This is a genomic window from Georgenia alba (assembly GCF_042665525.1).
In the GTDB taxonomy this organism is placed as follows: Bacteria; Actinomycetota; Actinomycetes; order Actinomycetales; family Actinomycetaceae; genus Allobogoriella; species Allobogoriella alba.
On sequence record NZ_JBHTCQ010000001.1, the window covers coordinates 785,727 to 898,305 of the forward strand.

A 112,579-nucleotide genomic window follows, 5' to 3' on the forward strand; every position below is an offset into this window, starting at 1 on the left:
TGGGAGGTGGGTGAGGCCATCGACTGGGTCAACGCCCTGCAGGAGTTCTCCCCGTACTGGATCGAGGAGCCCACCTCCACCGACGACATCCTCGGGCACGCCGAGATCCGCCGGGGCGTGGCCCCCGTCAAGGTGGCCACCGGCGAGGCCGTGGCCAACCGGATCGTCTTCAAGCAGCTCCTGCAGGCCGGGGCGATCGACGTCATGCAGATCGACTCGACCCGCGTCGCCGGCGTCAACGAGAACGTGGCGAACCTGCTGCTCGCGGCCAAGTTCGGCGTGCCGGTGTGCCCGCACGCCGGGGGCGTCGGCCTGTGCGAGCTCGTCCAGCACTTCTCGTTCCTCGACTACGCAGCCGTCTCCGGATCCATGCACGATCGAGCCATCGAGTTCGTCGACCACCTGCACGAGCACTTCACCGACCCGGTCCGGGTCCGCCGCGGCCGCTACCAGGCACCCGGGGCGCCCGGCATCAGCGCCGAGATGGTCCCCGCGTCCGTGGCGGCGTGGGAGTTCCCCCACGGCTCGGGCTGGCAGGAGGTCGGCGGACGTGCCGCCGTCACCGGAAGGAGAACCACGCCATGACGCTCGAGACCATCGTCCGCACCGCCCACGAGGCGTTCGTCGCCGCGACGGACGTCTCCCCCCGGCAGCGCGCCGGCTGGCTCACCGCCGTCGCAGACACGCTCGACGGCGCCGCCGACGAGCTCGTGGAGCTCGCCCGCGCGGAGAGTCACCTGCCCGAGCCGCGGCTGCGCGGCGAGCTGACCCGCACCACGTTCCAGCTGCGCCTGCTGGCCGAGGAGACCGCCGCCGGCCACCACCTCGACGCCACGATCGACCACGCCGACCCCGACTGGGGCATGGGCCCACGCCCGGACCTGCGCCGCGTCAACGTGCCGCTCGGCGTCGTCGGGGTCTTCGGCGCCTCGAACTTCCCGTTCGCGTTCTCCGTCATGGGCGGGGACAGCGCCTCGGCGCTCGCCGCCGGCTGCGCCGTGGTGCACAAGATCCACGAGGCGCACGGCCGCCTCGGCGAGCGGACCGCGGAGCTCGTCGTGACCGGCCTCGCCCGGGCCGGCGCCCCCGAGGGCCTGTTCGCGGCCGTCACCGGCCAGGAGGCCGGCGAGGCGCTCGTCGACCACCCGCTGGTCAAGGCCGTCGGCTTCACCGGCTCCACCCGGGTGGGCCGCATCCTGCTGGACCGCATCGCCGCCCGCCCCGAGCCGATCCCGTTCTACGGCGAGCTCGGCAGCACGAACCCCGTGTTCGTCACCGAGCGTGCCTGGGCCGCCCGGCGCCAGGAGATCCTCGAGGGCTACGCCGGTTCCCTCACCCTCGGCATGGGCCAGTTCTGCACCAAGCCCGGGGTGCTGTTCGTGCCCGACCTCGACGAGACGGCGACCGCGTCGCTGACCGAGGCCCTGGGCGGCACGCCCCGCTTCCCGATGCTCAGCGAGCGGCTCGCCGAGGGGTACGGCAGTGCCGTGCGGGAGGTCGCCACCACCGAAGGCGTCGAGACGCTGCTCGACGGCGGAGGCGGGGAGGCGCCCGACCCCACCGTGCTGGTCACCACGGTCGAGGAGATCCGCCGGCGGCCCGAGCTGCTCGGTGAGGAGATGTTCGGCCCGGCCGGCCTCGTCGTGCGGTACGGCTCCGAGTCGGACCTGCCGGCGGTAGCCGAGCTCCTCGAGGGGCAGCTCACCGCGACCGTCCAGGGCGAGGACGATGAGCGGCCGGAGGATCTGCTGCGGGTCCTCGCCGCCCGCGCCGGGCGGGTCATCTGGAACGGCTGGCCCACCGGCGTCACGGTCAGCTACGCGCAGCAGCACGGCGGGCCCTACCCGGCCACCACCGCGTCCGGCACCACCTCGGTGGGCACCGCCGCGGTCCGCCGGTTCGTCCGGCCCGTCGCCTACCAGGACTTCCCTGCGGACCGGCTGCCGCCGCCGCTGCGGGAGGACAACCCGTGGGGGATCGCCCGGCGGGTCGACGGCGTGTGGACGGCACCGACGGAGGGAGCGGCATGAGCCTCGAGAGTCAGATCCTGCCCGCGGACGCGGCCGCGGCGCTGCTGGTCGGCCGCGTCTGGGACCCCGCCTCCGGCGGGCCCCGGCCGGTCGCCGTGCGGCCCGGCACCGACGGCCTGGTGGACCTGTTCGACCTCGCGCCGACCGTCTCCGAGCTGCTCGAGCGGTCCGACGCCGTTGCCGCGGTGCGGCAGGCCGCCGAGACGCGCGAGCCGACCTGGCGGCTCGCCGACCTCCTCCGGAACGCCGCCGACGGCGCCGCGGCAGAGGACGACGACGCCACCGGGCCGCGCCTCCTCAGCCCCGTCGACCTGCAGGTCATCAAGGCGTGCGGCGTCACCTTCGCGGACAGCATGGTGGAGCGGGTCATCGAGGAGCGGTGCGCCGGGGACCCGGCCCGTGCCGCCGAGGTGCGGGCCGCCGTCGAGGCGTCCCTCGCCGGCTTCGAGGGCGGCATCGGCGCGGTCGAGCCCGGCTCGGCCGAGGCTGCCCGCGTCAAGGAGACCCTGCTCGCCCAGGGCCTGTGGTCGCAGTACCTCGAGGTCGGGCTCGGACCCGACCCCGAGGTGTTCACCAAGGCCCCGGTGCTGTCCTCGGTCGGGTACGGCACCCGGATCGGCATCCCGGAGTTCTCCACCTGGAACAACCCGGAGCCGGAGCTCGTGCTCGTCGTCGACTCCGCCGGCACTCCGCGCGGCGCCACCCTCGGCAACGACGTCAACCTGCGCGACGTCGAGGGCCGCAGCGCCCTGCTGCTCGGCATGGCCAAGGACAACAACGCCTCGGCCGCACTCGGCCCGTTCGTGCGGCTGTTCGAGGAGAGCTTCCCGATCGACGACCTGCGCGACGAGCGCATCGGCCTGCGGATCGAGGGCACCGACGGCTACGTCCTCCAGGGCGAGAACCACGTCGGCCGGCTCAGCCGCAGCTTCGAACGGCTCGTAGGCGCCGCGTGCGGGGCGCACCACCAGTACCCGGACGGCTTCGTGCTGTACACCGGCACGCTGTTCGCGCCGACGCAGGACCGCGACGAGCCGGGCCTGGGCTTCACCCACAAGCACGGGGACCGGGTCTCGATCTCGAGCCCCCGGCTGGGGACCTTGACCAACGAGGTCGGCGCGACCGAGACCCTGCCGCCGTGGCGGTTCGGCGTGCGGGCCCTGCTGACCTACCTCGCCGGGCAGCGCCCGGCACCGGCCATCGAACGGGAGAGTCACCGATGAGACTGATGCGAGTGGGGTCGCCGGGCGCCGAGCGTCCGGTGGTGGAGCAGGACGGCGCCGTGTTCGACCTCGAGCCGCTGACCGCCGACCTGGACGGGGCGTTCCTCGCGACGGACGGCATCGCCCGGGTCCGCGCGGCGCTCAACGCGGGCGAGCTGTCGGAGACCTCGATCGAGGGCGAGCGGGTCGGCGCCCCGGTCGCCAGGCCCTCCGCCGTCGTGTGCATCGGGATGAACTACGCCGCGCACGCCGCCGAGTCCGGTGCCGAACCGCCGAAGCGGCCCGTGGTGTTCCTCAAGACGCCCAACACCGTCGCCGGCCCGGACGACGTCGCGTACATCCCGCGCGGCAGCACCAGGACCGACTGGGAGGTCGAGCTCGGCATCGTCATCGGACGTCGCGCCTCCTACCTCTCGAGCCCGGACGAGGCACGCGCGCACATCGCCGGCTACGTCACCGGCAACGACCTCTCCGAGCGGGAGTTCCAGATCGAGGTCTCCGGCGGTCAGTGGTCCAAGGGCAAGTGCGCCCCGGGCTTCTCGCCGCTGGGCCCCTGGCTCGTGCCGGCCGAGGAGGTGGACCCGACCAACCTGCGGCTGCGCAGCTGGGTCAACGGCGAGCCGCGGCAGGACTCGACCACGGCGGACATGATCTTCGGGACGGACGAGATCGTGCACGACCTCAGCCAGTACATGGCGCTCGAGCCGGGCGACGTGGTCCTCACCGGGACACCGCAGGGCGTCGCGCTCTCCGGCCGGTTCCCGTACCTCAAGGCCGGGGACGTCGTCGAGATCGAGGTCGAGGGCCTGGGTCGGCAGCGCCAGGTCTTCGAGCAGGCGTGAGGAGGCCGCGATGAACGACCGGAACCCGGAGCTGGACGGCCTGGTCGCCGTCGTCACCGGCGGCGCCTCCGGCATCGGCGCCGCCGCGGCGGCCCTGCTGGCGGACCGCGGGGCCTCGGTGGCCGTGCTCGACCTCGACCCGTCGGGCGCCGACGACCGCCACCTCGCCCTGCGCTGCGACGTCACGGACGACGGCGAGGTACGGGCCGCCGTCGCGGAGGTCGCCGAACGGCTCGGCGGCCTCGACATCCTTGTCAACAACGCCGGCGTCGGCGCCCAGGGCACTGTGGAGGACAACGACGACGCCGAGTGGCACCGCGTCCTGGACGTGAACCTCCTCGGCGTGGTCCGCACGACCCGGGCCGCGCTGCCGCACCTGCGTGCCTCGCGGGCCGCCGCCGTGGTCAACACCTGTTCCATCGCTGCCACGGCCGGGCTGCCGGCCCGGGCGCTGTACAGCGCCAGCAAGGGCGCGATCCTGTCGCTCACGCTCGCGATGGCGGCCGACCACCTCCGTGAGGGGATCCGGGTCAACTGCGTCAACCCCGGCACCGCGGACACCCCGTGGATCGGCCGGCTGCTGGCCAAGGCGCCGGACCCGGCGGCCGAGCGGGCCGCGCTCGAGGCGCGCCAGCCCCACGGCCGGCTCGTCTCCGCCGTCGAGGTCGCCGGCGCCATCGCCTACCTGGCGTCCCCGTCCTCCGGGTCGACCACGGGCGTCGCGCTCGCCGTCGACGGCGGCATGCAGGGGTTGCGGCTGCGACCGGAGGGGTGAGCCTGGGGTGGCCGGCCGGCGTACGTCCGAGGAGGTCTACGACCACCTCCGGCTGCACATCGTCGAGAACCGGATCCCGCCGGGCGAGCGGCTGAACATCGACGCCCTCGCCCGGCAGCTCGGTGTCTCCCAGACTCCCGTGCGCGAGGCGGTGCGCCGCCTCGAGGGCGACAAGCTGCTCGTCAACGAGTCGGGCCGCGGCTACCGGACCACCCCGCTGCTCGACCTCGCCGGGCTGCGCAACCTCTTCGAGTTCCGGCTGCTCGTCGACGTGTGGGCAGCGCGCTCGGTGGCGGTGAACCGGCTGGCGAACCCGGCGCCGGCGATGCGTGCCGAGATCGACCGCTTCGAGGACCTGCTGCCCACCACCTCCGACATCCCGCGCGAGCTCGTCGGGCACGACACGCGCTTCCACGGGCTGATCCTCGACGCGCTGGGCAACGACGTGGTCCGCGACGCCTACGAGCAGACCCACGCGCACCTGCACACCTTCCGGCTCTATGCGGCGGACACCGACGGATCGGTGACGCTCACCGAGCACCGGGGGATCTTCCAGGCCGTCGAGGCCTGCGACCCGGACGCCGCCGAGGCGGCCATGCGGGTGCACCTCACCGCCGCCTACGCACGGTTCGCCGAGGCCTTCGACGACACCGCGCCGGAGCTGAGGTCACCCGGAGCGCACCGGATGTTCTGACCACCACTGCCGAGGCCCCACGTCCGCGGCGAGCGTCCCGGCGGTCGTCGCGCCGGGGTTACCCGACCGCGAACACCACCAGGGTGAGCAGGAACCCGACCACCGACAGGATGGCCTGCTGCACCGTCCAGGTCTTCAGCGTCGTCTTGACGTCCATGTCCATGAGGCGGCCGACCAGCCAGAATCCCGAGTCGTTGACGTGGCTCGCGAAGACCGAGCCCGCGGCGGTGGCGAGCGTGACGGCGACGACCTGGAGGGGGCTGAAGTCCCCGTCGGCGACGGCAGGCGCGATCAGACCGGCCGCGGTCACGAGCGCCACGGTCGCCGAGCCCTGGGCGAGGCGCAGCACGACGGCGATGACGTAGGCGGCGAAGATCACCGGCAGCCCGATGCCCTCGAGCGAGCCGGCCAGCGCGTCCCCGATGCCGGAGGCCTCGAGCACGCCGCCGAACATGCCCCCGGCGCCGGTGATGAGGATGACCGAGCAGACCGGGCCGAGCGAGGAGTCGACGACCTTCTGCAGCGCGGTGCCGCTCTCGCCGCGGTAGCGGCCGAGGACCAGCAGGGCCACGAGCGTGGAGATGAGCAGCGCGACCGGGGCGCTGCCGATCACCATGAGGACCTGGACCCAGGTGGCGTCGGCGTCGACCGTGCCGACCGATGTCAGCGCGTCCAGGCCCGTGTTGAGGAAGATCAGCACCAGCGGCAGCAGCAGGACGCCGACCACGGTGCCGGCGCTCGGTGGCCGCAGCGGCTGGTCCTCGTCGACCGAGCCGAAGAGGGCCGGGACGGGCAGCACGTAGCGGCGACCGACGAACAGGCCCCACAGGTACCCGGAGACGTACCAGAGCGGGAATGCCATCACCAGGCCCACCAGGAGGACCGTGCCGAGGTTCGCGCCGAACAGCTCGGTGGCGGCGACCGGGCCCGGGTGGGGCGGGACGAAGACGTGCATGACCGAGAACGCGGCCGCGGCGGGTATGCCGAACCGCAGCACGTTGTCCCCGAGGCGCCGGGCGACGGCGAAGATGATCGGGAGCATGACGACGAGGCCGGCGTCGAAGAAGATCGGGAACCCCATCGCCAGCGAGGCGACGCCGAGGCCGAGCGGGGCCCGCCGCTCCCCGAAGAGCGCCACCATGCGTTCGGCCAGGACGCGGGCGCCGCCGCTGTGCTCGACGAGCTTGCCGAGCATGGCGCCGAGGCCGATGAGCAGCGCGACGCCGCCGAGCTCACCACCGAAGCTGGCGACGAGCACCTCGTCCACCATGGCGCCGATCGGCAGGCCGGTGGCGAACGCCGTCAGCAGCGAGACGAGGACCAGGGTCAAGAAGGCGTGCAGTCGCAGCCCGATGACCAGGACGAGGATGAGCGCCACCGCGCCGGCCGCGATCCCGAGCAGGGGCCCCGCGCCGAGCGTCTGCTCCCAGTTCTCCATCACCTGTCCTCCCTCCGCGACGCCGGCGTCGCGGGCTCACCACCGTAGTGGCGGCGGCTCAGCGAGGCAGGTTGCGCAGGTTCGACCGCGCCATGGACATCACCTCGCCCATGCCGCCGCCGAAGACCTCCTTCGTCATCGCGGTGGCGAAGCCCCGGATCTGCCCCGAGGTGATCGACGGCGGGATCGACAGGGCGTTCGGGTCGGTGAGCACCTCGATCAGCGCCGGCCCCGGCCGGTCCAGGCCGTCCTGCAGCGCCTTGCGCAGGTCACGCGGCTCCTCCACTTGGACGGCCGGGATCCCCATCGCCAGCGCGATGTTCCGGTAGTCGACGGGCGGAGAGTCGGTGGCGTGCGAGGGCAGCCCCTCGACGAGCATCTCCAGCTTGACCATGCCGAGGCTGGAGTTGTTGAAGACGACGATCTTCACCGGCAGGTCGTAGGCCTTCACGGTGAGCAGCTCGCCGAGCAGCATCGACAGCCCGCCGTCGCCGGCGAGGGCGACGACCTGACGGCCGGGCTCGGCCATCGCGGCGCCGATCGCGTGGGGCAGGGCGTTGGCCATCGAGCCGTGCAGGAAGGACCCGATGACACGACGCCGGCCGTTCGGCGTCAGGTACCGCGCCGCCCAGACGTTGTTCATGCCGGTGTCGACGGTGAAGACGGCGTCCTCGGCCGCCGTCTCGTCGAGCTGCACGGCCGCGTACTCGGGGTGGATCGGCTTGTGCTTCTCGACGTTGCGCGTGTAGGCGCCGACCACCTTGGTCATGATCCCCGCGTGCTTCTTGACCATGGAGCGGAGGAACTTGTCGTCCTTCTTCCGGACGATCCGGGTGTTCAGCAGCCGCAGCGTCTCGCCCACGTCCCCGTGGACCGGGACGTCCAGGCGGGTGCGTCGCCCCAGGTGGGAGACGTCGATGTCGATCTGGGCGGTCGGGACGTCGTCGGGGAGGAAGGCGTCGTACGGGAAGTCGGTGCCGACCAGGACGAGGAGGTCGGCCTCCTCCATGGCCTCCTGGCAGGCGCCGTACCCGAGCAGACCGGACATCCCGACGTCGTGCGGGTTCTCGTACTGGATGATCTCCTTCCCGCGCAGCGAGTGCCCCACGGGCGCGGAGGCCAGGTCGGCGAGCTCGAGAACCTCCTCCCGGGCGCCGCGGGCGCCGGCGCCGACGAACAGCGTCACCTTCTTCGCCCGGTTGATCGCCTCGGCGAGCGCGTCGACGTCGTCCTCGTGGGGGACCACGCGGGCGGGACACGCGCCGGGCACGAGGATGGGGGCGTCGTCGTCCGGGACGTGCTCGTCGGCGACGTCTCCCGGCAGGGTGAGGACCGCGACACCGGGCACCGTCAGCGCGTGCTGGATCGCGGTGCGGGTCACGCGCGGCACCTGCTTGGCGGTGGAGATCATCTCCGAGTAGACGGATGCCTCGTTGAACAGCCGGTCCGGGTGTGTCTCCTGGAAGAACTGCGTGCCGATCTGCTCGCTCGGGATGTGCGAGGCGATCGCCAGCACGGGCAGGCGGGAGCGGTTGGCGTCGTACAGCCCGTTGATGAGGTGCAGGTTGCCCGGGCCGCAGGACCCGGCGCACGCGGTGAGCTTCCCGGTGACCTCGGCCTCCGCGGCGGCGGCGAACGCGGCCGCCTCCTCGTGCCGGACCTGCACCCACGAGATGCCGTCGGTACGGCGGACCGCGTCGACGATCGGGTTGAGCGAGTCCCCGACGATGCCGTAGATGCGCTCGACGCCGGCGGCGACGAGCTGGTTGACGAGGTGCTCTGCGACGGAACGGGCCACGGTCGGCCTCCCTGGGTGGATGTCTGCGGGGCTCTCACCCCCGATCCTGCCTTTCAGCCGCACCGACCGCTACAGCGGTCGGCGGCGGTGGACGGCTCAGGCATCCTGCGCGGTGGGTAGGTCGGCCGGGCTGCCGCGGTCGGCACGCCGCAGCACCGGGGAGTGGCACAGCGCCACCACGACGGCGACGCCACCGCTGACGGCCACGACGGCGAAGCCGCCGGTCGAGCCGTGGGTGTCCACGAGGGCGCCGCCCAGCGCCGCGCCGGCCGAGACCCCGAGGTTGATGCCCGTGTGCAGCCAGGACAGGCCCTCGGTCAGCCGCCGCCGGTCGACCAGGTGCTGGACGAGGGTGTTGCCGTTGATGATGGTCGGCGCGATCGACAGGCCGGTGACGAGCATGACCGCCCCCATCACGACGATCGACTCGACCAGCAGGAACAGGACCGCCCCCACCCCCAGGACGGTCACGGTCGCCAGCATCCGGCGCCAGGCCGGCCCGAGCCAGGTCCGCGCGCCGTAGGCGAGGCCGGCGAGGAAGGACCCGAGGGCGAATACGCCGAGCAGCGGCCCCGCCGCACCGGCCTGCCCGAGCTCGTCCGTGAACGCGACGACGGCGACCTCGGAGGAGCCGAAGATGCCGCCGACGAACACGAACACGACGACGAGCCCCAGGACGGCGGGGGAGAGGACTCGGGGCCCGGTGCGCTCGTCAGGACCGGGCCGCGGGTGCGGCACCGGCTCCGTGGAACGCAGCGCGAGGAACGCGAATCCGCCGCCGACCAGCAGGCCGGCGCAGGCTGCCGTCGCCGACCAGGGCGCGACCTGCGTGGCCAGCGCCGTGGCGATGACCGGGCCGATGACGAAGGTGAGCTCGTCGAGCGAGGACTCCAGCGAGAAGGCCCGGTGCAGCTGGTGCGGGGTCTCGGTGACGGCGGTCCATCGGGCGCGGACGAGCGACCCCATCGATCCGGTGGTGACGCCGGCGATGACGGCGCAGGCGTAGGTGGTCCACAGCGGCGCCGAGCCGACCGACGCGATGATGAGCGCGACGAGCGCGAGGGCCGAGACAGCGAGCGAGGGCCGCATCACCCGTGCCTGGCCGTACCGGTCCACCAGTCGTGACAGCTGCGGCGCACCCGCCGCCTGGGACAGGACGTACGTGGCCGAGACCGTTCCCGCGGTCGTGTAGGAGCCGGTGAGCTCGGAGAGCATCAGCACGATGCCGATGGACATCATCGGCACCGCGAAGCGCGCCAGCAGCCCGGCCGCGGAGAATGCCAGCGCCCCGGGCAGCGCGAGCACCTCGCGGTAGGGGTTGGGCACCGGACGATTCTCCCAAACCGTCCGGCCGGGGCCTGTCCTAGCTTTCGGTGATGGTCGTGATGAGGTTGTCGACGCCGAGCCACACGAACAGTCCGGTGACGATCGCCAGCAGCACGTTCGTGTACCAGCGGTTGCGCCACTCGGCCGGCACGCGGCGCGAGTTCAGCAGCCCGAGGAGGGTGAGCGCCAGGAACGGCATGAACAGCGCCCCGAGCACCCCGTAGGCGATCGTGACGCCGGTGGGCTCGTTGAGGAAGAACAGCAGCATCGGCGGGAACGTCAGCCACAGCACGTACCACTTGAAGTACTTGCCGCCGGTGCGCAGGTCCGGGTGGTCGGCCGGCAGCTTGCGCGTGGTGCCGAGGAAGTCCGCGAACATCAGCGAGACGCCGTTCCACACACCGACCAGGGAGGAGAACGCGGCCGCCCAGAAGCCGACGAGGAAGGCGGTGCCGATGAACGTGCCGTACTCGTCCTGCAGGATGCCGGCGAGGTTGAGCAGCGAGCTGTCGGAGGACTCGACCGTGAGGCCGGCGCGGTACAGCAGCTCGACACCCATGATCATCGTCGCGATGACGAAGACGCCGGTGATGATGTAGGCGACGGCGTTGTCGAGCCGCATGACCTTCATCCAGCCGGGTGCCGCCCACCCCTTCTCCCGCAGCCAGTAGCCGTACGCGGCGAGCGTGATGGTGCCGCCGACTCCGCCGGCGACGCTGAGGACGTAGACCATGCCGCCGTCGGGGATCCGCGGGACGAGGCCGGCGACCGCCTCGCCGAGGTTCGGCACCGCGAACAGCGAGATGCCCACGACGGTGACCATCATGAGGAGCACGAGGGTGCCGACGACCTTCTCGAAGGTCTGGTACCGGCCGAACCAGACCATGAGGAAGCCGAGGATGCCGGTGACCGCGGCGATGATGTTCCGCAGGGCGTCCTCGCCGAGCGACTCGAGGACACCGGGCGCGTACTTCTTGAACAGCTCGACGACGGGCAGCGCCGAGGAGGTCATCGCCGAGGCACCGTAGACGAAGCCCCAGATGACGATGTACGGCGCGAAGTACCAGGTGGTCCACCGGCCCAGGGAGCGCCAGCCCTGGAAGATCGTCAGACCGGACGCGAGTGAGAACCGCCCCGCCCCCTCGACCAGGATGATCTTCATGATCACGCCGGCGATGACCGCCCACAGCAGCGCGTACCCGTAGCGGGAGCCGGCGGCCAGGGTGGCGACCAGGTCGGCGGCGCCGACACCGGTGGCCGCGACCACGAGGCCGGGGCCGATGATGCGCCACCGCCTGATCGAGACCTGCTGCTCGCCGGTCGCCACCGCGTCCGGCGCGTCCGTCGGGACCCCGTACGGGTCGTGGGCCGCCGGGCGTGGCTGCTCGTCGCTCACGGGTCCTCCGCTCGTCGTCGAGGGGGCCGTCGCGGCCCCCGGGACATCGCGGTAGTGAACCACAACGACGCCCGGCGGCGTGGCTCGTTACCCTCCGAGGCATGTCGGTCGCATTCACCTCACCTCCCACCTTCACCACCCGCCCCACCCTGGAGGGGACCTTCGGGATGTCCGCCACGACCCACTGGATCGCGACGGCGACGGCGCAGTCGGTCCTCGAGCGGGGCGGCAACGCGTTCGACGCCGCCGCGGCCGCCGGCTTCGTGCTGCATGTCGTCGAGCCACACCTCAACGGTCCCGGCGGCGACATGACCGCGGTCTTCGCGACGACGGACGCCCCCGCGGAGCCGACCGTCCTCATGGGTCAGGGACCGGCACCCGCCGGCGCGACCGTCGAGCACTACCGCGTCGAGGGCCTGGACCTGGTCCCCGGCTCGGGAGCGCTGGCCGCCGCGGTCCCCGGCTCCGTCGACGCGTGGTTCGTGCTGCTGCGCGACCACGGCACCTGGGAGCTCGCCGACGTGCTCGCCCCGGCGATCGGGTACGCGCGCGACGGGCACCCGGTCCTCGCCCGGGTGAGCGCCACGCTCGAGGAGATGCGGGAGCTGTTCGAGGGGCACTGGCCCACCTCCGCGGAGGCCTGGCTCCCGGGTGGCCGCGCCCCCGAGCCGGGCGAGTTGATCCGGAACGAGGCGTACGCCCGCACGCTGGACCGGTTGGTCGCCGCCGGCTCCGGCGCCGCAGACCGGGTGGGCCGGATCGAGGCGGCCCGGAGCGCGTGGCGGGAGGGCTTCGTCGCGGAGGCGGCAGCCGCCTTCGCGGCCCAGCCGCACCGCCACGCCGACGGCGCCGACCACGCCGGCGTCATCACCGCCGCCGACTTCGCCGCGTTCGAGGCCGGCTACGAGCCCGCCACCACCCTGGAGTTCCGCGGGCACACCATCGCCAAGACCGGCGCCTGGGGCCAAGGGCCGTACCTGCTGCAGGCGCTCGGCATCCTCGACGGATTCGACGACGAGCGTCTGGACCCGGCGACGGCGCTCGGTGCGCACACCATCCTCGAGGTCTCCAAGCTCGCGCTCGCGGACCGGGACTCCTACTACGGCGACGCGGACGTCCCGCTCGACGTGCTGCTCTCGCCCGAGTACGCCGCCGAGCGCCGGGCGGCCGTCGGCGAGGAGGCCTCCGCGGAGCTGCGGCCCGGCGTCGTGCCCGGCCACCGGCCCTTCCTGCCGCCGCTGCGGACCAGCGACACCCCGGCGACCGGGACGTCGGCCGCCGGCCTGGGCGAGCCGACCGTCTCCGCCGCCGGTGAGCGCCGCGGCGACACCTGCCACATCGACGTCGTCGACCGCTGGGGCAACATGATCTCCGCGACACCCTCCGGCGGCTGGCTGCAGTCCAACCCCTACATCCCCGAGCTCGGCTTCTGCCTGGGCACGCGCCTGCAGATGACCTGGCTGGAGGAGGGATCGCCGTCGACCCTCACGCCGGGGAAGCGGCCGCGAACCACGCTCACCCCGACGCTGGTGCTGCGCGACGGGAGGCCCGTCACCGCCGTCGGCTCGCCGGGTGGGGACCAGCAGGACCAGTGGCAGCTGCTGTACCTGCTGCGCACCATCGTCGGCGGCTACACGCCGCAGCAGGCGATCGACGCCCCCGCCCTGCACACCACCTCGATGGCCGGCTCCTTCTGGCCGCGGACGTGGACCCCGGCCGGCGCGGTCGTCGAGGACCGGCTCGGAGACGGCGTCATCGGTGAGCTCGAGCAGCGCGGGCACCGCGTCACCCGGGCGGGCGAGTGGGCCCTCGGCCGGCTCTCCGCCGTCACCCGCGACCCGCGGACCGGTCTGCTCGGTGCCGCCGCGAACCCGCGCGGCGCGCAGGGCTACGCCGCGGGCCGCTGACCAAGGAGGAAAAGATGACGAGGCAGCAGGTCTCCGACGACGCCGAGGCGCTCGCCGTCGCACTGGCCGAGGCCCGCGCCGGGCGGGCCGAGGGCGGGGTCCCGATCGGTGCCGCGCTCGTGGTCGACGGCGAGGTGCTCGCCGTCGGGCGGAACAAGCGGGTGCAGGAGGCGAGCCCGATCCTGCACGGCGAGACCGACTGTCTCGCCAACGCCGGCCGGCTGCCGGCGAGCGTCTACGCCCGCGCCACCATGGTCACCACGCTCTCGCCCTGCGACATGTGCACCGGCGCGATCCTGCTGTACGGCATCCCGCGCGTGGTCATCGGCGAGAACCGCACCTTCCTCGGCGGCGAGCACCTGCTGCGCACCCGCGGCGTGGAGGTCGTGGTGCTGGAGGACCGGGACTGCATCGAGCTCATGCGCGAGTTCGTCGCGGCCGAGCCCGAGCTGTGGAACGAGGACATCGGCGAGGAGTAGGCCACCCCGGGCCTACGCGACGGGCGCGGCTCGGTCGATCGGTCGCATAGGATGCTGACCGTCCGACTTCGATCGGCGGGGAGTGAAGCCGTCAGTGGGGCCTTCTGTCCGGCTCGGGTCGTCCGACGACGACCCGAGTCATTGTTGTTGTTCCGTTGAATCCCTGACCTCCCGTCGAGGTGCCTCGCCCGAGGAGGTGACCTCCTCGTGTGGCTGTCCGTGCTGACGCTGCTCCTCGGCGTCCTGCTCATGCTGGCGATCATCGCGGCGAACGGCTACTTCGTCGCTCAGGAGTTCGCCTACATGTCGGTCGACCGCGCCCGGCTCGGCGCTCGCGCGAAGGCCGGTGACGTGGCCGCCGAGCGTGCGTTGAAGGTCACCGGGCGGACGTCGTTCATGCTGTCCGGCGCCCAGCTCGGGATCACCGTCACCGGCCTGATGGTGGGCTACGTGGCCGAGCCGTTGGTCGGTGAGTCCCTGGGCGAGCTGCTCGGGGGTGCGGGGATCCCGCGCGGGGTGAGCATCTCGGTCGGCACGGTGGGCGCGCTGCTCGCTGCCACCGTCGTGCAGATGATCTTCGGCGAGCTGTACCCGAAGAACCTCGCCATCGCGAGCCCGGAGCCGCTGGCTCGACGGCTGGCACGCTCGACGCTGATCTACCTGGCGGCGTTCGGCTGGCTCATCACGGTCTTCGACCATGCGGCGAACGCGCTGCTGCGCCTGCTGCGGATCGAGCCCGTGCACGACCTGGACACCAGCGTGACGGCGGAGGAGCTCAAGCGTTCGGTGGCCGACTCGCGCGAGAGCGGCGACCTGCCGGACGAGCTGTCGATGCTGATCGACCGCGTGCTGGACTTCCCCACCCGGGACGTCGAGCACGCGATGATCCCGCGCGCACAGGTGGACGCGGTGACGCCCGAGACGACGATCGGCGAGCTGCGCCGGCTGATGACGGCCTCCCACACCCGCTACCCGGTGCTCGGCGAGGAGGACCAGCCGCTCGGGATCGTTCACCTCGTGGATGTGCTGCAGGCCGAGAACGAGGACGATCCGGTCACGGCGATCATGCGCTCGGCGCTGGTGGTACCGGGGCTGATGCCGCTGCCCGAGGCCCTGGCGCAGCTGACCCGCACCCGCAACGAGCTGGCGTGCGTGATCGACGAGTACGGCGGCTTCTCCGGGGTCCTGACCGTCGAGGACCTGGCCGAGGAGCTGATCGGCGAGATCACCGACGAGCACGACGAGCCGGCGGCGACCGTCGCGCCGGAGGCAGACGGCAGCTGGCTCGTCGACGGGGAGCTCCCTCTGGACGAGATGAGCCGTGCCATCGGCCACGACCTGCCGGCCGGAGACTTCGAGACCGTGGCCGGCATGCTGATCGCCGAGCGTGGCGCCCTGCCCGAGGTCGGCGAGACGGTCCGCGTGCCCCTGCCCGAGGATCCCGCGGACCTCGCGCTGGGCAGTCGGTTGCACCGCGTCCTGGACGTCGAGGTGCTCGCGGTGGAGCGTCACGTCCCGAGCCAGGTGCGTGCCCGGATCGCCGAGCTCGAGGACGACGACGAGTCGGACGGGCCGCACCGAGAGGCGGATCAGCGATGAGCGACCCGTTGGCCGTGGTCGCTGCGACCGTGCTGCTTCTCGCGCTGAGCGCGTTCTTCGTCGTCATCGAGTTCGCGCTGCTCGGGGCACGGCAGCACAAGCTCGAGGCCGACGCCACGCGGAGCCGATCCGCGCGTGCGGCACTCCGAGGCATCCACGAGCTGACCATCATGCTCGCCGTCGCACAGCTCGGCATCACGGCCTGCACGTTCGCGCTCGGTGCCGTGACCAAGCCGGCCGTCGACGCCTGGCTCGGACCCGTCCTGGCCTCCTGGGGCGCCCCGGGCTGGCTCGCCGACGGCGCGGCGTTCGTCCTGTCGTTGGTGCTCGTGACGTTCCTGCACCTGGTCGTCGGAGAGATGACGCCGAAGTCCTGGGCGATCGCGCACCCCGAGCTGGCCGCCAAGCTGATCGGGGTGCCCTCGAGGTCCTTCGCCTGGACCTTCCGGCCCCTCCTGAACTGGGTCAACGGCATCGCCAACCGGCTCGTGGCCGCCAGCGGCATCACACCGGTCGACCGTGCCGGCGTCGGGGGCAGGGATCCCGAGGCCATCCGGCAGCTGGTGGAGCACTCGGCCTCGGTGGGCGCACTGGACGACTCGTTCCGGAACCAGATCGCCAGCATTCTCGACCTCGACCGGATCACGCTCGCAGACCTGATCACCGGCAAAGGGCGGCCGACGTCCGTCCCGGAAGGCGCAACCGTCGCCGACGTGCAGGCCGCCGCGACGCGCTCCGGGCACATGCGCATGCTCGTCGAGCAGCCCGGCGGCGCCGTACCACGCCAGGTCCACGTCCGGGACACCTTGCCGGAGCCACCCGAACGGCAGATCGCGCAGCTGACCAGACCCGTCCTGGCGCTCGACGGGCGAACACCGGTCTACGAAGCCCTGGCACGGATGCGGACCACGAGCGAGCAGCTCGCCGTCGTCACCGACCACGGGCAGTTCGTCGGCCTCGTCACCATCGCCGACATCCTGCGCAGGGTCCTGCCCCATCAGCACGGCACCGTCGCGGCGGTGAGCCGCACCTGAGGAAGCGCCGCCCCTCTTCGGGGTTCGGGTCTACCGGCGATGCTCCTCAACCCGGTGCTCTCGGTGCAACGGGCGTGTGTCGCCTGCTCGTCGTGGCGGCGGCGAACCTCGCCGTCACCGTGGTGCCGAACCGGCTCTTCCTCTGAACGTCTCGCAACGTCGCGCCGAGGACCCGGTGCGGCCCCGGTGGGTTCTTCGTCGCGGATCTCGGAGGTCCGAAACGCTCCGTGGGCCGGCAGCCGCGTGAGAGCATCCCTCGTGCGAATCGTTCTGGCCGCTGCCGCCCTCCTGCTCGTCGCTGGTTGCTCGTCCGCCGAGACGGTCACGGCATCCGCGAAACCGACCGGTGCCGAACCGTCCGAGTCGCCGGCCGCGGTGGAGGAGGAACCCGCCGAGAAACCCTCCGAGTCCCCTCCCGTCGTGGACGAGGAACCCGCTGAGGCGCCGTCCGAGACCGGCGCCGCGGAGGCCGCGGAGCCTGCCCCGGCCGCCGGCGCCTGCGCCCTGCTGTCCGCTGCCGAGGTGGAGCAGCTGCTCGGCGGACCCGGCAGCGTGCCGACGCCCGGTCAGAGCGCCGGGGTGCCGAACTGCCGCTGGTCCGGCGCCGACGGCCGGACCCTGCAGACGATCGCCGGGGGTGCCACCGAGTGGGCCCGCGGCCTGCCCGAGCTGGTCCGGGCCATCGAGGCGTCCGGGGCGGTCGATCTCGACGCCGAGGAGGTGGAGGCCCTGCGTCGCGGGGTGGAGATGGTCGAGGCCGGCCAGGACATCGAGGCCGGCGCGGCCTGTGACCTGTTCTCCGAGATGCTCCGGGTGCAGGGCGAGGAGCCGGGTACCCAGCGCGTCGTGGCGCTCTACCCGAACGCGGACGCGCCGCTCGCGGTCAGTGGTCAGGCGTGCACCGACGGACGTTTCACCTCCGTCGTGCTCCTGGACGAGGGGGGCTGGGAGGAGCCGCCGCCCCTCGAGCTGGTCGACGCCGCACTCGGGTCGGCGCACCGCGCGTCCCTGCGGTAGCGCCACGCCTGCCGCGGGGCGTGTCAGGCCGACGCGCGCCCGCGGCGCCGCGCGCCCAGCAGGTAGCCGAGCGCCCCGGCCAGGAGGATCAGCCCGAGCACCGCGAGGCACATCGGCAGGACGTCCGAGCGGTCCAGGACCACGAGGCCGGGCGCGAACGATTCGCCGGACAGCTGTGCGCGGGCAGACCAGGCGAACCACTCGGGCGTGGTGAGGACCCGCACGACCCCGCCCACCAGCAGCAGCGCACCGAGCACGGCGACCGCTCCGGCCGGCCTGGCCCGCCGCACGAGGCTCACCCCTCCAGCGCCGCGTCGACGACGCGTCTCGCCTCGTCCTGGACCTGCGCCAGGTGGTCCTCGCCACGGAAGGACTCGGCGTAGATCTTGTACACGTCCTCCGTGCCGGACGGACGCGCCGCGAACCACGCGTTCTCAGTGGTGACCTTGAGCCCCCCGATCGCTGCGCCGTTGCCCGGCGCCTCGACCAGGCGGTCGGTGATCGGCTCACCCGCCAGCTCGGTGGCGGCGACGTCGGACGGCTGGAGCTTGCCGAGGCGGGCCTTCTGCTCCTTGGTCGCCGGGGCGTCGATGCGGGCGTAGGCGCTGGCGCCGTGCCGCTCGACGAGCTCGCCGTGCAGCACGCTGGGCGACTTCCCGGTCACCGCGATGATCTCCGCCGCCAGCAGGGCGAGCAGGATGCCGTCCTTGTCGGTGGTCCACACCGTGCCGTCCGTGCGCAGGAACGAGGCCCCGGCGGACTCCTCGCCGCCGAAGGCGACCGACCCGTCGATCAGACCGGGGACGAAGTGCTTGAACCCGACCGGCACCTCGACGAGCCCGCGGCCCAGGTCCGCCGTCACCCGGTCGATGAGCGCCGAGGAGACCAGCGTCTTGCCGACAGCGGCGGACTCCGGCCACTCCGTGCGGTGGGTGAACAGGTACTGGATCGCGACGGCGAGGTAGTGGTTCGGGTTCATCAGCCCGCCGTCGGGCGTGACGATGCCGTGGCGGTCGGAGTCGGCATCGTTGCCGGTGGCCACGTCGTACGGCGCGTCACCGGACATGACCTCGCGCAGCGACGCCATGGCGGAGGGGGAGGAGCAGTCCATCCGGATCTTGCCGTCCCAGTCCAGCGTCATGAACGCCCACCGCGGGTCGACCTCGGGGTTCACGACCGTCAGGTCGAGGCCGTACCGCTCACCGATCGCGGCCCAGTACTCGACGGCGGCGCCGCCGAGGGGGTCGGCACCGATCCGCACGCCCGCAGAGCGGATCGCCGCGAGGTCGAGGACGTTGGCGAGGTCGTCCACGTACGCGCTGAGGTAGTCGTTCTTCCGGGTGGTGTCTGCCGCGAGGGCCTGCTCCAGCGGCAGGCGGGGCACCTTCTGCCAGCCCTCACGGAGGATCTCGTTCGCGCGGGCCGCGATCGCCGAGGTGGCGTCCGAGCCCGCCGGTCCGCCGTGCGGGGGGTTGTACTTGAAGCCGCCGTCCCGCGGCGGGTTGTGCGACGGCGTGACGACGATGCCGTCCGCCAGGCCGGGTCCCTCGGTCCGCACGCCACCGGTGGTCCCGGCGCCGTTGTCACGCAGGATGGAGTGGGAGACGGCGGGCGTGGGGGTCCACGAGTCCCGGGCGTCCACCCGCACCTCGACCTCGGCGGCGGCCAGCACCTCGACGGCGGTGCGCCAGGCCGGGTCGGACAGGGCGTGCGTGTCACGTCCCAGGTACAGGGCGCCGTCGTAGCCCTGGCTGCGGCGGTACTCGACGATCGCAGCGGTGGTGGCGACGATGTGCGCCTCGTTGAACGCGCGGTCGAGGCTCGAGCCCCGATGCCCGGAGGTGCCGAAGACGACCTGCTGGGCCGGGTCGTCGGGGTCGGGGGTGAGGTCGTAGTAGGCGGCGACCACCGCGTCGACGTCGATGAGGTCCTCGGGGAGTGCGGGCGTACCGGCGCGCTCGTGCATGCCCCCGATCCTGCCACCCGCGGCCGACACGCGACACGGCACGGCGGCGCCGTTCACCGGGCGCTCAACCGATCTCCACGGCCCGGACGCGCGGAGACCGGGCCGGTGCGGGCGAGGACGCCGGGCGGCCCGGCGCGGCCAGGGTTCAGAAGAGGTCGAGCGTCGCGGGCAGCACGCCCTCGTGCGCCAGCAGCCATTCCTTGGCCGCCCGGCCGCCGCCGAAGCCGCCGAGCCCGTCGGAGGCGAGCACCCGGTGGCACGGCACCACCACGGGAACCGGGTTCGAGCCCATGATCGAGCCCATCCCGCGGGCCGCCGGGTGCTCGGCCTGCCCGGTGCGCGCCGCGAGCTCGCCGTAGGTGATCGTCCGGCCGAACTCGACCGTCTGGTGGAGCACCTGCAGCACGTGGCGCTGCCGGCCCGAGGTGAGGCTCCAGTCCAGCGGCAGGTCGAAGCTCGTGCGCTCGCCGGCGAGGTACTCGCCGATCTGGGCAGCGGCGGCTCCGCCGTCGTGGCGGGCGGCCTGCAGGCCCAGCCGGTCGGCGGCGCGCCGCGCGGCCTCGGGACGTGCGCCGAAGGTCACGAGGACCAGCCCCGCCGTCGTCTCGCCGACGGTCAGCGCACCGACCGGTGCGGGCGCCGGGACCACGGACCATGCCAGCGTCATGGCCCCAGTGTCCTCCGGGCCACCCACACCCGTGCCGGGCGGCCGACGGTCCGGGGCATCTACGCTGGCGGACATGGCTCTTCCCGAGACACCCGGAACCCCGGTCACCGTCGGTGACCTCGACACCGCCGAGCCCGTCCCCGCCGGCTACGTGCTCCTCGACGTGCGCGAGCAGGACGAGTGGGATGCCGGCCACGCACCCGGCGCGGTGCACATCCCGATGGGCGAGCTCCCCGAGCGCATGGACGACATCCCCGAGGGCGAGCTGCTCGTGGTCTGCCGCTCCGGCGGCCGGTCGGCCCGCTCGGTGCAGTGGCTCAACCAGGTCGGCTTCGACGCGTACAACGTCAGCGACGGCATGAAGGGGTGGCACCGGGCCGGCCTGCCGCTGACCCGCGACGACGGCGGTGAGCCCGAGGTCATCTGACGCCGTGCCCGCGACCTACAGGTGCGGCTCCACGTACCTCGCGTACCGCTCCGCGACCGTCCGCGCGGTCTGCGCCGGGTCGGCCGCCCAGATCTCCTCGTTGAAGATCTCCGTCTCCACGTCGCCGTCGTAGCCGGCCTCGGCCACCCACCGCGAGATCGTGCGGAAGTCGACGTACCCGTCGCCCACGTGCCCCCGGGAGTTCAACGGCTCCTCGGCCAGCGGCAGGATCCAGTCGCAGACCTGGTAGCCCGCGATCCGGCCCTCGCGGCCGGCCCGTGCGATCGACTCCCGCAGCGCCGGGTCCCACCACACGTGGTAGGTGTCGACGACGACGCCGACGGTCTCCGCCGGGAACGGCGCGGCGAGGTCGAGCGCCTGCCCGAGCGTGGAGATGACCGCCCGGTCGGCGGCGAACATCGGGTGCAGCGCCTCGAGCACGATGCGCACGTCGTGCTCGGCGGCGAACGGCACCAGGTCGGCGACCCGGTCGGCCACGCGGGCACGGGTCGCCGCGAGATCCCTGTCCCCGTCCCCGGCGTCGGGACGGGGACCCTGGCCGGGCGCGCTCGTCGCCGGCAACCCGCCGACCACGAAGACGAGCTCGCGGGTGCCGACGGTCGCCGCCTCGACGATCGCCCGCCTGTTGTCCTCCAGCGCCGTGGCGATCCCCGCCTCGTCGGCGGCGGTGAGGAACCCGCCGCGGCAGAGCGAGGAGACCCGCAGGCCGGCCCCGGAGACGATCCGGGCGGCCGCCTCGGCACCGCCCTCCTGGACCTGGTGGCGCCACAACCCGACGGCGCCCATGCCGGCCCCGGCGGCGACCTCGACGAGCTCGGTCAGCGACGCGTGCTTCACGGTGGCGCTGTTGAGCGAGCAGCGGCTCATGCCTCGACCCCGTTCGTCACCAGCAGCGCCTGAAGACGCCGCGCCGCGAGCTCCGGCTCCAGCAGCATGCCGCAGTCGTCGGCGAGCCGGGCCAGCTCCACCAGGTGCGGCAGCGACCGGCCGGAGTGCAGCCCGCCGACCAGCTGGAAGCCGGGCTGGAACCCGTTCAGCCAGGACAGGAAGGCCACACCGGTCTTGTAGTAGTACGTCGGCGCGGCGAAGATGTGCCGGCCCAGCGGCTCGGTGGAGGCGAGGATGGCGTGCCCGCGCGCGGCGCCGGCCCCGGCAGGGGCTGCGCCGCCGTCCGCCACGTCCTCGTCGAAGGCCTGCAGCGCCGTGGAGGCGGCCGGGTAGATCGCCGCGAAGATCCCCAGCAGGGCATCGGAGTGGCCCTGCTCGTCACCGGCGATGAGCTCGGGGTAGTTGAAGTCGTCGCCGGTGTAGAGCCGCACCCGCGAGCCTTCGAGCGCGGCGAGGGAGCGCCGCAGGCCGACCTCGTGCTGCGCGTCCAGCAGCGAGACCTTCACGCCGTCGATCCGGTCCTGGTGGGCGCGGATCAGGTCGAGGAAGGTGCGGGTCGCGGTGCTGACTGTCTCCGAGCCCCAGTACCCCGCCAGCGCCGGGTCGAACATCGGGCCGAGCCAGTGCAGGATCACCGGCTCGTCGGCCTCGGCGAGCACGGCGTCGTACACGCGGGCGTAGTCCTCGGCCGCGCGGGCCACCTTCGCCAGGGCGCGGGAGGCCATGACGATGACCTGGGCGCCGGCGTCCTGGACCACGTGCACCTGCTCCCGGTACGCGTCCACGACGGCGGAGAGTCCCGCCTCGCCCGGCTCCACGGCCGCGGGGTCCAGCTGGTCCGTGCCGGCACCGCACGCGACCCGGGCGCCGGCCGTCTTCGCCTCCGCGGCCGAGCGGCGCACCAGCTCCTGCGTGGCGGCCCAGTCCAGGCCCATGCCGCGCTGGGCGGTGTCCATGGCGTCGGCGACGCCGAGCCCGTGCTCCCAGATGCGGTGCCGGTAGGCGAGCGTGGCGTCCCAGTCGACCGAGGCCGGTGAGCCCGGCGTGTTGTCCGCCCCGACCTGCGGGACCACGTGCGCCGCGGCGAACGCGACGCGGGACGTCAGCGGGCCCTCGGGGACGGTCCACGGGCCGGGCGCGTGCAGCGTGCGCTCCTCGGTGCCGGCCACCCGGCCGTCGTCGTCGAACCGGGGTAGCCGGACGGTGACGCCGCTGGAGCCCAGGACGTGTGCGGCGCTCGCCGCCGCGGACCCGCCGCTCACAGCGCGATCTCCGGGATCGGCAGGGTGCGGCCCTCGGCCGAGGACTGCAGGCCCAGCTCGGCGAGCTGGACGCCGCGGGCGGCGGAGAGCAGGTCGTACCGGTGCGGGCGCCCGGCGACGGCGTCCCGCAGGAACTCCTCCCACTGCAGCTTGAACCCGTTGTCCAGGTCGGCGTTCGCCGGCACCTCCATCCACTGGTCGCGGAACGGCTCGGTGACCGGCAGGTCCGGGTTCCACACGGGCTTCGGCGTGTGCGCGCGCTGCTGCGCGACGCACCGGCGAAGGCCCGCGACCGCCGACCCGTGCGTGCCGTCCACCTGGAACTCGACCAGCTCGTCCCGGAACACCCGGACCGCCCAGGAGGAGTTGATCTGCGCCACGACCGGGTCGCCGCCGGGGGTGGTGACCTCGAAGATGCCGTAGGCGGCGTCGTCGGCCGTGGCGGCGTACTGGTGGCCCTGCTCGTCCCACCGGGTGGGGATGTGCGTGACGGCCTTGGCGGTGACCGACCGGACCTGGCCGAGGATGCCCTCGAGCACGTAGTTCCAGTGGCAGAACATGTCGACGGTGATGCCGCCGCCGTCCTCCTTGCGGTAGTTCCAGCTGGGGCGCTGCGCGGACTGGGTCTCGCCCTCGAAGACCCAGTAGCCGAACTCGCCGCGCAGGGACAGGATGCGGCCGAAGAAGCCCTCGTCCACGAGCCGGCGCAGCTTGACCAGGCCGGGCAGGTAGAGCTTGTCGTGCACGACGCCGACCGTCACGCCGGTCTCACGCTGGAGCCGGGCGAGCGCGACGGCCTCCTCGAGCGTCTCGGCCGTCGGCTTCTCCGTGAAGATGTGCTTGCCGGCCCTCATGGCCGCGGTGAGTGCCGCGGGCCGGCGCGAGGTGACCTGGCCGTCGAAGTACACGTCCACGCTGTCGTCCGCGATGACGGCGTCGGCGTCCGTGGTCCAGTGCTCGACGTCGTGCAGCTCGGCGAGCTCCCGGAGCTTCTCGGCCCGGCGGCCGACGAGGATCGGCTCGACCTGGACCTTGGTGCCGTCCTCGAGCTCGACGCCACCCGCGTCACGGATCGGCAGGATCGAGCGGACGAGGTGCTGGCGGTAGCCCATGCGGCCGGTGACACCGTTCATGGCGATGCGGAGCGTGCGGGTGGTCATGGATGTGGTCTCTCCGTCGAGGGGGTCGCGTGGGTCGGAATGCGCTTTCCGCAACGTACGGGCGGGGCACCTCGCTGTCAACAGCCGCGTCGTCTCAGCCGACGGATTCCCGACGGCGGAGCAGATGCTCCCGCTCGACGTCGTTCCGGCACAGCGCGATCGCGGCGTCGAAGTCCCGTCGCGCCGCGACGCGGTCCCCGACCCGGGCGTGGAGCTCGGCCCGGACCGCCGGGAGCCGGTGACCCGGCAGCGCGAGGCCCTCGAGCGCCGCCAGGCCAGCCGCCGGACCGTCGGCCTCGGCGACGGCGACCGCCCGGTTGAGCCGCACTACCGGGGTGTCCGTCAGCGCGAGGAGCTCGTCATAGCGGGCCACGATCCGGTCCCACGCGGTTGCCTCGGCGGTGGGTGCGACGGCGTGCTCGGCCGCGATGAGGGCCTGCAGCAGGTATGGCGCCGGGGGAGCGGTGGCCTGCGGCGCAAGGAGATCCAGTGCGACGGCGATCTCCTCGTGGCGCCACCTCGTGCGGTCCTGCTCGGGCAGGAGCACCAGCGCCCCGTCCCGTACCCGCGCGTCCCGCCGGGAGTGCTGGAGCAGCATGAGCGCCTCCAGCGCGACCAGCTCCCGTCCGTCGACCTCCGCCGGGAGGACCGACCGGAGCACCCGGACGAGCCTGATCGCCTCGCCGGCGAGCTCGGTGCGCACCGCGTCCGGCCCGGCGCCGGGGGCGTACCCGGCGGTGAAGGTGAGGTAGGCGACGTCCGCCACGACCGTGACGCGCTCGACCAGCTCGGCACCGTCCGGGACCGCGAAGGAGGCGCCGGCAAGCCGCTTGCGCGCCCGGGTCAACCGGGCCGCCATCGTCGACGTGGACTGCAGGAACAGGCGCGCGACGTCCTCGGTGGACAGGCCCAGCACCAGCCGGAGGGTGAGCGCCGCGGCAGCCTCGCGGGACAGCGACGGGTGCGCGCAGAGCAGCACCAGGCGCAGCCGCTCGTCCACGATCGCCTCCCCGGCGTCCGCCATGACCCGTTGCGCCGCCTCGGTGAGATCGGCGTCGACGGCGAGCAGCGGCATCCGGCGGACCAGCACCCGTTCCGACCGCAGCCGGTCGATGATCCGGCGGCGCGCCGTGGTGAGCAGCCAGGCCGGGGCGTTGGCCGGCTCCCCGTCGACCGGCCAGGTCCGCGCGGCGGCCTCGAACGCGTCGGCGAGCCCGTCCTCGGCGAGGTCGAGGCGGCGGTACCGCGCGACGAGCAGGGCCAGCAGGCGGCCCCACTCGTCGCGCAGCAGCTCCTCGAGCGGCGTCACCGCTCGGTCATCCGTCGGTCGTCGGGCGGATCTCGACGGTGATGTGGTCGGCCAGCAGATGAGCCAGCTCCACGGCGGTGTCCATGTCGGGCACGTCGATCACGTAGAACCCGCCGAGCTGCTCCACCGTCTCGGCGTACGGCCCGTCGGTCACCGGTCGGTCCGGGCCCGGCCGGAGGGTGCGTGCGGTCGACGGGTCGGCGAGCCCTTCCCCGGCCACCACCTCGCCGCGCTCGCGCACGGCGGCGGCGAACGCCTCGAGGCTCGCGAACAGGCGGTCCCGCTGCTCCGGCGTCGCCGCGGCCCACTTCGCGTAGTGGTCTGCCTCGATCAGCTGAACCATGTACCTCACGACGGCGCCCCCTCCTCCGGGGCGGGGACCGTGGCCCGGACCTCGACCGCGCCGTCGCCGTCGGCGAGGAGGGCGCACACCTCGAGCAGGTCCTCGAGGTCGTCGGACTCGATGAGGTAGAAGCCGCTGAGCTGTTCGACCGTCTCCGCGTAGGGCCCGTCGGTGACGACGACCCGCCCGTCGTCCCGGCGCACCTGCCTGGTCTCGCGCGAGTGGGTCAGCTCCGCCCCGCCGGTCACCGTGTGCCCGCGTTCGGCGAGCGCCCGAGCGAACTCGCGGTGCCGCTCGTACACGGCGGCCCGCTGCTCGGCGGTCGCTCGTTCCCAGGTCGACTCGTCGGCGGGCAGGAGGACGACGTACTCGGTCATGACAGTTCCTCTCTCGTCAGGGAGTGTGTCACCTCCATGACGTGCGGGGAACGCCCGGATCGACACGCTCGGCGCACCCGGGCCGGGAGACCTGGACCGGGCCACTCAGGCCAGGACAGCCAGGCAGGACAGTCAGGCAGGACAGTCAGGCAGGACAGTCAGGCAGGACAGTCAGGCCAGGACCACGCGAGGGCGACGCCCCGCGGCCGACCCGGCCCGGACGGCCTCCCACGTCACGGCGAGCCGCCCGACCGCCTCCCGGAGCTCGTCGGCCGGGTGGGCGAACGGCAGCCGCAGGAAGGAGTCCATGCCACCCTCGACGGCGAACGCCGGGCCGGGCGTCACGGCGACACCACGACGTGTCGCGGCGGCGGCCAGGCGGCTCGCGGCGCGGGTCGGCAGCTCGATCCACAGGGACAGCCCGCCTCCGGGGAGGGTGAGACGCCACTCGGGCAACAGCTCCGCCGTGGCCGTCACGACCGCGTCGCGCTGCGCCCGGAGCAGCCGCCGGCGCTCGGCGAGGATCTGCTCGGCGCCGAGCAGCCGGTGCGCCACGAGCTGCTCGAGGACGGGGGCGCCGAGGTCGAGGCTGACCCTCGTCCGGGTCAAGGGCTCGACCCACCGGTGCGGCGCCCGGATCCACCCGAGCCGCAGGCCGCCCCAGAACGCCTTGCTCGTGCTGCCGACAGTGATCGCGCCGTCCGCGTGCGCGGCGAGCGGGCGAGGCATCCGCTGTCCGTCGAGGGCCAGCGGCCAGAGCGTCTCGTCGACGAGCGCGACGGTGCCGGCCGACCGCAGGGCGTGCGCGAGCTGGGCGCGCTGCGCGTCGTCCATCAGGTGCCCGGTCGGGTTCTGGAAGTCAGGGACGAGGTAGGCGAGCCGTGGCTGGGTCTGGTGCAGAGTCTCCGCCATCGCCGCGATGTCCCAGTCCGTCGGCTCGACCGGCAGCGCGACGGGCCTGGCGCCGCGGGTGCGGACCGCCTCGGAGGCGTTGGGGTACGTCGGCGATTCCAGGGCGACGCGCTCGCCCGGGGAGACCACCGTGTGGAGGACGACGGCGATGGCGGACAGGGCGCCGGAGGTGATGAGGATCTGATCGGGGTCGGTCGGCAGGCCTCGTGCGCGGTAGTGCTCGGCGACCGTGGACTGCAGGGCCGGCAGACCGGTAGGGAAGTAGCCGTGGCCGCCGAGGTAGACCGGCAGGTCGGAGACGGCCTCCGCGTACAGCGTCGCGAGGCCGGCCGGTGCCTTGCCGGCGGCGACGGTCAGGTCGGTGAGGACGTCGCCGTCGGCATGCGGTCGCAGCACCCGGTCCAGCGCCTGAGCTCGCCCGCCGGGGATGCGGGTGAAGGTGCCGGAGCCGTGGCGGGCATGGGCGTAGCCGTGCTCGCGCAGCACGGCGTAGGCCCGGGTGACGGTGGTGCGCGAGACGCCGAGCGCCGACGTCAGGTCGCGCTCGCTCGGCAGTCGCACGTCGCGCCCGATGCGCCCGTCCCCGACGAGCAGTGCGAGGGCGTCGGCCAGGCCCGCGTAGGCAGGAGACCGGTCGAAGTCGCCGAGGAGACCGGCAAGGCGACTGGCGCTGATGGCCTGAGGCACGAAGGCCACCCTTCCACAAGTGGACCTTTCAAGGAAGGCCACTTCGGTGCGACGGTAACGGGATGACTGGCCTGCCCACCCGCCCCACACCCGCCCCGCTGGCCGACCTCGGCCCGCTCGACCAGCTCCGCGCGGGCCGGCTGGGGCGGCGGCTGCCCCAGCTGCTCTTCGGGCTCCTCCTCTACGGGGCGAGCCTCGCCATGATGGCCCGCGGTGGTCTCGGGATGGCGCCGTGGGACGTCCTGCACTCCGGTCTCGCCCGTCACCTGCCCATCACGCTCGGCCAGGCGGTCGTGCTCATGAGCTTCGTCGTGCTCCTCGCCTGGATCCCCCTTCGTGAGCGCCCGGGCCTCGGCACGCTGGCGAACGCCGTGCTGGTCGGCCTGGCCGCCGACCTGACGCTTGCGGTTCTCGCCGCACCGGACGCGCTGGTGCCGCGCATCGCGCTGATGGTGGGCGGCGTCGTCCTCAACGGCGTCGCGACCGCCCTGTACATCGGGGCGCAGCTCGGCCGTGGTCCACGTGACGGGTTGATGACCGGCCTGCATCACCGCACCGGCCGATCCCTGCGGGTGGTGCGCACCGTGCTCGAGCTGCTCGTCCTGGGGGCCGGGCTCCTCCTCGGCGGCACGGCCGGGATCGGGACGCTCGTGTACGCGGTCGCGATCGGGCCGGTGGCGCAGGCGGTCCTGCCCCATCTCACCGTGCCGGTGTCGACTCCCGCAGGACGACCTCCCCGCTGACCGTCACCTCCCGCACGCCGCCCGCCACGTCCAGCGCGAGCGGGGTGGCGAGCCGGCCCATCTCCTCCAGCGGCAGATGCACCGTCGTCAGGGCCGGCGAGACGTCCCGGAGCGTGGTGATGTCGTCGAACCCGGCGAAGGCGAGGTCGCGGGGCACCTCCAGCCCGAGATCCCGGGCGGCGGTCATGGCGCCGAGCGCCATGACGTCGTTGACCGCCCACACGAGCTCGACGTCGGGGGCCTGCTCGCGGAGCCTGGCGAGCCCCTCGTACCCGCCGTCCCGGGTGAACGCGCTGGGCACGACGGCGGCCGGCGCGATGCGTGCGGCGTCCAGCGCTGCCACGAAGCCGGTCGTCCGCTCCCGGGCGGTGAGGTGCCGCTCCGGGCCGGCGAGGATGCCGAACCGGCGATACCCCTGATCGAGCAGTGCCTCGGCGAGGGCGGACGCGCCCCCCGCGTTGTCGGCGTGCACCGCGCTGACCCCGAGCACCGGCTGCCCCACCACCGCGGCGGTCCCACCCCTCTTCCGGTACGCCTCCAGCGCCTCGCGCAGCGCCGCGTTCGCGCGGTCGTCGTCCTGCCGCCCACCCGCCAGGATGATGGCCCGCGCCCGCTGCTGCTGGAGGGTCTGGACGAAGGCGAGCTCCCGCTGCGGGTCGTGCTGGGTGTTGGCCAGGGTCACCGCGAGGTGCTCGGCGTCGGCGGCGGCGGTCACCCCCGCCGCGATCGCGGAGAAGTACGGGTCCCGGATGTCGTGCACGACGAGACCGATGATCGCGGTCCGGCCCCGTGCCATGGCCTGCGCGTTCGCGTCCGGCGAGTACTCGAGCCTGGCGGCGACCTCGAGCACCCGGCGCTGCAGCTCCTCCCCGACCGTGCGGTCCGGGCTGCCGTTGATCGCGCGCGACGCCGTCGCCATCGAGACACCCGCCTCGCGGGCCACGTCGCTGAGCGTGACGCCCGGGGCCGGCGTGCGTCGACCGCGCGGACTCATCGGCCCCGCGCGCGGCTACTGCGCTGGTCGTCCATGGCTCCCCTTCGCCGGCCGGTGCCCGGCACCGTAGCAGCAGGTCCGGGCGGTGCGGCGGGACAGGGCAGGCCGCCCGACCATGGCATGCTGGAGTAAGCGCTTACACACCCGATCGCACGAGGAGCACGCCGATGACGACAGCCCCTGCCACGCCCACCGTCCGCCGCTACGCCGTCGCCGGCACGGGACACCGCGCGAGCATGTACGTCCACGCCATCATCGGCCCGCACGCGGACGTCGCGGAGCTGGTGGCGTGGTGCGACACCAACCCGGGGCGCATCGACTACTACGACGGCGTCGTCGCGGACGCGGGCGGGGCGCCGCTGCCGCGGTACGCACCCGAGGCGCTCGAGGCGATGATCGCGGAGAACGCGGTGGACGTCGTCGTGGTGACCTCGCCCGACCACACCCACGCCGACCTCGTGACCCGCGCGCTCGAGGCGGGTGCCGACGTCGTCGTCGAGAAGCCGTTGACGACCGACGCCGAGGGGTGCCGGCGCATCACCGAGGCGGTGCGCCGCACGGGCCGGGACCTGGTCATGACGTTCAACTACCGGTACTCGCCCAGGAACTCCTCCCTCAAGGAGGTCATCGCCTCCGGACGCATCGGCGCGGTGACCTCGGTGCACTTCGAGTGGGCGCTGGACACCGTCCACGGCGCGGACTACTTCCGGCGCTGGCACCGCCAGAAGGCAGGCTCCGGCGGCCTGCTGGTGCACAAGTCGTCCCACCACTTCGACCTCGTGAACTGGTGGCTGGCGGACACCCCGACCCGCGTGTACGCCCGCGGGCGTCTCGCCTTCTACGGGGACGCCGGCGCCGGCGCACCCCAGGCCGGGCCCCGGCCGGCCCGCGGCGCCGAGGCCGCGCCGGGCGACCACTGGTCGCTGGACATGAGTCAGGACGAGCACCTCAAGAAGCTCTACCTCGACGCCGAGCACCACGACGGCTACCTTCGCGACCAGGACGTCTTCGCACCCGGCATCACCATCGAGGACAACATGGCCGTGCTGGCGGACTACCGCGGCGGTGCGCTGCTGACCTACTCCCTCAACGCCCACGCCCCGTGGGAGGGCTACCGCGTCACGGTCAACGGCACGGAGGGGCGCGCCGAGCTCGAGGTGGTCGAGCGCGGCTCGGTCGAGGTCGACGCGCAGGGTCAGGCGCTGCTCGACCCGAGCGCCAAGGAGGCCGCCGACGCGGACGATCTGCGCCCGAGGGGCGAGCGGCTGGTCGTCCAGCGGCACTGGGAACGCGCGGCGGAGGTCGAGATCCCGATGGGGGTCGGCTCGCACGGCGGCGGTGACGCGATCCTGCTCGGTGACATCTTCAACGGCCCGAGCGAGGATCCCCTGGGCCGGCCGGCCGGGTACCTCGACGGCGTGCGTGCCGTCGCCGTCGGCATCGCGGCCAACGAGTCGATCCGGACCGGCGAGCCGGTCGACATCGTCCGGCTCGGCCTGGGCGTCGACCTCTGACCCGGCCCGGAATCCCCGCGAGGGGGTGAACCGGTCGCGCCCGAGGGGGACCGGCCCCGCGGAGGGACCGGCGCCCCCCCGGGCAGACCGGGCAGACCGGTCAGCGGGCGGCGGCGTCCCGTGCCCAGGGCGCGCCCAGGCCGGTGAAGGTCCGCAGCTCCTCGGCCACGCGTCGGCACCAGAGCTCGGCGTCCCGCACCTGGACCCGGCCCCCGACATGCTCCACATGGGCGACGTCGATCTGGGCCGGGTCGGGCGCGGTGCGGACCGCCTCCATCACCCGCATGAACCCGCCCGCGTCCGCGAGCCCGCTCAGCAGCGGGACCGACCGGTCCCTCACGTGCGCCACGAGGTTGGGCAGCAACCCGGTGGTGGAGGCGGTCGACGTCCGGGTCCCGCGGGCGGTGACCACCTCGATCTCGTCGATCTTGTACCGCAGCACGATCCGGCCGGCGGTCCCGTGCACCAGGACCTCCGGCTCCCGGTCCGCGGCCGCGCAGAGGGTTAGGCCCAGCGCCACCGGCAGTCCGTCGGTGGTCACGACCCGTACCGCGGACGTGTCGTCCGCCTCGATGTCGTTGGCGTGGAAGAGCTCCACCTCGACGGTCTCGACCCGCTCGGCGCGCCGCGCGCCGGCAACACGCAGCGCGGCCTGCACCGCGTGGGCGAACGGGTTGGTCACCACGCCGTCGACCACCTCGACGCCGTCCAGGCGGCGCCGGCCCGCCCACGCCGCCCGCGCGTAGTACGCGGGCTCCCGGACCCACGCTCCGACCGCACCCACGCCGCGCACCTCGCCGATCTCCCCCGCGGCGACGATCTCGGCGATCCGGTCGTACGCCGTCGAGCCGTCCGCCTGGAAGCCGACCTGGACCGCCCGGTCCGTCTCCGCGGCAACCGCGAGCAGCTGCTGGTAGTCGGCCCACGTCGCAGTCGGTGGCTTCTCCACGAGGACGTGGCAGCCGGCATGCACCGCCTGTACGGCGAGCGGGGCGTGGGTGGGGATCGGGCTGGCGATGGCGACGACGTCCGGGACCTGGTCCGCCAGCAGCGAGGTGAGGGAGTGGTAGGCGGGTACGTCACCGGCGAGCTCGAGCGCCTCGCCCTCGAGCGGGCGCGGGTCGACGACGCCGCAGAGCAGCGCGGCGGGCCTCATCGCCCGCAGCGCGCGGAGATGGATGCGTCCGAAGCCCATGGCGCCGACGACGGCGACCCGGACGGGGGTGGTCGGGTCCGGGCTCGTCATGCCGGAAGCGTTTACGCAGCCGGTGCCGCTGTCAAGCCGCCGACCCCGGCGCGCTCCGGGCACCGTCCGCGCCAGGAATCGCATGGTCGCGCGCGGGCTTCCGGGCAGTTCCCAGGGTTTACGGGTTCCGCCGTCCGGCACGCTTGACGGCAGCCAGGCACGCGTCCATAGTGGAAGCGCTTTCCTAACCGCTGGCGCACGCTCCGCCGGTACATCGACGACGATCCACCGAGGAGGACGCATGAGGCGCTTCCCCGTCACTGTCACCTGGCAGACAGACTTCCGTCCCGCCGCCGCGCAGCGTGCGGTCCTGCGCGGCGGAAGACTCGCCTGATGTCCGTCGTCGCAGAGCTGTCCCGCCTGAGGCGGAGCGGCGGCAAACGCTCGATCGCCCCGGCCGAGCGCGGCGACGGCAAGGCCGCCGTCGTGTTCATGGCGCCGTGGTTCGTCGGCCTGATCCTCATCACCGTCGGACCGCTCGTGGCGTCCCTGTACCTGTCGTTCACCGATTACGACCTGCTGACGGACCCCGGCTGGATCGGCGCGCAGAACTACGTCGAGATGCTGACCGACCAGCGGCTGCACAACGCGCTGGGCGTCACGTTCACCTACGTCGCCGTCTCGGTCCCGCTCCAGCTGATCCTGGCGCTCGCGCTGGCGGTGGTCCTCGATCGCGGTCTGCGCGGGCTGGCGATCTACCGGTCGATCTTCTACCTGCCCTCGCTGCTCGGCGGCTCGGTGGCGATCGCCATCCTGTGGCGGCAGGTCTTCGGCACCCGCGGTCTGATCAACCAGGTCCTGGAGCTCTTCGGCATCCAGGGGCAGGGCTGGGTCTCGCACCCGGACTACGCCCTCGGCACGATCATCATCCTGAACGTCTGGACGTTCGGCGCCCCGATGATCATCTTCCTGGCGGGCCTGCGGCAGATCCCGACGATGTACTACGAGGCCGCGGCCATCGACGGGGCCGGCAAGTGGCGGCAGTTCTTCTCGATCACCGTGCCGCTGCTGACCCCCATCATCTTCTTCAACCTGGTCCTGCAGGTGATCGGGGCGTTCCAGGCGTTCACGCAGGCGTTCGTGGTCTCCGGCGGCACGGGTGGCCCGGCGGACTCGACGTTGTTCTACACGCTCTACCTCTACCAGCAGGGGTTCCGGTCGTTCGACATGGGCTACGCCTCCGCCATGGCGTGGGTGCTCCTGCTGATCATCGCGGCGCTCACAGCCATCAACTTCTTCGCCTCGCGTTTCTGGGTTTTCTACAATGACTGAGCCGACGACCACGCCGACGGAGCGTGAGACCAAGCGGGGCGAGACCCTCTCCGAGATCGCGGCGTCGATGCCGGACACGCGGCCGGCGTCCGGGTTCGTGTGGTGGCGCTCCGGCCTGAAGCACCTGATCCTGCTGCTGTGCGGCGTGGGCATGCTGTACCCGCTGCTGTGGATGCTGTCCTCGTCCATCAAGCCGAACGACGTCATCTTCCGTGAGCCGGGCCTGATCCCCTCGGACGTCGACTTCAGCAACTACCTGGACGGCTGGACGGCGCTGCTCCACCCGTTCTCGCACTACCTGCTGAACTCCGCGATCATCGTTGCCGGCGCCGTGCTGGGGAACCTCATCTCCTGCGCGATGGCGGCGTACGCGTTCGCACGGCTGAACTTCCGGCTCCGCGGGCTGTGGTTCGCGATCATGCTGATCTCGATCATGCTGCCGATCCACGTGATCATCGTCCCGCAGTACGTGCTCTTCTCGGAGCTGGGCTGGATCAACACGTTCCTGCCGCTGGTGGTGCCGAAGTTCCTCGCCACGGACGCGTTCTTCGTGTTCCTCATGGTCCAGTTCTTCCGCGGCATCCCCAAGGAGCTGGACGAGGCGGCGCGGATCGACGGCGCCGGCCACGGCCGCATCTTCTTCCAGGTCATGCTGCCGCTCTCGCTGCCGGCCCTCGCCACGACGGCCATCTTCACGTTCATCTGGACGTGGAACGACTTCTTCTCCCAGCTGATCTTCCTCACCCGGCCGGAGAACTACACGGTGCCCATCGCGCTGAACACGTTCGTGGACTCCACCGGTGAGTCCAGCTGGGGGGCGCTGTTCGCCATGTCGATCGTCTCCCTGCTCCCGGTCTTCTTCGTCTTCCTGTTCGGCCAGAAGTACCTCGTGAAGGGGATCGCGACGACGGGCATCAAGTAACCGCTCCGGCGGCCACCGCCGCCGGACCGGCACCGACAACTCCATTACCGCGGGCAACGTAGCCCGCACCACCCTTGGACAGAGAGGTCTAGCGGATCATGAGAGCACCGGCACGGCGGATGTTCCTGGCGACGGCCGCCGCGGCGGCCCTGGCGGTCACGGCCGCCTGCGGCCAGGCGGACAACATGGACGACCAGGGCGGCGGAGGCGGGGGCGGTGACGACGGCGGGCAGGTCACCCTGCGCTGGGCCTGGTGGGGCTCGGACGTCCGGCACGAGATGAACAACCGGCTCATCGAGATGTACGAGGCCGAGAACCCGAACGTCAACATCGAGCCGGACTTCACCGACTGGGACAGCTACTGGGACCGTCTCGCGACCGCCACCGCCGGCGGAGACACCCCCGACATCATGCAGCAGGAGGAGCGGTACCTCCGCGAGTACGGGAGCCGCGGCGTGCTCGCCGACCTCTCCCAGTACGACATCGACACCTCCGCGCTCGACGACTCGATCCTCGCCAGCGGCGAGTTCGACGGCGGTCTGTACGGCCTCGCGAACGGCGTGAACGTGTACTCGCTCCTGGCGAACCCACGGGTGTTCGAGGACGCCGGTGTCCCGTTCCCGGATGACACGACCTGGACCTGGGACGACTTCAAGGAAGCCATGACGGCCGTCGGGGCCAGCGGTGAGGACGTCTACGGCCTCGTGGACCACAACGCGAACGAGGCAGGCTTCCACGTCTACGCGCGTCAGCACGGCCAGGCGCTCTACACCGAGGACGGCCAGCTGGGGTACGAGGACGAGCTGCTGGTGGAGTACTGGAACATCGCACTCGACCTGCAGGAGAGCGGCGGCCAGACTCCCGCCTCGCTCAGCTCCGAGCAGGTCGACATCGCCCCTGAGCAGTCCCTGATGGGCCAGGGCCGTGCGGCCGTGGGCGTCTGGTGGTCCAACCAGCTCGCGACGCTGGAGCAGGCCGCGGGCGAGCCGCTGGAGATCATCCGCTGGCCCGGCGAGACCGAGTTCGACCAGCCCGGGATGTACTACAAGCCGGGCATGTTCGTCTCGATGTCGGCCACCACGGAGCACCCGGAGGAGGCGGCGGCATTCATCGACTGGATGAACAACAGCGTCGAGGCCGGCGAGGTCATCCTCACCGACCGTGGCCTGCCCACGAACCTCGACGTGCGCGAGGCGATCATGGACGACCTCCCGGAGCCGGAGCAGCGTGCCGCGGAGTTCCTGGCGGACCTGGAGGACGAGGTCGTCGACAACCCGCCCGTCCCGCCCGTGGGGTCGGGCGACACCCAGGAGATCCTCACCCGGTACAACACCGAGGTCCTCTTCGGACGCCTGACGCCGGAGGAGGCCGCGGCCCAGTTCCGCGCCGAGGTCGAGGCGGCGATCGGGCAGCAGTGAGAGCCCCCCGGGCGTCCCGTCCCTCCCGGGACGCCCGGGGCACCACGTCAGGTGCACAGCAACGACACGAGAGGGAACCATGCGCAGAACACGCCGGCGGCTCGCCGTCGCCGCGCTCGCCACGTGCGCACTCGGCCTCGCCGCGTGCGGCCAGAGCGAGAACATCGCCGCCCAGGGCGGCGGCGAGGAGGGGGCGGACGGAGGCCAGGTGCAGATCCGGTTCTCCTGGTGGGGCTCGGACTCCCGCCACCGGCTCAACGAGGAGCTCATCGCCCTGTTCGAGTCCGAGCACCCGAACATCGACGTCGTCCCGGACTACACCGACTGGAGCGGCTACTGGGACAAGCTCTCCACCGCCGTGGCCGCGGGCGACGCCCCGGACGTCATCCTGCAGGACGAGCGCTACCTGCGCGAGTACGGCAGCCGCGGTGTGCTCGCCGACCTCTCCGAGCACGACATCGACACCTCCGCCTACGACCCTGCGGTGCTCGCCTCCGGGGAGTTCGACGGAGGCCTGTACGGACTGTCCACCGGCGTCAACGTCTACGCCCTCATGGTCAACCCGCGGATGCTCGACGAGGCCGGCGTGGAGCTGCCGGACGACGCGACCTGGAGCTGGGAGGACTTCCACCGGACCGCCACCGCGGTGGCGGAGAACACAGACCACTACGGCTTCCAGTCGCACGCCGACACCGAGCAGCTGACCGTCTGGGCGCGCCAGCACGGCGGCGACCTCTTCGCCGAGAACGGTGATCTGGGCTTCGACGACGCGGTTCTCCAGCAGTACTGGCAGGACTCCCTTGCCCTCCAGGCCGCCGGGGCGCAGCCCAGCGCCTCCGAGACGATCGAGGTCGCCGAGGTCGGGCCCGAGCAGTCACTCCTCGCCACCGGGGAGGGCGCCTTCGGGGCGTGGTGGACCAACCAGCTCACCGCCGTCGAGGACGCGGCGGGCGAGCCGATCCAGCTGGTCCGGTGGCCGGGCGAGACCCAGTTCGAGCAGCCGGGCACCTGGCTGAAGTCCTCGATGCTGCTGTCCATGTCCGCCACGACCGCGCATCCGCAGGAGGCGGCGTCGTTCATCGACTGGATGAACAACAGCGTCGAGGCCGGCGAGGTCATCCTCTCCGACCGCGGGCTGCCGTCGAACCTCGACGTGCGCGAGGCGATCATGGACGACCTCTCCGAATCCGAGCGGCGCGCGGCCGAGTTCATCACCGACCTGCAGGACGAGGTCGCTGCCCCGCCACCCGTGCCCCCGGTCGGTGCCTCCGAGGTCTCCGAGGCCCTGGGCCGGCACAACGAGGACGTCCTCTTCCAACGCGTCACCCCGGGCGAGGCGGCCGCCGCCTTCCGAGCCGAGGCAGAGTCGATCCTGGGTGCGCAGTAACGCATGGAGGCCTCCATCCCCCGGCCGGGACCCGAACCGGTGACCGGCGCGGCGGCACTGCACGCCGGGTTCGTCCGTCCGGACCCGGCCGCCCGGCCGATGACCCGCTGGTGGTGGTTCGGGCCGGCGGTCGAGCGGCACCGGCTGCGGGAGGAGCTGGACGCCATCGCCGACGGCGGATACGGCGGCGTCGAGGTCGCCTACGTCTATCCGCTGTCCGAGGAGACCGACCGGCTCGGCTCGCCGACCTTCCTCGCCGACCTGCGTTTCGCGGCCGAGGAGGCCCGGGCGCGCGGCCTGCGGTTCGACCTCACGCTCGGCAGCGGCTGGTCCTTCGGCGGACCGCACATCGACGGCACCACCGCGGCCCGGCGTCTGGCGTGGGAACGGCACGAGGTGGGGCCGGCCGGTCTGGAGGTCCCGCTCGTGGGCCGCTGGCCCGGCGAGAGCCTCGTCGCGGCGTTCACCGGTGACGGCTCGCTGCAGGAGCTACCGGAGCACTACGACCGCATCGCCCACGACGAGGAGGTCCTGCGGGTGCCGGCCGGGCGCGGCCCGCGGGTGGTCCTGCTCGCCTGGTCGCGACCGACCGGCCAGATCGTCAAGCGGGCCGCGGCCGGTGCAGAGGGCCCGGTCCTCGATCACTACTCGGCGCGGGCCACCGACACGCACCTCGAGCGGTTCGGCGAACCGCTGCTGACCGCCGTCCCGCCGGAGCTGCTGGGCTCGGTGTTCTGCGACAGCCTCGAGGTCTACGGCGCCGACTGGACGCCGGACCTGCCGGCGGAGTTCGCACGGCGGCGCGGCTACGAGCTGCTGCCGGACCTGTGGGCACTCGCCCCCGGGGAGCGGGCGCGGGCGCGCGACGGGGAGCGGCCGGCAGGCGACGTGCGGGCCGACGTCTACGCGACGCTGACCGAGCTGTACGAGGAGAACTTCGTCGCCCGCGTGCGCGCTTGGGCGCACGCCAGGGGCGTGCCCTTCCGCATCCAGAACTACGGTGAGCCGCCCGCGTCGATCTCCGGCTACGCGGCGGCCGACCTCATCGAGGGCGAGGGCTGGGGCTGGCGGGAGCTGACCCAGACCCGGTGGGCGACCTCGGCCGCCAACCTCTACGGGGCCGACGTCGTCTCCGCGGAGACCTGGACGTGGGTCCACTCGCCGTCGTTCCGCGCGACGCCGCTGGACCTCAAGGGGGAGCTGCACGAGCACCTGCTGCTCGGCGTGAACCAGGTCGTCGCCCACGGCTGGCCGTACAGCCCGCGCACCGGTGACGGCCTGGGCTGGATCTTCTACGCCGCCGGAGCGCTCGACGACCGCAACCCGTGGTGGCCGGCCATGCCCCACCTGCTCGGCTACACCCACCGGCTGTCGTGGCTGATGCGGCAGGGCCGGCGGGTGAGTGAGGTGGGGATCTACGCGCCCTACCAGGACGTCTACGCCCGTATGCACGAGGAACGGCCGCACCGCCTCGACCTCTGGCACCGGGTGCGCGAGCACGTCGGTGACGCGGTCCCGGCCGCGATCCGCGACGCCGCCCTCGACTACGACGTCTTCGACGACGCGTCCGTCGAGGTGCTCGACCCCGCCCGGTTCCGCGTGGTCGTGCTGCCCGCCGTCAGCCGGTTGCCCGCGCCGACCGCCGCGTGGCTGGAGCGCGCGCGTGACGCCGGCACGTGCGTGCTGCGGCTCGGCGGCTCGATCGACCTCGGCACCCCCGTCAGCGACCTGGCCACGGCGCTGCCAGGGCTGCTCGACCCGCCGCTGCGGGTCGCCGCCGGCGGTGACGACGGTGCGGTCGGCGTCACGTACCGCCGCGTCGGGGACGTCGACGTGTTCTTCGTGGCGAACACCTCGCCGCACGGCCGGACGGTGACGCTCGTACCGCGCCTGCCTCGCGGCGTCGTCGAGCGTTGGGACCCCGATACCGGGAACGTCACCGCCGTGCTCGACGGCGCGGCCGAGCTGACGCTGGAGCTCCACCCGTACGAGGCCGTCGTGCTCGTCGGGCACGACGGCGAGCCCACCGACCGACCAAAGCTCTCACCGCCCACCTTCGCCACGACGCTCGATGGCCCGTGGACGCTCCGGTACGCCGACGAGGAGACGGCGCACGAGGTGGTCCTGCCGCACCGGTGGGAGGACGATCCCGGACGGCACGGCTACTCCGGGGCCGCGACCTACACCACCACCGTGCACGGCGCGCCGGGCGCCGACCGACCCGCCGTCACCCTCGACCTCGGGCCCGCGTCGGCGGTGAGCCGGGCCGGCGCCGACCGCGACGGCGTCCGGGGCCGCTCGTACCGGACGGAGGTGGTGCCGCCGGTCGGAGCCGTCGCGGAGGTCGCCGTCAACGGGCGCCTGGCCGGGGTCGCGTGGCACCCGCCCTACGCCGTCGGGATCGGGCACCTGCTCGGACCGGGCGAGAACACGCTGAGCGTCACCGTGCGCAACACGGCTGCCAACGCGCTCGCCGGTGACCGGTCCGTGCGCGACGCGGCGGCCCTGAGCCGTGAGCGGTACGGCCGGCGGTTCGCCATGCAGGACCTGGAACGCGCCGCCGACACCGTCTCCTCCGGCCTGCTCGCCGTCCCGACACTGCGCACCGAGGCGGGGCAGCCGTCGTGACCCCTCCCGCCGCCCGACAGGGAGGACCCGTGTCCGCGACCGCCCAGTTCCGGACCGAGGTCGAGGCGGAGATCGGCGGCTGAGATGCCGGCACGGCCGAGCGCCATCGGCGGCTACGAGGACTGGCCCGGCTGGTTGCGCGGGCGGGAGCTCCACGACGGCGACGAGACCACCCGCGCCGTGGCCCGGCTCCTCGGCGTCCCGCGGCCCGAGCCGGCCCACGTGCGGACCGCCGGGGCCTGGGAGCAGGACGGCGTCGAGGTCACCGAGCTGCACTGGTCCGTGGGTTTCGGACCGCCCACCCGGGCGTGGGCGCTGCGCCCGGCCGGCACGGCGGGCCCGCTGCCCGGCGTGCTCGCCCTGCACTGCCACGGCGGCGTGAAGTCGGTCGGTGCCGCCGAGCTGCTCCGCACGCCCGCGGACCCGGCGGTTGCGCAGCGCGCGCGGCGGGACCTCTACGGCGGACGGGCGCTGGCCAAGGACCTGGCCCGCGCCGGGTTCGCCGTCCTCGCCCACGACACGTTCGGGTGGGGTGCGCGGCGGTTCACGCTGGACCCGCCACCGTCCGGCGTGCAGTCGGCCCTCGCGGGGGCCGAGGCGCTGTGGGCCGCGACCGGGACCACCCCGGCACCCGCCGAGCTGGCCGACACCCGGTACGACGCCGCCGCCGCGGCGCACGAGCACGTGGTGGCCAAGGCGGCCGGCTACCTCGGCACCACCTTTGCCGGGATGGTCGCGTACGACGACCTCGTCGCGCTCGGCGTGCTGCGCGGGCTGGACGGCGTCGACGCTGACCGCACCGCCGTCGTCGGGATGTCCGGCGGGGGCGGGCGGGCCGCCCAGCTGGCGGCGCTCGACCCGCGCCTCACGGCCGCCGTCGTGGTCGCGATGATGACGACGACCCAGGCCCTGTTCCCCGCGCACGTCGACGCCCACTCGTGGCTGCTCGCCTCACCGCTCGGGCCCGACTGGGGCCTCCCGCGGCTGGCGGCCGGGCGGCGCCGGCACGACCTCATGGTGCTGTCGTTCGACCAGGACGAGCTGTTCCCGTCCGAGGGCGTCCGGGACGCGCACCGGGAGCTGCGGGAGCGCTACGCCGAGCCCGGCTCCGCCGCGCTGGAGGAGGCGATCCTCCCCGGCCCGCACGCCTTCCCGCCGGAGGCGCAGGACCGGGCAGTCGAGTTCCTCGTGCGCTCGCTCCGCTGAGGGCCCGTGGTCGGTCGGCGGGCGTGCGCCGGGCGTCAGACGGTCGCCGGGGCGGGCGCCGGGTAGGCGGCCTTGGGCAGGTGGTACGCCAGGTCGACGGCGGTCTCGACAGCCTCGTCCAGCTCCATGCGGTGCTCGGCGACGAGCCGCGCCAGGTAGCCGGCGTCGATCCGGCGCGCCAGGTCGTGCCGCGCCGGGATCGAGGCGTACGCACGGGTGTCGTCCACGAAGCCGGAGGTGTTGTAGAACCCGGCCGTCTCGGTGATCGCCTCCCGGAAGCGGCGCATGCCGTCCGGGGAGTCCAGGAACCACCACGGCGCCCCGAGCCGCATGGCCGGGTACACACCGGCGAGCGGGGCGAGCTCGCGGGAGAACGACGTCTCGTCCAGCGTGAAGACGACGAACCGGAAGCTCGGGTGGTGCCCGAACGCCTCGAGCACGGGCCGCAGCGCGCGCGTGTACTCGGTGGCAACCGGGATGTCGTAGCCCTTGTCCTGCCCGAAGGTGGCGGCGAGCCCGCGGTCGTGGTCGCGCAGCGAGCCCGGGTGCAGCTGCATGACCAGCCCGTCCTCGGTGGACATCCGGGCCATCTGGAACAGCATGTGCCCGCTGAACGCCTGGGCCTCGGCGGGGGAGACCTCGCCCGCGAGGGCGGCCCGGAAGATCCGGCCTGCCTCGGCGGCGTCGAGCTCGGTGGTGTCGGCGAGGAGGTGCCCGTGGTCGGTCGCCCGCGCACCGGCCTCGACGAACGCCCGTCGCCGGCGGCGCAGCGCGGCCAGGTAGCCGTCGTAGTCGTGGGCGTCCGTGCCGGCGGCCTCGGACAGCGCGTCGAGCTGGGTCCGCCAGTCCGGCCGGTCCACGTGCAGCAGGGGGTCCGGCCGGAAGGTCGGCACGACCCGTTCGCCCCACCCATCGGCGGCGAGCGCACGGTGGTGGGCGAGGTCCGCCGTCGCCGGGTCCGTGGTGGCGAGGATCTCCAGGCCGAACCGCTCGAAGAGCGCGCGCGGACGGAAGTCCGGGCGCGCCAGCGTCGCGGTCAGCTCGTCGTAGATGGCGTCGGCGGTCTCGGCCGACGGACGCCGCGTCACGCCGAAGACCTCGACGAGCTCGTGCTCGAGCCAGTACCGCGTGGGCGTGCCCCGGAACAGGTGCCAGTTCTCGCAGAAGCGGCGCCAGATGGCCCGCGCGTCGGTCTCGACCCCGGCGTCGCTGCCGGCGCCGCTGACGGGGTGCACGCCCATCTGCGGCAGCGTGGCCCCACCCTGGGAGACGACCATGCGCACCAGGTAGTGGTCCGGCACCACGAGGAGCTGGGCGGGATCGGGGAACGGCGCGTCCTCGGCGAGGACGGCGGCGTCGACGTGACCGTGCATCGACACCAGTGGCAGGCCGGCCGTGGCGGAGTAGATCTCCTTGGCGATCGGTCGCAGCTCTCCGGCCGGGAGGGCACGGTCCGGGTTCAGGACCCAGGCGTCGGTCATGACAGACTCCTCGGTGGCGGCAACCTTGCCGCCTCTCTACGATGAAAGCGCTTTCGCAATCAAACCTATCAGCGTCGCGGGCGCCGCTGGAAGTGCCCGGACCGGAGGCCTCACCGTGACCGACCGACTCTCCCTCACCACCGTGACGCGCGCCGCACCCGGGGTCGCCCGTCCGCCGGTCGACCCCCGGGCGACGACCGTGGGGCTCGTGCACCTCGGGATCGGCGCCTTCCACCGCGCGCACCAGGCGGTCCACACGGAGGACGCCATGGCGGCGGCGGAGGAGACGACCTGGGGGATCCACGCGGTCACGCAGCGGTCCGCGCGGGTGGCCGAGCAGCTCCGACCGCAGGACGGCCTGTACGGGGTGCTCACCAAGGGCCTCGACGGCGCCGGCCGTCCGACGGCGGACCTGCGGGTGGTGGGCGCGGTGCGCGACGTGTCGTTCCCGGGGGAGCAGACCGGGGAGGTGCTCGCCCGGCTCGCCGACCCGTCGGTGCACGTCGTCACGCTGACCGTGACGGAGAAGGGCTACCGGCGTGCCGGGGACCGTCTGGACCTCGACGATCCCGGGGTGCGCACGGACGTGGCGGCGCTGGCCGGGGAGCTGCGTGGCACGGAGGTGGACGATCCCGCCGGCAGCCCGATCGGCATGCTGGCCCGCGGGCTGGCGCGCCGGGCACGCCGGGACGCCACGCCGATCACCGTCGTCACCTGCGACAACATCGTGCAGAACGGTGCCATGCTGGCCGGGCTCGTCCGGCAGCTGCTGGCCGCCGCTGGGGCCGACGACGTCGCCGCCTGGGCCGCGGAGCACGCGGCCTTCCCCGCCACGATGGTCGACCGGATCGTGCCGGCCACCACCGATGCGGACCGGGCCGAGGCCACGAGGCTGAGCGGGCTGCGGGACGAGGGTCTCGTGGTCGCCGAGCCGTTCACCCAGTGGGTGATCGAGGACTCCTTCGCGGGTCCGCGGCCGGCCTGGGAGCAGGCGGGCGCCACGCTCACGTCGGACGTCGCGCCGTTCGAGGAGGCCAAGCTGCGGATCCTCAACGGGTCGCACTCCTACCTCGCGTACCGCGGCGCCGTGCTCGGGCACCGCACCATCGCGGATGCCGTGGGCGACCACGCGCTGCGCGAGGAGGTCCGCGCCTTCGTCGACGAGGACGTCATCCCGACGCTGACCCCGCCCCCCGGCGTCGACCTCGGCGAGTACCGCGACGAGGTGCTCGGCCGGTTCGCGAACCCGGCGCTCGGGCACACCACGATCCAGGTGGCCATGGACGGCTCTCAGAAGCTGCCCGTCCGGCTGCTCGGCACGGTCCGCGACCGGCTCGCAGCGGGTGCGGTCCCGCACCGGGTGGGTCGCGCCGTCGCCGCGTGGATGGTGTTCGTCGCCCGCAGCGCCGACGGTGAGGCCGGTCTCGTCCTCGACGACCCCCTCGCCGACCGGCTCCAGGAGGCGGCCGCCGGTGGCGACGGGCTCGCGGACCGGCTCCTGGGCCTCACCGAGATCTTCCCGGCCGAGCTCGCCGAGGACGAGCGGTTCCGCGCCGTGGTGCGCGAGCAGGTCGCCGACCTCACCTGACCCCCGCCGAGTCGGCACAGGAATGACGAGTCGCGGGTGGGTCAGGGGGAGGGGATGAAGCCCTCGTGGCGGACGTGCCAGCCGGCGGGGAAGCCCGGGGTGTCGCCGGGGCCACCTTCCCAGCCGGCCGCCATGAGGGCGAGCGCGGCCAGCAGGCCGCCGTTGCCCGGCAGGTAGGCGGGCAGGGTCTCCGTCTGGTGGTTGTGCCCGTTCGGCAGATAGGTGTTCTTGGGCACGTCGCGCAGCAGCACGTCGACCGCGACCTCGGGCTCGCCGAGGCGGGCCGCCGTCATCGCGAGGGCGGGGAAGTCCCAGCCCCACGTGCTCGGCCAGTCCCAGTCGTCGAGCACGTCGTGCAACGTCGCGCGCACGATCGCCGGCTCCAGCAGCCCAGTCGCCGGGAGGACACCGAGGCCGTACACCATCGACGGATGGTCCTGCCGGACGGTGACCGGCTCGGCCCCGGCGTCCGAGCGCAGCACCGCGGCCGCGTACCGACCGTCCAGGACCGGCGGCGGGGCCATGCCGTGCGCGACCTCGTCCCATCGCGGCTCGGGCGCGAGGCCCGCGCGGATCCGCCACTGCTGGGCCACGCGGAGGGCCCAGGACCAGTACGCGAGCTCGAACGGCGGGTCGGTCACCCGGTCCCGGACGTCGGCGTAGGACTCCTGCGCCGGGATCAGCGGCGGCCCGAGCCGGTACCCGTCCGGGCTCGGCTCCGCGACGTCGGCCATGAAGCGGGCCGTCTCCTCCACCAGGTCGCCCAGCCGGTCCGCGTCCGGCCATCCCGCGCGGCGCAGCAGCTCGGCGAGGTGGATGACGTGCGGCTGCTGCCAGAGCAGGAACGGGCCGATGTGGCTCGGGCTCTCCCGCCCGTCCGGACCGACCTGCTTGGGCCAGCGGGCGCCCGCGTAGCCCTGGAGCCGCGCGGTCCCGCGGGCCGCCGGCAGGATCCGCCGGTAGAAGTCCATGCTGCGGGCGAGGAGCTCCGGCCGGCCCCACAGCGCGAAGTGGGCGGCGTGCCAGTAGTGCATCTCCAGGTGGAACCGGCCGCGCCAGGAGTTGACCAGCAGCCCGGTCTCCTGCGGCGGCAGGTCCCCGGAGCACTGGATCGCGGTGAGGTACTGCGAGAGCACCGCGCGCCGCTCGAGCTCCGCCGCGCGCGGGTCACCGGAGAGCTCCAGCGCCGCCCCCGAGCGCCAGAACCGCGGCCAGTGCTCCGCGGACGCCGTCAGCACCTCCTGCACCGAGGGCGGCTCCGGCGCCTCCGAGCCCGGCACCAGCTCGAGGACGACGTCGAGCGCGCCGGCACCGCTGATGCGCACCTCGTGCGGCGCGACGGTCTCGATGCCCGCGCCCGGAGCGTGCACCGCGACGGCGTGGTCCGGCCGGTCCGCGCCGTCGAAGAACCGCCGCACGACGGCGGAGCCCGGCCCACGCGGCGCGACCTCGGTGCGGTGATCGTCCGGCCGCGTCCAGTCCGCGCCGCCCGCCCACGCCTCGGACCCGTACGGGAACGCCAGCCGGACGGCGAGGTCGGCGTCCGGTCCGCCGTCGTCCGGCTTGGCCGGCTCCACCCGGACGGCGAGCGCGTCTCGGTCCGGGTGGCACGCCGTCGTCACGCGCAGGTGGTGACCGGCGAGGTGCACGTCGCTGGTGACGACGCCCGTCCACAGGTCCAGGGCCTGCCGGAACGGGCCGAGCGCCTCCCGGTCCGGCGCGGCGCCGTCCACCAGGAAGCCGACGCGCACCAGGTCCAGCCGGTGCGGGTTGGCTCGCAGCCACCGCACGTCAGCGTCCAGGGCGGAGTCGTCCCTGGCCGAGGGCTCGGCGTCGACGTACGGCACCTCGCCGCGCGGGCCGCGGTACGGCCGCCGCGGCAGGGGCGGCTCACCGCCGTCCGGCCCGGGGGTGGAGTGCCAGCCCCACTGCGAGAAGGTGCCCAGGAGCGTCCCCGGCGGACCGCCCGAGGCGTCGGGCACCGGATAGGCCTCCGGGAAGGTCTGCAGCCCGGTGGGATCGACCGCGAACGCCACCGTGCCGTTGCCGACCTGGATCGGTGAGCGCGGGTCCAGCGCGGTGGTGACCACCGTGTGCCGGCGGACGAGGGCCTCGCGGTCGATCGCCATCCGTGGGCCCTCAGCTGGACTCGATCGCCGCGTTCATCTCGTCGATGAACTGCTGGCCGCCCTCGGCCGGGCTGAGCTGCTCGAAGAGCACCTGCTCGTTGACGCGGTCCATGATGCTCGGCGAGTCGGCCGAGCCGGGGGGACCGATGACGAAGTCGCCGTCGATGAGCCCGGTCATCCGGTCGATGTACGCGTACTCCGTCTGCTGGACGGGCTGCAGGTCGGGCTCGAGGTGCTCGCGCAGCTCGGCGACGGCGGGCACGCCCCGGTCCGAGCCGATCGCGTCGGCCGCGGCCGTCGAGGTGGTGAGGAAGCTGATGAGCTCGGCCGCGGCCTCCGGGTGGTCGGAGTTCGCGCCGATCGTGTACAGCTGCGAGGCCTGCAGCCACTGGCCCGGCTCCTGCTCGGTCGTCTCGCCGGGAGCGCGCAGCATGACGAGGTCGTCCCCGGAGGCCTCGGCGAAGGCCTGCAGCTGGTTGGTCCAGGCGAACGTCATGCCGGCGAGGCCCTGACCCATGAGCGTCTGCTCGGGGTTGGGCTGTCCCATGAGCTCGACGCTGACGGTCGCCTCCGGCGTGGCGCCGGACTCCACGAGCCCGGTCGTGAGGTCGAACCACTGCTCGACCGTGTCCGGGGTGACGGCGAGCCCGCCGTCCTCGGTGTACAGCCCGGAGCCGGTGTGCTGGTCGGCGAACAGGTCGAGGGTGTCCGGCGCGGTCGGGTCCTCGGAGCCGTACACGTCGTCCGGGGAGTTGGCGGAGATCTCGGCGGCGATCTCGGCGTAGTCCTCCCAGCTCCAGCTGTCGTCGTCGGGCATCGGGACGCCCGCCTCCTCGAAGACGCGCGGGTTGGCGACCACGCCGTAGCTGTTCACGCCGGTCGGGACGCCGTACTGGGTGCCGTCGAAGTGGCCGTTCGCGAGGGCCGCCTCGTCGTACACCGAGGTGTCGATGATGTCCGAGACCTCCGCGAGGTCGAGCAGGGTGCCGCGCGAGCCGTACTCCCGCGGGTAGGCACCTCCCATGGTGATGACGTCGGGCTCGTCGCCCGCGGCCACCGAGGTGGCGAGCCGGTCCCAGTACGCGTCGAAGTCGGTGAACTCGGTCTCGACGGTGATGTCGGGGTGCTCCTCGTTGAAGGCGTCGATGGCCTCCTGGGTCATCCGGGCGCGGTCCGGGTTCCCCCACCACGCGAACCGGATCGTGACCTCACCGCCCGCGCCGGTGTCGTCACCGCCACCGCCGCCCTGGTCGTCCATGTTCTCGGCCTGGCCGCACGCCGCGGTCAGCAGGAGCGCGGCTCCCGTGCCCGCCGCCAGGGCGCCGCGGCGAAGCCGCATCCTCGTCGTCCGCATGATCGCTGGGCCTTCCTCCGCGTCGTCGCGGCATCGTGACTGGACTCCTGAGCGCTGTCCGACCGTGTCGGCGGAAGCGTTTACACCGGTGTAAGTGGAACACAGCGCCGGGACGCGGTCAACGACGGCGGGCGAGGACGACCGGGCCGGGGCCGGCTCGTGGCGCCGGGGGACCTCACCCGGTCGTGGACTCGCGCACCATGAGCGTGTGGGCCGGGCTGACGGTCCCGCGTGCGAGCGGCGCCTCGGGATCCAGCACCTGGTCGACGAGCAGGTCCACGGCGCGGCGGGCGATCTCGCGACGGGCCGGGTTCACGGTGGTGAGCCGCGGCCGGACGAAGGCCGCCTCCCGGATGTCGTCGAACCCCGCCACCGCGACGTCGTCCGGCACGCGCCGTCCCGCGTCGTCCAGGGCCCGCACGGCGCCCAGCGCCAGCACGTCGTTCAGCGCGAAGACGGCGTCCACGTCCGCGCGGTCGAGGATCTCGCGCATCGCGCGGGCGCCGTCCTGAAGCGTCCACGCCGTCGCGGCGCCGTGGCGTGCGGGGTCGTCGGACACGCCCGCGGCCTCCAGCGCGTCGAGGAAACCGCGCGTGCGGAGGTAGCCGGCACCCACCTCGCCGGTGTCGTAGGACCCGACCACCGCGATCCGCCGTCGTCCGATCCGCAGGAGGTGCTCCGTCACGGCGCGGGCACCGGCACGGTTCTCCATGGCCACGTGGCCGACGTCGGGATTCAGCGGCCGCTCGCCGAGCAGCACCATCGGGAACGGGACCTCGAGGCTGGCACCGTCCTCCGCGCGCAGGCCCGTGGGGGAGAAGATGAGGCCGTCGGTCATCCGGCGCCGGTCGGAGGCGAGCACCGCGAGCTCGTGCTCGCGCAGCCCGCCGGTCTGCTCCAGCAGCACCGTGTAGCCGCGCCGCTCGGCGGCCTCGACCACGTCGTCGCACAGCTCGGCGAAGTACGGCAGGCTGAGCTGCGGCACCGCGAGGGCGATCATGCCGGTCCGGCCGAGGCTGAGGCTGCGCGCCGCGAAGTTCATCCGGTAGCCGAGCTCGGCGATCGCGGCATGGACCTTCCTCGCCGTGGCCTCGGTGACGTGCGGCGTCCGGTTGACGACGTTCGAGACCGTCTTCACCGACACCCCTGCGAGGCGGGCGACGTCGCGCATCGTGGCGGCGCTCACTGCTGACCTCCCGGGCGGCCGGCCGGCACCGTGCCGGCGCGCAGGACCACCGCGGGCAGCGTACGCGGGCCGGAGTCGGCCGGGAGCTCGCCCGACCGGTCGCGATCTCGACCAGCCGGGCGAGCTCCGTCCGGGGCGTACGACCGGGCTCAGAACTGCTCGGACTCGGTGGACCCGGCCAGGGCGAGCGTGGCGCTCTCCGGGTTCAGCGCGGTCGAGACCGCGTCGAAGTACCCGGTGCCGGACTCGCGCTGGTGGCGGGTGGCGGTGTAACCCCTCGGCTCGGCGGCGAGCTCGGCCTGCTGGAGGTCGACATAGGCGCTCATCGCCCGGTCGGCATAGCCGGCCGCGAGCTCGAACATCGCGTGGTTCACCGCGTGGAAGCCGGCCAGGGTGATGAACTGGAACCGGTACCCCATGCCCGCCAGCTCTTCCTGGAAGGAGGCGATCTGGGAGTCGGACAGGTGCCGCTTCCAGTTGAAGCTCGGCGAGCAGTTGTAGGCGAGCATCTTCTCCGGGTGGCGCTCGTGGATCGCCTGGGCGAACTCACGCGCCATGCCCACGTCGGGCGTACCGGTCTCGAACCAGAGCAGGTCGGCGTGCGGCGCGAATGCCAGGCCGCGGGCGATCGTCGGCTCGAGGCCGCAGCGGACCCGGTAGAAGCCCTCGCTGGTGCGCTCACCGGTGAGGAACGGACGGTCCCGCTCGTCGACGTCGGACGTGATCAGGTCCGCGGCCAGGCTGTCGGTGCGGGCGATCATCACCGTGGGGACACCGGCGACGTCGGCGGCCAGCCGGGCGGCGTCGAGCGTGCGGATGTGCTGCCCGGTGGGCACCAGGACCTTTCCACCCAGGTGGCCGCACTTCTTCTCGCTGGCGAGCTGGTCCTCCCAGTGGATGCCGGCGGCGCCGGCCTGGATCATCGCGTGCGCCAGCTCGTGGGCGTTGAGCGGGCCGCCGAACCCTGCCTCGGCGTCGGCGACGATCGGTGCCAGCCAGTCCCGGCTGACCTCACCCTCGGCGTGCTCGAGCTGGTCCTGGCGCAGCAGTGCGTTGTTGAGGCGCCGGACGACGGCGGGCACCGAGTTGGCGGGGTAGAGAGACTGGTCGGGGTAGGTCTGGCCCGCGAGGTTCGCGTCAGCGGCGACCTGCCAGCCCGAGAGGTAGATCGCGCGCAGCCCGGCCCGGACCTGCTGGACAGCCTGGCCACCGGTGTAGGCGCCGAGCGCGCGGACGTACTCGTCGGAGTGCAGCAGGCGCCGCAGGTTCTCGGCGCCGCGACGCGCCAGCGTCGCCTCCTCGCGCACCGTGCCGCGCAGGCGGACGACGTCCTCGGCGGTGTAGGTCCGTTCGATGTCGGCCCAACGCGGGCTCGTCTCCCACTCGAGCTGCAGGTCCCCGGCGCTCTGTGTCTGGTCACCGGGACGGCTGGACGGGTACCTCATGGTCTTCTCCTCCTTCGTGCGGCGGCGGGTGCCCCGCGTGCTACCCACCGTGCGTGAAGAAGCAAAGGTGACTACCGGGCCTGTGGTGTGAAGTTTGGGCGATCTTCCGATTTTGAGAGGATCCGTGGCATAGTCGGCCCATGACCGCCGTCGACGAGACGGGCGACGCCGGACCCGACGTCCTCACGATCGGGCGCCGTATCCGTCAGCTCCGTACCGCCCGGTCCATGACCCTGGACGCGCTCGCGGCCGCCGTCGGGCGGGCGCCGAGCCAGCTGTCGATGATCGAGAACGGCCGTCGCGAGCCCCGGCTCACCCTGCTGCAGGCGATCGCCCGCGCGCTCGGGGTGAGGATCGACGCCCTGCTCGAGGCCGATCCCCTCGACGAGCGCACCCGTCTCGAGATCGACCTCGAGCGGGCGATGCGCTCGCAGACGTTCTCGGCGCTGGGCATCGAGCCGTTCCGGATCGGCAAGACCGTGCCCACCGAGGCACTGCGTGCGCTGCTCGCGCTGCACGGCGAGATCGACCGGCTCCGCGACGAACGCCAGGCCACCCCCGAGGAGGCGCGCCGGGCCAACGTCGAGCTCCGGCGCCTCATGCGCCGGCAGGACAACTACTTCCCCGAGCTGGAGGAGAAGGCTCGGGAGATCCTCTCCGCCGTGGACCACCCCGGGGGGCCGCTCACCCAGCGCACCGCCAGCGACGTCGCCGCCCACCTGGGCTTCACGCTCCACTACGTGCCGGACCTACCGCAGACCACCCGGAGCGTCGCCGACCTCAAGCACGGCAGGCTGTACCTGTCCAGCCGCGTCGGCGGCGACCCGCGCACCGCCGTCCTGCAGGCCCTGTCCAGCCGCATCCTCGGCCATGCCGAACCCACGAGCTACGCCCAGTTCCTGCGCCAACGCGTCGAGACCAACTACCTCACGGGGGCACTGCTCATCCCCGAGGAGCGTGCTGCCGAGACGCTCCAGGCCGCCAAGCGGCGACGGGCCATCTCCGTGGAGGACCTGCGCGACGCCTACGCCGTCTCCTACGAGACGGCCGCGCACCGGTTCACCAACCTCGCCACGCGGCACCTCGACCTGGCGGTGCACTTCCTCAAGGTCCACGAGTCCGGGACCATCACCAAGGCGTACGAGAACGACGACGTCAACTTCCCGACGGACCGGCTGGGCTCGATCGAGGGGCAGATGTGCTGCCGGCGCTGGTCCAGCCGGGCCGTCTTCGACGTCGACGACCACTTCAACCCCTACTTCCAGTACACGGACACCGGGAACGGCACGTACTGGTGCACCGCCCGGGTCGAGTCCTCCAGCGAGGGGGCGCACTCGGTCAGCGTCGGCGTCCGGTTCGACGACACCAAGTGGTTCGTCGGCCGCGAGACCGCCAACCGTGCGGTGTCCCAGCACTCCACCGAGGTGTGCTGCCGCAGGCCGCCTGCGGCGCTGGAGGAGCTGTGGCGGGACGAGGCGTGGCCGAACGTCCGCACGCCCCGAACCCTGCTGGCGACCCTGCCGGCCGGTGCGTTCCCCGGCGTGGACACGACCGACCTGTACGAGTTCCTCGAGTCCCACGCGCCGGAGTAGCTCGCTGCACGCCCGAGCGGCGGGCGGTCGATTCAGGTGACGGTGCCCAGCTGCCAGGGCTGGAACTCGTCCTGACCGAGGTCCAGCTCCTCGCTCACCGTCCGCCGCCCGGAGGCGACGGCGAGGATCTCCTCGAAGATCTCCTCGCCGACCTCCTCGAGGGTGGCGGTCCCGTCCACGATGCGTCCGCAGTTGAGGTCCATGTCCTCGCGCATGCGCTCGTACATCTCGGTGTTGGTCGCGAGCTTGATGGTCGGCGCGGGCTTGGAGCCGAGCACCGAGCCGCGACCGGTGGTGAAGCACACGACGTTGGCGCCGCCGGCCACCAGCCCGGTGACGGAGACCGGGTCGTAGCCGGGGGTGTCCATGAAGCCGAAGCCCGGTGTGCTGATCGGCTCGGCGTACTCGTACACCGCGGACAGCTCGGCGGCACCGCCCTTGGCGACGGCGCCCAGCGACTTCTCCAGGATCGTGGTCAGCCCGCCCGCCTTGTTGCCGGGGGAGGGGTTGTTGTCCAGCGTCCCGCCGCCGGCGCGCGCGTACTCCTGCCACCACGCGATCCGGTCCAGCAGCTTGCGGCCCACCTCCTCGGAGACCGCGCGCCGGGTGAGCAGGTGCTCGGCGCCGTACACCTCGGGTGTCTCCGCCAGCACCGATGTGCCGCCGGCGCCGACCAGCAGGTCCGAGGCGTGCCCGAGCGCCGGGTTCGCGGTGATGCCCGAGTAGCCGTCGGAGCCGCCACAGTTCAGGCCGAGCACGAGGTGGCGGGCGTCGACGGGCTCGCGCCGGGCCTCGTCCACCGCCGGCAGCATCGCGCGGATCTTCTCCACGGCGGACCGCACCGTGGCCCGGATGCCGCCGCTGTCCTGGACCGTCATGGCCTCCACGTGCATGCCCTCGGGCAGGCCGAGGTCCTCGACCAGCGCGGACACCGGGATCATCTCGCAGCCCAGCCCGAGCACGAGCAGCCCGCCGAAGTTCGGGTGCCGGGCATACCCGCGCAGCGTCCGCAGCAGCGTCTGGCCGCCCTCGGAGTCCGGGACCAGGCCGCAGCCGGAGCCGTGGGTGAGCGCCATGACCCCGTCGACGTGCTCGAACTCGTCGAGCACGCCCAACCCGCGGAACTGGTCCGCGACCATGCGGGCGGAGGAGGCGGAGCAGTTCACGGAGGTGATGACGCCGATGAAGTTGCGGGTGCCCACCCGCCCGTCGCCGCGCACGTAGCCGTCGAAGGTCCGGCCGGCCATCGTCGGGGGCGGCGTGCGGCGCGTGGTGCCGAACTCGTGGTCGCGCGCCCCCTCGTCGAACGCCAGGTTGTGGGTGTGGACGTGATCGCCGGGCTCCAGCGGCCGGGTCGCACGACCGATGGACTGGCCGTACTTGCGGACCGGCGACCCGGCGGCCACCGGTCGCACGGCCACCTTGTGGGCGCGCGGCACGGTCGACGTCACGGTCACCGGCCCGCCGGGCAGCGGCAGCGTCGTGCCGGCCGGCAGGTCCCGGGTGGCGATGGCGACGTCGTCGTCCGGGCGCAGCAGGATCGTGGCGTCAGTCATGCGACTGCCTCCGAAGATGGGTGGGGCGGCGCTAGGCTATGCGAAAGCGCTTCCACCCTACCGGCGCGCGGAGAGGGGCACCGTGGCGACCATCCATGACGTGGCGCGCGCCGCCGGCGTCTCCATCGCGACCGTCTCCCGGGCTCTGAACGGCGGCGCCCGGGTCAACGAGGCGACCCGGCGAAAGGTCCTGGAGACCGCCCACGCGCTCGACTTCCGGCCGAACCACGCGGCCCGCGGACTGGCCACCGGGCGCCTCGGCAATGTCGGCGTGCTGCTGCCCGAGGTTGCCAACCCCTTCTACGGCCCCATCCTGGCCTCCATCGCGCAGGTGGCCCAACAGCGCGGGTTCGGCGTCTTTCTCGCCGACTCGCGCGAGGAGGCCGCCGCCGAGCCGGAGCTCGCCACGCGGCTGAGCCTGCAGGTCGACGGCCTCATCCTGGTCGCCTCGCGGATGTCCGACGAGGACGTGACAGTGGTCGCTCGCCGGCGCCCGACGGTCCTGGTGAACCGTCTCGTCGACGGCGTCGACGGCGTGGCGGTCGACGCCGCCCAGGGCATGGCCGACCTGCTCGCCCAGGTTGCGTTGCTCGGGCACCGTCGCGTGTGCTACGTCGACGGCCCCGCGGCGTCCCGCTCCGGTGCCGCCAAGCGCGCCGGGATCACCCGGGCCGCGGAGCGGCACGGCGTCGAGCTTCGTGTCGAACCGTCGCAGTCCCCGACCTTCGTCTCCGGCCGCGCGGTCGCCCAGCGGGTGCTGGACTCCGGGTGCACGGCCGTCATCGCGTTCGACGACCTGCTCGCCTGGGGTGTGCTGACGCGGGTGCGCGAGCTGGGCGTCGACGTGCCCGGCGAGCTGAGCGTCGCGGGCTTCGACGACTCGCTCCAGGACGGCATGGTCACGCCCGGGCTGACCACCGTGGCGGCACGCAACGGCGAGATGGGTGCGGTGGCCGCGGCGATGCTGGAGCGGCGGCTCGGCGACCAGAGCCTCAGCCCGGCCACCGAGGTGCTCCGCTGCAACGTGATCGTGCGGGGCTCCACCGGCCCGGCGGCGTGACCACCCGGCGTCAACGCCGTGCCGCGGCCGTCACCTCGCCCAGCGCGGTGCGGGTCACGGCGGCCTCGTCGCGCAGGGCCGCCCGGGCCGTCCGGTGGTCGCGCGGGCTGACGCCCCGGACCCGTCGGAAGGCACCGGAGAGGGCGAAGCCGCTCGAGTACCCGACCTCGCGGGCGATCGACTCCAGCGTGCGGTCGGTCCGCTGCAGCAGGTCGGCCGCGAGCGTCAGCCGCCACGTGGTGAGGTACGTCAGCGGTGGCTCCCCCACATGCTCCCGGAACCGGCGGGCGAACGCGGCCCGCGAGGACCCCACCTCGCGGGCCAGCGACTCGACCGTCCACTGCCGGGACGGGGCGCCGTGCAGGAGACGGAGCGCCCGGCCCACGACCGGGTCGCCGAGCGCCCGGTACCACCCCGGGGCCGCGGCCTCCGGCCGGGTGAACCAGGCCCGCAGGGTGGTCAGCAGCGCGAGGTCCAGCAGCCGGTCCAGCGCCACCTGCTGGCCGGGACGCTCGTGGGCGAGCTCGGCCGCGAGCAGGTCCATGACGCCGCCGGCCACGTCGTGCGCCGGCACCACGAGGACGCGGGGGAGGGCCGCGAGCAGCCGGGCCCCGACGTCCCCCGTGACCCGGTAGGTGCCGCTGGCCACGATGCCGGCCCGCTCCGGGACCTCGCCGCCGGGTGGATCGAGCGTGGTCACCTCGCGTCCGTCGAGCGTCGTCACGCGGTTGCCCGCGTGCACGACGACGTCGGCAGGCGTGGCGGGGTCGTCGGCGACCACGTAGGGCCTGCTTCCCGTCACGACCGCCACGTCTCCGGGCCCGACCCGGTACGTGCTGCCCGCGTCCACCACCCAGGCGTGCCCGCGCAGCGGCGTGGCCAGCGCGAGCGGCGCGTGGTCGGCGATGCGCAGCGCCCATGGCGGGACCAGCACGGTGCGGCAGAACGCGGCGCTGCGGGCCTGCACACCGTCGAGAAGGTCGGCGAGGGCGTCCACGCGCCAACGGTAGCCGCGACAGGTGCGTCACGGGGCGCTGATCGAGACGCACGCGCATGTCTGCGCGCCTCGTGGCCATGGAACGTCTCGTCGCCGTGGCATGCACTGGTGCACACCCGAATCAGTCAGCCGAGGAGGAGTCATGTACACCGTCGCAGGAGTCACCGGGAACGTCGGGTCCGCCGTCGCGCGGGCGCTGCTCGACGCCGGCGCACCCACCACCGTGCTGGTCCGCGACCCCGCCGCCGGCCGGTCGTGGCAGGAACGCGGTGCGGAGGTCCGCGTGGTCGACCTGCGCGACCGGTCCGCGCTGGCCGCCGTGCTGCGGGACAGCACCGGCTTCTTCACCCTGCTGCCCTTCAGCCCTGCGGTCCCCGACATCGCCGGCGACCAGGCAGCCCTGACCACGTCGATCGCCGGAGCCGTCGCCGACAGCGGTGTCCCGCACGTCGCGCTGCTGTCCTCGCTCGGCGCGGACCTGGAGCACCCGCCGCAGGTCGTCGCGTGGCTCCGCGACCTCGAGCAGCGCCTCGGGGCCACCGGGACGATCCTCTCGGCAGTCCGGTGCACGCACTTCCAGGAGAAGGTCGCCGAGACGCTCGGACCAGCGACGGCCGACGGGGCGTATCCCGTCTTCGCGAGCCGGGCGGACGTGCCGGTGCCGATGGTCGCCGCCCGCGACGTGGGCGCGCTCGTCGCCGGGATCCTCATGGCACCGCCGACCCGATCGCAGGTGGTGGACGTCCTCGGTCCGGCCGTGACCGAGCAGGAGGTCGCCACCGCGCTCGGGCGGGCGCTCGGGAGCACCCTCGAGGTCGTGGTCGTACCGCGGGAGGCCTGGACCGCCACGCTGGTCTCGGCCGGGCTGCCGCCGCGCGCCGCGGAGCTGCTCGCCGAGCTGTACGACGCCGGGGACCGCGGCCTGCTCGTCCCGGCCGGAGACCGGCTCCTCGAGGCCGGCACGCCGGTCGCGGAGACGATCGACGCGATGCTCGCCCGGGTCTGACGGCCCGCCGGCGACGCCCGGTCCGCCGCCATGCGGGCACTCGCTTGTCGGCCTCGAACGGGCACTCTAGGCTCGTGGGCATCACCCACCGCGACGTGGGTACGACGATGACCGAGCGTGATAGCGCTTTCCGGCCAGGGAGGCGCTGTCGTCCGACGAAGGGCCGCGATGCAGCGAGGACCTGCCCGTCTGGGGATCGTGGGGGCCGGTGGCATCGCGGGCGGCCGCCATCTGCCCGCCGTCCGTGACCTGGGTGAGCGGGTGGAGGTGGTCGCCGTCGTCGACGTCGACGCCGAGCGCGCCCGCACGTTCGCCGAGACGTGGAACATCCCGCGCCACTACACGGCGATCGAGGCGATGCTCGACGCCGAGTCCCTCGACCTCGCCGTCGTGTGCACCCCGCCCGGCGCGCACCGCCCGGCTGTCGCGGCCTGCCTCCGCGCCGGGGTGCACGTGTGGTGCGAGAAGCCCCCCACGCTCACCCTCGCCGAGTACGACGAGCTGATGGCGCTCGAGGGCGACGGCGGCCCGTACGTCAGCTACGTCTTCCAGCACCGGTTCGGCTCCGGCGCCGCCCGGCTGCGGGAGCAGCTGGCCACCGGCGCGCTCGGCCGGCCGCTCGTCGCGGCCTGCCACACGATGTGGTACCGCGGCCACGGCTACTTCGACCCGCCGTGGCGCGGGCGCTGGGACACCGAGGGTGGCGGACCCACCATGGGCCACGGCATCCACCAGTTCGACCTCGCCCTGCACATCCTCGGCGACTGGGCGGAGGTGCGCGCCATGATGGGCACCCTCGACCGTGACATCGAGACCGAGGACGTGTCGATGGCGGCCGTGCGGCTGGAGTCCGGCGCGATGATGTCGGTCGTCAACAGCCTGCTCTCCCCGCGCGAGACCAGCTATCTGCGGTTCGACTTCACCGACGCGACGGTCGAGCTGAACCACCTGTACGGCTACGACGACAGCAGCTGGGTGTGGACCCCGGCGTCGCACGTGGACGAGCGGGTCTCGGCCGCGTGGGCACCGCGGCCGAACGCGAGCGTCGCGAGCTCCCACACCGCGCAGCTCCGTGCGCTGCTCGACGCCATGGACGCCGGCGCACGGCCACCGAGCAGCGGTACGGACGGCCGCCGGTCGCTCGAGCTCGTCGCGGGCCTGTACGCCTCGGCGCTGACCGGGCAGCCGGTCCTGCGGACGGACCTGACCCCCGTGAACCCCTTCTACCATGCGATGAACGGCCGCCCGGTCGCGGCAGAGATGACCGCATGAGCCCGGCCGGGCAGCACAGCCTGCCGCCGTCCCGGCCGCGGTGGTCGGACCCTGACGGCACCGCAGCAAGTCCCCGACAGAGAGGTCCCAGACCATGACGACGAAACGCCGGTCACGGACGCTCCTGGCCGCACTCGCCGGAGTATCGCTCACCCTGGCCGCCTGCGGTCAGGCCGAGAACCTCGCCGACCAGGGCGGCGGGGACGACGGTGGGGACGGCGGACCGGTGAACCTCCGCTTCACCTGGTGGGGTGCCGACGCCCGCGCCGACCTCACCGAACAGGTCATCGCCCGCTTCGAGGAGCAGCACCCGAACATCACCGTCACGCCGGAGTGGACCAGCTGGGACTCGTACTGGGACCGGCTCGCCACGGCGACCGCGGCGGGTGACGCCCCGGACATCATCCAGATGGACGAGAGCCAGATCGCCGCCTACGGCAGCCAGGGCAGCCTGCTGGACCTGGAGACACTCGACGGCCTCGACCTGTCCGGGATGTCGGAGGACGTCCTGCTCACCGGCGAGGTCGACGGCACGCTGTACGGCGCGCCCGTCGGCATCGCGCAGCATGCGCTCGCCTACAACCCCGAGATGCTGCAGGAGGCGGGGATCGAGGTCCCGGACGACACCACGTGGACCTGGGAGGACTTCTACGAGATCGCGGGCCAGGTCCACTCCGAGCTGGGTGGGGATGCCTACGGGATCGACTACTGGTCGCTCCAGCTCGCCAACCTGCAGATCCAGGCCCGGCAGCGTGGCGAAGAGGTGTTCAACCGCGAGGACGAGAACCCGGTCTCACGGGAGACGATCATCGACTTCTACGAGACGAACCAGGACCTCGTCGACTCCGGTGCCGTCCCCCCGCCGACCCTCCAGACGGAGAGCATCGGGGTGGCGCTCGAGCAGAACCCCTTCGCGACCGGCCGGGCCGCCTTCACGCCGCTGTGGCACACCCAGGTGCAGGCCTACGTCGACGCCTCCGGCGTCGAGATGGGGCTCCTGCGTATGCCCGCGAGCACGCCCGGCGAGCACCACATGGTCAACAAGGCCTCCATGTACTGGTCGATCGCGCAGTCCACGCAGCACCCGGAGGAGGCGGCGACCTTCGTCAACTTCATGCTGAACGACGAGGAGGCCGCGCGGATCTTCGGTGTCGAGCGCGGCGTGCCTGCCGACCCGGAGATCCAGGAGGTCATCGAGCCGGAGCTGTCGCCCACCGGCAGGAACTCGGTGGAGTTCGCGTCCGATCTCCAGGACGAGGTCGTCCCGCCGCCCCAGGTCACCCCCAGCGAGGCCAGCACGTTCGGTGACGACTTCGAGCGCATCACGGGCGAGGTCCTCTTCGGCGACCGCACGCCCGGGGAGGCGGCCGACGAGCTGCTGGGCATCCTCGAGGGCTACCAGCAGTAGCGGCGAGACCGCCGGGACGAAGGAGGAGCACGGCTCGCATGGGTTCGTCGTCGCGCCCGAACGTCCTCCTCGTCATGACCGACCAGCACCGTGCCGGGCTGACGGCGGGCGACGGCGGGCCCGACACCATGCCGCGGCTCGACCGGTTGCTGGCCGGTGGCACCCGGTTCACCAGGGCCTACACCAGCTACCCGGCGTGCGTGCCGGCCCGGACCAGCCTGCTCACCGGGCGGTTCCCGACCGCGCACCGGGTACGGCAGAACAGCACCGCCGGGCACGCCTACCACGGCGGTGACCTGGTGGACGTGCTGCGCGCCGCGGGCTACCGGCTGCACTTCGCGGGCAAGCCGCACATGCCGAGGGGACCACAGGACTTCGACACCTTCCACGGCCCGTACATGCACGAGTACGGTCCCGAGGAGGGGCCGGAGCAGGCGGCGTTCGACGCGTGGCTGCGTGAGCTGGACCACGGTGTGGCCCGGGAACCGACGCCGTTCCCGCTGGAGTGCCAGCTGCCCCACCGGATCGTCACCGGCGCGCTGGACGCCGTGGACCGGCACGGCCGGGAGCATGGGGAGGACCCGTTCCTGCTGTGGGTCTCCTTCCCGGAGCCGCACAACCCCTACCAGGTCCCCGAGCCCTACTTCAGCCTCTTCCCGGAGGACGAGGTCCCGGACCGGCTCGCCGGGCCGGAGGTGCTCGGCGACCTGACGTGGCGTCACCGGTGGCTGCACGACCTCATCGCCGGGAAGCGGCCCGGGTTCGACGACGACTGGCGCCGCTACCGGGCGAACTACCTGGGGATGCTCCGGCTCCTCGACGACCAGGTCGGGCGACTGCTGGACGGTCTCGGCGACCGGCTCGCGGAGACGATCGTCGTCTTCGTCAGCGATCACGGCGACTACGTCGGCGACTACGGGCTGCAGCGCAAGGGCGCCGGCATGTCCGACGCGCTCATGCGGATCCCGCTGGGGATCGCGGGCCCTGGCGTCGCCGCGCAGCGGCGGGAGGAGCTGGTCTCGATCGTCGACCTCCTGCCGACGCTCTGCGAGCTGCTGGACCAGTCCCTGCCGCCCGGGGTGCAGGGCCGCAGCCTGGCGCCGCTGCTGGCCGGCGAGAACGCCCCGGCGGAGGAGTTCGACAGCATCCTGGGGGAGCTCGGCTACGGGGGTGTGTCCTACGACGAGCACGACCGGCCGCCGCTGCACTTCCCGTACGAGGGCCGGACCTTCGACGAGCTCAACAGCGTCACCCACAGCGGCGGTGAACGGATGGTGGTCTCCGGGCGGTACAAGCTCGTGGTCGACGACCGCGGCGCCGAGGCGTTGTACGACCTCCAGGCCGACCCGGCCGAGCACGTCGACCTCGCGCAGGATCCGGCGCATCGCGAGGTGCGTGAGCGGCTGCACCGGCAGCTGGTGCGGTGGATGATCCGCGTCGCCGACGACCTGCCCGAAGGCGCCTACCGGCCGAGGGCGCGTCCGCACAACTGGCGCTGGTCCTGAACGGTGTGGCCGCGGACCGGTCAGGTGCCGGTCGTGCGGCGTCCGTGCACGGTGGTGGTCGGCCGGCCCGCCGGTGAGCCCGCGGTCTCCATCACGGTGATCGCGCCGTCGGGATCGGCGAAGAGCACCTCGTCAGCGATCCCGGTGAACAGGCCGTTCTCCACCACGCCCGGGATCCAGTTCAGCTCCCGGTCCAGCACCAGCGGGTCGGTGATCGAGCCGAGTGCGGCGTCCAGGATGAGGTTGCCGGAGTCCGTGACCACCGGTTCGCCGTCCTTCGTGCGCAGCGTGATCGGCGCGTCCGGGTAGCCGTGGTGGGACAGCAGCCGCCGGACGGACCGGCCGGTGGACTCCCAGCCGTGCCGGACCACCTCGATCGGCACCGGGAACGCGCCGAGCCGCTCCACCAGCTTGGTCGTGTCCGCCACGCACAGGTACCGCTCTGCGGCGTCGGCCACGATCCGCTCCCACAGCAGGCATGCGCCGCCGCCCTTGGTCATGTGCCCGTCGTGGTCGACCTCGTCCGGGCCGTCGACGACGAGCTCGATGCGGTCGATCTCGTCGAACCCGACGAGCGGGACGTCCAGGGACCGCGCGAGCTCCTCCGTCGAGCGCGACGTCGGGATCCCGCGCACCTCCAGCCCGTCGGCCACCGCCTCACCCAGGGCCCGGACGAACCAGTGGCTGGTGGTGCCCGAGCCGAGCCCGAGCAGCATGCCGGGACGCACGTAGCGCTCCACGGCAGCCCGCCCGACATGTTGCTTGGCGCGGTCCTGCGGCGTCATCGCGGTCACGAGCCGCCGCCCACGGTCGCCAGGAGCTCGCGGACCTCCTGCTGCGCCTCGTGCAGGCGTCGGTGCGCCGCGAAGGTGCGCTCGTACTGCTCGGCCGCCGCCGGGTTCGGCGTCAGGGTCTGCTCCACCTGCAGCCGCCCGAGCGCCGTCGGCAGGTCCGGCCACACGCCGGCGCCCACGCCGGCCGCCAGCGCGGCGCCGTAGGCACCGCCCTCGGTGGCCCCGGTCGCGGTGACCACCTCGCGGTTCAGCACGTCCGCCAGCGTCTGCAACCACATCGGGTGGTTCGTCGCCCCGCCGGAAGCCACGATGCGGTCCGTCTGCAGGCCGGCCGCCACGCAGATCTCGAGGATCTCGCGCATGTTCATCAGCACGCCCTCGACGACGGCCCGTGCGATGTGGCCGACGTGGTGGAACTGGCTGAGTCCCACCAGGCACGCCGTCGCGTCCGGGGCGACGTGCGGGGACCGTTCGCCCAGCAGGTAGGGGAGGAAGAGCAGCCCGCGGGAGCCGGGCTCGACCTCCTGCGCCGCCTCCACGAGCCGGTCGAAGGTGAACGGGTGCTGGGTGTCGAGGCGTGAGAGGGAGTCCCGGAGCCACTGCAGCGCGCCGCCGGCACTGAGGGAGACTCCCATGATGTGCCACCGGCCGGGCTCGTTCCCGCACGAGACCTGGACCCGGCCGCCGGGGTTGTCGGGGCACCGGGTCAGCCCGCCCGCGACGATCCCGGCGGTGCCGATCGTGAAGCCGGCCTCGCCCTCGTCGATGAGACCCATCGCCGTCGTCTGGATGACCGCGTCTCCGCCGCCGCCGACGACCGGCGTCCCCTCGGGTAGGCCCCACCGGCGCGCGAGCTCGGGCAGCAGCGTGCCGGTGACCTCGGTGGACTCGACGACCTCCGGCAGCAACGAGAGGTCGATGTCGGCGATCTCCAGCAGCTCCTCGGACCACTGCCGCCGCTCGACGTCGAACAACCCGGTGCCGGAGGCGTCGGAGACCTCCGTGACGTGCCGGCCGGTCATGCGCAGCCGCAGGTAGTCCTTCGGGTTGAGCAGGCTCGCCATCCGCTCGTAGTGCTCCGGCTCGTGCTCGCGCAGCCACAGGATCTTGCCGCCCGTGAAGCCGGGCAGCATCCGGTTCCGGGTCATCCGCAGCAGCTCCTCGAGGCCGCCGGCGCGCTCCGTCAGCGCGTCGCACTGCGGGGCGGCCCGCTGGTCGTTCCAGAGGATCGCCGGGCGGATCACCTCGTCGTCCGCGTCGAGCGCGGTCAGGCCGTGCATCTGGCCGCACAGCCCGATCCCGCGCACCTCCGCGCCCTTCCCCGGCAGGCTCGCGGCGAGCTCGGTCATCGCCTCGTCGGTGGCGCTCCACCACAGGTGGGGCTCCTGCTCGGCCCAGCCGGGCCGCAGGTTGATCATCGGATAGTCGCGGCTGGCCTTGGCCACCACCGCGCCGTCGGCGTCGACGGCGATGATCTTGCAGGTCGAGGTGCCCAGGTCGATCCCGATCAGCATGACGGTGACTCCTTCGTCGTGTCAGAGATTCGTTCGTGTCTAAGGACAGGTCAGTGGCGGTGCCGCACCCGCACGTGCTTCAGCTGCAGGTAGCCGTGCAACCCCTCGGGGCCGTGCTCGAGCCCGAAGCCGGACTCCCGGCGGCCGCCGTAGGGGGCGTTGATGATGCCGGCGTCGACCGTGTTCACCCCGACGTTGCCGAAGTCGAGGGACCGGGCCACGTCGACCGTCTCGGCGAGCCGCTCGGTGAAGAGGTACGCCGCCAGGCCGCCGGGCACGGCGTTGGCGTGCTTGACGGCCTCGTCCATCGAGGTGAACGGGGCGACGCCGACCGCGGGACCGAAGGTCTCCTCGCTCATCAGCAGGGAGGAGGCCGGCGCGCCGGCGACCACGGCCGGGGTGACGAAGAGGCCGCCGGTGTCCGCCTCCGCCTCGCCCGCCACGAGGACGCCGCCGCGGTCGAGGGCGTCGGCGACGTGCCGGTGGGTACGGTCGCGGATCTCGGCCATGGTGACCGGCCCGACGTCGACCGTCGGGTCCGCGTAGCCGTCGCCGACCCGCAGGGCCGTCGTGGCCGCAGCCAGCCCGGCGAGGAACTCCTCGTAGACCGGTTCCTCCACGTAGATCCGGTTGATGGCGATGCAGATCTGGCCCGCGTTGCGGAAGGAGCGGCGTGCGGCGCCCGCCACCGCCAGGTCGAGGTCCGCGTGACGGGAGACGATCATCGGGCAGCTGCCGCCGAGCTCCATGGTCAGGGGCGTCACCCCGTGCACGGTGCGGAACAGCGCGGCGCCGGTGGTCGCGGACCCGGTGAACGCCACCTTCGCCACGTCGGGGTGCCCGGCGAGCGCGGCACCGACCTCGCCGTCGCCGTGGACGACGTTCACCACACCGGGTGGGAACCCGGCCTCCTGGACGCACTCGGCGAGCAGGTGCGCCGGTCCCGGGGTGTACTCCGAGGGCTTGACGACGATCGTGCACCCGGCCCCGAGGGCGCCGCCGAGCTTCCAGCCGACCAGCTCCACCGGGTAGTTCCACGGCGTGATCGCGGCCACCGGGCCGACCGGCTCGTGCACCACGACGCTGAGGAAGTCGTCGCTCTCGTTGGGCACGGTGCGTCCCTCGACGCGTTCGGCCTCCTCGCCGTAGTAGCGCATCGCCTGGGCGAACTTGCGGACCTCGCCGCGCGCCTCGTCCAGGGGCTTCCCCTGCTCGAGCGTCATGGCGGTGGCAAGGTCCTCGAGCCTGGTCAGCGCGACCCGGCCGAGCTCGCGCAGCAGTCGTCCACGCTCGAACCCGCTGGTGCGGCTCCAGGACCCGAAGGCCTCCGTCGCGGCCCGGACGGCCTCCTCGACCGTCCCGGCGTCGGCCACCGGCGCGGTCGCGACGAGCTCACCGGTCGCGGGGTTGTGACGCTCGAGCACCGCACCGCCGGTCCGGAACTCCCCGGCGACGAACGTGGCGCAGCTCAGCGGGCGGGTACTCACCTGGCACCTCCGGTGTCGGGCAGCGGCACGGGGGAGCGCAGCGGCTCGCCGGCTAGCGCCCGACGGCCCTCGTCGACGGCGAGCGACTGGAGCCGGGCCATCGACTCCTCCGCGTAGAAGGCCGAGTGCGGGGTCAGCACGACGTTCGGGTGCGTGCGCAGCGGGTGGTCGGCGGGCAGCGGCTCCGGCTCGGTGACGTCGAGCGCGGCCACCGCGACCCTGCCGGCGTCCAGGGCACGCAGCAGCGCGTCGGTGTCGACCAGTCCTCCGCGGGCGGTGTTGACGACGACGACGCCCGGCCGGACCCGGGCGAGGGTGGCGTCGTCGAGCAGGTGCCGGGTCTCGTCGGTCAGGGGCGCGTGCAGCGAGATGACGTCCGCCTCGGCCAGCAGCGTCTCGACGTCCACGAGCGTGAGGCCCTCGGCCGCGAGCGCCTCGGCGTCGGCGTACGGGTCGGCCGCGACGATCCGCGCGCCGAAGGCGGCCAGGCGGCGACCGACCAGCCGCGCGATGCGCCCGGCACCGACCAGCCCCACGGTGAGCGCGGCGAAGCTGCGGATCCGCCCGGCCTCGGCGGCGATCGGCTGCTCGCCCGCCCGCATCCGCCGGTCGAGCGTCATCACCCGCCGCACCGCGAGGCCGGCGAGGGTGGCGGCGTGGTCGGCGACCACGTCGGCACCGTAGTCCGGGACGTTGGTCACGCGGACGCCGAGCCGGGCGGCGGCAGCGAGGTCGACGTTGTCGACCCCGACCCCGTACCGCACGACGACGGCGCCCGGCGCGAGACGGGCCAGCTCCTGCGGGCCGAGCGTGGCGAAGTTCGTGAACACGACGTCGGCGCCGTCCAGCACCTCGTCGAGGCCGAGCCCGTCGCGGACGCTGCGGTACTCGGCCCCGGTCTGCTCGGCGAGCTCCCGCTCCAGCGTCTCGTCCGGGACCGCGGTGTCCGTGACGGCCACGCGCGGGCTCACCTCGGCACCCCGACGTGCGTCGTCGCGGTCTCGTCAGCGGTCTTGGCAGGCATGCGGATCAACTCCCAGCGCAACATAGAACGACCCGCGGCCCGCTCGCGAGCCCGTCCTGACCGCTGGGCACGACGCGGCGGCAGCCCCCGCCGGCGCACGGGGGAGCAGGATGGCGCCGCCGCGCCGGCCCCGCGCCCGTAGGCTGGTGCGCCATGGGTAAGAAGAGCCGCAGGAAGCGTCCCGCCGGGCCGGCGCAGCCGTCCGCCAAGCCTGCACGGGTCGAGTACGTCGAGCGCCCCTTCGAGGGGCTGCCGGGCGAGACCGATCTCGTCGCCATGCGCGAGGTGGTCCCGGCGGCGACGGCGACGGTGCGGACGACCGCCGAGCACGGCGGCCGGGACATCGAGCTCGTCACGCTGCTGCCGGACTTCCTGCCCGCGTTGCGGCGCGAGGACGGCACCGTGCTGGTCGCGATGCAGACCGGATCGCACTCCGGCGACGCCTCCCGCGACGTCGCCGCCGCGATCCTCGCCGCCCTCGACCTGGAGCCGGGCTCACCCGTGCGCAACCTCGGCATCCTCGAGCCCGGCCCGCGGCTGCAGGACGTGCTGGACACCTCGGTCACGCCCGAGGTCACCGTGCACGACAGCTTCGCGTTCTGGCTCGACGAGGACACCGCCGACCAGCCCGACGTCGCCGCCGCGCTCGAGACCGCCAACAGCAACATCGTGCCGACCGTCAAGGTCGAGGGCGTCGCCTCCGCCTACTGGTGCCGGATGAGCCGTGAGTTCCTCCGCTGGGCCCGTCCGGAGGACCCCGAGCGGGTGCTCGACGGGATCGCCCGGCTGCACGCCGAGCGGGCCTCCGCCGTCGACGAGGACGCCAAGTTCGTCGGCGCCTTCCGGGCCTGCGGGCTGCTCATCCCGGTGTGGGAGCTCGCCCGCGGCACCGAGGCGGACGAGCTGGCCGGCCCGGCGGCCGCATTCGAGGCCCGGTTCGCCGAGGCCGTCGCCGTCACCGAGCCCCTCACCCCGGACCAGCGCCGCGCCCGGGCCGGCATCGTCTCCCGACAGGTCAGCCTGCGCTGACGGGTTCCCGCGAGGGAGTTGCGGTCCGGCGCACCGACGCGCCCAGGTCAAGCGCTCTTGGCGAGTGTCGTGGCTAGGCTTTACCCCGTGACATCCTCACCAGCGAGGTCGCAACGGGTGGCCGTGGTGATACCCGCCAAGGACGAGGCGGAGCGCATCGCCGCGACCGTGCGTGCGGCGCGGGCCATCCCGCACGTCGACCTGGTGCTCGTCGTCGACGACGGCTCGGAGGATGACACCCAGCACGCCGCCCGCCGGGCCGGTGCCGTCGTGGTGCGGCACTCGGTCAACCGGGGCAAGGCCTCGGCCATGGAGACCGGCGCCTCCGTCGTGGCCATGCGGGACGTCGAGGGCGCCGCGGCGCGGCTCCTGCTGTTCATCGACGCCGACCTCGCGGAGACGGCCGTCGCCACCTCGCCGCTCGTCCCGCCCGTGGTGGCCGGGACTGCGGACTGCACGATCGCGGTGCTGCCCCCGCAACCGGGCGCCGGTGGCCGCGGCATCGTCACCGGCCTGGCCCGCAAGGGCATCGAGAGGGCCACCGGGTGGCACGCCACGCAACCGCTGTCCGGCCAGCGGTGCCTGACCCGCGAGGCGTTCGACGCCGCCACGCCGCTGGCGCGCGGCTGGGGCGTCGAGACGGGGATGACGATCGACCTGCTGGTCTCCGGCTTCACCGTCCAGGAGGTGCCGTGCGACCTGCGGCACCGGGCCTCGAAGAACGACCTGGCAGGGCAGCTGCACCGGGGCGCCCAGTACCGCGACGTCACCCTCGCGATCGGCGCGCGCAGGGTCCGCGGCGTGCGAGTGCCCACCTCGCGCCGCGGTGACAACCCGGCGCGTCAGCGGCCGGGCCGGCCCTACCGCGCCTGGTCGGACGCGCCCGCCGAGGGGTCGGCGGCCACGCCCGAGACACCGGAGACGCCCACGTCGCCGGAGGAGTGACCCTCCCCGGCGCGCGCCAGCAACCATCCCATCAGCACGGTCACCAGGAGCGGCACGGCCAGGGAGATCCCGATCGCCGGGAGCACGATGCCGGAGTCGTTGGCCGCGAAGGCGATCAGGAACGTCACGGTGAGCGCCACGAGCACCGGGCGCAGCATGACCGAGGGCGTGCCCGTCCGGGCCGCCGAGCCGTCGCCGGCGAGCCACGCGTACGCCTCGTTGCGTCCGGACCGTGCCGCCTCCCGCAGCGGCTTGGTGAGGATCAGGGCCACCACGACGATGCCGCCGATGGCCAGCAGCGTCAGCGTGGAGCCGAACAGGTTGGCGAGGTTCTGCGTGAGCTTCCGCTCGAGCACGGACCACAGCCCGCCGCCGAGGACGGTCTCGACGAACCTGCCCAGGTGCGTCCGCTCGTCCGCCGGACGCAACCAGTCGAGCAGGGAGAAGCCCGCGACCAGGACACCGGTGACGCCGAGGACCAGCACGATCCGCTGCCAGGTCAGCCGGATCCCGGCGGCCAGCAGCGCGAGGACGAGGAACCCGGGGGCCAGTGCCGGCGGACCGCCGAAGTCGGCGCCGATCGCCGGCGCGCCGTCCAGCACCACCGCGACGAGCCCGACCAGGGCGATGACGGCGCCGGCGAGGCGCCGTCGACCGGCCTCGACGAGCGGCTCGGCCAGGCAGGTCGCCACGAGGATCGTGGCCGCCGCGAAGAGAGAGAAGGAGGAGTTGTTGAAGCCGTAGAACCGGCCGCCCACCTCCGGCTGGATGCCCATGAGCGCGGAGACCTGCAGCCTGGCCCCGGTGAGGACGTCGGCGGCGAGCACGAGCGCCGTCAGGCCGGCCACCACGGCGACCGGCGCCAGCAGGCGGTGCCGCCACGGCCGCGCGAGCGCGAGCGCGGTGACGCCCGTGGTGATGAGGAGGGTCGAGGCGAGGTGCACCAGCGCCGGGGTCCCCATCCGCCACCAGGGCAGCAGGTTCGCCAGGAACGACGAGACCGGCAGCGCGCCGACGGCGACGGCGGCCGTGCGCACGGCCCGCAGCGCACCCTGCGGACGGCGGGAACGCAGCGCGGCCGCGACGCCGCCCGCGCGGCGTCGCGCGAACCAGGCGGCGCCCCGGTCCAGGACCCGCCGGTTCAGGCCGATGGTGACCGCGGCGTACAGGAGGAGATTGACCAGGACGAGCCCGGAGTGGAACGGCCCCTTCACCGGGCGGACGGCCACCGCGTGGTCGTTCTCGTCCGCGAGGGCCGCGACCCGGTCCGGACCGGACCTTCCGTCCGGCTCGGCCCGGACCGGCGCGCCCACCAGCCCGGCCGGCGGGTCGAGGCCGAGGATGCCGACGAGGGTCGGCGTCAGGTCGGTGGACTGGATCATCCCCGGCTGGCGGGTCGAGCGGCTCTGCAGCGCCGCCCCGCCGTCGGGGACGTCCGCCGTGAGCGCCGGGCCGTCCACGATGGCCACCTGCATCATCGCCACTGAGCCGGAGTCCGCCAGCGAGGCGAGGACCACCGTCGCGTCCGGTGCCTCCGCGCGCACCGCCGCCAGGACCGCCCCGACCCGCTCGTCGATCCGCGCCACCTGCTCGCTACGCCCCGGGGCGGCGAGCATCCAGGCCTCGTCGGGGTCCGGCGACGGCGTCTCGTCCGGGTCCGGCTCCTCCACCGGCAGCTGCTCGGTGGGGCGCGCGCCCACCAGCGGCCGGTTGTGGTCGCGGACCGCGCCGACGTCGACCACGGTCAGGTCGTGCCCGGGCAGCGACTCACCCAGCACGCCGTGCAGCAGCTCCGGGTCCGGCCCGCCCGGCCGGTAGTCACCGGCCACCACGCCGTCGGAGGTGGCGAGGGCGACGGCGGCGCCCGGCCCGACGGCGAGGGTGGGCACGTCCGCGGCGGTGAGCAGGTCTCCGAGCGTGCCGGGTGCGGCGTCGTAGCCGTCGACCGCGGCCGCCTCGAGGTAGGTGTCCCACGCCGGCACCACGCCGTCCTCGCCCGGACCCGCCAGCCGGCGGCAGGCGCCGTAGGTGGGCATCGGCACGTCCGCCGCCCGGCGGCCCGCGGACAGGGCGAGCCAGCCGTCGACCGGGCAGGAGAAGGACCGGACCGAGCGGGCCACGAGGTTCGCGGACGCACCGCGCTCGGCGAGCGACCACAGGTGCGGGGTGGCCAGCGCCGACAGGTCGTCCCACCGCACGCCTGCCATCCCGACCACGACGATCTCGCCGGCGGTCGCGCCGTCGTCCGCGGCGCCGGACGTCTCCTCGTCGGCGGGTCCTCCGGCAGTGCCGGGGGTCGCCGCGCGGGCCGTCATGGCCATCGGCAGGACCAGCCCGAGCATGGCGAGCACCACGATGGCGATGACCACCCACCGTTGCCACCTGCGCTTCCGGGCCACATCAGCAGACTACGTGCGCGCGTCGCCTCACCCGTCGACTCCTCGGACGCGCGGGCGGGGGGTGTCGGGGACGCGGCTACGCTGACGGGCGTGACCGCGCACGAGACGACGACGGAGCCCACCGGGCCGGCGCCCGGCGACCGGCCCCGGTACGCCTACCTCGGGCCCGAGGGCACCTTCACGGAGTCGGCGCTGCTCCAGGTGACCGGCCCCGACCGGGCCGACCTCGTGCCCTGCACCGACGTCGTCACCGCCCTGGAGATGGTCCGCGGCGGGGACGCCGACTACGCCGTCGTCCCGATCGAGAACTCGGTGGAGGGCGGCGTCAACGCCACCCTCGACGCGATCTCCGCGGGCGACCCGCTCGTCATCGTCCGCGAGATGCTGGTGCCGATCACCTTCACCCTCTCGGCCCGGCCGGGGACCCGGCTGGAGGACGTGCGCCGGATCTCGACCCACCCGCACGCCTGGGCGCAGTGCCGCACGTGGATCACCACCCACCTGGGGGACGTCGTCCACGTCCCGGCGACGTCGACGGCGGCGGCCGCCGCGCTGCTGTCGTCCGACGAGCCGCAGGGCTTCGAGGCCGCGCTGTGCTCCGCGCTGTCTGCCGGCGAGTACGGCCTCGAGGTGCTGGCCACCGAGGTCGCGGACAACCCCAACGCCGTCACGCGGTTCATCCTCGTGGCGCGGCCGGGGGACATGCCGGGGCCGACCGGCGCCGACAAGACCACGCTCATGGTTCACCTGCCGGACAACGAGGCGGGCGCGCTGCTGCGGATGCTCGAGCAGTTCTCCACGCGCGGGGTCAACCTCTCGCGGATCGAGTCCCGCCCGATCGGGGACTCCTTGGGCCGGTACTCCTTCTCCATCGACGCCGAGGGGCACGTCGCCGACGAGCGAGTGCAGGCGGCGCTCCTCGGGCTGCACCGGGTGTGCCCGATCGTGCGGTTCATGGGGTCCTACCCCCGCGCGGACGGCGTGCGTCCCACGCTGCGGCCGGGCACCTCCGACGCGGACTTCCGCGCCGCCCGCCGGTGGGTCGTGGGCCTGCTCGGCACGGACGAGGCGCCGGCCGAGGGCTGAGCCGCCTCACGGGGTGCGGACGACGAGCCCACCCTTCTCCACCCGGGCGTGGACGGTCGTCGCGTAGCCGACCAGGTCCCCGTCGACCTGGACGTGCTCGGGCTCCTCGGTCCGGACGACGAGGGACCGGGTGCGCCGGAACTCGATCGACCCGGTCGTGTAGGGCATGCGGTCCTTCCGGATCCCCAGGCCCTGGAGGGTGACCTTGCGGAGCAGGTCCGCCCACCCGATGAGCCCGCCCTTGGTGTCGAGCACCGCGATGTCGAGCCAGCCGTCGTCGAGCTGGGCGTCGGGGAAGAGCACGACGCCGCCCGGCAGCCGCCCGCAGTTGGCGATGAGGATGGTGCGGGCCGTGAACGGTTCGCTGCGCCCGGACTCCCCGAGCTGGGCGGTGGCGCGAACCTTCCGGCCGGTGAGGTGCTGGGCGCCGGCCACGAAGTACGCGATCCAGCCGAGCTTGGCCTTGAGCTCGTCGTCCGCACCGGAGACCATCGCGGCGTCGAAGCCGAGGCCTCCGATGACCAGGAAGACGTGCTCCTCCTCCGGGTCGGCCTGGCCGTCAGCCGCGCCGGAGGTGGGCACGGCGGGGTCGAGCTCGGAGGCGTCGGCGGCCTCCGCCGTCGTGGCGTCCTGCGCCGACCGGGCGGTCGAGACCGCCGGGCGGCCCTCGACCGTCGCCTCCTCCGCTGGCGTCAGCGGCTCGGTGCGCAGCCAGCCGAGGTCCATCGCCCGGTCCCGGCCGGTGAGCGCCACGGCGACGGTCTCGCGCTGGCTGCCCAGCGGGATGTCGAGGTTGCGGGCCAGCAGGTTCCCGGTGCCGAGCGGCACCACGCCCATCGGCACGCCCGTCCCGGCAAGCGCCTTGCCCACGGCGCGCATCGTCCCGTCGCCGCCCGCGGCGACGACGACGGACGCGCCCCGGGCGACGGCCTCCCTGGCCTGGCCCACACCGGGGTCCGCCACGGTGGTCTCGAACCACAGCGGCTCCCCGAGGCCCGCCTCGGCGGCGGTGCGCTCGACGAGCCGGCGCAGGGCCGCGACGTCGGCGGTCTTCGACGGGTTGACCACGACGGCCGGCGGGCCCGTCGACGTCGGTGCCCCGACCTCGGCGTCCGGGACGGAGAACGTCGGCGTGCGGCTGCGTACCGCGCGCCACGCGACGATCCCGATCGTGACGGCGACCACCGCCAGGACGAGCGCCGCGACGGCGACCCACTGCTCCCAGGCCATGCTCGAAACGTACCCGGCCTCCCCGCCGTCGGCTCGCGGCGGTGCCGCCTCGGCCGCACCCGTCGGCACATTAGGCTCGGATTCATGATCGACCTGCGAGCCCTGCGCGAGGACCCCGAGACGGTCCGCGCCAGCCAGCGTGCCCGGCGCGCCGACGAGACCGTGGTGGACGCCCTCCTCGAGGCCGACAGCAGACGCCGGAGCACGCTGTCCCGGTTCGAGGAGCTGCGGGCCGAGCAGAAGCAGGTGTCCCGCTCGGTCGGCAAGGCCTCGCCGGAGGACCGGCCGGCGGTGCTCGCCCGCGCCAAGGAGCTCGCCGAGACGGTCAAGGCCGCCCAGGCGGAGGCCGACGAGGCCGCGGCCGAGGTCGACCGGCTGCTGGAGGCCGTGCCGAACGTCATCGTCGACGGCATCCCGGCGGGCGGTGAGGACGACTACCGGGTCCTCAAGGAGGTCGGCACCCCGCGGGACTTCGCTGCCGAGGGTTTCGAGCCGAAGGACCACCTCGACCTCGGCGAGGCCCTGCGCGCGATCGACGTCAAGCGCGGCACCAAGGTGGCCGGCGCCCGCTTCTACTACCTCACCGGCGTCGGGATGCGGCTCGAGCTGGCGCTGCTCACCGCCGCGCTCGACCAGGCGATGGCCGCCGGCTTCACCCCGGTCACGCCACCCACCCTCGTCTCGCCGCAGACCATGGCCGGCACCGGCTTCCTGGGCGAGCACACCCCGGAGGTGTACCGGCTCGAGGCGGACGACCTGTACCTGACCGGAACCTCCGAGGTGGCGCTCGCGGGCTACCACGCGGACGAGATCCTCGACCTGTCCGACGGTCCGGTCCGCTACGCCGGCTGGTCCACCTGCTACCGGCGGGAGGCCGGCTCGTACGGCAAGGACACCCGCGGCATCATCCGGGTCCACCAGTTCAACAAGCTCGAGATGTTCGTCTACGCCCCCCTCGAGGAGGCCGAGACGGAGCACGAGCGGCTGCTCGCCTGGGAGGAGGAGATGCTCGCCAAGGTCGAGCTGCCGTACCGCGTCATCGACACGGCGGCAGGGGACCTCGGCACGTCCGCCGCCCGCAAGTTCGACTGCGAGGCCTGGCTGCCCACGCAGTCCCGGTACATGGAGGTCACCTCGACGTCGAACTGCACCACGTTCCAGGCCCGGAGGCTCGGCATCCGCGAGCGGGCGGCGGGCGGGACCCGGCCGGTCGCCACCCTGAACGGCACCCTCGCCACCACACGCTGGCTCGTCCCCATCCTGGAGAACCACCAGCAGCCGGACGGGTCGGTCCGAGTGCCGGCCGGGCTGCGGCCGTACCTCGGCGGGCTGGAGGTGCTCGAGCCCGCATGAGCGCGAGGAGCCCCCGCGGAGGCGCGGCGAGGAACGAGACGCGGTGGAGCGAGGCACCGCAGGGCGAGTGCACGAAGGACTCCCCATGAGGAGCTCCGAAGGGACCCGCCCGCTGAGCGAGCGCGCGGCCGCCTGGCGGGCGGAGATCCCCGGCTCGCTCCCGCACGCCGGCCGCGACCTCATGGTCGCGCTCGACATCGACGGCACCCTGCTCACGCACGCGGGTGAGATCTCGCCGGAGGTGCGCTCCGCCGTCGCCGACGTCCGCGACGCCGGCGCGCACGTCGTGCTCGCCACCGGACGGTCCATCCAGGCCACGGTGCCGGTCGCGGAGGAGCTCGGACTCACCGACACCTACGCGGTGACCTCCAACGGGGCCGTGAGTCTGTGGCTGGGGGACGGCAGGTACGAGATCACCGACGTCATCACCTTCGACCCCGGCCCCACCGTGCGGCTCCTGCGCGAGGAGCTCCCCGAGGCGCTGTTCGCGGTGGAGGACCTGGGGCGGGGGTTCAAGGTCACCGCACCGTTCCCGATGGGCGAGCTGAGCGGCGACCTGGAGGTGGTGGACGTCGACGAGCTCGTCTCCGCCCCGGCCACGCGCGTCACGGTCCGGGCGCCGGACCTCGGCAGCGACGACTTCCACGAGCTGGTCGAGCGGGTCGGCCTGCACGGGGTCGGCTACGCGGTGGGCTGGTCCGCGTGGCTGGACATCACGCCGGAGGGCGTCTCGAAGGCCAGCGGGCTGGAGACGCTGCGCGGCCGGCTGGACGTGCCGCCCGGTGCCACGGTCGCGATCGGCGACGGCGGCAACGACCTGGAGATGCTCGGCTGGGCCGCCCACGGCGTCGCGATGGGGGACGCCGCACCGCACGTCATGGCGGTCGCCGACGCCGTGACCGCGGGCGTGGCCGAGGACGGCGTCGCGGTCGTCCTGCGTGCCCTGCTGGCCCGCTGACGGGCGCCGGTTCGCCCACGAGGGCGCCTCGAGCGACGCCCCGGGCAACCGGCCGGCAGTGCCCGACCGTCCAGACTTGACGTCGAGTTGTCACCAGTGGGGACGTCTTTGACGGCTCGCGGGTCGAGGTGGGAGAGGTGTTGCCGGATCGTTACCGCCTCGTGTGCTCGAACCGGTTGATTTCCGGAGGGCGGAAGGCTTGGGTAAGCGCACGGAGCGCTTGCCCGCGCTCGTGACGAGGACGTGACGAGGAGAGAACCCCCATGACTAGGACGACGAAGCGCCGCGCGACCGCCGGGCTCGCCGGCGTGGCGGCACTGGCGCTGACGCTGGCCGCGTGCGGCGGCGCCGACGACCTCGGCGGGGGCGGCGGTGGTGGCGGCGGTGGCGGCGGAGCCGCCGGCGGCCCCGAGTGCGAGCCCTTCGAGGAGTACGGCACCTTCGACGGTGAAGAGGTCACCCTCTTCACCTCCATCCGCGAGGTCGAGGCCGACCAGCTCCAGGACACCTTCGCGCAGTTCAGCGAGTGCACCGGCATCACCGTGACGCACAACGGGTCCGGTGACTTCGAGCAGCAGGTCGTCGTGCAGGCGGAGTCCGGCAACGCACCCGACCTGGCGGCGTTCCCCCAGCCCGGCCTGCTCCAGCGGATGGTGGCCGACGGCCACATCGTCGAGGCACCCGCCGAGGTCGAGGCCAACGTCGACGAAGGGTGGACCGAGGACTGGAAGACCTACGGCACGGTCGACGGCGCCTTCTACGCCGCGCCGCTGATGTCCAACGTGAAGTCCTTCGTCTGGTACTCGCCGACGGCGTTCGACGAGAATGGCTACGAGGTCCCCGAGACCTGGGACGACATGATGGCGCTCACCGAGCAGATCGCCGCCGACCACGGCTCCGAGACCGTCAAGCCCTGGTGCGCCGGCATCGAGTCCGGCAGCGCCACCGGCTGGCCCGCCACCGACTGGATCGAGGACGTGGTGCTGCGCACCGGCGGCGCCGAGGTCTACGACCAGTGGGTGAGCCACGAGATCCCGTTCAACGACCCGCAGATCGTCGACGCGCTGGACACGGCCGGGGCGATCCTCAAGAACGAGGACTTCGTCAACGGTGGCATCGGGGACGCCCGATCGATCGCGACCACGTCGTTCAACGACGGCGGCCTGCCGATCCTCGACGGCACCTGCTTCCTGCACCGCCAGGCCAGCTTCTACGAGGCGCAGTGGCCCGAGGGCACCGAGGTCGGTCCGGACGGCGACGTCTACGCGTTCTACCTGCCGAGCATCAACGAGGGCGAGACCCCGGTGCTCGTGGCGGGTGAGTTCGTCGGCGCCTTCAACGACGAGCCCGCCACGGTGGCCGTCCAGCAGTTCCTCTCCAGTGCCGAGTGGGCGAACACCCGTGTCGAGATCGGCGGCGTGATCAGCGCCAACCTCGGCGTGGATCCGGAGCTCGCCTCCTCCGACGTGCTGCGCCAGTCCATCGAGATCCTCCAGGACGAGAACGCGGTCGCCCGGTTCGACGGCTCCGACATGATGCCGTCCGAGGTCGGCGCCGGGGCTTTCTGGACCTCGATGGTCGACTGGGTCAACGGCGCGGACAGCCAGACCGCGCTCGACGAGGTCGAGGCGGCCTGGCCGGCCGGATGACGGCGCCCGGGGCGGGGCCGCGGCGCACGCCGTGACCCCGCCCCGGCCCGGTTCCGCCGGCCACGCGCGTCTCCGGCGCGAAGGGAGTGGGTGGCATGGACTTCTTCCTCTACACCAAGTGGGGCCAGATGGTCCTCGCGGTGCTCGCGTTCGCCGTCGTGGTCGCGGCGATCCTCGGGATCGCGAGGGTGGGTGACCGGGCCACGGGCCGGTCCCGCACCGCGGTCATGGTGCTCTGCTTCGGCGGTCCCGCCGTGTTCCTGCTCGTCCTCGGCCTGCTCTACCCGGCCGTCCGCACGACCGTCATGTCCTTCATGGACCCCAGTGCGGAGGGCTTCGTCGGCCTGGCCAACTACGAGTGGGTCTTCACCAACCCCGACTCGCTGCAGGCGTTCCTCAACACCTTCTGGTGGGTCGTGCTGGTGCCGCTGGTCTCCACCGGCGTCGGGCTGCTGTACGCGATCCTCGTCGACAAGTCGCGGTTCGAGAAGATCGCCAAGACGCTCCTGTTCATCCCGATGGCGATCTCCTTCGTCGGCGCCGGCATCATCTGGAAGTTCGTCTACGAGTACCGCGGCGCCGCGCAGGAGCAGATCGGCCTGCTGAACGCCCTGCTGGTGGGCATCGGCCTGGAGCCGCTGCGCTTCCTGCAGGACTCCCCCTGGAACACGTTCTTCCTCATCCTCGTGATGATCTGGATCCAGGCCGGGTTCGCGATGGTGCTGCTCTCCGCCGCGATCAAGGCCATCCCGGACGACATCGTGGAGGCGGCACGGCTCGACGGCGTGGGTGCGTGGCAGATGTTCGCGAACATCACGGTGCCCAGCATCCGCCCGACCCTGGTGGTCGTCGTCACCACCATCACGATCGCCACGCTGAAGATCTTCGACATCCCGCGCACGATGACCGGCGCGCGGTTCGACACCCAGGTGCTGGCGAACCTCATGTACGACCAGTCCTTCACCTTCGGCAACAGCGGGACCGGCTCCGCGCTCGCGGTCGTGATCTTCGTGCTGGTGATCCCGATCGTCGTCTTCAACGTGCGGCAGATGGTCAAGAACCGAGAGGTGCGTGGGGCATGAGCACGGGGAGCACATCATGAGCGGATCCACGCCGGCCGCCGTGGCGCTCGAGGAGCCCGGCGTCCCGGTGCCGCGTCCCCTGCGGCGGCGCGCGACGCGCGTCTCGGCGGCCTCGCGGGCCCGCTCGATGCTGACCTCGCGGGTGGGCTCCGCCGTCGCGATCGTCATCGCGATGCTGTGGACCATCCCGCTCGTCGGCATGCTGGTCAGCTCTGTGCGGCCGCAGGCGGACATCCGGACCACCGGCTGGTGGTCGATCTTCGGCAACCCGGCCTTCACGCTGGAGAACTACCAGGAGGTCCTGTTCGGTCGCGCGTCCTCGGGCGAGCTGGCCAACTTCTTCGTCAACTCGGTGGTCATCACCGTGCCGTCGACGATCATCCCGCTCGTCGTGGCGACCATGGCGGCCTACGCGTTCTCCGTGCTGCGGTGGCGTGGCCGGGACACGATCTTCGTGATCGTCTTCGCCCTGCAGATCGTGCCGCTGCAGATGTCGCTGATCCCGCTGCTGCGGGTCTTCGCCGACTCCGGTGCGCTGGAGACGTTCCCGTACCTCGCGGTGTGGGTGGCGCACTCGTGCTTCGCGATGCCGCTCGCGGTGTTCCTGCTGCACAACTTCATGGCGGAGGTGCCGCACGAGCTCGTCGAGGCGGCCCGGGTCGACGGCGCCGGTCACGTGACGGTGTTCCTGCGGGTCATGCTGCCGCTGCTGGTACCGGCGATCGCCTCGTTCGCGATCTTCCAGTTCCTCTGGGTCTGGAACGACCTGCTCGTCGGCCTGACCTTCACCGGCGGGAACAACGCCGTCCAGCCGCTGACCGCGCGGCTGGCGGAGATGGCCGGCTCCCGCGGCCAGGACTGGCACCTGCTGACCTCCGGCGCGTTCGTCTCGATCGTCGTGCCCCTGATCGTGTTCCTCGCCCTGCAGAAGTACTTCGTGCGCGGCCTGCTGGCGGGGTCCGTGAAGGGCTGAGCCGGACGGCGCGCGGCCGGCAGGGCGGCGCGCGGCCGTGCCGATCGGGTGCCGTACGGTGACCTCCGTGCCCACGCGCTCCGCAGACACCGCCGGGGAGCTCGTGCGCGCGGCGCTCGGGACCGCGGTCCGCAGCTCGGCGCCGCTCGCCGGCGGCACCTACAACGCGGTCCACGACCTCGTGCTCGACGACGGACGCCGGGCGGTCCTCAAGGTCGCCCCTCCACCGGACCGGCCGCGGATGGGCCACGAGCAGGACCTCCTGTCCGCCGAGGCGATGTTCGACGAACGGGCACGTGGCGCGCTCGGCGGCGTGCTGCCGGAGGTGCTGGCCCACGGCTCCGTGCCGGGGGAGCCGGGACGGGAGTACCTGCTCCTCGGCCACCTGCCCGGCTCCCTGCTGAACCAGGTGGACCTGGCGGCCGGAGACCGGAAGGTCGTCCGGCGGGAGCTGGGGCAGGCGGTGGCCAGACTGCACACCGTCACCGGCAGCGAGTTCGGCTACCTGACCCAGCCGCGCCTGCGGGCGCCGACCTGGCCGGCGGCATTCGGCGCCATGGTCGAGGAGGTCGTCGCGGACGCCGACCGTTACGGGGTCGAGCTCCCCGCCGGAGGTGGGGCGGCCGTCCTCGGGCGTGTGCGGTCGAACCTCGGCCACCTCGAGGTCGTCCGGACGCCGATCCTCGTCCACTTCGACCTGTGGGACGGCAACGTGCTGGTGGGGGACGGCGCCGGCCCGCCGCGGCTGACCGGGATCATCGACGCCGAGCGTGCCTTCTGGGGGGACCCGGTCGCCGAGCTGGTCTCCCTGGCCCTCACCGGTGACATCCGGGACGACGCGGCACTGCTCGAGGGCTACCGCGAGGCCGGCGGGGCGGCCGACCTGGGCCCGCCGGCCCTGCGACGGCTGGCGCTGTACCGCATCTACCTCTGGCTCATCATGCTCACCGAGACCACCCCCAGGGGCTACGACCGCGCGCGGACGGAGCGGGTCTGGGAGTGGGTCGGACGGCGCCTCCAGGAGGATCTGGCGGAGATCGCCGCGCCCGTCGCGGGCTGATCCCTCAGCGGGCCGGGACGCCGGCGATGCCGGCGTCGACGGCGGTGGGGGACAGAACGTGCTGGGCGGCCATCGCGGCGGCGCCGAGCACCCCGGAGCGGCCGCCGGTGCGGGACGCCACGAGCCGCAGGTGCTGCGTGGCCAGGGGCAGCGAACGACGGTAGACGACCTCCCGGATCCCGGCGAGCAGGTGCTCACCGGCCTCGGCGACGAGTCCCCCGATGACGATCACGGAGGGGTTGAGGAGGTTCACGCACGTGGCCAGGACCGCGCCGATCTCGCGCCCGGCCTCGCGGACGGCCCGGGTAGCCTCGAGGTTCCCGGCGCGGACGAGGGTCACGAGCGCTCGCCCGTCGGGGACGTCCAGTCCGGTGGCGGTCAGCTGCTCGGCGACCGCGCGTCCGCTCGCGACGGCCTCGAGACACCCGAGGTTGCCGCACCGGCAGGCCGCGTCGGAGGCGTGCGGGACCGAGATGTGCCCGAGGTCCCCCGCGCCGCCCTGGGCGCCCCGGTGCAGCCGGCCGTCGCTGATCACGCCGGCCCCGATGCCGGTGGCGACCTTGACGAAGAGCAGGTCCTGCACCTCGGGCCACTCGACCGCGTGCTCGCCGAGGGCCATGAGGTTGACGTCGTTGTCGACGAGGACCGGCGCCCCGAGCGCGTCCTCGAGGTGCCGCGGCACGTCGTAGCCGTCCCAGCCGGGCATGATCGGCGGGCTGACCGGCCGGCCGGTCGAGTGCTCGACGGGGCCCGGGAGCCCGACGCCCACGGCGACGAGGTCCTCGGCGCGACCGCTGCCGGTGAGCAGCTCGCCCCCCAGGGCGACCACCCGGCCGAGCACGTGCTCCGGGCCGTCGGCGACGGCGAGCGCCTCCTCGGTCTCGACGAGCACCGTGCCGGCGAGGTCGGTCACCGCGAGGCGGGCGTGGACGGCGCCCAGGTCGACGGCGAGCACGAGCCGGGCGGAGGGGTTGAACGCGAACGTCGCCGGCGGCCGCCCCCCGGTCGAGGAGGCCTCACCGGTGGGGGCCACCAGTCCGGCGGCCATGAGCGAGTCGAGGCGCGTGGCGATGGTGGAGCGTGACTGGCCGGTCTGGGTGGCGATCTCCGCCCGCGTCCTGGGCCGGCCGTCAAGGAGCAGCTGGAGCAGGTCCCCGGCGCCGTTCGGTCGGCTCAGCGGCGGCGCGGTCTCGCTCATGCGCACAGTCAAGCACCCCCTTCTGGGTCCTCGGTCCACATAACGTGTCGATAACTGTGCACCTTTTGCTTGACGCTACGCAAAAGGGTCTCTAGGTTCCCACACATGGCCGACCACGGCGTGGCGACGGAGCCGCCCCTGCTGACGATGGAAGGCATCGTCAAGACGTTCCCGGGTGCGCGCGCGCTCGACGGTGTCGACCTGGAGATCGCGACCGGCGAGGTGCACTGCCTGCTCGGGCAGAACGGGGCCGGCAAGTCGACCCTCATCAAGGTGCTCGCCGGCGCACACCGACCGGATGCGGGCCAGATCACCTGGCGAGGCGAGCCGGTCACCCTCCCGACGACCATGGCCGCCCTCGAGCTTGGCGTCGCGACGATGTACCAGGAGCTCGACGTCGTGGACGGGCTCAGCGTCGCCGAGAACATCTTCCTCGGGCACGAGCTCTCCGCCGGCGGCTTCCTGCGCCGGCACCGTGCCCATGCCCGCACCCGGGAGCTGCTGGACCACCTCGGCCATCCCGAGATCCGGCCCGGCCGGGAGGTCGGCACCCTCTCCGCCGCCGGGAAGCAGATCGTCTCCATGGCCCGCGCCCTCTCGCGCGACGCCCGGCTCATCGTCATGGACGAGCCGTCCGCGGTCCTGGACCCGGAGGAGGTCGACAACCTCTTCCGGGTGGTGCGCACCCTCGCCGCCGGCGGCATCGCGGTCGTCTACATCTCCCACCGCCTGGAGGAGATCCGGCAGATCGGGGACCGCCTCACGGTGCTCAAGGACGGGCGGACCGTCGCGCGCGGCCTCGCCGTGGCGGACACCCCCACGCCCGAGCTGATCCGCCTCATGACTGGACGTAACCTCGAGGCCGTCCTGCGACCCGGGGAGAGTGCCGACGTCACCGTCACGGAGCGCGAACCGGTGCTCGAGGTCGAGGGTCTGGCCCGGGACGGAGAGTTCTCCGACGTGTCCCTCACGGTGCACGCCGGCGAGGTCGTGGGCCTGGCCGGCCTGGTGGGCTCCGGCAGATCAGAGATCCTGGAGACCATCTGCGGTGCGCGGCGCCCGAGCTCGGGCACCGTCCGCGTCCGCGGGCAAGCCGTGCGGCCCGGCTCCGTGGCGTCCGCCGTCGCCGCCGGTATCGGACTCGCGCCGGAGGAGCGCAAGAGCCAGGGCCTGCTGCTCGACGAGCCGGTCTACCGCAACATCACGCTGTCCACGTTCGCCCGGTACGCTCGCGGCGGCTTCCTCGACGAGCCTGCCGAGCGTCGCGCCGCCGGTCAGCAGGCCGCGGCCCTGGACCTCCAACCGCCGGACGTCGGGCGGGCGGTCCGCACGCTGTCCGGCGGCAACCAGCAGAAGGCGATGCTGGCCCGCTGGCTGGACCGCGGCTGCGACGTCCTGCTGCTCGACGAGCCCACCCGCGGCGTCGACGTGGGCGCCCGTGCCGAGATCTACGCGCTGATCCGCGAGCTGACCCGCCGGGGGACCGCGGTGCTGCTCGTCTCGAGCGAGATCGAGGAGGTCCTCGGCCTCGCCGACACCGTCCTGGTGGTCGCGGACGGACGCGTCGCCCACTCCGGCCCGGCACTCGAGATCGACGAGCACCGCGTGCTCGACCTCGTCATGGAAGGAAGCCACGCGTGAGCGACGAGACCGTCCGCCCGGACACACAGCCGGGCACCGAGCCGAGCGCGCAGGCCGCGGCGACGATCGCCGACGCCCGGACGGGCCGGTGGGGCGCCATCGGCCTGAGCCGCAGCCTCGGGCTCGTCGTGGCCCTCGGGCTCATCGTTGTCGCCGGCATCATCACCTCCGGCGCGGACTTCGTGAGCCTCGACAACATCATGACCGTCCTGCGGCAGGCCGCCGTGCTGGGCGTGATCAGCATCGGGGTCACCTTCGTCATCACGGCCGGCGGCATCGACCTGTCCGTCGGGTCGGTGCTCGGGCTGGCGACGGTGTGGGCGACAACGCTGGCCACCCAGACGATGGCGCAGGACGTCGGCTGGTTCGTCATGGTGTTCACCGCCCTCGCCGTCGGCACCGCGGCGGGCCTGGTCAACGGCGTCATCATCGCCTACGGGCGGGTGGTCGCCTTCATCACGACGCTCGCGATGCTGGTCGCCGCGCGCGGACTTGCCGAGGTCATCTCCGGCCGCCAGACGCAGATCGTCGATACCCAGTCCTTCCTCGACCTCTTCCGTGGCGACCTGATCGGCGTGCCGGTCATCGTGTGGATCTTCGCGGTCGTCGCCGTCGCCGGCTGGGTGCTGCTCAACCGGACCACCTTCGGGCGCCGCACGGTCGCCGTCGGCGGGAACCCCGAGGCGTCCCGCCTGGCGGGCATCAAGGTGGCTCGGCACACGATGTACGTCTACGCGATCTCCGGACTGTGCGCCGGGATCGGAGCCGTCATGATGCTGGCTCGCACCAGCGCCGGGACGTCCACCAACGGCTACCTCTACGAGCTCGACGCCATCGCCGCCGTCGTGGTGGGCGGCACGCTGCTGGCCGGTGGACGCGGCACCATCGTCGGCACCGTCCTGGGTGTCCTGATCTTCACGACCCTGACGAACCTCTTCACCCAGAACAACATGGACATCTCGGCCCAGGCACTGGCCAAGGGCGCGATCATCGTCGTCGCCGTCCTGCTCCAGCAACGTCTTGCCCGCGACCGGAGCACCTAGCCCGGCCGCGTTTCGACCAGTCATGCCCGTTCAAGGAGGAACCATGTCCCGAACCCCACGCCGGTTGCTGCTCGCCGGCCTCGCCTCGACCGCCCTGGTGGTGGCCGGGTGCACGTCCAACGAGCCCCAGGACACCGGCGGCGACGCAGCCGGCGGTGGCGGAGGGCAGAGCACCCCCGTCGCGGTCGGCGGCAACGACGAGCCGGGCGAGACCGTCACCATCGGCTTCTCCGCCCCGGCGGCCGACCACGGCTGGATGGGTGCCATCACCAGTGCCGCGCAGGCCGAGGCAGAACGGTACGAGGACATCGACCTGCAGGTGGCCGAGGGCACGAACGACGTCAACCTGCAGATCAGCCAGATCGAGCAGTTCATCAACGACGACGTCGACGCGATCGTCGTGCTGCCGTTCGACGGCGCGGCGCTGACCGAGGTCGCGACCCAGGCCATGGAGGCCGGCATCCCCGTGGTCAACGTCGACCGGGAGTTCTCCAGCCCGTTCGCCGCCCGCACCACCATCCTCGGCGACAACTACGGGATGGGTGTCTCCGCGGGGACGTACATCTGCGAGCGTCTCGGCGACCAGCCGGACGCCGTGGTCGCCGAGATCGCGGGCATCGACTCCCTACCGCTCACCCAGGACCGCAGCCAGGGCTTCGAGGACGCGCTGTCCGACTGCGGCCTCGAGGTCTCCAACCGGGTTGCCGCCGACTTCACCGTCCAGGGCGGGGAGCAGGCGGCCTCGAACCTCCTGCAGGCGGCGCCGCAGATCGACGCCATCTGGAACCACGACGACGACCAGGGCGTCGGGGTGCTCTCCGCGATCGAGAACGCCGGCCGGGACGAGTTCTTCATGGTCGGCGGCGCCGGCTCGGCGAACATGATGCGGGAGATCCAGTCCGGTGACTCGGTGGTCGAGGCCACGGTCATCTACCCCGCGACGCAGGCGGCCGACGGAATCCGGCTGGCCCGGCTGCTCGCGCAGGGCAAGGCGATGAGCGACCTCGTCGAGGTGGAGGTGCCGCGCACGATCCAGCTGCACGCGCCGGTGGTCACGGCCGATAACGTCGAGCAGTACCTCGACACAGCCTTCGAGTCCTGACAAGGGAGGACACATGGGGGAGACATCCCGGCCGCGCCTGGGCGTGGCGATGATCGGCTACGCGTTCATGGGGCGCGCACACTCCCAGGCCTGGCGCGTGGCGCCACGGTTCTTCGACCTGCCGATGGCCCCGGACATGGCGGTCCTGGTGGGGCGCAGCGACGCTGCCGCCCGGTCCGCGGCCGAGCAGCTCGGGTGGCGGGAGGTCGAGACCGACTGGCGTCGCGCCGTCGAGCGGGACGACGTCGACCTCGTGGACATCTGCACCCCCGGGGACACGCACGCCGAGATCGCCGAGGCGGCGCTCGCGGCCGGCAAGCACGTGCTGGTCGAGAAGCCGATGGCGAACTCGGTGGCCGAGGCCGAGGCGATGGTCGACGCGGCACGGAAGGCGCGTGCGGGCGGTGTCCGTTCGATGGTCGGCTTCACCTACCGGCGCGTTCCGGCGATCCAGCTCGCGCGGCAGCTCGTCGCGGAGGGCCGGATCGGGGAGGTGCGCCAGGTCCGCGCGCAGTACCTGCAGGACTGGCTCGCCGACCCGGAGGCGCCGCTGTCCTGGCGGCTCGACAAGGAGAAGGCGGGCTCCGGGGCGCTCGGCGACATCGGCGCCCACATCGTCGACCTCACCCAGTTCGTCACCGGGCAGCGGTTCGCCGGCGTGGCCGGGATGCTCGAGACGTTCGTCAAGGAGCGGCCGGTCGCGGAGAGCTTCAGCGGGCTGCACGGGAAGGGTGGCAGCGAGCGAGGCCCCGTGACGGTCGACGACGCGGCGCTGTTCACCGCCCGGCTGGACTCCGGTGCCCCGGCCGTGCTGGAGGCCACCCGGTTCGCCTGGGGCCGCAAGAACGCGATGCGGATCGAGGTCAGCGGCACCTCCGGGTCGCTGGCGTTCGACTTCGAGGAGATGAACGTCCTGCAGCTCTTCGATGCCACGGACGACTCCCGCACGTCCGGGTTCCGCCGCATCATCGTCACCGAGCCGGACCACCCCTACACCGGCAGCTGGTGGCCCCCCGGGCACGGCCTCGGCTACGAGCACGGCTTCACCCACCAGGTCGTCGACCTCGTCGGCGCCGTCGCCGCGGGAGAGGACCCAACGCCGTCGTTCGAGGACGGTCTGCACGTCCAGCGGGTGCTCGACGCCGTCGAGCGGTCCAGCGCGGACGGCACGCGCTGGACCCAGGTCTGACAGGAGAGGAAGGCACGCGACATGGCACGACCGATCACGCTCTTCACCGGACAGTGGGCCGACCTTCCGTTCGAGGAGGTGGCGCGGCTCGCCGGCGAGTGGGGTTACGACGGCTTGGAGATCGCCTGCTGGGGCGACCACCTCGACCCGTGGCGATGGGACGACGACGCGTACGTCCAGGGCAAGCTCGAGGTGCTCGAGCGGAACGGGCTGAAGGTCTGGACGATCTCGAACCACCTCAAGGGGCAGGCGGTCTGCGACGACCCGATCGACCAGCGGCACCGCGACATCCTGCCGGACAACGTCTGGGGTGACGGCGATCCCGAGGGGGTGCGGCAGCGGGCCGCGGAGGAGATGAAGCACACGGCGCGTCTGGCGGCGAAGCTGGGCGTGAAGACGGTCACCGGGTTCACCGGCTCGTCGATCTGGAAGTACGTGGCGATGTTCCCGCCCGCGTCGGAGGAGCTCGTGGAGGCGGGGTACCGGGACTTCGCGGAGCGGTGGAACCCGATCCTGGACGTCTTCGACGAGGTCGGGGTGCGGTTCGCGCACGAGGTCCACCCGTCGGAGATCGCGTACGACTACTGGACCACGGTGAAGACGCTGGAGACCATCGGTCACCGTGAGGCGTTCGGCCTGAACTGGGATCCCAGCCACATGGTCTGGCAGGACCTGGACCCGGTGGGCTTCCTGTGGGACTTCCAGGACCGGATCTACCACGTGCACTGCAAGGACACCAAGAAGCGGCTGGCGAACGGGCGCAACGGCCGGCTGTCCTCGCACCTGCCGTGGGCGGACCCGCGCCGCGGCTGGGACTTCATCTCCACCGGACACGGTGACGTGCCGTGGGAGAACGCGTTCCGCATGCTCAACGCGATCGGGTACGCCGGGCCGCTGTCCGTGGAGTGGGAGGACGCCGGGATGGACCGGCTGGTCGGCGCACCGGAGGCTCTGCAGTTCGTGCGCAACCTCTCCCGCTACGAGCCCTCCGACGCGGCGTTCGACGCGGCGTTCTCCAGCCGGTAGGGGCCGGGCTACCGGGCGGGCACGGCGCCGTCGGCGCGCCGGCCCGCCCGCCGAGCCGACACGAGGCCGGCCAGGGTCCCGCCGGCGGCCGGAAGCGCCACCAGCGTCACCACCTGACGCAGGCCCCAGTCGAGCGCGAAGAGCTCGCCGGAGAACTCGGTGAGCGCCAGTATCACCAGCGCGAACGCGACGACGCCGGCGACGGCGAACGCCACGACGAGCCAGACGTCCCGGACCGGACGGCGCAGCGCGAGCCCGGTGACCGTGAACACCGCACCGGCGCCCACGAAGATCGGCAGGGTGCCGAGGGTCGCCAGGAACCAGGTCGGCAGCCCGCCGGCGAGTCCGGCCGGTTGGGCCGAGAGGCGGTCGGCGACCGAGACCACGACGATCGTCACCGCCCAGAACGCGGTGTAGGTGAGCGTGGCGAGCAGGACGTCGCTCGCCTGGAGCGCGCGGCGCCGGGCCTCAGGCATGGGAACTCCGTTTCAGGTCCCGCCCAGTGTGCCGGACGGCGGGCTCGGATACGTCGTCGGACGCGCCCGGTCTGCCCGCCAACGTGCGCGGCGCCAGGCGACGAGTCCGGCGAGCGCGCCGCCCGCGGCGGAGATCGCGAGGCAGATCACGACCTCGAGGACCCGCCACGCCAGCGCCTCGTCGTCCCAGTAGAACGCCTCCTGCGCCACGAGCGCGAAGGGCAGGCCGGCCACGGCGAAGCACAGCACGAACCACAGGGGGCGGGTGCCGGTGCGCAGGAACAGCGCCGGGACCCCGAAGAGGAACGCGAAGAAGAGCCACATCGGCAGGGCGAGCAGGATGCCGACGACGATCAGCGCGAACATCGACCCCATCTCGCCCGGGTCCCACGTCCGTTCCTGGACGATGCTGAGCGGCACGAGCGCGATCACGCAGTAGACGGTGAACACCAGCGACGCCAGCAGCACGTCGCTGACCCGCAGCGCCCGCGCGCGTCCGACGCCGTCCGTGAGCACCTCCTGACCCCCCATGGGCGCGAGCGTACGCGTGGTGGCGCGTCCGCCGGGTGGGAGTCGGAGCGTCGACGCGGGGGAGAGGTCCCCATGCGTGACCGCGGTCCGGGTGGCGTGTGCTCGGTCCGTAGACTGGTCCGCTGTCGTGCGCGGCGTGGTCCGTCGTGCGCGACGAGGAGGGTTGACAGAGCGGCCGAATGTGGCGGTCTTGAAAACCGTTGAGGGAAACCTCCGGGGGTTCGAATCCCCCACCCTCCGCCAGAACCCCGCCCGCGCCCACCCCTCCCGCCGAGTCGGCACACGGATGCGTGTGCGAGACCACTCGCCGGGCCTTTTTGCCCGGCCGCGGGCGCCAGGTAGCCTGTCCTACGGACTGGGAGACGTCGCATAGTCTGGTCTAGTGCGCGGCCCTGCTAAGGCCGTGACGGGGCAACCCGTCCGTGGGTTCAAATCCCACCGTCTCCGCTCTCGGACCTAGGCCCCGGGAACGTCGCGATCCCGACGTTCCCGAGGCCTACGTCATGCCGGCCGCAGGTCCTGCCCGGCGCCTCAGGTCGTGCCGGCACGCGAGCGCAGCTCGGCCACGCGGGCCACCAGCCGGTCCTCCTCCTCGGGCGTCAGCGGCACGCCCAGCTCGTGCAGCAGGTCGCGCAGCTCGCCGTCGCGCAGCTGACGGTGCTCGGTGGGCCGGCCGGGCCGGCGGACCGTGACGGCGTCCGTCGAGACCGACGTGTGCCGGTCCGGCCCGTGCATGGTGAGCATCAGCCCGGTCGTGAAGTGGTAACCGGGGAACGTGCTCGTGAAGTAGTGCCCCATGACCGTGTCGACCGGGCGGACCTCGAGCTCGTCGGTGTTGTGCATGACCTCCCAGCCGCCGTCCCGGTGGCGCTGCAGCTGCCAGCCCCACTGCGTGTCGAGCAGCCGGTACCGCCAGCCGAGGTGGCCCTCCTCCGCGCCGTCGGCGATCGGGATCGGACGCATGAGGCTCAGCCCGAATCCCGGGTCGCACAGCAGCCGCTCGCCGTCCAGCACCACCTCCACCGTCATGTGGGTCCGGCCCTGCATCGTCCCGGCCGCGGGATCGCCGACCCGGCCGAGGTGGCGCCGGACCTCATAGCCCAGCCGCTGCAGCACGGCGGCGAACAGGGTCGAGTGCTCGAAGCAGTACCCACCGCGGCCCCGTCCGACGAACTTGCCCTGGACCGCCTCCAGGTCCACGCCGGGATGCTGGCCGAGCAGCACGTCGATGTTGTCGAAGCTGAACGTCCGCACGTGTCGCTCGTGCAGCTCGTCGAGGGCCGACCGGCTCGGCACGCGGGGCGGCAGGTCCACGCGTGCGAAGTACCCCTCGAGGTCCAACCGGTCCACGCCCCACAGATCCTCTGCCATGGAGCGAATCCTGCTGGCTGGCGCCCCGAACGTCACCCGATCAGCACCTCCGACCGCCGGTGTGTCGCCCACGTGGCCCGGCCGCGAGCCCGGGCCCTGCGTCGTCGTCCCGCAGACCGGAACCCAATCGCCGCTGGTGGGACCGTTGCGGGAGTATGTTGCGCGAGAGGCACGCATCACGTGCCGGCACAACTCGTCCAGACGCCGACGTGGCCGTCGAGGAGGTTCATCATGAGGATCCGTAGCGCTCGCGCTGCCGTGGTCGCCACGGCGGCGGCCGCCCTGGCCCTTGCCGGCTGCACGGAGAGAACCGACGGCGGAGGCGGCGGTGGCGAGGGTGACGCCGGCGGGAACGGCGGCGACGAGCAGGTCACCGTCGCGTTCGTCCCCAAGATCCAGGGTATCCCCTACTTCGAGGCGATGAACACCGGCGGCCAGGCCGCCGCGGAGGAGATCGACGGCCTGGAGTGGTTGTACCAGGGCCCCACGACGGCGGACCCCGCCGAGCAGACCGACATCGTCCGCTCCCTCATCCAGCAGCAGGTCGACGTCATCATCGTCGCCCCGAACGACCCGGACTCGATGGCTCCGGTGCTGCAGGAGGCGCAGGACGCCGGCATCCACGTCGCGACGTCCGACACGGACGCGCCCAGCTCCGTCCGGGAGGTCTTCGTCAGCCAGGCGTCCGCGCAGGGCATCGGGGAGTACGTGGTGGACACGCTCGTCGAGGCGATGGGCGGCTCCGGCCAGTTCGCGATCGTCTCCTGCGGCGAGACCGCCGAGAACCTCAACACCTGGATCGAGGTCGAGCAGGAGTACACCGAGTCGGAGTATCCCGACGTCGAGATCACCGAGGTCGTCTACGCCGGCGAGGACCAGGCCCGCGCCACCGAGATGGCCACGGACCTCATGAACGCCAACCCGGAGCTGAACGGCCTGGTCGGCCAGTGCACCACCTCCGCGCCCGGCGTGGCGCAGGCCGTGCGGGACGCCGGCCGGATCGGCGAGGTCTTCACCGTCGGCGTCGGCACCCCGCAGTCGATGGTGCCCTATCTGGAGGACGGGTCCTCCTCCGGCTCGATCCTGTGGGACGTGGAGCACCTCGGCTACCTCACCGCATGGGCCGGCGTGCAGCTCGCCCGCGGCGAGGAGTTCCAGGCCGAGAACGACGTCAGCGAGGACATCACCGGTGTGACGTTCGACGAGGAGACCAAGGAGCTCCTGCTGGGCCCGCCGCTGGTGCTCACCGAGGAGAACGCGAGCGACTTCGACTACTGACGGACCGGGGGCCGCCGCCCGGCCGACGGCCGGTCGGCGGCACCGAGGAGCACACCCATGCACACCGTTGCGGAGACCCCGCTGCTCACGCTGAGCGGGGTCACCAAGAGGTTCGGCGGCGTCCAGGCGATCCGGCACGCGGACCTGACGCTCCTGCCGGGGCAGGTCCACGCGATCGTGGGCGAGAACGGGGCGGGCAAGTCCACGCTCATCAAGATCCTCTCCGGCGCCGAGCAGCTCGACGACGGGACGATCACCTTCGACGGCGCCGAGACGCACGTGCGCGGACCGTCCGGCGCCATCGACCTCGGCATCGCCACCGTCTACCAGGAGGCGCAGCTCTTCGGTGAGCTCACGGTCGCGGAGAACATCTTCGTCGGCCGGGAGATCCGCCGTCGTGGCCGGGTGGACTGGGTCGAGCAGAACCGCCAGGTCGTCGAGCTGCTCGGTCGCCTCGACCTGCCCGCCTCGCTGGCCACCCGGGAGGTCAGCACCCTCTCCGCGGCGGAGCAGCAGCAGGTCTCCATCGCCAAGGCGCTCTCCCGCGACGCCCGGGTCCTCATCCTCGACGAGCCCTCCGCGATCCTCACCCAGGCGGAGATCGAGGTGCTGTTCACCGCCATCCGCCGGCTCGCCGAGCAGGGCGTCGCGATCATCTACATCACCCACCGCCTCGACGAGCTGTTCTCGATCGCCGACGTGGTCACCGTCATGCGTGACGGCTCCACGCTCGGCACCTACGAGCTCGCCGAGATGGACGTGCGGCGCATCGCCGAGCTGATGGTCGGCGGGGAGATCCTCGAGGGCCGGCACGACCGCGAGCCGGCCGGGGGCCAGCCGCGCCTAGCCCTGTCCGGCCTGACCTCCGCCGGCCGGTTCGAGGGCATCGACCTCACGGTCGCGGCCGGGGAGGTGGTGGTGCTCTACGGCCTGGTCGGGTCCGGCGTCGCCGAGATCGCCTCCGCCGTGTACGGCGTGGAGGAGATCACCGGGGGGACGCTGACGCTCGAGGGGGACTCGATCCGGCCGCGCTCGCCGCGGCACGCGCGGTCCCTGGGCATCAACCTGCTGCCGGCCAACCGCAAGCTCGGCGGCATGTTCACCTTCCAGTCGGTCGCGTTCAACATCTCGGTCGGCAACCTGGGGGTCTTCCGGCGGCTGGGCGCCTGGATGGACCGCGGCCGGGAACGCGGCGTCGCCCGCGACCTCATTGCGCGGCTGGCCATCAAGACGCCGGACGAGCGCACGCCGGTCGGGAGCCTCTCCGGCGGCAACGCGCAGAAGGTCGTCCTGGCCCGCCAGCTCGTCGAACGGCCAGCGGTGCTGCTGCTCGCCGAGCCCACCCAGGGCGTCGACATCGGCGCGAAGGAGGAGATCCACCTCATCGTCTCCGAGCTCGCCGACGCCGGCACCGCGGTGCTCGTGACGACGTCGGACCTCGGGGAGGCCATCCGGATCGCCGATCGCCTCGTGGTGATCCGCGAGGGACGCGTCTTCGCCGAGTTCCCCGCCCGCGCGCGGCAGTCCGAGGTCCTCGCCGCCGCGGCCGGCCAGCGTGACGACGTCGACGGTCCTGGCTCCGGTGAGGTGGCCTCGTGATCGGCGCGCTGCGCCGGCGGGAGCGGATCCTGCCGCCTCCGGTGACCGGTCAGGAGATCGTGCTCGTCGGCGTCATCGCCGTCATCTGGGTGCTGCTCACGCTGCTGACCCCCGCGTTCGGCTCGGCCGACTCCATCCAGCCGCTGCTGGTCCGGCTGGCGCCCATCGGCGTCATGGCGGTCGGGATGACCCTCGTCATCGTCTCCGGCGGCATCGACATCTCCGTGGCCGCCTCGCTCATGGTCTGCAGCGTCGTCACCGCGAAGCTGCTGGTCGGCACCGGGCTGCCGATGCTGCCGGCGCTCGCCGTCTCGGTCGCCCTCGGTGGTCTGCTCGGCGCCGTGAACGGCCTGCTCATCGCGTACGGCCGCGTGCACGCCATCATCATCACCTTCGGCACCGCGAACATCTTCCAGTTCATCGGGCTGCGGATCTTCGACTCGCAGACCGTGAACAACATCCCGGCGACCTTCGCGTTCCTCGGCCGGGGCGAGGCCGGCCGGACCCTCGAGGTGCCGCACAGCTTCGTCCTGATGCTCCTCATCGTCGCGGTCGCCTGGTGGTACGTGCGGCACGCCGCGAGCGGCCGGCACTACTTCGCGATCGGCGGGGACCAGGCCTCCGCGCGGCTCGCCGGCATCCCTGTCGAGCGCCGGGTCATGAGTGCGTACGTCGTCACCGGCGCGCTCGTGGGCCTCGCCGCCTGCATGACGCTCGCCGGCGGCACCGCGACCCTCGACCAGAACGTCGGCGTCGGTCAGGAGCTCGCGGTGATCGCCGCCGTGGTCATCGGTGGCACCTCGATCATGGGCGGACGGGGCTCGGTGCTCGGCAGCGTCCTCGGGGCGCTGCTGGTGCAGACCGTCCGCTCGGGCGTCACCCAGCTCGGGTGGCCGTCCCAGCTCGCGAACCTCTTCGTCGGCCTGTTCATCGTGATCGCGGTCGGCACCGACCTCGTGCGCGAGAGGAGGCGACGCCGATGAGCCCGACCGGCAACGAGAGGCCCGGCCAGGCCACCTCGGACCGGACGCCCACCGGTGAGCCGGCGAGCGCCGGGCCGCACGCGGAGGGCGTCGGTGGCCGCGTGCTGCGGGCCCTGCTCACCCAGCGTCTCGTGCTGCTCGCCGTCCTGGTGGTCCTGGTCGTCGTCGTGATGTTCGCGCTCGACGCCGCGGGGCGCCTGTCCGCCTCGTACAACTTCGACTACATGTCGGCGGTCCTCATCAACGCCGTACCGCTGACGATGCTCGCGCTCGCCGAGCTCGTCGTCATCGTCTCCGGACGCGGCGGGATCGACCTCTCGGTGGGCTCGATCGTGTCCCTCGCCGGGATGTTCTTCGGCTTCGCGTACGGCCTGTGGGGGTGGAGCCTGCCCCTGGCGCTCGCCGCGACGGTCGTGGTCGGGGGTCTGCTCGGCGCGGTGAACGGTGTGCTGGTCGCCTACCTCGGGTTCCCCCCGCTCATCGCGACCCTGGCGACGTACTACGCGTACTGGTCGCTCGCGCTGGTGGTCAACGCCCAGCGGCCCATCAACTCCCCGCCGATCCAGGGTCTGTACGACCTGTCCCGAACGGTGGAGCTGCCGCTCATCGGGCCGTACGTGCCGCTCGTGCCGTTCGGGGTCTTCCTCTTCCTGCTCCCGACGGTCGTCGTCGTGTGGATCCTCGTCTCACGGCTGCTGTACGGCCGCAGCCTGTACGCGATCGGCACCAACGACGTCGCCGCGATGTGGGCGGGTCTGGACGTGCGCCGCACCAGGGCCTGGGCGTTCGTCGTCTCGGGCGCGATCTCCGGGCTCGTCGCCGTCGTCACCGTCTCCCAGTTCGCCTCCGCCCGGCCGGACGCGGGGACCGCCGGCAACGGGATGGCGCTGCCCGCCATCACGATCGCGGTGCTGGGCGGGGTCGCGATCACCGGCGGGATCGGCCGCGTGGCCGGCGTCGTCCTGGCCGCGCTGCTGGTGGTCTGGCTGGACGCCGGGATCCTGCTGCTCGTCGCCGGCAACATCGCCTCCCAGGTCCAGCTGCTCGCGCTGGGCGTCATCCTCGTCGGCGCCGCCCTGCTCAACGGGGTGACCTCGCGCCGGTACGGCCTGAGCACGTGACGGGCGTGCGGAGCACACGAGAAGAAGGAGTGGTCCCATGAGGTTCGGCATCCACAGCATGGTCTGGGTCGGCGACTGGAGCGAGGCGAGCGCCCGCTTCGCCATCGAGTCGAGCGCGAAGGCCGGCTACGACCTCATCGAGCTCAGCGCGATGGACCCGTCTGTCTTCGACGTCGAGATGACGGCACGGCTGCTCGCGGAGAACGGGCTGGGCGCGACCGCGTCACTCGGGCTCGACGCCGCCACGGACGTCTCGAGCGAGGACGAGGAGATCGTCGCGGTCGGCCGGCGCCGCCTCTTCGACGCCCTGCACCTGGTGCGGGACGTCGGCGGGGACATGCTGTGCGGCGTCATCTTCTCCGCACTCCGCAAGTACGACGAGCCCGCCACGGAGCGCGGCGTCGCGCACTCCCAGGCCGTCATCGCTGACCTGGCGGACGAGGCAGCGGCCTCCGGCATCCGCCTCGGGCTGGAGTTCTGCAACCGGTACGAGACCAACATCCTCAACACCACCGAGCAGACCCTCGCCTACATCGACCAGGTCGGCCGGGACAACGTCCTGGCGCACCTGGACACGTACCACATGCACATCGAGGAGCGGAGCATGCGGGACCCGGTGCTCGCCGCCGCGCGGGCCGGACGCCTCGGGTACGTGCACGTGGGGGAGTCGCACCGCGGTCCGCTCGGCACCGGCAACGTGCGCTGGGACGAGTTCCTGCCCGCGCTCACCGAGGCCGGGTACGACGGCGTGGTCACCTTCGAGTCCTTCTCCTCGGAGGTCGTGCACCCCGCACTGTCCAGCACGCTGGCCATCTGGCGGAACCTGTGGAGCGACAACCACGAGCTGGCCAGGCACGCCCGGGACTTCCTCGCCGACCGCCTCGAACGCTGACCCACCCCGGCGCGCGAGTCGTCAATCGTGTGCCGAGTCGTCAATCTTGTGCTCTCCGTCGCGGCGTCCATGCTCCTCGACGAGGTGCTGCATGAACCGGAACGGCCCGGCGAGCAGCCCGCCGTCGACCGGGAGGGTCACACCGGTGATCCACAAGGCCTCTGCCGAGGCGAGGAACGCGACGGCGGCCGCGACCTCCTCCGGCTCGCCGATCCGCCCGAGCGGGTAGAGGCGGGGGAGCAGCGCGAGGCTCTCCTGCTGGTCGTCCCAGGCCCTGGTCCGGATGCTGGCCGGTGCCACGACGTTCACCCGGATCGCCTCCGGTCCGTGCCGGACGGCGAGGTTCTGCGCGAGGTTGCTCAGCCCGGCCTTCGCCGCCCCGTAGCCCTCACCGCCGACCGCGGCGAGCCCGTTCACGGAGGAGACCATCACGACGGCGGCACGCGCGCTGGCGCGTAGCAGCGGCAGCGCGGCGCGGACGCTGCGCACGACCCCGGTGAGGTTGAGGTCGAGCTCGGCCTCCCACTGCTCGTCGTCCAGCTGCGTCAGGTCCGGCGAACCGATGGCGCCGCCGGCCACCGTGACCAGCTGGTCCAGACGGCCGTAGGCCTGCGTGACGGTGCGCAGCGCGCCGTCGACCGACTCCCGGTCCCGGACGTCGCAGCGCACCGCCAGTACGCGCTCGCCGAGGTCGGCGGCGAGCCGGTCGGCCGCGTCGAGGTCGTGGTCGGCCAGCACGACCGTCGCGCCCTCACCGTGCAGCCGGCGGGCCACCGCTGCCCCGATGCCGTGCGCGGCACCGGTGACGAGCACGACCTGCTCCTGGAACCGCACCCTCGGCACACCCTTACGTCGTCGCTCCTGCCTCGCTGCCGCGAGCGTGCCGTCATCGTCGCACGGCCGGCCGGCACTCCTCTCGCCGCGCGTACCCGCCGACCCTGTGTCACTCTGCAACGACGGGGGGTGGAAGACAGCAGCCGCGGGTCATGTCCGCGCCGTAACCGAGATCGCTGAGAGGTTCGAGATGGACCAGAAGCTCAAGCTCGCCGGACTCGTGCTCGGCGGCTACGTCCTGGGCCGCACCAGGAAGGGCAAGGCCGCGCTGATGCTCGCCGCGGCAGTGGCGGGCAAGCAGCTTCGCGCAAACCCCGACCAGGTGACTGCCGTCCGTGACTCCGTGCTGGCGTCACCCGGGGTGAGGCGGCTGACCGGAGAGGCGACGGGACGCCTCGCCGACGCCGGGAAGGCCGCGGCGGCTGCGGCGGTCACCCGGAGGGTCGAATCCCTCAGCGCGAACCTTCGTGCGCGGACCGAGCAGCTGAGCGGGCAGGCCGCTGAGGACGAGGACCAGGAGGACCAGGACCGTTCGGAGGTCGGTGCCGAGGAACCGGACGAGGAGCAGACGCCGGCCGAGGACGAGCAGGCCGAGGACGAGCCGGCCGAGGACGAGCCGGCCGAGGACGAGCCGGCCGAGGACGAGCCCGCAGCGGAGAAGACGGGCAAGGGCTCCTCCAGTCGCAGCAAGGGCTCCTCGAGCGGCGGCCGGGGCACGTCTTCCGGTGGCACGCAGAAGAAGACGTCCGGCACCACCAAGAAGTCCTCCAGCAGCCGGAGCGGGTCCTCCGGGACCAGGAGCAAGCAGTCCGGGTCGCGTAGCCGTTCTTGAGCGAGCCGCGACGACCGACGGGAAGGGACCACCAGCGATGAACGCCAAGTCTGCGCAGGGGGCCGGCAAGGAGGCCGGAGGCCACCTCCTGGCCGATCTCAAGGAATCGGCGACGAACTACGCCAAGGCGCTCGGCGGCCACGCCGTCGGCCGCCTCACCGACAAGGTCAGTGACGTCTCCGACCGCCTCACGGCCTACGCCGAGGGTGGTGGCGGCGCCGCCGGCTCCGCAGCGAGCGAGGGTGCCGAGAAGCTGGCCCAGGGCGACTCTCCGGTCAAGGCGGGCGTCGCAGCCGCTGTCACCGGACTGAAGGAGAAGGTCAAGGGCGCCGTCGGCGGTGGGGGCGAAGACCGCAGCAGGTTCAAGTTCAACAACATCGTCGAGAGCATCGACGTCGGGGCCCCGGTCGACGTCGTCTACGACGCGTGGACCGCGTACCAGAGCTGGCCCGACTTCATGAAGAAGGTCGAGCACGCCGACCTCGACGAGGACGCCGGCGAGGTGACCCTCGGCGGTCAGGTCCTGTGGTCCCACCGGCAGTGGAAAACCACCATCACGGACCAGGTCCCCGACCGCCGGATCGTGTGGGAGTCCTCCGGCCAGAAGGGCCACATCAGCGGCGTGGTGACGTTCCACCCGTTGGCCGACGACCTCACGCGCCTTGTGCTCGTGGCCGAGTACCGCCCGCAGGGGTTCGTCGAGAAGACCGGCAACATCTGGCGGGCCGCCAACCGGCGCATCCGGCTCGAGCTGAAGTTCTTCGTCCGGCACGTGATGCGCGACGTCGTGCTGCACCCCGAGGACACCGAGGGTTTCCGTGCCGAGATCGAGGACGGCGAGACCGTCCGGACCCACGAGGAGGTCCTCGAGGACGAGCAGGCCGCGGGCGAGGAGCCCGTTGACGCCGATGAGGAACCCGAGGACTCCGACGACCACGACCGAAACAGGTAAACCCACCACCAGGGAGGGAAGCATGAGCGAGGTCACCACCACCCGGCGGCGCGGCAGCTACGTCGAGCGTCCGACTCCGTCGTCGTTGGCGGACGTCGTCGAGGTCATCCTGGACAAGGGGCTCGTCATCGACGCCTACGTCCGCGTCTCGCTTGTGGGCATCGAGGTGCTCACGATCGACGCCCGTATCGTCGTTGCCAGCGTCGACACGTACCTGCGGTTCGCGGAGGCCACGAACCGCCTCGACCTGACGGAGCAGAGCCGTGACCTGCCAGAGATGGTCGAAGACGTCTCCCAGAGCGGCAGCAGCGGCAAGACCCAGGGCATCCTGGGCGGGGTCAAGGAAGCCCTGACCGGCTCCGACTCCGAGGACGAGAACGACGACGAGGGCGGCCAGGAGGAGGAGCAGTCCGAGCAGCCGCGCCGCTCGAGCCAGCGGGAGACCAGGCAGCGCTCTGCGTCGACACGGCGCCGTAGCACGTCCGGGAGGAGCTCGTCGTGACGGCCCCGGCCGAGCAGGGACAGCGGCTGCTGTATCTGTACGGCTTCGTGCTGCCGGGAACCGTGGTCCCCGAGGACCTGACCGGGATCGACGGTGGCGCGGTGCGCCTTGTCGACCTCGGGCGCGTCTCGGCGCTGGTCTCGGAGGTGCCGGACGCCGAGCTGATCGGCCTGCCAGCCGAGATACGCGCGCATGCGAGCGTCTTGGACGCCGCGGCACAGGCGGGCCCGGTCCTGCCGGTGCAGTTCGGCACCGCGATGCCCGATGCGGACTCCCTCGCCCCGGCGGTCGCCGGCGAGCAGGACGAGTACGTCGACGAGCTGCACCGGCTGGCCGACGTCGTGCAGCTCGCCGTCCGCGCCCGGTACGTCGGCGAGACGGTGATGGCCGAGCTCGTCGAGGAGGACCCGGAGATTCGGCAGCTCCGGGAGGCAACGCGAGGCCGGGACGAGGACTCCACCTACTACGAGCGGGTGCGCCTCGGGGAGCTCGTCGTCGCAGGGTTCGACCGGAAGCGTGCCGAGGACGCCGCCGCGCTCCAGGACGAGCTGGCGCCGTACGTCGCCGACCTCGCGGTCCGCGAGCGCGCGGAGGTCGAGGACGTCCTCGACGTCGCGGTGCTGGTCCGGCGCGCAGAGGTGGAGCACTTCGAGGACGCGCTGGAGGGGCTCGCGGCACGGACAGTCGGACGGATCACCTTCCGGCTGGTCGGGCCGCAGGCACCGTACGACTTCACGGAGTCCTGATGGGACTGCTGTGGGAGTTGGTGTCGCTGCCCCTGGCGCCCGTACGGGGCACCGTGTGGGTCGCCGAGCAGGTGCGCGACGAGGCGGAGCGTGAGTACTACGACGCGGGCAAGATCCGCCGGCAGCTCGAGCGGGTCGAGGAGGCGCGCACGAACGGCGAGATCGACCCGGCCGAGGCCGAAGCCGTCGAGGAGGCACTTGTCGCCAGGCTGGTGGAGGCGAACCGCCGGGCCCGGCAAGGAGGAGGACGATGAGCGAGACCAAGACCGACGACCAGGACACGGACGCCCGCGACGACCGCTCCGGCGACGACACACCACGCCTCGGGGCCAGGAAGGCCGCGCGGGCGGCCCTCGAGCAGTTCGGCGCGCTGAGCAACCGCGACGTCGAGGGCGTCGTCGCCGTCGAGCGCGACGGCGGAGCCTGGACGGTGGTCCTCGAGGTCGTCGAGGACGCACACGTCCCGAGCTCGGCGGACGTCCTCGCCGAGTACGAGGTGCAGCTGGACGACGACGGCGAGCTGATCGCCTATCGACGCGGTGAGCGCTACGTGCGCGGCCGCGCGGACAGGTGACGCGCATGACCGCCGAACGGACATCGGAGGGCAGCTTCCCCATGGAACGCAGCAGCGGGCCCGGGAACCGCCTCGCCACCGGGACCGGCCGGCAGCTCGAGCCACAGCGCGAACGCGAGGGCACGCTCGCCCACGTGGTCGAGACCCTGCTCGACAAGGGCCTGGTCCTCAACGCCGACATCATGGTCTCCGTCGCCGGGGTCGAGCTGCTCGGCATCCGCATCCGCGCCGCGCTGGCCTCCTTCGACACCGCGGCGCGCTACGGGCTGGAGTTTCCGGCGGGCACCGACACGGGGACCGTCGCCTGGCGCGAGGCCATCGAGCCGAAGGAGACCTGCCCGAGCTGCGGCAAGACCGCCCCGACGGCGCAGCTCCTCGAGGAGTATTGCCCCTGGTGTGGGTGGCAGAGCGCCCGGGTGCTGCGCGGGGGCGAAGGCGGCGGTGAGAGCGACCGCCAGTTGACCGACGAGCAGGCGCAGCGGGCCGGCGACCGTGACGAGTGAGACCACCGTGACGAACACCCGCGGCCTCGAGCCCACTCGCGACCCGCGCACCACACTGCCGGACCTGCTCGAGGTGCTCCTCAACAAGGGCGTCTACCTCGACCTCGACCTCATCATCTCCGTCGCCGACATCCCGCTCATCGGGGTCAATCTGCGCGCGACGATCGCCGGCATCGAGACCATGCTCGAGCACGGGATGATGCGCGCCTGGGACGAGCAGACGCGGGCCTGGGTGCGACGGTCGCTCTCCCGGAACGTCCCCCTCGCCGAGGGCGAGGACCTCGTCACCCGGATGGCGGGTGGTCACCGCCAGGAGGAGCCGTACGTCACCTGGCGCCCAGGCATCGTCTACCTGACCACGCACCGGCTGCTCGTCTGGCGCGCGGACCCGCGCGAGGTGCTCTGGCAGGCAAACCTGGCCGACGTCACCGATGTGAACCTACGGACCGAGCGCAGCGTCGGCGGCGAGGACCGCCGCCGGGTCGCGGTGACTACCTCGGCAGGGACGAGCGTGCTCTCCGCGGCGGCGCCGGACCGGCTGGCCGACATGGTCCGGCAGACCGCGGGCGTGGGGGAGCACACCGTGCCGCCGTCGTCCCCCGGGACCGCCCCGGCGCTGGAGGGGCGCGTCTGGTACCAGGAGGTGCTCGCCGGCGGAGCCACCTGGCGCGGCGGCACCTGCACCGTCTCGCGCACGGCCGGGCTCACCTGGCGCGGGACCCTGGACACCCGGCCCGCCGTCCGGTTGCGGCCCGAGGACATCGTCTCCGTCGACGTCGTCCGGGGTCGGTCACCCACCGGGCGGTCCGTGGTGCGCGTCCTCGGCCCGGGCGGTACCGTCCGGCTCGCCACCGACGACGACGCCCGCTGGGTCCGCGAGCTGCGGGCACTGAGCGGCGCGCCGTCGGCCCAGCGAGAAGGAGGCGCCGCATGACGCTGAACGTCGACGAGAAGAGCCTGAAGAACGGCGTGCTCACCTTGGTGGTCACGCTCGTCGAGGTCATCGAGGAGTCGCTGGAGAGCCAGGCGCTGCGCCGAATCGAGGGCGGCGAGCTCACCGAGGAGGAGCAGGAGCGCCTCGGGCAGGCGCTGCTGGATCTCGAGGACGCGCTCGAGCAGATCAAGGACGACCACGGCCTGACCGAGTCGGTGGCGGACCTGCGCCGCGGCCTCGACGACGTCGTCGACGACGTCGTGGACAAGCTCGTCAACCCCTCACGCTGGGCCGACGAGGCCGTCGGGGGCCGCGAGTGAGCGGCCCGGGCCTGTACGTCTACGCGATCACGGACGGCGCACCCGGAGAGCTCGGCACCGGCCTCGACGGCGCCCCGGTTCGGCTCGTCACGCCCGCTGGCGGCCCGTCGGCTGTTGTGCACGAGCACGACGGAGGGCCCTACGAGGGGCCCGACGACGACGTGCGGCGCTGGGTGGTCGAGCACAGCGACGTCGTCGACCGGGTCTGGCAGGGCGGGAGCACTGTGCTGCCCGTCAGCTTCAACGTCATCGTCGCCGCCGCCGAGGACGCACCCGCGCAACGGCGGCTGGAGGACTGGCTCGGCACGCATCAGGACCGGATCCGGGCGCGGCTCGCGGCGCTCGCGGGCCGGGTCGAGCTGCGCGTGGAGGTCGGGCTCGACCAGCGGCAGGTCGGAGAGGGGCACCCGGACCTCGAGGCGGCCCGCCGGGAGATGGCGGACCGTACGCCAGGTGTGCAGAGGCTACTGCGCAAGCGCCTGGAGCAGCGCGAGCGCGAGGTGGCTGACGCCCTCGCCGACGAGCTGTACCAGGACTACCGGCGGCGTCTGGCCCGCCTCAGCGAGGACCTCAGTGAGAACCGGGGCGCCCGGCCGGAACCCGGCACCGTGCCGGTTCTGTCCGTCTCGCTGCTCGTCCCGGCCGACGACGTCTCCGCCGTGGGCCGCGAGCTAGCCGCTATCCAGGACGAGCAGAGCGCCGCGCGTATCCGCTACCTCGGCCCCTGGCCGCCGTACTCCTTCGCCGAGCTCCCGGGGGTGGCCGGTCCGGCCGCCTCGTGACCACTCTCACGGGCCGCGCGGGTTGGTCGGCCCTGACCCGGCGCGCTAGAGTCGTCCTCGGCCCAGCTCAGGGTCCTGCGCCCGTAGCTCAATGGATAGAGCATCTGACTACGGATCAGAAGGTTGGGGGTTCGAGTCCCTCCGGGCGCGCACCAGCCAGAGGCCCACACATAGGCCGCTGACCCGCGACACAGACCGAAAGCCCCCAGCCGGACTAGGAACCGGCTGGGGCTTTTCTCATCGCCCTCTCACAAGGGCTCTCACAAACGGCGGCCCTCGCACGGCACCAGCCGCCGGGGTCCGCTAGGAATCGGCCCCGGCTGCTGCTGCCGCCCTGCCCAGCGCCTGCGCTGCCGCCGTGAACTCGGCGGCCCGCGAGTGCGGGAGGTACGTCGAGAGGTGCACCTCCACCGTGTGGCCGAGCAGCGCCGCCGCGTCGGCCGGTGCTACGCCGACCTGGTGGAGCCAGAAGGCGAGCGAGTGCCGCACGCTGTGGAGCGTGATGCTCGGGACGCCAGCAGCCACGCACAGCCGCCGGAACCGGTCCGAGTAGACCTCCGGCCGCATGGGCTCGCCGAGCGCGTCCACGACCACGAGACGATCGCTCTCCAGGCACTCCCGGTACGCCGGACCGGCTGCGAGACGTTCGGCCGCCTGTGCCGCCTTGAGCGAGCGCAGGAGAGCCGCCGTGCCCGGGTGGATCGCCTCGAATGGCACCGTGCGCCGCCGCTGCTCCTCGCCCGACGACCTGGCCGCGTGCGTGGCGCTCCACCCCACCGGCGGCCCGCTCGACCCCGAACCAGCTCGCCGCTACGTGATCGGGATGAACCTCGGCCTCAAGAACGACCGGACGGTGCTCGCGGTCTGCCACGGCGAGCCCGCCCCGCCCGCCCCGGACAGCCCGCCCGGCCGCCCGTCGTCGCCGCGTGTCGTGCTCGACCGCCTGCACGTGCTCGCGGGCCGCCGTGATGCGCCGGTCAGCCTGACGGACGTGGAGGCCGTGGCGTACGAGGCAGCCACCGCCTACCGTGCGCCGATCCGGCTGGACCCGTGGCAGGCCACCCGGTGGTCCCGGGCTCGGGGAACGACCTCGCGCGCACGGGGTCGCGCTACTGGGAGCGGTGAGGGGCGGCGCACCCCGGCGGGAGGCATTCCGGTGGAGAATGTCAGTGGTCGGTTGCACGCTTCACGTAACCACCAGTGAGAGGATGCCACCATGACGCCACGGACGGTCCCCGTGTCCCGCGACGAGTTGGTCGCACGCCGAACGAAGATCCTCGACGGGCTGGGAACGTCGCTGGAAGAGTTCAGCAGGCGCGCTCGCGCCGGTTCGCTCTCGGGCGATGAGTGGTACGCAGCCGAGGATCTTGAGGAGATCGGCTTCTTGCTCGCCGACGGCACGGATGACGACTTCTGACCTGGCAGAGCGGTCCCTCGCGTTCGCTCGCGAGGTTCAGGAACTCCTAGACGCGACCATTCCCGGCGAGCGGACGATCGTCTCTGTCAAGCAAGATGATCGGTACTCGGTGCGCCCGGAGGGTGACTCAGCGAAGACCCGCGTGATTCCGTTGACCGTGAACGGGCAGCACCTCGCGCAGCTGAGCGTGCTGCTGCTTCAGGAACTCGACCGCACGGGCGAGTACCTGAAGACGACGCGGACCGACTTCCGGGTGCTCTCGACCCTCGACCGGACCCCGCTCGTTCGGCACGAGTACCGGGCGGACATGCACACGGACCCCATCGCGCACTGGCAGTTCCACGCCGAGCGGGGCTCGTTCTCCCACCTGCTCTCGATCGCACACGCGGCAGGTCGTGTAGAGAACCCTCACGACCTGTCGAACCTGCACCTGCCGGTCGGCGGGGAACGGTTCCGGCCCTGCCTTGAAGACCTGATCGAGTTCCTGATCCGAGACTGTGGCATCGATCATGTCCACGGCTGGGAGCGTGCTGTTCAGGCTGGCCGCGAGGCGTGGCGGCGTCGGCAGTTCCGAGCGTCTGTGCGAGACCTCCAGTCGGAGGCTGCCGCGACCTTGGCCGATTACGGCTGGAGGGTGGAGCCGCCTCCCGAGGTGCGTCCCGAGCACGTTGAGCCGTACCGGAAGTGGTAGGCGACCGAGAGCGCTAGGCACTGCTGCGCACGAACCGGCGCAGCGGCTCGACCTTGGGCACGTCCACCCAGAGGACGATGGTGCTCGACGTCGTGCTCGAGCCCGTCACGCGGAACGCGTCACCGGGCAGTTGCGCGAGCAGCGGCGCGAGAGACGCCGCGCGGGCCGTCGAGAGGTAGCCGACGCGATGGCCCTTGCCGTAGGCCGCGACGGCGGAGGGGTCCGCCTCGTTGTCTGGCTCGGCGATGAGTAGATGCTCCCGGCCGCCGTACCTGGCGCGCTCGGCGTCGCTGACGGCGTACGCCGAGCCCTTGACCCGGGTGCGGGTGGTCAAGCGCCGACAGGTCCACGACCCGCAGAGCCGCCACGTCCACGCGACGCCTGCGGACCTTGGCGGGGTCGACCCCCACGCGCCGCGGCACGACTCGCTCGACCGTGGCCAAGGGCTCGCGGCGAACAGGTGCGGGACGCGCGGCGGGCTCGGCCAGTGAGCACCCGTCGTATCCGGTCGATTAGTCCCATGGGTCGGGAGCCGCGATTAGAAGAAGACCGCCTTGCCGGGCTCGGCGACGCGAGCCGTGGCTAGGTTCCCGAAGTTCACGGCCACGGGTCCCTCGTCCGTCTTGAGTGTTATGACCTCGCCGCTCTTCATGTAGGCCGCGAGGGTGTCGGCGTCCAGGTCGCTGTGCCCGTCAAGGCGGAGTGACTGCTCCTTGCCGTCCTGGGCAGTCCGAAAATGCAGATTCTTCTTCACGTCTCGCTCTCGCCTTCACTCGGTGGGCGGCCGTCGTCGCCGATGCTGCGGACGGTATCTGCGCCCGCCCCTGTGCGTGGCAGGAATGGACGCCGACCTCTCACGGTCTCTCACAGACCTCTCACAAAGGGCGTCGGACGGCATCGGTTGTGAGAGGACGAGACAGGGTGAGACGCCGTACGATCCGCAGAATCTCGCCAGAGACGGGACGAGACCGGGCCGTTCGACTGCTCTACGGATCAGAAGGTTGGGGGTTCGAGTCCCTCCGGGCGCGCAGCAACCGTCGGGAACCGACGCACCGGTGCGACTTCCCATGGTGGCTTTCCCTCCTCCTGCCGGGTGCGCGAGCCGCACCGCCGGGGTCGAGCCGTCCGGAACCGGCTGCGAGATCCGCCTGTCGTGGCGGTGCGGCGGCTACGCTCTCCGCACATCGATACGCATGCCAGGGGGAGCCATGACCACTTGTCGCCGCCGAGGACAGGGCAGCCGCATCCTGCCGCGCATCGCGGCCACCCCGCTCGCCCTGGTCGCAGCCGCCGCCCTTGCCGCGTGCGATGGCGCCGGCGGGGGTGAGGAGACGACGTCTCCGCCCGGGCCGAGCCCGACCGAGGAGGCCGAGCCCAGCCCGACGGAGGAGGCCGAGCCCAGCCCGACCGAGGAGGCCGAGCCCAGCCCGACCGAGGAGGCCGAGGCGAGCCACGGCATGGGCGAGCCGGTGGAGGCGGGCTTCCTGGAGGTGACGGTCGAGGACGTCGAGACGGGCGTCGGCGACATCGGCGGAACCGCACCTGAAGGGCAGTTCGTGGTCGTCCACGTCACCGTGACGAACGTCATCGACAGGGAGCCGGACGACCTGAGCGGCCAGCTGCACTTCATGGCCGCAGACCAGGCGATCCTCGACGACGGGGGCGCGGTGACGCTCGGCAACGACGACCTGCTCTCCCTCCGCGAGGATGCGGCGGTCTTCTACGATCCGCTGATGCCCACGGACACGGTCGAAGGCGTGGTCATCTTCGACATCCCGGCGGGAAGCACCCCCGAGGCGCTCCTCCTGGGCTTCACACTCCAGGGCGTGCCCGACGACGTGATCCGTCAGATGCCCGACGAGGAGCTGGCGAACTCCTTCACGACGCGCGTGAACCTGTCCTGAGCGGGCTCCCTCCGGAGGCATCCACGCCTGGGAGAATGGCTGTGTGAGGATCTCCGCCAAGGCCGACTACGCCGTCCGCGCCACCGCCGAGCTCGCCGGTGCTGGCCTCGAGCCCCCGATCGCCGCCGAGGCACTGGCGTCCGCCCAGCGCATCCCCCACCGCTTCCTCGAGGGCATCCTGAGCGACCTGCGCCGCGATGGCATCGTCATGAGCCAGCGCGGGCCGCGCGGCGGGTACCGCCTGGCGCGGCCGGCCGAGGAGATCACCGTGGCCGACGTGGTCCGCGCCGTCGACGGTCCGCTGGTCTTCGTGCGGGGGGAGCGCCCGTCACAGCTGGAGTACGCCGGTGCCGCGGCCGGCCTGCCGGAGGTCTGGGTCGCCCTGCGCGCCAACGTACGTGCGGTCCTGGAGACCGTGAGCATCGCCGATCTCCGCGCCGGCACGCTGCCCGAGGTCGTGCGCTCGCTCACCCGCGACGAGGCCGCCTGGACGAACCCCTGACGGGCGCCGCGCCCCCCTTCTGACCCTCGACCAGCCCTGAGCCCATCCAGGACGTGATGGGAATCATCAGGATCTTCCGCGTTTCCCGTTGTCTCCGACCGGACCGACCGGGTATACAGGGTTTGGCTCACCAGCAGCCGGAACGTGCCCGCGCAGAAAGGCAGACGTCCGATGCAGTCCCTCGTCCTCCTCGCCCTGGTCGGCCTCGGGGCCCAGCTCGTCGACGGCAGTCTCGGGATGGCCTACGGCGTCACGTCGACGACGCTGCTGCTCGCCATCGGCACCAACCCCGCCGCCGCCTCTGCGACCGTCCACCTCGCCGAGATCGGCACCACGCTCGCCTCCGGCGTCTCGCACTGGCGGTTCGGCAACGTGGACTGGAAGGTGGTCCGGCGCATCGCGCTGCCCGGCGCGATCGGCGCCTTCGCCGGCGCGACCTTCCTCTCCTGGCTCTCCACCGAGGTCGCCGAGCCGGTGATGTCCGGCATCCTGCTGCTGCTCGGCGCCTACGTCCTGGCCCGCTTCACGTTCAAGGGCCTCAACAGCGAGAACCTCGGCAAGCCGCTGCGCCGCCGTTTCCTCGGGCCGCTCGGCCTCGTCGCCGGCTTCATGGACGCCACCGGCGGCGGCGGGTGGGGACCGGTGGGCACGCCGGCCATCCTGGCCAGCGGCCGACTGGAGCCCCGCAAGGTCATCGGCTCGATCGACACGAGCGAGTTCGTCGTCGCCGTCGCGGCGAGCATCGGCTTCCTCGTGGGCCTGGGCCACGCCGGCATCGACTTCGCGTGGGTCCTGGCCCTGCTGGCCGGCGGCCTCGTCGCCGCGCCGATCGCGGCGTGGCTGGTCCGGCACGTCCCGCCGCGTGTCCTGGGCTCCGTCGTCGGCGGGTTCATCATCCTCACCAACTCGAACACCATCCTGTCGAGCGACTCGGTCGGCCTGACCGGTCCGGCCAGCATGATCGTGTACGTGCTCATCGTGGCGGTCTGGGTCGCCGCGGTCGCCTACGCGATCCGTGAGCACCGCCGTCTCAAGGCACGCACCGCTCCGGCGCACCGTGAGGAGCCCGCCGTCGTCGCCGACTGAACGCGGTGCCGCTCCCGGCTCACGACCTACTCGAGCCACTCCGTGACGAACCGGTCGTTCTCGTGGACGTGCACGCCCTCGTACAGCTCCGCCCCGACTGTGGCGAACTTGTGCGGCACCATCGCCGGAACCACGAGGATCTGCCCACCCACCGCGACGATCTCCTCCTCGCCCACAGTGAACCGTGCGGAGCCGGAGCGGATGATGAACGTCTCCGCGTAGGGATGACGATGCAGCCGCGGCCCGACGCCGTCGGCCTGCACCCGCTCGAAGATCACCGAGATCTGCGAGCCGTACCGGTAGCCCTCGAAGTTGCCGCCCTCGAGCGTGCCCATGTCGATCGCCTGGAGGTCCATGGGCACACCTTCCGCCCACCGTGGCGGCCTGGCAAGGCCTTCGTTCAGCCCTTGATGCCGCCGGTGAGGGCGAACCCGGCGCCGAGGCGTCGGCCCATCAGCAGGTAGAGGACCACCACGGGGAGCGAGTACAGGATCGAGAAGGCCGCGAGCTGACCGTAGGCGACCTGCCCGTACTGGCTGGAGAAGGTGTACAGACTGACCGCCGCGGGCAGCTTGTCGGGGGAGAGCAGCAGCATGAAGGGGACGAAGAAGTTCCCCCACATCGTCACGAACGTGAAGATCGTGACCACCGCCGTGCCGGGCCGCATGAGCGGCAGCACGATCTTGCTCAGCGTCTGGAGCATCGTGGCCCCCTCGGTCCAGGCGCTCTCCTCCAGCTCCAGCGGCACGCCGTCCATGAAGTTCTTCGTCAGGAACATCCCGTACGGCAGGGACGACGTCGCCAGGAACAGCACCGCACCGAACATGGAGTCGATGAGGTTGACCTGCACGAACATCGCGTACACGGGGATCATGACCGCCGTGATCGGCAGGCCCGTGGCAAAGATGACGGTCAGCAGGAACGGACGCTTGGCGCGCGAGGAGTACCGGGAGAGCGGGTAGGCCGCCAACGCCGAGCAGACCACCGTGACGAGCGTGGCGCCACCGCACAGCACCAGCGAGTTCCACATCGGCCGGAACGTCGTCTCGGTGTTGAGGACCGCGCGGAAGTTCTCGGCCGACGGCGGATCGGGCCACCGCACCGCGAGGGTCGCCTGCGGGTCGATCGACGCCAGGACCACCCACAGCAGCGGGACCGAGAAGGCCGCAGCAACCAGCAGCAGGATGAGGTTCGAGGCCGCCTTCGCGGTCCGGTGCCGGGCGCCGCCGGCTCCCCGCCCGTTCCCGGCGCGCCGTGCCGCGTCACCGGCGCTCGTCTGTTCGCGCTCCGCCACCGCGCTGGTCATATCTTCTCCTCCCGGGGCAGGAGCCGGAGGTACACGAGCGAGGCCACCGCGCCGATGAGCAGCAGGAGCAGCGCCACCGCCGTTCCGTAGCCGAGCTGCCCGAAGGAGAACGCCTGCTCGTACATGTACAGCGGCATCGTCTGGCTGGAGGTGCCGGGCCCGCCGCCGGTCATGACGAAGATCAGGCCGAACACGGACAGTGTCTGCAGCGTGATGAGCATGAGGTTGGTCATGATCGTGCGGCGGATGATCGGCACGGTCACGGAGAAGAACCTCCGGACCGGTCCGGCGCCGTCGATCTCCGCGGCCTCCACGACGTCCGGCGATACCTCGGAGAGCGCCGCGGTGTACATGAGCATTGTGAACGCCGTCCCGCGCCAGATGTTCGCGAAGGAGACCGCGAGGATCGGCAGTGCGAACAACCAGTCCTGCGGCGGCAGGCCGAGCGCGCCGAAGATCTGGTTGAGGGAGCCGTCCTCACCGAGGAACGTCGTCCACAGGTACGCCGCGACCACCTCGGGCAGGATCCACGCACCGATGACGATCGCGCCGGTGATCCCGACGACCACCCGCGTCGCGCGCCGCATGAGCAGGGCGAGGATCATCCCGAGGATGTTCTGCCCGATGATCGCCGAGACCACCGTGAAGACCACGGTGAGCACGACCGAGTTCCAGAACTCCGGCGTCTCGAACGCTGTCTGGAAGTTCTCCAGCCCCACCCAGGTGGTCTCGTCGGCGCCCTCGCCGCGCAGCGCCCGGTTCGTGAAGGCCAGGTAGACGCTGTAGAAGATCGGGCCGGCCAGGAAGACGAGCAGCAGCAGGACCGACGGGAGCAGCGGCAGCCCTCGCAGGGCCGTGCGGCGCAGGTCGGGTCCCTGGCGGGTGCTCCCGCCCACGGCGGTGGCGGCGGTCATCGGGCCGCCTCCGAGGTGTTCTCGGGGCCGACGATGTCGACGACCTCGGCGTCGTAGGCGGCGGCCGCCTGCTCGGGGCTGCCTTGGCCGGTCATCACGGTCTCCATGGCCGCCTGGATCGCGGCCGAGACCTGCGGGTAGGGGGCCAGGGCCGGCCGGTACTCGGCCCGCTCGACGAGGTCGGTGAAGAACTCGATCACGGGGGAGTAACCGACGTACTGCTCGTGCTCGGCGACGTCGGCCCGGATCGTCACCTGGTTGTCGGTCACCGCGAGCTGGGCCATGTTGTCCGTGGTCATCATCTCCTGCAGGAAGGACCAGGCGAGGTCCGGCTTCCGCGACAGCCGCGGCACGGCCCACGACCAGCCGCCAGCCAGGGTGACCAGGCCCGGGTCGCTGCCGTCCTGGGTCGGCATGGGCGCGATGTCGAGCACCTCCGACCACTCGGGCCACTCGGCGGCACCGCCCTCCACCCACGAGGAGCTGATCCAGCTCCCGTCGAGATTGACGGCGACCTGCCCGGAGGGCATCCACGTGTTCTGCACCAGCTCGGAGAGGTTCGGGTCGAGCGCCTGGCCCATGCCGGGGGCGAGGTCCTCGCTGTAGATGGTGCGGATGAACTCCAGCGTGTCGACGAATCCCTGGCTGCCGAGCACCCAGGTGCGGGACTCCTCGTCGTACAGCCGGTCGTCCGTACCGTAGAGGAGCATCTCGAAGCCCTGCATGCTCGCCTTCTCACCCTGCGGCTTGCCGGAGTAGACGTTGATCGGGATGACGTCGGGCAGCTCCTGCTTGATGGTGCGCATCGCCTCGAGGATGTCGTCCCAGGTCCGCGGTCTCCATGGCACCTCGAGGCCGGCCTGGGAGAAGAGCTCCTGGTTGTACCAGAGGCCGCGGGTGTCGGTGTGCGTCGGGACCGCGTAGATCTGGCCGTCCTCGGCGGTGACCGCCTCCCGGCCGGCCGGGTAGAAGTGCTCCCACAGCTCCCACTGCTCGATGTACTCGTCGAGCGGGCGCAGGTACCCGGCGGCGACGTCGGAGTGCAGGATGAAGGTGTCCTCGTAGACGAGGTCCGGCGTGGTGCGCGCCGAGGACATCATGAGCTCGTTCTTGGTGAAGTAGTCCTCCTCGGCGGCCACGAGGGGCACCAGCTCGACGCTCACCTCGGGGTGCTCCGCCGTGTAGGTCTCGATCACGCCGGTCAGGTAGTCCCGCATGATCGTCCCGGACCCGAACTGTTGGTACGTGATGCGCAGCGTGTTCGGCCCGCTCCCGCCCTCGGCGCACGCCGCGAGCGGCAGCAGCACGGCCGACCCGCCGACGACCCGGAGCATCGAGCGACGGCTCAGTGCCGCGTCCAACGCTCGGTTCAGCGGCAGGCCTCCACCGGCTCCTGCTCGCGCAGCGTCTGGTCCTCGCCGTCTCGGCGCGTGACCGTGCTTGCGTCGCATGAGACTTCCCTTGGCTCATCGGACGAACGGTGGCCGCAACAGTAAGGCGCGAACCGCCCGAAAGCACAACCGGACACGCGGCACCCACCCGCGTGGGCCGCAGAAAGCGCAGAGGGCAGGAGCTCCGTGGTGGTGCCCTCGGCGTCGTCTGCAGCCGTCGGCACGGGCTCGGGCGCACGTCTGCCGTCGAGCGCCGGCCTTCCGACGACGCAGCGGGGGTGCTAGGTTCCGAGCCGTCGCGGCAGTGCCGCCGCAAGGCTCGTGCGAAGGATCGTCGACATGTCAGGACTGTCCGGGTATCTCTCCCGGCGACTCGCCGTCGTGACGGCGGGCGCCGTCGCGGTGAGCGTCGCGCTGGCGGCCGGGGCCGCGGCAGAGCCGGCGTTGCGCCACCACGGGCCCCCGCACGGGCGGACGGCCCTCACCGCCGAGCGCTGCTCCGAGCTCTCTGCGGTCGAGATCGAGGAACGCGAGATCGGCCTGCCCACGTCGGGCGCCGACATCGAGTCGGCGACCTGGGACGCGCGGGGATTCTGCAGCGTGGTCGGGTGGATCCGGCCCGTCAACGAGGGCTCGCCGTCCATGCAGTTCCAGGTCAACCTGCCCGGCGACTGGAACGAGCGGGCGCTCCAGATGGGGGGCGGCGGCTACGACGGCACCCTGGTCACAGGGCTGGACCCGTACACCGCGCAGCCGGTCGGTGAGGATCCGCCGATCCTGCAGGGCTACGTCACGCTCGGCTCCGACGGAGGCCACCAGGGCGGACCGGGCTTCGACGGGAGGTTCGGTCTGGATGACGAGGCGTTGCTCAACTACGGGCAGCAGTCGGTGAAGAAGACCCACGACGCCGCCATGGAGGTGGTCGAGGCCGCCTACGGTCAGGACCCGGACCACATGTACTTCATCGGCGGCTCCCAGGGCGGGCACGAGGCCCTCGACGCCGCCGCGCGCTACCCGCGCGACTACGACGGCGTGGTCGCGAACTACCCCGCCTACAACGTCGCGATGATGCATATCGGTGCGGTGAACTTCCGCGACGCCCTCTACGGTGACCGCGGCGCGGGCTGGCTCTCGCCCGCGAAGACGGCGCTCATCACCGACGCCGTCTATGCCACGTGCGACGGGCTGGACGGCGCTGACGACGGGATCGTCAGCAACGTCGTCGGGTGCAACGAGGCGTTCGACGTGGAGACGCTACGGTGCCCGGACGGCACGGATGCCGGCGAGACCTGCCTCTCCGACGCGCAGCTCGAGTCCGCGGTCAGGATCACCACGGACCACGACCTGGGGATCGACATCGAGGGCAACAGCATCTTCGCCCGCAGCGCGCTCTTCGAAGGGGCGCTGTACCAGGGGTCGGCCGGCTTCGGCGCAGAGCCCCAGCCGGAGAACCCGATCAGCGGGACCGAGGCGCTGCAGTACATCGTCCTCGACCAGACGGCGAAGTACATCGTCACGCGCGACCCCGAGCTCGAGACGATGACCTTCGACCCGCACAGGTGGACGGAGCGGATCCAGGAGGTCGGTGAGATCCTGGACGTCACGGACGTCAGCCTCAACCGGTTCCGGGCCCACGGCGGCCGGGTGATCCTCACCCACGGCACCGCCGACGACTTCATCACCCCGCACAACACCGTGCAGTACTACGACCGGCAGGTCGCGGAGCTCGGTGAGCGCCGGCTCCACGACTTCCTGCGCTTCTACATGGTTCCCGGCTGGGGGCACGGGCAAGGGCCGTTCACGGCGACGTATGACGGCCTCGGTGCGCTCGAGGCGTGGGTCGAGCGCGGGATCGCGCCAGAGGGCCTGG

At 72.7% G+C, this 112,579-nt stretch carries 104 protein-coding genes and 3 tRNA genes (2 of these 107 only partly in view); 66 read left to right on the forward strand and 41 right to left on the reverse strand.

The features are described 5' to 3' along the window. The 6 genes in view from ACFQQL_RS03700 to ACFQQL_RS03725 are tightly spaced (at most 10 nt apart) and all read left to right on the forward strand, a layout consistent with a single transcriptional unit that may run on beyond the window. Positions 1–585 carry the 3' portion of an enolase C-terminal domain-like protein gene (locus ACFQQL_RS03700; RefSeq protein ID WP_382391373.1) on the forward strand. Its footprint begins 750 nt before the window's first position, so only the last 585 of its 1,335 coding nucleotides appear in the window; the start codon falls outside the window, past its left edge; it ends in the stop codon at positions 583–585. Further along, a complete protein-coding gene (locus tag ACFQQL_RS03705) occupies positions 582–2,030 on the forward strand; it encodes an aldehyde dehydrogenase (NADP(+)) (protein WP_382391375.1) in 1,449 nt (482 codons plus the stop codon). Before ACFQQL_RS03700 ends, ACFQQL_RS03705 begins: the two co-directional genes overlap by 4 nt. Then, positions 2,027–3,253: a fumarylacetoacetate hydrolase family protein gene (locus ACFQQL_RS03710; protein WP_382391377.1), complete on the forward strand. Its 1,227-nt coding sequence runs from the start codon at positions 2,027–2,029 to the stop codon at positions 3,251–3,253. Before ACFQQL_RS03705 ends, ACFQQL_RS03710 begins: the two co-directional genes overlap by 4 nt. Continuing rightward, on the forward strand, positions 3,250–4,095 hold the full coding sequence (locus ACFQQL_RS03715) for a fumarylacetoacetate hydrolase family protein (RefSeq protein ID WP_382391379.1): 846 nt from the start codon (positions 3,250–3,252) through the stop codon (positions 4,093–4,095). Before ACFQQL_RS03710 ends, ACFQQL_RS03715 begins: the two co-directional genes overlap by 4 nt. A 10-nt stretch (positions 4,096–4,105) precedes the next feature. Then, positions 4,106–4,870, forward strand: a complete 765-nt coding sequence (locus tag ACFQQL_RS03720; protein ID WP_382391381.1) for an SDR family NAD(P)-dependent oxidoreductase — start codon at positions 4,106–4,108, stop codon at positions 4,868–4,870. Positions 4,871–4,877: 7 nt separating this feature from the next. After that, complete coding sequence (locus ACFQQL_RS03725; protein ID WP_382391383.1) at positions 4,878–5,564, forward strand: GntR family transcriptional regulator; 687 nt, start codon at positions 4,878–4,880, stop codon at positions 5,562–5,564. Between the two features lie 58 nt (positions 5,565–5,622). On the opposite strand, the gene ACFQQL_RS03730 is transcribed toward ACFQQL_RS03725, so the two are convergent. The 4 genes from ACFQQL_RS03730 to ACFQQL_RS03745 form a co-directional block, all read right to left on the reverse strand. Continuing rightward, complete coding sequence (locus ACFQQL_RS03730) at positions 5,623–7,002, reverse strand: GntP family permease (RefSeq protein ID WP_382391385.1); 1,380 nt, start codon at positions 7,000–7,002, stop codon at positions 5,623–5,625. A gap of 58 nt (positions 7,003–7,060) precedes the next feature. Further along, the gene (locus tag ACFQQL_RS03735; RefSeq protein ID WP_382391387.1) at positions 7,061–8,800 is read right to left on the reverse strand and encodes a pyruvate dehydrogenase; all 1,740 of its coding nucleotides are present in this window, start codon (positions 8,798–8,800) and stop codon (positions 7,061–7,063) included. 96 nt (positions 8,801–8,896) lie between these two features. Beyond that, entirely contained in the window at positions 8,897–10,126 is a 1,230-nt protein-coding gene (locus ACFQQL_RS03740; RefSeq protein WP_382391389.1) for an MFS transporter, read from the reverse strand. Positions 10,127–10,163: 37 nt separating this feature from the next. Then, positions 10,164–11,522 (reverse strand): Nramp family divalent metal transporter, encoded by a 1,359-nt coding sequence (locus tag ACFQQL_RS03745; protein ID WP_382391391.1) that lies wholly within the window; start codon positions 11,520–11,522, stop codon positions 10,164–10,166. 101 nt (positions 11,523–11,623) lie between these two features. On the opposite strand from ACFQQL_RS03745, the gene ACFQQL_RS03750 reads away from it, so the two are divergent. The 5 genes from ACFQQL_RS03750 (at position 11,624) to ACFQQL_RS03770 (ending at position 17,558) form a co-directional block, all read left to right on the forward strand. Then, positions 11,624–13,429, forward strand: a complete 1,806-nt coding sequence (locus tag ACFQQL_RS03750; protein WP_382391393.1) for a gamma-glutamyltransferase family protein — start codon at positions 11,624–11,626, stop codon at positions 13,427–13,429. A gap of 14 nt (positions 13,430–13,443) precedes the next feature. Further along, on the forward strand, positions 13,444–13,908 hold the full coding sequence (locus ACFQQL_RS03755; RefSeq protein WP_382391395.1) for a nucleoside deaminase: 465 nt from the start codon (positions 13,444–13,446) through the stop codon (positions 13,906–13,908). A gap of 249 nt (positions 13,909–14,157) precedes the next feature. Then, the gene (locus ACFQQL_RS03760) at positions 14,158–15,507 is read left to right on the forward strand and encodes a hemolysin family protein (protein ID WP_465254019.1); all 1,350 of its coding nucleotides are present in this window, start codon (positions 14,158–14,160) and stop codon (positions 15,505–15,507) included. Next, positions 15,504–16,541 (forward strand): CNNM domain-containing protein, encoded by a 1,038-nt coding sequence (locus ACFQQL_RS03765; RefSeq protein ID WP_382391399.1) that lies wholly within the window; start codon positions 15,504–15,506, stop codon positions 16,539–16,541. The genes ACFQQL_RS03760 and ACFQQL_RS03765 overlap by 4 nt, the downstream gene beginning before the upstream one ends. Positions 16,542–16,961: 420 nt before the next feature. Further along, positions 16,962–17,558, forward strand: coding sequence for a hypothetical protein (locus ACFQQL_RS03770; RefSeq protein ID WP_382391401.1), 597 nt, complete (start codon positions 16,962–16,964; stop codon positions 17,556–17,558). A gap of 23 nt (positions 17,559–17,581) precedes the next feature. On the opposite strand, the gene ACFQQL_RS03775 is transcribed toward ACFQQL_RS03770, so the two are convergent. The 3 genes from ACFQQL_RS03775 to ACFQQL_RS03785 all read right to left on the reverse strand — a co-directional run bounded on the left by ACFQQL_RS03775 (position 17,582) and on the right by ACFQQL_RS03785 (position 20,191). Beyond that, on the reverse strand, positions 17,582–17,857 hold the full coding sequence (locus ACFQQL_RS03775; RefSeq protein ID WP_382391403.1) for a hypothetical protein: 276 nt from the start codon (positions 17,855–17,857) through the stop codon (positions 17,582–17,584). Further along, on the reverse strand, positions 17,854–19,524 hold the full coding sequence (pgm, locus tag ACFQQL_RS03780) for a phosphoglucomutase (alpha-D-glucose-1,6-bisphosphate-dependent) (RefSeq protein WP_382391405.1): 1,671 nt from the start codon (positions 19,522–19,524) through the stop codon (positions 17,854–17,856). Before pgm ends, ACFQQL_RS03775 begins: the two co-directional genes overlap by 4 nt. 145 nt (positions 19,525–19,669) lie before the next feature. Then, the gene (locus ACFQQL_RS03785) at positions 19,670–20,191 is read right to left on the reverse strand and encodes a methylated-DNA--[protein]-cysteine S-methyltransferase (RefSeq protein WP_382391407.1); all 522 of its coding nucleotides are present in this window, start codon (positions 20,189–20,191) and stop codon (positions 19,670–19,672) included. A 73-nt stretch (positions 20,192–20,264) separates the two neighbouring features. Between ACFQQL_RS03785 and ACFQQL_RS03790 the strand changes: the two genes are divergently transcribed. Continuing rightward, positions 20,265–20,618 (forward strand): rhodanese-like domain-containing protein, encoded by a 354-nt coding sequence (locus ACFQQL_RS03790; protein ID WP_382391409.1) that lies wholly within the window; start codon positions 20,265–20,267, stop codon positions 20,616–20,618. Positions 20,619–20,633: 15 nt separating this feature from the next. Here the strand turns inward: ACFQQL_RS03790 and ACFQQL_RS03795 are convergent, their stop codons facing one another. The 7 genes from ACFQQL_RS03795 to yczR form a co-directional block, all read right to left on the reverse strand. Then, on the reverse strand, positions 20,634–21,506 hold the full coding sequence (locus ACFQQL_RS03795) for a sugar phosphate isomerase/epimerase family protein (RefSeq protein WP_382391411.1): 873 nt from the start codon (positions 21,504–21,506) through the stop codon (positions 20,634–20,636). Continuing rightward, entirely contained in the window at positions 21,503–22,750 is a 1,248-nt protein-coding gene (locus tag ACFQQL_RS03800) for a dihydrodipicolinate synthase family protein (RefSeq protein WP_382393776.1), read from the reverse strand. Before ACFQQL_RS03800 ends, ACFQQL_RS03795 begins: the two co-directional genes overlap by 4 nt. 35 nt (positions 22,751–22,785) lie before the next feature. Then, positions 22,786–23,949, reverse strand: coding sequence for a Gfo/Idh/MocA family protein (locus ACFQQL_RS03805; RefSeq protein WP_382391413.1), 1,164 nt, complete (start codon positions 23,947–23,949; stop codon positions 22,786–22,788). Between the two features lie 94 nt (positions 23,950–24,043). Beyond that, positions 24,044–25,258, reverse strand: a complete 1,215-nt coding sequence (locus tag ACFQQL_RS03810; protein ID WP_382391415.1) for an RNA polymerase sigma factor — start codon at positions 25,256–25,258, stop codon at positions 24,044–24,046. 7 nt (positions 25,259–25,265) lie between these two features. After that, complete coding sequence (locus ACFQQL_RS03815) at positions 25,266–25,601, reverse strand: YciI family protein (RefSeq protein ID WP_382393778.1); 336 nt, start codon at positions 25,599–25,601, stop codon at positions 25,266–25,268. Positions 25,602–25,606: 5 nt separating this feature from the next. Then, positions 25,607–25,978 carry a YciI family protein gene (locus tag ACFQQL_RS03820; RefSeq protein WP_382391417.1) on the reverse strand — a complete coding sequence of 124 codons (372 nt, stop codon included), beginning with the start codon at positions 25,976–25,978 and terminating at the stop codon, positions 25,607–25,609. 171 nt (positions 25,979–26,149) lie between these two features. Beyond that, entirely contained in the window at positions 26,150–27,577 is a 1,428-nt protein-coding gene (gene yczR / locus ACFQQL_RS03825) for a MocR-like transcription factor YczR (RefSeq protein WP_382391419.1), read from the reverse strand. A 62-nt stretch (positions 27,578–27,639) separates the two neighbouring features. Between yczR and yczE the strand changes: the two genes are divergently transcribed. After that, entirely contained in the window at positions 27,640–28,320 is a 681-nt protein-coding gene (yczE, locus tag ACFQQL_RS03830; protein WP_382391421.1) for a membrane protein YczE, read from the forward strand. On the opposite strand, the gene ACFQQL_RS03835 is transcribed toward yczE, so the two are convergent. After that, on the reverse strand, positions 28,277–29,263 hold the full coding sequence (locus tag ACFQQL_RS03835) for a LacI family DNA-binding transcriptional regulator (RefSeq protein WP_382391423.1): 987 nt from the start codon (positions 29,261–29,263) through the stop codon (positions 28,277–28,279). The genes yczE and ACFQQL_RS03835 overlap by 44 nt on opposite strands. A 218-nt stretch (positions 29,264–29,481) precedes the next feature. Between ACFQQL_RS03835 and ACFQQL_RS03840 the strand changes: the two genes are divergently transcribed. After that, entirely contained in the window at positions 29,482–30,828 is a 1,347-nt protein-coding gene (locus tag ACFQQL_RS03840) for a Gfo/Idh/MocA family protein (RefSeq protein WP_382391425.1), read from the forward strand. 100 nt (positions 30,829–30,928) lie between these two features. Here ACFQQL_RS03840 and ACFQQL_RS03845 read toward each other — a convergent pair whose 3' ends face one another. Beyond that, on the reverse strand, positions 30,929–32,074 hold the full coding sequence (locus tag ACFQQL_RS03845; RefSeq protein WP_382391427.1) for a Gfo/Idh/MocA family protein: 1,146 nt from the start codon (positions 32,072–32,074) through the stop codon (positions 30,929–30,931). 333 nt (positions 32,075–32,407) lie between these two features. Between ACFQQL_RS03845 and ACFQQL_RS03850 the strand changes: the two genes are divergently transcribed. The 6 genes from ACFQQL_RS03850 to ACFQQL_RS03875 all read left to right on the forward strand — a co-directional run bounded on the left by ACFQQL_RS03850 (position 32,408) and on the right by ACFQQL_RS03875 (position 40,907). After that, positions 32,408–33,346, forward strand: coding sequence for a carbohydrate ABC transporter permease (locus ACFQQL_RS03850; protein WP_382391429.1), 939 nt, complete (start codon positions 32,408–32,410; stop codon positions 33,344–33,346). Between the two features lie 67 nt (positions 33,347–33,413). Beyond that, positions 33,414–34,268, forward strand: coding sequence for a carbohydrate ABC transporter permease (locus tag ACFQQL_RS03855; RefSeq protein WP_382393780.1), 855 nt, complete (start codon positions 33,414–33,416; stop codon positions 34,266–34,268). Between the two features lie 98 nt (positions 34,269–34,366). After that, a complete protein-coding gene (locus ACFQQL_RS03860) occupies positions 34,367–35,686 on the forward strand; it encodes an ABC transporter substrate-binding protein (RefSeq protein WP_382391431.1) in 1,320 nt (439 codons plus the stop codon). A 79-nt stretch (positions 35,687–35,765) separates the two neighbouring features. Then, positions 35,766–37,073, forward strand: coding sequence for an ABC transporter substrate-binding protein (locus ACFQQL_RS03865; protein ID WP_382391433.1), 1,308 nt, complete (start codon positions 35,766–35,768; stop codon positions 37,071–37,073). Between the two features lie 3 nt (positions 37,074–37,076). Next, a complete protein-coding gene (locus tag ACFQQL_RS03870) occupies positions 37,077–39,701 on the forward strand; it encodes a glycosyl hydrolase (protein WP_382391435.1) in 2,625 nt (874 codons plus the stop codon). An 84-nt stretch (positions 39,702–39,785) separates the two neighbouring features. Continuing rightward, the gene (locus tag ACFQQL_RS03875) at positions 39,786–40,907 is read left to right on the forward strand and encodes a dienelactone hydrolase family protein (RefSeq protein ID WP_382391437.1); all 1,122 of its coding nucleotides are present in this window, start codon (positions 39,786–39,788) and stop codon (positions 40,905–40,907) included. Between the two features lie 35 nt (positions 40,908–40,942). Here ACFQQL_RS03875 and uxaC read toward each other — a convergent pair whose 3' ends face one another. Beyond that, on the reverse strand, positions 40,943–42,388 hold the full coding sequence (uxaC, locus tag ACFQQL_RS03880) for a glucuronate isomerase (protein ID WP_382391439.1): 1,446 nt from the start codon (positions 42,386–42,388) through the stop codon (positions 40,943–40,945). Positions 42,389–42,503: 115 nt separating this feature from the next. Here uxaC and ACFQQL_RS03885 point away from each other — a divergent pair, with 115 nt between their 5' ends. Beyond that, positions 42,504–43,976 carry a mannitol dehydrogenase family protein gene (locus ACFQQL_RS03885; protein WP_382391441.1) on the forward strand — a complete coding sequence of 491 codons (1,473 nt, stop codon included), beginning with the start codon at positions 42,504–42,506 and terminating at the stop codon, positions 43,974–43,976. A 41-nt stretch (positions 43,977–44,017) separates the two neighbouring features. On the opposite strand, the gene ACFQQL_RS03890 is transcribed toward ACFQQL_RS03885, so the two are convergent. From ACFQQL_RS03890 to aceA, 4 genes are all read right to left on the reverse strand, one after another. Continuing rightward, on the reverse strand, positions 44,018–46,105 hold the full coding sequence (locus ACFQQL_RS03890; RefSeq protein ID WP_382391443.1) for a hypothetical protein: 2,088 nt from the start codon (positions 46,103–46,105) through the stop codon (positions 44,018–44,020). A gap of 10 nt (positions 46,106–46,115) precedes the next feature. Further along, positions 46,116–47,459, reverse strand: coding sequence for an ABC transporter substrate-binding protein (locus tag ACFQQL_RS03895; RefSeq protein WP_382391445.1), 1,344 nt, complete (start codon positions 47,457–47,459; stop codon positions 46,116–46,118). A 175-nt stretch (positions 47,460–47,634) separates the two neighbouring features. After that, the gene (locus tag ACFQQL_RS03900) at positions 47,635–48,645 is read right to left on the reverse strand and encodes a LacI family DNA-binding transcriptional regulator (protein WP_382391447.1); all 1,011 of its coding nucleotides are present in this window, start codon (positions 48,643–48,645) and stop codon (positions 47,635–47,637) included. A gap of 149 nt (positions 48,646–48,794) precedes the next feature. After that, complete coding sequence (gene aceA / locus ACFQQL_RS03905) at positions 48,795–50,090, reverse strand: isocitrate lyase (RefSeq protein ID WP_382391449.1); 1,296 nt, start codon at positions 50,088–50,090, stop codon at positions 48,795–48,797. 140 nt (positions 50,091–50,230) lie between these two features. Here aceA and ACFQQL_RS03910 point away from each other — a divergent pair, with 140 nt between their 5' ends. Next, complete coding sequence (locus ACFQQL_RS03910) at positions 50,231–51,682, forward strand: helix-turn-helix domain-containing protein (protein WP_382391451.1); 1,452 nt, start codon at positions 50,231–50,233, stop codon at positions 51,680–51,682. 32 nt (positions 51,683–51,714) lie between these two features. On the opposite strand, the gene ACFQQL_RS03915 is transcribed toward ACFQQL_RS03910, so the two are convergent. Further along, on the reverse strand, positions 51,715–53,238 hold the full coding sequence (locus ACFQQL_RS03915; protein WP_382391453.1) for a UxaA family hydrolase: 1,524 nt from the start codon (positions 53,236–53,238) through the stop codon (positions 51,715–51,717). Positions 53,239–53,320: 82 nt separating this feature from the next. On the opposite strand from ACFQQL_RS03915, the gene ACFQQL_RS03920 reads away from it, so the two are divergent. After that, a complete protein-coding gene (locus tag ACFQQL_RS03920; protein WP_382391455.1) occupies positions 53,321–54,298 on the forward strand; it encodes a LacI family DNA-binding transcriptional regulator in 978 nt (325 codons plus the stop codon). A 10-nt stretch (positions 54,299–54,308) separates the two neighbouring features. Here the strand turns inward: ACFQQL_RS03920 and ACFQQL_RS03925 are convergent, their stop codons facing one another. After that, on the reverse strand, positions 54,309–55,295 hold the full coding sequence (locus tag ACFQQL_RS03925) for an AraC family transcriptional regulator (protein ID WP_382391457.1): 987 nt from the start codon (positions 55,293–55,295) through the stop codon (positions 54,309–54,311). Positions 55,296–55,437: 142 nt separating this feature from the next. On the opposite strand from ACFQQL_RS03925, the gene ACFQQL_RS03930 reads away from it, so the two are divergent. From ACFQQL_RS03930 to ACFQQL_RS03945, 4 genes are all read left to right on the forward strand, one after another. Continuing rightward, on the forward strand, positions 55,438–56,301 hold the full coding sequence (locus tag ACFQQL_RS03930) for an NmrA family NAD(P)-binding protein (protein WP_382391459.1): 864 nt from the start codon (positions 55,438–55,440) through the stop codon (positions 56,299–56,301). A 168-nt stretch (positions 56,302–56,469) separates the two neighbouring features. Next, complete coding sequence (locus ACFQQL_RS03935) at positions 56,470–57,573, forward strand: Gfo/Idh/MocA family protein (RefSeq protein ID WP_382391461.1); 1,104 nt, start codon at positions 56,470–56,472, stop codon at positions 57,571–57,573. Between the two features lie 94 nt (positions 57,574–57,667). Further along, positions 57,668–58,981, forward strand: a complete 1,314-nt coding sequence (locus ACFQQL_RS03940) for an ABC transporter substrate-binding protein (RefSeq protein ID WP_382391463.1) — start codon at positions 57,668–57,670, stop codon at positions 58,979–58,981. Positions 58,982–59,019: 38 nt separating this feature from the next. Then, complete coding sequence (locus ACFQQL_RS03945; RefSeq protein ID WP_382391465.1) at positions 59,020–60,486, forward strand: sulfatase-like hydrolase/transferase; 1,467 nt, start codon at positions 59,020–59,022, stop codon at positions 60,484–60,486. A 20-nt stretch (positions 60,487–60,506) separates the two neighbouring features. On the opposite strand, the gene rpiA is transcribed toward ACFQQL_RS03945, so the two are convergent. The 4 genes from rpiA to ACFQQL_RS03965 are packed head-to-tail and all read right to left on the reverse strand — an operon-like array spanning position 60,507 to position 65,240. After that, positions 60,507–61,271 carry a ribose-5-phosphate isomerase RpiA gene (gene rpiA / locus ACFQQL_RS03950; protein ID WP_382393782.1) on the reverse strand — a complete coding sequence of 255 codons (765 nt, stop codon included), beginning with the start codon at positions 61,269–61,271 and terminating at the stop codon, positions 60,507–60,509. 5 nt (positions 61,272–61,276) lie between these two features. Continuing rightward, positions 61,277–62,794 carry a xylulokinase gene (gene xylB / locus ACFQQL_RS03955; protein ID WP_382391467.1) on the reverse strand — a complete coding sequence of 506 codons (1,518 nt, stop codon included), beginning with the start codon at positions 62,792–62,794 and terminating at the stop codon, positions 61,277–61,279. Positions 62,795–62,844: 50 nt separating this feature from the next. Further along, positions 62,845–64,281 carry an aldehyde dehydrogenase family protein gene (locus tag ACFQQL_RS03960; protein WP_382391469.1) on the reverse strand — a complete coding sequence of 479 codons (1,437 nt, stop codon included), beginning with the start codon at positions 64,279–64,281 and terminating at the stop codon, positions 62,845–62,847. Then, positions 64,278–65,240, reverse strand: a complete 963-nt coding sequence (locus ACFQQL_RS03965) for a C-terminal binding protein (RefSeq protein ID WP_382391471.1) — start codon at positions 65,238–65,240, stop codon at positions 64,278–64,280. Before ACFQQL_RS03965 ends, ACFQQL_RS03960 begins: the two co-directional genes overlap by 4 nt. 218 nt (positions 65,241–65,458) lie before the next feature. On the opposite strand from ACFQQL_RS03965, the gene ACFQQL_RS03970 reads away from it, so the two are divergent. Beyond that, a complete protein-coding gene (locus tag ACFQQL_RS03970; protein WP_382391473.1) occupies positions 65,459–66,334 on the forward strand; it encodes a DUF5926 family protein in 876 nt (291 codons plus the stop codon). An 87-nt stretch (positions 66,335–66,421) separates the two neighbouring features. Then, positions 66,422–67,279: a glycosyltransferase family 2 protein gene (locus tag ACFQQL_RS03975; RefSeq protein WP_382391475.1), complete on the forward strand. Its 858-nt coding sequence runs from the start codon at positions 66,422–66,424 to the stop codon at positions 67,277–67,279. Here ACFQQL_RS03975 and ACFQQL_RS03980 read toward each other — a convergent pair. After that, positions 67,195–69,678: a hypothetical protein gene (locus ACFQQL_RS03980; RefSeq protein WP_382391477.1), complete on the reverse strand. Its 2,484-nt coding sequence runs from the start codon at positions 69,676–69,678 to the stop codon at positions 67,195–67,197. The two genes, ACFQQL_RS03975 and ACFQQL_RS03980, sit on opposite strands and share 85 nt — an antisense overlap. 90 nt (positions 69,679–69,768) lie before the next feature. Here ACFQQL_RS03980 and pheA point away from each other — a divergent pair, with 90 nt between their 5' ends. Then, positions 69,769–70,764, forward strand: coding sequence for a prephenate dehydratase (gene pheA / locus ACFQQL_RS03985; RefSeq protein ID WP_382391479.1), 996 nt, complete (start codon positions 69,769–69,771; stop codon positions 70,762–70,764). Between the two features lie 6 nt (positions 70,765–70,770). On the opposite strand, the gene ACFQQL_RS03990 is transcribed toward pheA, so the two are convergent. Beyond that, complete coding sequence (locus ACFQQL_RS03990; protein WP_382391481.1) at positions 70,771–71,994, reverse strand: diacylglycerol/lipid kinase family protein; 1,224 nt, start codon at positions 71,992–71,994, stop codon at positions 70,771–70,773. Positions 71,995–72,078: 84 nt separating this feature from the next. Here ACFQQL_RS03990 and serS point away from each other — a divergent pair, with 84 nt between their 5' ends. From serS to ACFQQL_RS04020, 6 genes are all read left to right on the forward strand, one after another. Continuing rightward, positions 72,079–73,347, forward strand: a complete 1,269-nt coding sequence (gene serS, locus ACFQQL_RS03995) for a serine--tRNA ligase (protein WP_382391483.1) — start codon at positions 72,079–72,081, stop codon at positions 73,345–73,347. Between the two features lie 85 nt (positions 73,348–73,432). After that, entirely contained in the window at positions 73,433–74,305 is an 873-nt protein-coding gene (locus tag ACFQQL_RS04000) for an HAD family hydrolase (RefSeq protein WP_382391485.1), read from the forward strand. 263 nt (positions 74,306–74,568) lie between these two features. After that, positions 74,569–75,954, forward strand: coding sequence for an ABC transporter substrate-binding protein (locus ACFQQL_RS04005; RefSeq protein ID WP_382391487.1), 1,386 nt, complete (start codon positions 74,569–74,571; stop codon positions 75,952–75,954). A 95-nt stretch (positions 75,955–76,049) separates the two neighbouring features. Further along, positions 76,050–77,036, forward strand: a complete 987-nt coding sequence (locus tag ACFQQL_RS04010; RefSeq protein ID WP_382391489.1) for a carbohydrate ABC transporter permease — start codon at positions 76,050–76,052, stop codon at positions 77,034–77,036. A gap of 16 nt (positions 77,037–77,052) precedes the next feature. Next, positions 77,053–78,009, forward strand: a complete 957-nt coding sequence (locus ACFQQL_RS04015) for a carbohydrate ABC transporter permease (protein WP_382391491.1) — start codon at positions 77,053–77,055, stop codon at positions 78,007–78,009. A gap of 67 nt (positions 78,010–78,076) precedes the next feature. Beyond that, complete coding sequence (locus tag ACFQQL_RS04020) at positions 78,077–79,069, forward strand: phosphotransferase family protein (protein WP_382391493.1); 993 nt, start codon at positions 78,077–78,079, stop codon at positions 79,067–79,069. Positions 79,070–79,073: 4 nt separating this feature from the next. On the opposite strand, the gene ACFQQL_RS04025 is transcribed toward ACFQQL_RS04020, so the two are convergent. Continuing rightward, positions 79,074–80,267 carry an ROK family transcriptional regulator gene (locus tag ACFQQL_RS04025; protein WP_382391495.1) on the reverse strand — a complete coding sequence of 398 codons (1,194 nt, stop codon included), beginning with the start codon at positions 80,265–80,267 and terminating at the stop codon, positions 79,074–79,076. Positions 80,268–80,372: 105 nt separating this feature from the next. Between ACFQQL_RS04025 and ACFQQL_RS04030 the strand changes: the two genes are divergently transcribed. The 5 genes from ACFQQL_RS04030 to ACFQQL_RS04050 are packed head-to-tail and all read left to right on the forward strand — an operon-like array spanning position 80,373 to position 86,268. Next, positions 80,373–81,908 carry a sugar ABC transporter ATP-binding protein gene (locus tag ACFQQL_RS04030; protein WP_382391497.1) on the forward strand — a complete coding sequence of 512 codons (1,536 nt, stop codon included), beginning with the start codon at positions 80,373–80,375 and terminating at the stop codon, positions 81,906–81,908. Next, the gene (locus ACFQQL_RS04035) at positions 81,905–82,951 is read left to right on the forward strand and encodes an ABC transporter permease (protein ID WP_382391499.1); all 1,047 of its coding nucleotides are present in this window, start codon (positions 81,905–81,907) and stop codon (positions 82,949–82,951) included. Before ACFQQL_RS04030 ends, ACFQQL_RS04035 begins: the two co-directional genes overlap by 4 nt. A 43-nt stretch (positions 82,952–82,994) precedes the next feature. Then, positions 82,995–84,053: a substrate-binding domain-containing protein gene (locus ACFQQL_RS04040; protein WP_382391501.1), complete on the forward strand. Its 1,059-nt coding sequence runs from the start codon at positions 82,995–82,997 to the stop codon at positions 84,051–84,053. Positions 84,054–84,066: 13 nt separating this feature from the next. Further along, positions 84,067–85,242, forward strand: a complete 1,176-nt coding sequence (locus tag ACFQQL_RS04045; protein ID WP_382391503.1) for a Gfo/Idh/MocA family protein — start codon at positions 84,067–84,069, stop codon at positions 85,240–85,242. 21 nt (positions 85,243–85,263) lie between these two features. Further along, a complete protein-coding gene (locus ACFQQL_RS04050) occupies positions 85,264–86,268 on the forward strand; it encodes a sugar phosphate isomerase/epimerase family protein (RefSeq protein WP_382391505.1) in 1,005 nt (334 codons plus the stop codon). Positions 86,269–86,276: 8 nt separating this feature from the next. Here ACFQQL_RS04050 and ACFQQL_RS04055 read toward each other — a convergent pair whose 3' ends face one another. Then, complete coding sequence (locus ACFQQL_RS04055; protein WP_382391506.1) at positions 86,277–86,744, reverse strand: hypothetical protein; 468 nt, start codon at positions 86,742–86,744, stop codon at positions 86,277–86,279. A gap of 12 nt (positions 86,745–86,756) precedes the next feature. After that, positions 86,757–87,275: a hypothetical protein gene (locus ACFQQL_RS04060; RefSeq protein WP_382391508.1), complete on the reverse strand. Its 519-nt coding sequence runs from the start codon at positions 87,273–87,275 to the stop codon at positions 86,757–86,759. Positions 87,276–87,432: 157 nt separating this feature from the next. Here ACFQQL_RS04060 and ACFQQL_RS04065 point away from each other — a divergent pair. Together ACFQQL_RS04065 and ACFQQL_RS04070 are read left to right on the forward strand one after the other, a co-directional pair. Then, positions 87,433–87,518, forward strand: a tRNA-Ser gene (locus ACFQQL_RS04065). Positions 87,519–87,633: 115 nt separating this feature from the next. Next, positions 87,634–87,722: transfer RNA gene (locus ACFQQL_RS04070), tRNA-Ser, on the forward strand. An 84-nt stretch (positions 87,723–87,806) separates the two neighbouring features. Here the strand turns inward: ACFQQL_RS04070 and ACFQQL_RS04075 are convergent. Beyond that, a complete protein-coding gene (locus ACFQQL_RS04075; RefSeq protein WP_382391510.1) occupies positions 87,807–88,646 on the reverse strand; it encodes an arylamine N-acetyltransferase family protein in 840 nt (279 codons plus the stop codon). A 231-nt stretch (positions 88,647–88,877) separates the two neighbouring features. On the opposite strand from ACFQQL_RS04075, the gene ACFQQL_RS04080 reads away from it, so the two are divergent. Genes ACFQQL_RS04080 through ACFQQL_RS04100 form a run of 5 tightly spaced genes read left to right on the forward strand, consistent with a single transcriptional unit; the run spans position 88,878 to position 94,519 of the window. Further along, the gene (locus ACFQQL_RS04080; RefSeq protein ID WP_382391512.1) at positions 88,878–89,924 is read left to right on the forward strand and encodes an autoinducer 2 ABC transporter substrate-binding protein; all 1,047 of its coding nucleotides are present in this window, start codon (positions 88,878–88,880) and stop codon (positions 89,922–89,924) included. A 57-nt stretch (positions 89,925–89,981) separates the two neighbouring features. Next, the gene (locus ACFQQL_RS04085) at positions 89,982–91,523 is read left to right on the forward strand and encodes a sugar ABC transporter ATP-binding protein (protein ID WP_382391514.1); all 1,542 of its coding nucleotides are present in this window, start codon (positions 89,982–89,984) and stop codon (positions 91,521–91,523) included. Then, complete coding sequence (locus tag ACFQQL_RS04090; protein ID WP_382391516.1) at positions 91,520–92,506, forward strand: ABC transporter permease; 987 nt, start codon at positions 91,520–91,522, stop codon at positions 92,504–92,506. The genes ACFQQL_RS04085 and ACFQQL_RS04090 overlap by 4 nt, the downstream gene beginning before the upstream one ends. Then, the gene (locus tag ACFQQL_RS04095) at positions 92,503–93,627 is read left to right on the forward strand and encodes an ABC transporter permease (RefSeq protein WP_382391518.1); all 1,125 of its coding nucleotides are present in this window, start codon (positions 92,503–92,505) and stop codon (positions 93,625–93,627) included. Before ACFQQL_RS04090 ends, ACFQQL_RS04095 begins: the two co-directional genes overlap by 4 nt. A gap of 37 nt (positions 93,628–93,664) precedes the next feature. After that, positions 93,665–94,519 (forward strand): sugar phosphate isomerase/epimerase family protein, encoded by an 855-nt coding sequence (locus ACFQQL_RS04100; protein ID WP_382391520.1) that lies wholly within the window; start codon positions 93,665–93,667, stop codon positions 94,517–94,519. 21 nt (positions 94,520–94,540) lie between these two features. On the opposite strand, the gene ACFQQL_RS04105 is transcribed toward ACFQQL_RS04100, so the two are convergent. Next, positions 94,541–95,362 carry an SDR family NAD(P)-dependent oxidoreductase gene (locus ACFQQL_RS04105; protein WP_382391522.1) on the reverse strand — a complete coding sequence of 274 codons (822 nt, stop codon included), beginning with the start codon at positions 95,360–95,362 and terminating at the stop codon, positions 94,541–94,543. A gap of 181 nt (positions 95,363–95,543) precedes the next feature. On the opposite strand from ACFQQL_RS04105, the gene ACFQQL_RS04110 reads away from it, so the two are divergent. The 11 genes from ACFQQL_RS04110 (at position 95,544) to ACFQQL_RS04160 (ending at position 101,648) form a co-directional block, all read left to right on the forward strand. Beyond that, on the forward strand, positions 95,544–96,185 hold the full coding sequence (locus tag ACFQQL_RS04110; RefSeq protein ID WP_382391524.1) for a hypothetical protein: 642 nt from the start codon (positions 95,544–95,546) through the stop codon (positions 96,183–96,185). Positions 96,186–96,222: 37 nt separating this feature from the next. After that, positions 96,223–97,137 carry an SRPBCC family protein gene (locus ACFQQL_RS04115; protein WP_382391526.1) on the forward strand — a complete coding sequence of 305 codons (915 nt, stop codon included), beginning with the start codon at positions 96,223–96,225 and terminating at the stop codon, positions 97,135–97,137. 22 nt (positions 97,138–97,159) lie between these two features. After that, positions 97,160–97,639 carry a gas vesicle protein GvpJ gene (gene gvpJ, locus ACFQQL_RS04120; protein ID WP_382391528.1) on the forward strand — a complete coding sequence of 160 codons (480 nt, stop codon included), beginning with the start codon at positions 97,160–97,162 and terminating at the stop codon, positions 97,637–97,639. Continuing rightward, on the forward strand, positions 97,636–98,385 hold the full coding sequence (locus tag ACFQQL_RS04125; protein WP_382391530.1) for a GvpL/GvpF family gas vesicle protein: 750 nt from the start codon (positions 97,636–97,638) through the stop codon (positions 98,383–98,385). Before gvpJ ends, ACFQQL_RS04125 begins: the two co-directional genes overlap by 4 nt. Next, positions 98,385–98,639: a gas vesicle protein GvpG gene (locus ACFQQL_RS04130; RefSeq protein ID WP_382391532.1), complete on the forward strand. Its 255-nt coding sequence runs from the start codon at positions 98,385–98,387 to the stop codon at positions 98,637–98,639. Before ACFQQL_RS04125 ends, ACFQQL_RS04130 begins: the two co-directional genes overlap by 1 nt. Next, positions 98,636–98,959, forward strand: a complete 324-nt coding sequence (locus tag ACFQQL_RS04135) for a gas vesicle protein GvpO (protein ID WP_382391534.1) — start codon at positions 98,636–98,638, stop codon at positions 98,957–98,959. The genes ACFQQL_RS04130 and ACFQQL_RS04135 overlap by 4 nt, the downstream gene beginning before the upstream one ends. Positions 98,960–98,964: 5 nt before the next feature. Further along, positions 98,965–99,462, forward strand: a complete 498-nt coding sequence (locus ACFQQL_RS04140) for a gas vesicle protein (RefSeq protein ID WP_382391536.1) — start codon at positions 98,965–98,967, stop codon at positions 99,460–99,462. Between the two features lie 7 nt (positions 99,463–99,469). Continuing rightward, complete coding sequence (locus ACFQQL_RS04145) at positions 99,470–100,396, forward strand: gas vesicle protein (RefSeq protein WP_382391538.1); 927 nt, start codon at positions 99,470–99,472, stop codon at positions 100,394–100,396. Then, on the forward strand, positions 100,393–100,716 hold the full coding sequence (locus tag ACFQQL_RS04150) for a gas vesicle protein K (RefSeq protein WP_382391540.1): 324 nt from the start codon (positions 100,393–100,395) through the stop codon (positions 100,714–100,716). Before ACFQQL_RS04145 ends, ACFQQL_RS04150 begins: the two co-directional genes overlap by 4 nt. Continuing rightward, positions 100,713–101,498 (forward strand): GvpL/GvpF family gas vesicle protein, encoded by a 786-nt coding sequence (locus ACFQQL_RS04155; RefSeq protein ID WP_382391542.1) that lies wholly within the window; start codon positions 100,713–100,715, stop codon positions 101,496–101,498. The genes ACFQQL_RS04150 and ACFQQL_RS04155 overlap by 4 nt, the downstream gene beginning before the upstream one ends. A gap of 77 nt (positions 101,499–101,575) precedes the next feature. Next, positions 101,576–101,648 (forward strand) — tRNA-Arg (locus ACFQQL_RS04160). Between the two features lie 153 nt (positions 101,649–101,801). On the opposite strand, the gene ACFQQL_RS04165 is transcribed toward ACFQQL_RS04160, so the two are convergent. Further along, positions 101,802–102,215, reverse strand: a complete 414-nt coding sequence (locus ACFQQL_RS04165) for a tyrosine-type recombinase/integrase (RefSeq protein ID WP_382391544.1) — start codon at positions 102,213–102,215, stop codon at positions 101,802–101,804. On the opposite strand from ACFQQL_RS04165, the gene ACFQQL_RS04170 reads away from it, so the two are divergent. Genes ACFQQL_RS04170 through ACFQQL_RS04180 form a run of 3 tightly spaced genes read left to right on the forward strand, consistent with a single transcriptional unit; the run spans position 102,187 to position 103,606 of the window. Then, the gene (locus ACFQQL_RS04170; RefSeq protein ID WP_382391546.1) at positions 102,187–102,702 is read left to right on the forward strand and encodes a hypothetical protein; all 516 of its coding nucleotides are present in this window, start codon (positions 102,187–102,189) and stop codon (positions 102,700–102,702) included. The two genes, ACFQQL_RS04165 and ACFQQL_RS04170, sit on opposite strands and share 29 nt — an antisense overlap. 12 nt (positions 102,703–102,714) lie before the next feature. Continuing rightward, complete coding sequence (locus ACFQQL_RS04175) at positions 102,715–102,915, forward strand: hypothetical protein (RefSeq protein ID WP_382391548.1); 201 nt, start codon at positions 102,715–102,717, stop codon at positions 102,913–102,915. Then, positions 102,902–103,606, forward strand: a complete 705-nt coding sequence (locus ACFQQL_RS04180; protein WP_382391550.1) for a hypothetical protein — start codon at positions 102,902–102,904, stop codon at positions 103,604–103,606. Before ACFQQL_RS04175 ends, ACFQQL_RS04180 begins: the two co-directional genes overlap by 14 nt. 13 nt (positions 103,607–103,619) lie before the next feature. On the opposite strand, the gene ACFQQL_RS04185 is transcribed toward ACFQQL_RS04180, so the two are convergent. Then, a complete protein-coding gene (locus ACFQQL_RS04185; RefSeq protein ID WP_382391552.1) occupies positions 103,620–103,940 on the reverse strand; it encodes an HIRAN domain-containing protein in 321 nt (106 codons plus the stop codon). 204 nt (positions 103,941–104,144) lie between these two features. Next, complete coding sequence (locus ACFQQL_RS04190; RefSeq protein WP_382391554.1) at positions 104,145–104,360, reverse strand: hypothetical protein; 216 nt, start codon at positions 104,358–104,360, stop codon at positions 104,145–104,147. 454 nt (positions 104,361–104,814) lie between these two features. Here ACFQQL_RS04190 and ACFQQL_RS04195 point away from each other — a divergent pair, with 454 nt between their 5' ends. The 3 genes from ACFQQL_RS04195 (at position 104,815) to ACFQQL_RS04205 (ending at position 107,098) form a co-directional block, all read left to right on the forward strand. Beyond that, complete coding sequence (locus ACFQQL_RS04195; RefSeq protein WP_382391556.1) at positions 104,815–105,510, forward strand: DUF4352 domain-containing protein; 696 nt, start codon at positions 104,815–104,817, stop codon at positions 105,508–105,510. Positions 105,511–105,553: 43 nt separating this feature from the next. After that, positions 105,554–106,012 (forward strand): RrF2 family transcriptional regulator, encoded by a 459-nt coding sequence (locus ACFQQL_RS04200; protein ID WP_382391558.1) that lies wholly within the window; start codon positions 105,554–105,556, stop codon positions 106,010–106,012. Between the two features lie 171 nt (positions 106,013–106,183). Further along, a complete protein-coding gene (locus ACFQQL_RS04205; RefSeq protein ID WP_382391560.1) occupies positions 106,184–107,098 on the forward strand; it encodes a sulfite exporter TauE/SafE family protein in 915 nt (304 codons plus the stop codon). Positions 107,099–107,124: 26 nt separating this feature from the next. Here the strand turns inward: ACFQQL_RS04205 and ACFQQL_RS04210 are convergent, their stop codons facing one another. Genes ACFQQL_RS04210 through ACFQQL_RS04225 form a run of 4 tightly spaced genes read right to left on the reverse strand, consistent with a single transcriptional unit; the run spans position 107,125 to position 110,652 of the window. After that, on the reverse strand, positions 107,125–107,454 hold the full coding sequence (locus ACFQQL_RS04210; protein ID WP_382391562.1) for a cupin domain-containing protein: 330 nt from the start codon (positions 107,452–107,454) through the stop codon (positions 107,125–107,127). A 44-nt stretch (positions 107,455–107,498) separates the two neighbouring features. Continuing rightward, complete coding sequence (locus ACFQQL_RS04215; RefSeq protein ID WP_382391564.1) at positions 107,499–108,404, reverse strand: carbohydrate ABC transporter permease; 906 nt, start codon at positions 108,402–108,404, stop codon at positions 107,499–107,501. Further along, positions 108,401–109,318, reverse strand: a complete 918-nt coding sequence (locus ACFQQL_RS04220) for a carbohydrate ABC transporter permease (RefSeq protein ID WP_382391566.1) — start codon at positions 109,316–109,318, stop codon at positions 108,401–108,403. The genes ACFQQL_RS04215 and ACFQQL_RS04220 overlap by 4 nt, the downstream gene beginning before the upstream one ends. Next, entirely contained in the window at positions 109,315–110,652 is a 1,338-nt protein-coding gene (locus tag ACFQQL_RS04225) for an extracellular solute-binding protein (protein WP_382391568.1), read from the reverse strand. The genes ACFQQL_RS04220 and ACFQQL_RS04225 overlap by 4 nt, the downstream gene beginning before the upstream one ends. 396 nt (positions 110,653–111,048) lie before the next feature. Between ACFQQL_RS04225 and ACFQQL_RS04230 the strand changes: the two genes are divergently transcribed. Further along, positions 111,049–112,579, forward strand: the 5' portion of a protein-coding gene (locus ACFQQL_RS04230) for a tannase/feruloyl esterase family alpha/beta hydrolase (RefSeq protein ID WP_382391570.1). The gene runs 125 nt beyond the window's last position; 1,531 of the gene's 1,656 nt are visible here — the first part of the coding sequence; it begins with the start codon at positions 111,049–111,051; the stop codon falls past the right edge of the window.

Bases quoted from the DNA above. Each gene is read 5' to 3' on its own strand.
- ACFQQL_RS03705 (WP_382391375.1), top strand. From the start codon at position 582: ATGACGCTCGAGACCATCGTCCGCACCGCCCACGAGGCGTTCGTCGCC.
- ACFQQL_RS03710 (WP_382391377.1), top strand. From the start codon at position 2,027: ATGAGCCTCGAGAGTCAGATCCTGCCCGCGGACGCGGCCGCGGCGCTG.
- ACFQQL_RS03715 (WP_382391379.1), top strand. From the start codon at position 3,250: ATGAGACTGATGCGAGTGGGGTCGCCGGGCGCCGAGCGTCCGGTGGTG.
- ACFQQL_RS03720 (WP_382391381.1), top strand. From the start codon at position 4,106: ATGAACGACCGGAACCCGGAGCTGGACGGCCTGGTCGCCGTCGTCACC.
- ACFQQL_RS03730 (WP_382391385.1), bottom strand. From the start codon at position 7,002: ATGGAGAACTGGGAGCAGACGCTCGGCGCGGGGCCCCTGCTCGGGATC.
- ACFQQL_RS03750 (WP_382391393.1), top strand. From the start codon at position 11,624: ATGTCGGTCGCATTCACCTCACCTCCCACCTTCACCACCCGCCCCACC.
- ACFQQL_RS03755 (WP_382391395.1), top strand. From the start codon at position 13,444: ATGACGAGGCAGCAGGTCTCCGACGACGCCGAGGCGCTCGCCGTCGCA.
- ACFQQL_RS03760 (WP_465254019.1), top strand. From the start codon at position 14,158: ATGCTGGCGATCATCGCGGCGAACGGCTACTTCGTCGCTCAGGAGTTC.
- ACFQQL_RS03765 (WP_382391399.1), top strand. From the start codon at position 15,504: ATGAGCGACCCGTTGGCCGTGGTCGCTGCGACCGTGCTGCTTCTCGCG.
- pgm (WP_382391405.1), bottom strand. From the start codon at position 19,524: ATGCACGAGCGCGCCGGTACGCCCGCACTCCCCGAGGACCTCATCGAC.
- ACFQQL_RS03785 (WP_382391407.1), bottom strand. From the start codon at position 20,191: ATGACGCTGGCATGGTCCGTGGTCCCGGCGCCCGCACCGGTCGGTGCG.
- ACFQQL_RS03790 (WP_382391409.1), top strand. From the start codon at position 20,265: ATGGCTCTTCCCGAGACACCCGGAACCCCGGTCACCGTCGGTGACCTC.
- ACFQQL_RS03795 (WP_382391411.1), bottom strand. From the start codon at position 21,506: ATGAGCCGCTGCTCGCTCAACAGCGCCACCGTGAAGCACGCGTCGCTG.
- ACFQQL_RS03805 (WP_382391413.1), bottom strand. From the start codon at position 23,949: ATGACCACCCGCACGCTCCGCATCGCCATGAACGGTGTCACCGGCCGC.
- ACFQQL_RS03815 (WP_382393778.1), bottom strand. From the start codon at position 25,601: ATGGTTCAGCTGATCGAGGCAGACCACTACGCGAAGTGGGCCGCGGCG.
- ACFQQL_RS03820 (WP_382391417.1), bottom strand. From the start codon at position 25,978: ATGACCGAGTACGTCGTCCTCCTGCCCGCCGACGAGTCGACCTGGGAA.
- yczE (WP_382391421.1), top strand. From the start codon at position 27,640: ATGACTGGCCTGCCCACCCGCCCCACACCCGCCCCGCTGGCCGACCTC.
- ACFQQL_RS03840 (WP_382391425.1), top strand. From the start codon at position 29,482: ATGACGACAGCCCCTGCCACGCCCACCGTCCGCCGCTACGCCGTCGCC.
- ACFQQL_RS03845 (WP_382391427.1), bottom strand. From the start codon at position 32,074: ATGACGAGCCCGGACCCGACCACCCCCGTCCGGGTCGCCGTCGTCGGC.
- ACFQQL_RS03850 (WP_382391429.1), top strand. From the start codon at position 32,408: ATGTCCGTCGTCGCAGAGCTGTCCCGCCTGAGGCGGAGCGGCGGCAAA.
- ACFQQL_RS03855 (WP_382393780.1), top strand. From the start codon at position 33,414: ATGCCGGACACGCGGCCGGCGTCCGGGTTCGTGTGGTGGCGCTCCGGC.
- ACFQQL_RS03860 (WP_382391431.1), top strand. From the start codon at position 34,367: ATGAGAGCACCGGCACGGCGGATGTTCCTGGCGACGGCCGCCGCGGCG.
- ACFQQL_RS03865 (WP_382391433.1), top strand. From the start codon at position 35,766: ATGCGCAGAACACGCCGGCGGCTCGCCGTCGCCGCGCTCGCCACGTGC.
- ACFQQL_RS03870 (WP_382391435.1), top strand. From the start codon at position 37,077: ATGGAGGCCTCCATCCCCCGGCCGGGACCCGAACCGGTGACCGGCGCG.
- ACFQQL_RS03875 (WP_382391437.1), top strand. From the start codon at position 39,786: ATGCCGGCACGGCCGAGCGCCATCGGCGGCTACGAGGACTGGCCCGGC.
- uxaC (WP_382391439.1), bottom strand. From the start codon at position 42,388: ATGACCGACGCCTGGGTCCTGAACCCGGACCGTGCCCTCCCGGCCGGA.
- ACFQQL_RS03890 (WP_382391443.1), bottom strand. From the start codon at position 46,105: ATGGCGATCGACCGCGAGGCCCTCGTCCGCCGGCACACGGTGGTCACC.
- ACFQQL_RS03895 (WP_382391445.1), bottom strand. From the start codon at position 47,459: ATGCGGACGACGAGGATGCGGCTTCGCCGCGGCGCCCTGGCGGCGGGC.
- aceA (WP_382391449.1), bottom strand. From the start codon at position 50,090: ATGAGGTACCCGTCCAGCCGTCCCGGTGACCAGACACAGAGCGCCGGG.
- ACFQQL_RS03910 (WP_382391451.1), top strand. From the start codon at position 50,231: ATGACCGCCGTCGACGAGACGGGCGACGCCGGACCCGACGTCCTCACG.
- ACFQQL_RS03915 (WP_382391453.1), bottom strand. From the start codon at position 53,238: ATGACTGACGCCACGATCCTGCTGCGCCCGGACGACGACGTCGCCATC.
- ACFQQL_RS03930 (WP_382391459.1), top strand. From the start codon at position 55,438: ATGTACACCGTCGCAGGAGTCACCGGGAACGTCGGGTCCGCCGTCGCG.
- ACFQQL_RS03935 (WP_382391461.1), top strand. From the start codon at position 56,470: ATGCAGCGAGGACCTGCCCGTCTGGGGATCGTGGGGGCCGGTGGCATC.
- ACFQQL_RS03940 (WP_382391463.1), top strand. From the start codon at position 57,668: ATGACGACGAAACGCCGGTCACGGACGCTCCTGGCCGCACTCGCCGGA.
- ACFQQL_RS03945 (WP_382391465.1), top strand. From the start codon at position 59,020: ATGGGTTCGTCGTCGCGCCCGAACGTCCTCCTCGTCATGACCGACCAG.
- rpiA (WP_382393782.1), bottom strand. From the start codon at position 61,271: ATGACGCCGCAGGACCGCGCCAAGCAACATGTCGGGCGGGCTGCCGTG.
- xylB (WP_382391467.1), bottom strand. From the start codon at position 62,794: ATGCTGATCGGGATCGACCTGGGCACCTCGACCTGCAAGATCATCGCC.
- ACFQQL_RS03970 (WP_382391473.1), top strand. From the start codon at position 65,459: ATGGGTAAGAAGAGCCGCAGGAAGCGTCCCGCCGGGCCGGCGCAGCCG.
- ACFQQL_RS03990 (WP_382391481.1), bottom strand. From the start codon at position 71,994: ATGGCCTGGGAGCAGTGGGTCGCCGTCGCGGCGCTCGTCCTGGCGGTG.
- serS (WP_382391483.1), top strand. From the start codon at position 72,079: ATGATCGACCTGCGAGCCCTGCGCGAGGACCCCGAGACGGTCCGCGCC.
- ACFQQL_RS04000 (WP_382391485.1), top strand. From the start codon at position 73,433: ATGAGGAGCTCCGAAGGGACCCGCCCGCTGAGCGAGCGCGCGGCCGCC.
- ACFQQL_RS04005 (WP_382391487.1), top strand. From the start codon at position 74,569: ATGACTAGGACGACGAAGCGCCGCGCGACCGCCGGGCTCGCCGGCGTG.
- ACFQQL_RS04010 (WP_382391489.1), top strand. From the start codon at position 76,050: ATGGACTTCTTCCTCTACACCAAGTGGGGCCAGATGGTCCTCGCGGTG.
- ACFQQL_RS04015 (WP_382391491.1), top strand. From the start codon at position 77,053: ATGAGCGGATCCACGCCGGCCGCCGTGGCGCTCGAGGAGCCCGGCGTC.
- ACFQQL_RS04025 (WP_382391495.1), bottom strand. From the start codon at position 80,267: ATGAGCGAGACCGCGCCGCCGCTGAGCCGACCGAACGGCGCCGGGGAC.
- ACFQQL_RS04030 (WP_382391497.1), top strand. From the start codon at position 80,373: ATGGCCGACCACGGCGTGGCGACGGAGCCGCCCCTGCTGACGATGGAA.
- ACFQQL_RS04040 (WP_382391501.1), top strand. From the start codon at position 82,995: ATGTCCCGAACCCCACGCCGGTTGCTGCTCGCCGGCCTCGCCTCGACC.
- ACFQQL_RS04045 (WP_382391503.1), top strand. From the start codon at position 84,067: ATGGGGGAGACATCCCGGCCGCGCCTGGGCGTGGCGATGATCGGCTAC.
- ACFQQL_RS04050 (WP_382391505.1), top strand. From the start codon at position 85,264: ATGGCACGACCGATCACGCTCTTCACCGGACAGTGGGCCGACCTTCCG.
- ACFQQL_RS04055 (WP_382391506.1), bottom strand. From the start codon at position 86,744: ATGCCTGAGGCCCGGCGCCGCGCGCTCCAGGCGAGCGACGTCCTGCTC.
- ACFQQL_RS04060 (WP_382391508.1), bottom strand. From the start codon at position 87,275: ATGGGGGGTCAGGAGGTGCTCACGGACGGCGTCGGACGCGCGCGGGCG.
- ACFQQL_RS04075 (WP_382391510.1), bottom strand. From the start codon at position 88,646: ATGGCAGAGGATCTGTGGGGCGTGGACCGGTTGGACCTCGAGGGGTAC.
- ACFQQL_RS04080 (WP_382391512.1), top strand. From the start codon at position 88,878: ATGAGGATCCGTAGCGCTCGCGCTGCCGTGGTCGCCACGGCGGCGGCC.
- ACFQQL_RS04085 (WP_382391514.1), top strand. From the start codon at position 89,982: ATGCACACCGTTGCGGAGACCCCGCTGCTCACGCTGAGCGGGGTCACC.
- ACFQQL_RS04095 (WP_382391518.1), top strand. From the start codon at position 92,503: ATGAGCCCGACCGGCAACGAGAGGCCCGGCCAGGCCACCTCGGACCGG.
- ACFQQL_RS04100 (WP_382391520.1), top strand. From the start codon at position 93,665: ATGAGGTTCGGCATCCACAGCATGGTCTGGGTCGGCGACTGGAGCGAG.
- ACFQQL_RS04110 (WP_382391524.1), top strand. From the start codon at position 95,544: ATGGACCAGAAGCTCAAGCTCGCCGGACTCGTGCTCGGCGGCTACGTC.
- ACFQQL_RS04115 (WP_382391526.1), top strand. From the start codon at position 96,223: ATGAACGCCAAGTCTGCGCAGGGGGCCGGCAAGGAGGCCGGAGGCCAC.
- gvpJ (WP_382391528.1), top strand. From the start codon at position 97,160: ATGAGCGAGGTCACCACCACCCGGCGGCGCGGCAGCTACGTCGAGCGT.
- ACFQQL_RS04130 (WP_382391532.1), top strand. From the start codon at position 98,385: ATGGGACTGCTGTGGGAGTTGGTGTCGCTGCCCCTGGCGCCCGTACGG.
- ACFQQL_RS04135 (WP_382391534.1), top strand. From the start codon at position 98,636: ATGAGCGAGACCAAGACCGACGACCAGGACACGGACGCCCGCGACGAC.
- ACFQQL_RS04140 (WP_382391536.1), top strand. From the start codon at position 98,965: ATGACCGCCGAACGGACATCGGAGGGCAGCTTCCCCATGGAACGCAGC.
- ACFQQL_RS04150 (WP_382391540.1), top strand. From the start codon at position 100,393: ATGACGCTGAACGTCGACGAGAAGAGCCTGAAGAACGGCGTGCTCACC.
- ACFQQL_RS04175 (WP_382391548.1), top strand. From the start codon at position 102,715: ATGACGCCACGGACGGTCCCCGTGTCCCGCGACGAGTTGGTCGCACGC.
- ACFQQL_RS04180 (WP_382391550.1), top strand. From the start codon at position 102,902: ATGACGACTTCTGACCTGGCAGAGCGGTCCCTCGCGTTCGCTCGCGAG.
- ACFQQL_RS04195 (WP_382391556.1), top strand. From the start codon at position 104,815: ATGACCACTTGTCGCCGCCGAGGACAGGGCAGCCGCATCCTGCCGCGC.
- ACFQQL_RS04205 (WP_382391560.1), top strand. From the start codon at position 106,184: ATGCAGTCCCTCGTCCTCCTCGCCCTGGTCGGCCTCGGGGCCCAGCTC.
- ACFQQL_RS04210 (WP_382391562.1), bottom strand. From the start codon at position 107,454: ATGGACCTCCAGGCGATCGACATGGGCACGCTCGAGGGCGGCAACTTC.
- ACFQQL_RS04215 (WP_382391564.1), bottom strand. From the start codon at position 108,404: ATGACCAGCGCGGTGGCGGAGCGCGAACAGACGAGCGCCGGTGACGCG.
- ACFQQL_RS04220 (WP_382391566.1), bottom strand. From the start codon at position 109,318: ATGACCGCCGCCACCGCCGTGGGCGGGAGCACCCGCCAGGGACCCGAC.
- ACFQQL_RS04225 (WP_382391568.1), bottom strand. From the start codon at position 110,652: ATGCTCCGGGTCGTCGGCGGGTCGGCCGTGCTGCTGCCGCTCGCGGCG.